Annotated in this window: 104 protein-coding genes and 5 tRNA genes (1 of these 109 running past the window's edge); 58 read left to right on the top strand and 51 right to left on the bottom strand. The window is 57.5% G+C overall.

Features of this window, described 5'->3' with window-relative positions; genetic code table 11:
- A protein-coding gene (locus ACQG19_RS19460; RefSeq protein ID WP_246932399.1) for a LysR family transcriptional regulator crosses the window boundary here: on the top strand, positions 1–382 show its final stretch. It extends 506 nt beyond the left edge of the window; only the last 382 of its 888 coding nucleotides appear in the window; its start codon lies off the left edge, out of view; its stop codon occupies positions 380–382.
- On the opposite strand, the gene ACQG19_RS19455 is transcribed toward ACQG19_RS19460, so the two are convergent.
- A complete protein-coding gene (locus tag ACQG19_RS19455; RefSeq protein WP_020689291.1) occupies positions 379–786 on the bottom strand; it encodes a MarR family winged helix-turn-helix transcriptional regulator in 408 nt (135 codons plus the stop codon). The genes ACQG19_RS19460 and ACQG19_RS19455 overlap by 4 nt on opposite strands.
- A 173-nt stretch (positions 787–959) precedes the next feature.
- On the opposite strand from ACQG19_RS19455, the gene ACQG19_RS19450 reads away from it, so the two are divergent.
- From ACQG19_RS19450 to ACQG19_RS19440, 3 genes are read left to right on the top strand one after another with little or no spacing between them, the layout of a single operon-like run.
- Positions 960–1,562: a non-oxidative hydroxyarylic acid decarboxylases subunit B gene (locus tag ACQG19_RS19450; protein WP_149896902.1), complete on the top strand. Its 603-nt coding sequence runs from the start codon at positions 960–962 to the stop codon at positions 1,560–1,562.
- Positions 1,552–2,979 carry a non-oxidative hydroxyarylic acid decarboxylases subunit C gene (locus tag ACQG19_RS19445; protein ID WP_013098487.1) on the top strand — a complete coding sequence of 476 codons (1,428 nt, stop codon included), beginning with the start codon at positions 1,552–1,554 and terminating at the stop codon, positions 2,977–2,979. The genes ACQG19_RS19450 and ACQG19_RS19445 overlap by 11 nt, the downstream gene beginning before the upstream one ends.
- A gap of 10 nt (positions 2,980–2,989) precedes the next feature.
- Entirely contained in the window at positions 2,990–3,211 is a 222-nt protein-coding gene (locus ACQG19_RS19440) for a non-oxidative hydroxyarylic acid decarboxylases subunit D (protein WP_149896901.1), read from the top strand.
- A gap of 140 nt (positions 3,212–3,351) precedes the next feature.
- Here the strand turns inward: ACQG19_RS19440 and mutS are convergent, their stop codons facing one another.
- Positions 3,352–5,913, bottom strand: coding sequence for a DNA mismatch repair protein MutS (mutS, locus tag ACQG19_RS19435; protein WP_029883183.1), 2,562 nt, complete (start codon positions 5,911–5,913; stop codon positions 3,352–3,354).
- Positions 5,914–6,435: 522 nt separating this feature from the next.
- Here mutS and ACQG19_RS19430 point away from each other — a divergent pair.
- Together ACQG19_RS19430 and ACQG19_RS19425 are read left to right on the top strand one after the other, a co-directional pair.
- Positions 6,436–7,251 (top strand): winged helix-turn-helix domain-containing protein, encoded by an 816-nt coding sequence (locus ACQG19_RS19430; protein WP_246932429.1) that lies wholly within the window; start codon positions 6,436–6,438, stop codon positions 7,249–7,251.
- Positions 7,248–7,727: a membrane protein gene (locus ACQG19_RS19425; protein WP_023621089.1), complete on the top strand. Its 480-nt coding sequence runs from the start codon at positions 7,248–7,250 to the stop codon at positions 7,725–7,727. Before ACQG19_RS19430 ends, ACQG19_RS19425 begins: the two co-directional genes overlap by 4 nt.
- On the opposite strand, the gene ACQG19_RS19420 is transcribed toward ACQG19_RS19425, so the two are convergent.
- Entirely contained in the window at positions 7,705–7,950 is a 246-nt protein-coding gene (locus ACQG19_RS19420) for a SymE family type I addiction module toxin (RefSeq protein WP_246932397.1), read from the bottom strand. The genes ACQG19_RS19425 and ACQG19_RS19420 overlap by 23 nt on opposite strands.
- Before the next feature lie 174 nt (positions 7,951–8,124).
- On the opposite strand from ACQG19_RS19420, the gene ACQG19_RS19415 reads away from it, so the two are divergent.
- Positions 8,125–8,469: a nitrous oxide-stimulated promoter family protein gene (locus ACQG19_RS19415; protein WP_246932395.1), complete on the top strand. Its 345-nt coding sequence runs from the start codon at positions 8,125–8,127 to the stop codon at positions 8,467–8,469.
- Positions 8,470–8,474: 5 nt separating this feature from the next.
- Here ACQG19_RS19415 and ACQG19_RS19410 read toward each other — a convergent pair whose 3' ends face one another.
- The 10 genes from ACQG19_RS19410 to hypA all read right to left on the bottom strand — a co-directional run bounded on the left by ACQG19_RS19410 (position 8,475) and on the right by hypA (position 18,404).
- Positions 8,475–9,695: an MDR family MFS transporter gene (locus ACQG19_RS19410; protein ID WP_129253333.1), complete on the bottom strand. Its 1,221-nt coding sequence runs from the start codon at positions 9,693–9,695 to the stop codon at positions 8,475–8,477.
- Between the two features lie 14 nt (positions 9,696–9,709).
- Positions 9,710–10,471, bottom strand: a complete 762-nt coding sequence (locus tag ACQG19_RS19405; RefSeq protein ID WP_038984751.1) for an ABC transporter ATP-binding protein — start codon at positions 10,469–10,471, stop codon at positions 9,710–9,712.
- A complete protein-coding gene (locus ACQG19_RS19400; protein WP_178328327.1) occupies positions 10,471–11,508 on the bottom strand; it encodes a FecCD family ABC transporter permease in 1,038 nt (345 codons plus the stop codon). Before ACQG19_RS19400 ends, ACQG19_RS19405 begins: the two co-directional genes overlap by 1 nt.
- Positions 11,508–12,506 carry an ABC transporter substrate-binding protein gene (locus tag ACQG19_RS19395; protein WP_047352298.1) on the bottom strand — a complete coding sequence of 333 codons (999 nt, stop codon included), beginning with the start codon at positions 12,504–12,506 and terminating at the stop codon, positions 11,508–11,510. The genes ACQG19_RS19400 and ACQG19_RS19395 overlap by 1 nt, the downstream gene beginning before the upstream one ends.
- Positions 12,507–12,657: 151 nt before the next feature.
- Positions 12,658–14,730, bottom strand: a complete 2,073-nt coding sequence (gene flhA / locus ACQG19_RS19390) for a formate hydrogenlyase transcriptional activator FlhA (protein WP_222168940.1) — start codon at positions 14,728–14,730, stop codon at positions 12,658–12,660.
- Positions 14,731–14,792: 62 nt separating this feature from the next.
- Positions 14,793–15,803 (bottom strand): hydrogenase expression/formation protein HypE, encoded by a 1,011-nt coding sequence (hypE, locus tag ACQG19_RS19385; RefSeq protein ID WP_048971770.1) that lies wholly within the window; start codon positions 15,801–15,803, stop codon positions 14,793–14,795.
- Positions 15,800–16,921, bottom strand: coding sequence for a hydrogenase formation protein HypD (gene hypD, locus ACQG19_RS19380; RefSeq protein WP_222168942.1), 1,122 nt, complete (start codon positions 16,919–16,921; stop codon positions 15,800–15,802). The genes hypE and hypD overlap by 4 nt, the downstream gene beginning before the upstream one ends.
- A 2-nt stretch (positions 16,922–16,923) precedes the next feature.
- Positions 16,924–17,196 (bottom strand): HypC/HybG/HupF family hydrogenase formation chaperone, encoded by a 273-nt coding sequence (locus tag ACQG19_RS19375; protein WP_020689280.1) that lies wholly within the window; start codon positions 17,194–17,196, stop codon positions 16,924–16,926.
- Positions 17,187–18,050 carry a hydrogenase nickel incorporation protein HypB gene (gene hypB, locus ACQG19_RS19370; RefSeq protein ID WP_013098472.1) on the bottom strand — a complete coding sequence of 288 codons (864 nt, stop codon included), beginning with the start codon at positions 18,048–18,050 and terminating at the stop codon, positions 17,187–17,189. Before hypB ends, ACQG19_RS19375 begins: the two co-directional genes overlap by 10 nt.
- Positions 18,051–18,053: 3 nt before the next feature.
- Positions 18,054–18,404 (bottom strand): hydrogenase maturation nickel metallochaperone HypA, encoded by a 351-nt coding sequence (hypA, locus tag ACQG19_RS19365; protein ID WP_246932393.1) that lies wholly within the window; start codon positions 18,402–18,404, stop codon positions 18,054–18,056.
- Positions 18,405–18,614: 210 nt separating this feature from the next.
- Here hypA and hycA point away from each other — a divergent pair, with 210 nt between their 5' ends.
- From hycA to hycI, 9 genes are all read left to right on the top strand, one after another.
- A complete protein-coding gene (hycA, locus tag ACQG19_RS19360; RefSeq protein ID WP_013098469.1) occupies positions 18,615–19,079 on the top strand; it encodes a formate hydrogenlyase regulator HycA in 465 nt (154 codons plus the stop codon).
- Between the two features lie 70 nt (positions 19,080–19,149).
- Positions 19,150–19,758: a 4Fe-4S dicluster domain-containing protein gene (locus tag ACQG19_RS19355; protein ID WP_013098468.1), complete on the top strand. Its 609-nt coding sequence runs from the start codon at positions 19,150–19,152 to the stop codon at positions 19,756–19,758.
- Complete coding sequence (gene hycC, locus ACQG19_RS19350) at positions 19,755–21,569, top strand: formate hydrogenlyase subunit 3 (RefSeq protein WP_222168943.1); 1,815 nt, start codon at positions 19,755–19,757, stop codon at positions 21,567–21,569. The genes ACQG19_RS19355 and hycC overlap by 4 nt, the downstream gene beginning before the upstream one ends.
- A gap of 1 nt (position 21,570) precedes the next feature.
- The gene (locus ACQG19_RS19345) at positions 21,571–22,494 is read left to right on the top strand and encodes a respiratory chain complex I subunit 1 family protein (RefSeq protein WP_222168944.1); all 924 of its coding nucleotides are present in this window, start codon (positions 21,571–21,573) and stop codon (positions 22,492–22,494) included.
- Between the two features lie 15 nt (positions 22,495–22,509).
- Entirely contained in the window at positions 22,510–24,219 is a 1,710-nt protein-coding gene (gene hycE / locus ACQG19_RS19340) for a formate hydrogenlyase subunit HycE (protein ID WP_029883192.1), read from the top strand.
- A gap of 9 nt (positions 24,220–24,228) precedes the next feature.
- Entirely contained in the window at positions 24,229–24,771 is a 543-nt protein-coding gene (locus ACQG19_RS19335; RefSeq protein WP_023620172.1) for a formate hydrogenlyase complex iron-sulfur subunit, read from the top strand.
- Positions 24,771–25,538 (top strand): NADH-quinone oxidoreductase subunit B family protein, encoded by a 768-nt coding sequence (locus ACQG19_RS19330; RefSeq protein ID WP_014833050.1) that lies wholly within the window; start codon positions 24,771–24,773, stop codon positions 25,536–25,538. Before ACQG19_RS19335 ends, ACQG19_RS19330 begins: the two co-directional genes overlap by 1 nt.
- Entirely contained in the window at positions 25,535–25,945 is a 411-nt protein-coding gene (locus tag ACQG19_RS19325; protein WP_014833049.1) for a formate hydrogenlyase maturation HycH family protein, read from the top strand. Before ACQG19_RS19330 ends, ACQG19_RS19325 begins: the two co-directional genes overlap by 4 nt.
- Entirely contained in the window at positions 25,938–26,411 is a 474-nt protein-coding gene (gene hycI, locus ACQG19_RS19320) for a hydrogenase maturation peptidase HycI (protein ID WP_013098461.1), read from the top strand. The genes ACQG19_RS19325 and hycI overlap by 8 nt, the downstream gene beginning before the upstream one ends.
- Positions 26,412–26,478: 67 nt before the next feature.
- Here hycI and ACQG19_RS19315 read toward each other — a convergent pair whose 3' ends face one another.
- Both ACQG19_RS19315 and ascF read right to left on the bottom strand, forming a co-directional pair.
- On the bottom strand, positions 26,479–27,903 hold the full coding sequence (locus tag ACQG19_RS19315) for a 6-phospho-beta-glucosidase (RefSeq protein WP_219247318.1): 1,425 nt from the start codon (positions 27,901–27,903) through the stop codon (positions 26,479–26,481).
- An 18-nt stretch (positions 27,904–27,921) separates the two neighbouring features.
- Positions 27,922–29,373 carry a PTS cellobiose/arbutin/salicin transporter subunit IIBC gene (gene ascF, locus ACQG19_RS19310; protein WP_246932391.1) on the bottom strand — a complete coding sequence of 484 codons (1,452 nt, stop codon included), beginning with the start codon at positions 29,371–29,373 and terminating at the stop codon, positions 27,922–27,924.
- Positions 29,374–29,588: 215 nt separating this feature from the next.
- Here ascF and ACQG19_RS19305 point away from each other — a divergent pair, with 215 nt between their 5' ends.
- The 4 genes from ACQG19_RS19305 (at position 29,589) to ACQG19_RS19290 (ending at position 34,529) form a co-directional block, all read left to right on the top strand.
- Positions 29,589–30,602, top strand: coding sequence for a LacI family DNA-binding transcriptional regulator (locus ACQG19_RS19305; protein WP_029883949.1), 1,014 nt, complete (start codon positions 29,589–29,591; stop codon positions 30,600–30,602).
- Positions 30,603–30,736: 134 nt separating this feature from the next.
- Entirely contained in the window at positions 30,737–31,282 is a 546-nt protein-coding gene (gene hydN / locus ACQG19_RS19300; RefSeq protein WP_014833044.1) for an electron transport protein HydN, read from the top strand.
- A 6-nt stretch (positions 31,283–31,288) separates the two neighbouring features.
- Positions 31,289–33,505, top strand: coding sequence for a carbamoyltransferase HypF (gene hypF, locus ACQG19_RS19295; protein ID WP_246932388.1), 2,217 nt, complete (start codon positions 31,289–31,291; stop codon positions 33,503–33,505).
- Position 33,506: 1 nt separating this feature from the next.
- Positions 33,507–34,529, top strand: a complete 1,023-nt coding sequence (locus ACQG19_RS19290; protein ID WP_029883946.1) for a HoxN/HupN/NixA family nickel/cobalt transporter — start codon at positions 33,507–33,509, stop codon at positions 34,527–34,529.
- A 286-nt stretch (positions 34,530–34,815) separates the two neighbouring features.
- Here ACQG19_RS19290 and norW read toward each other — a convergent pair whose 3' ends face one another.
- Together norW and norV are read right to left on the bottom strand one after the other, a co-directional pair.
- Positions 34,816–35,949 (bottom strand): NADH:flavorubredoxin reductase NorW, encoded by a 1,134-nt coding sequence (norW, locus tag ACQG19_RS19285; RefSeq protein ID WP_139936988.1) that lies wholly within the window; start codon positions 35,947–35,949, stop codon positions 34,816–34,818.
- Positions 35,946–37,388, bottom strand: a complete 1,443-nt coding sequence (gene norV / locus ACQG19_RS19280; RefSeq protein ID WP_139936989.1) for an anaerobic nitric oxide reductase flavorubredoxin — start codon at positions 37,386–37,388, stop codon at positions 35,946–35,948. The genes norW and norV overlap by 4 nt, the downstream gene beginning before the upstream one ends.
- A 184-nt stretch (positions 37,389–37,572) precedes the next feature.
- On the opposite strand from norV, the gene norR reads away from it, so the two are divergent.
- Positions 37,573–39,087: a nitric oxide reductase transcriptional regulator NorR gene (gene norR / locus ACQG19_RS19275; protein WP_038984771.1), complete on the top strand. Its 1,515-nt coding sequence runs from the start codon at positions 37,573–37,575 to the stop codon at positions 39,085–39,087.
- Here norR and gutQ read toward each other — a convergent pair.
- The 7 genes from gutQ to srlA all read right to left on the bottom strand — a co-directional run bounded on the left by gutQ (position 39,084) and on the right by srlA (position 43,994).
- Complete coding sequence (gutQ, locus tag ACQG19_RS19270; protein WP_045902012.1) at positions 39,084–40,049, bottom strand: arabinose-5-phosphate isomerase GutQ; 966 nt, start codon at positions 40,047–40,049, stop codon at positions 39,084–39,086. The genes norR and gutQ overlap by 4 nt on opposite strands.
- Positions 40,042–40,815: a glucitol operon DNA-binding transcriptional repressor SrlR gene (gene srlR / locus ACQG19_RS19265; RefSeq protein ID WP_013098449.1), complete on the bottom strand. Its 774-nt coding sequence runs from the start codon at positions 40,813–40,815 to the stop codon at positions 40,042–40,044. Before srlR ends, gutQ begins: the two co-directional genes overlap by 8 nt.
- A 63-nt stretch (positions 40,816–40,878) precedes the next feature.
- Positions 40,879–41,238, bottom strand: a complete 360-nt coding sequence (gene gutM / locus ACQG19_RS19260; RefSeq protein ID WP_246932386.1) for a transcriptional regulator GutM — start codon at positions 41,236–41,238, stop codon at positions 40,879–40,881.
- Between the two features lie 67 nt (positions 41,239–41,305).
- Positions 41,306–42,085: a sorbitol-6-phosphate dehydrogenase gene (srlD, locus tag ACQG19_RS19255; protein ID WP_013098447.1), complete on the bottom strand. Its 780-nt coding sequence runs from the start codon at positions 42,083–42,085 to the stop codon at positions 41,306–41,308.
- Between the two features lie 14 nt (positions 42,086–42,099).
- Complete coding sequence (gene srlB, locus ACQG19_RS19250; RefSeq protein WP_013098446.1) at positions 42,100–42,462, bottom strand: PTS glucitol/sorbitol transporter subunit IIA; 363 nt, start codon at positions 42,460–42,462, stop codon at positions 42,100–42,102.
- Positions 42,463–42,474: 12 nt separating this feature from the next.
- The gene (srlE, locus tag ACQG19_RS19245) at positions 42,475–43,434 is read right to left on the bottom strand and encodes a PTS glucitol/sorbitol transporter subunit IIB (RefSeq protein ID WP_020689263.1); all 960 of its coding nucleotides are present in this window, start codon (positions 43,432–43,434) and stop codon (positions 42,475–42,477) included.
- Positions 43,431–43,994, bottom strand: coding sequence for a PTS glucitol/sorbitol transporter subunit IIC (gene srlA, locus ACQG19_RS19240; protein WP_013098444.1), 564 nt, complete (start codon positions 43,992–43,994; stop codon positions 43,431–43,433). The genes srlE and srlA overlap by 4 nt, the downstream gene beginning before the upstream one ends.
- Before the next feature lie 274 nt (positions 43,995–44,268).
- Here srlA and mltB point away from each other — a divergent pair, with 274 nt between their 5' ends.
- The 19 genes from mltB to ACQG19_RS19145 all read left to right on the top strand — a co-directional run bounded on the left by mltB (position 44,269) and on the right by ACQG19_RS19145 (position 58,649).
- Positions 44,269–45,369 (top strand): lytic murein transglycosylase B, encoded by a 1,101-nt coding sequence (gene mltB / locus ACQG19_RS19235; RefSeq protein ID WP_179291485.1) that lies wholly within the window; start codon positions 44,269–44,271, stop codon positions 45,367–45,369.
- 242 nt (positions 45,370–45,611) lie between these two features.
- Positions 45,612–46,265: a metal ABC transporter ATP-binding protein gene (locus tag ACQG19_RS19230; RefSeq protein ID WP_246932385.1), complete on the top strand. Its 654-nt coding sequence runs from the start codon at positions 45,612–45,614 to the stop codon at positions 46,263–46,265.
- Positions 46,262–47,122 (top strand): metal ABC transporter permease, encoded by an 861-nt coding sequence (locus tag ACQG19_RS19225; RefSeq protein ID WP_095908170.1) that lies wholly within the window; start codon positions 46,262–46,264, stop codon positions 47,120–47,122. Before ACQG19_RS19230 ends, ACQG19_RS19225 begins: the two co-directional genes overlap by 4 nt.
- A 14-nt stretch (positions 47,123–47,136) precedes the next feature.
- Positions 47,137–48,015, top strand: coding sequence for a metal ABC transporter substrate-binding protein (locus tag ACQG19_RS19220; protein WP_029883886.1), 879 nt, complete (start codon positions 47,137–47,139; stop codon positions 48,013–48,015).
- 130 nt (positions 48,016–48,145) lie between these two features.
- The gene (pncC, locus tag ACQG19_RS19215) at positions 48,146–48,643 is read left to right on the top strand and encodes a nicotinamide-nucleotide amidase (protein ID WP_013098439.1); all 498 of its coding nucleotides are present in this window, start codon (positions 48,146–48,148) and stop codon (positions 48,641–48,643) included.
- An 89-nt stretch (positions 48,644–48,732) separates the two neighbouring features.
- Entirely contained in the window at positions 48,733–49,791 is a 1,059-nt protein-coding gene (gene recA, locus ACQG19_RS19210) for a recombinase RecA (protein ID WP_013098438.1), read from the top strand.
- A 68-nt stretch (positions 49,792–49,859) separates the two neighbouring features.
- On the top strand, positions 49,860–50,360 hold the full coding sequence (gene recX, locus ACQG19_RS19205) for a recombination regulator RecX (RefSeq protein ID WP_013098437.1): 501 nt from the start codon (positions 49,860–49,862) through the stop codon (positions 50,358–50,360).
- Between the two features lie 131 nt (positions 50,361–50,491).
- Positions 50,492–53,119 (top strand): alanine--tRNA ligase, encoded by a 2,628-nt coding sequence (alaS, locus tag ACQG19_RS19200; RefSeq protein ID WP_029883887.1) that lies wholly within the window; start codon positions 50,492–50,494, stop codon positions 53,117–53,119.
- 241 nt (positions 53,120–53,360) lie between these two features.
- The gene (gene csrA / locus ACQG19_RS19195) at positions 53,361–53,546 is read left to right on the top strand and encodes a carbon storage regulator CsrA (RefSeq protein WP_000906486.1); all 186 of its coding nucleotides are present in this window, start codon (positions 53,361–53,363) and stop codon (positions 53,544–53,546) included.
- 343 nt (positions 53,547–53,889) lie between these two features.
- Positions 53,890–53,982 (top strand) — tRNA-Ser (locus ACQG19_RS19190).
- Between the two features lie 4 nt (positions 53,983–53,986).
- A tRNA-Arg gene (locus ACQG19_RS19185) sits at positions 53,987–54,063 on the top strand.
- 64 nt (positions 54,064–54,127) lie between these two features.
- Positions 54,128–54,204 (top strand) — tRNA-Arg (locus ACQG19_RS19180).
- A gap of 29 nt (positions 54,205–54,233) precedes the next feature.
- A tRNA-Arg gene (locus tag ACQG19_RS19175) sits at positions 54,234–54,310 on the top strand.
- A 29-nt stretch (positions 54,311–54,339) separates the two neighbouring features.
- Positions 54,340–54,416: transfer RNA gene (locus ACQG19_RS19170), tRNA-Arg, on the top strand.
- A 117-nt stretch (positions 54,417–54,533) separates the two neighbouring features.
- Positions 54,534–55,100, top strand: coding sequence for a fructose-1-phosphate/6-phosphogluconate phosphatase (gene yqaB, locus ACQG19_RS19165; protein WP_020686219.1), 567 nt, complete (start codon positions 54,534–54,536; stop codon positions 55,098–55,100).
- Positions 55,097–55,525, top strand: coding sequence for a YqaA family protein (locus tag ACQG19_RS19160; protein WP_014833021.1), 429 nt, complete (start codon positions 55,097–55,099; stop codon positions 55,523–55,525). The genes yqaB and ACQG19_RS19160 overlap by 4 nt, the downstream gene beginning before the upstream one ends.
- 83 nt (positions 55,526–55,608) lie before the next feature.
- Positions 55,609–57,153 carry a glutamate--cysteine ligase gene (gshA, locus tag ACQG19_RS19155; protein WP_246932383.1) on the top strand — a complete coding sequence of 515 codons (1,545 nt, stop codon included), beginning with the start codon at positions 55,609–55,611 and terminating at the stop codon, positions 57,151–57,153.
- 153 nt (positions 57,154–57,306) lie between these two features.
- Entirely contained in the window at positions 57,307–57,822 is a 516-nt protein-coding gene (gene luxS, locus ACQG19_RS19150) for an S-ribosylhomocysteine lyase (protein WP_013098432.1), read from the top strand.
- Positions 57,823–57,875: 53 nt separating this feature from the next.
- Positions 57,876–58,649, top strand: a complete 774-nt coding sequence (locus ACQG19_RS19145) for an AraC family transcriptional regulator (RefSeq protein WP_246932381.1) — start codon at positions 57,876–57,878, stop codon at positions 58,647–58,649.
- On the opposite strand, the gene leuA is transcribed toward ACQG19_RS19145, so the two are convergent.
- The 14 genes from leuA to ACQG19_RS19075 form a co-directional block, all read right to left on the bottom strand.
- Complete coding sequence (gene leuA, locus ACQG19_RS19140) at positions 58,627–60,282, bottom strand: 2-isopropylmalate synthase (protein ID WP_045294779.1); 1,656 nt, start codon at positions 60,280–60,282, stop codon at positions 58,627–58,629. The two genes, ACQG19_RS19145 and leuA, sit on opposite strands and share 23 nt — an antisense overlap.
- Before the next feature lie 166 nt (positions 60,283–60,448).
- Positions 60,449–61,996: a multidrug efflux MFS transporter permease subunit EmrB gene (gene emrB, locus ACQG19_RS19135; RefSeq protein ID WP_013098429.1), complete on the bottom strand. Its 1,548-nt coding sequence runs from the start codon at positions 61,994–61,996 to the stop codon at positions 60,449–60,451.
- 16 nt (positions 61,997–62,012) lie between these two features.
- Positions 62,013–63,185, bottom strand: a complete 1,173-nt coding sequence (gene emrA / locus ACQG19_RS19130) for a multidrug efflux MFS transporter periplasmic adaptor subunit EmrA (protein WP_013098428.1) — start codon at positions 63,183–63,185, stop codon at positions 62,013–62,015.
- A 129-nt stretch (positions 63,186–63,314) separates the two neighbouring features.
- Positions 63,315–63,845, bottom strand: a complete 531-nt coding sequence (mprA, locus tag ACQG19_RS19125; RefSeq protein WP_013098427.1) for a transcriptional repressor MprA — start codon at positions 63,843–63,845, stop codon at positions 63,315–63,317.
- A 314-nt stretch (positions 63,846–64,159) separates the two neighbouring features.
- Positions 64,160–65,344, bottom strand: a complete 1,185-nt coding sequence (locus tag ACQG19_RS19120) for an MFS transporter (RefSeq protein ID WP_013098426.1) — start codon at positions 65,342–65,344, stop codon at positions 64,160–64,162.
- A 172-nt stretch (positions 65,345–65,516) separates the two neighbouring features.
- Positions 65,517–66,692, bottom strand: a complete 1,176-nt coding sequence (locus tag ACQG19_RS19115) for an IS4 family transposase (RefSeq protein ID WP_054442369.1) — start codon at positions 66,690–66,692, stop codon at positions 65,517–65,519.
- Positions 66,693–66,820: 128 nt separating this feature from the next.
- Positions 66,821–67,816, bottom strand: a complete 996-nt coding sequence (gene proX / locus ACQG19_RS19110) for a glycine betaine/L-proline ABC transporter substrate-binding protein ProX (protein ID WP_045294777.1) — start codon at positions 67,814–67,816, stop codon at positions 66,821–66,823.
- A 9-nt stretch (positions 67,817–67,825) separates the two neighbouring features.
- Positions 67,826–68,890, bottom strand: a complete 1,065-nt coding sequence (proW, locus tag ACQG19_RS19105; RefSeq protein ID WP_013098424.1) for a glycine betaine/L-proline ABC transporter permease ProW — start codon at positions 68,888–68,890, stop codon at positions 67,826–67,828.
- A complete protein-coding gene (gene proV / locus ACQG19_RS19100; RefSeq protein ID WP_246932982.1) occupies positions 68,883–70,085 on the bottom strand; it encodes a glycine betaine/L-proline ABC transporter ATP-binding protein ProV in 1,203 nt (400 codons plus the stop codon). Before proV ends, proW begins: the two co-directional genes overlap by 8 nt.
- A 333-nt stretch (positions 70,086–70,418) precedes the next feature.
- Complete coding sequence (nrdF, locus tag ACQG19_RS19095; protein ID WP_020684925.1) at positions 70,419–71,378, bottom strand: class 1b ribonucleoside-diphosphate reductase subunit beta; 960 nt, start codon at positions 71,376–71,378, stop codon at positions 70,419–70,421.
- Positions 71,379–71,387: 9 nt separating this feature from the next.
- Positions 71,388–73,532 (bottom strand): class 1b ribonucleoside-diphosphate reductase subunit alpha, encoded by a 2,145-nt coding sequence (gene nrdE, locus ACQG19_RS19090; protein ID WP_246932980.1) that lies wholly within the window; start codon positions 73,530–73,532, stop codon positions 71,388–71,390.
- Complete coding sequence (gene nrdI / locus ACQG19_RS19085) at positions 73,505–73,915, bottom strand: class Ib ribonucleoside-diphosphate reductase assembly flavoprotein NrdI (RefSeq protein ID WP_029883717.1); 411 nt, start codon at positions 73,913–73,915, stop codon at positions 73,505–73,507. The genes nrdE and nrdI overlap by 28 nt, the downstream gene beginning before the upstream one ends.
- Positions 73,912–74,151 (bottom strand): glutaredoxin-like protein NrdH, encoded by a 240-nt coding sequence (gene nrdH / locus ACQG19_RS19080; RefSeq protein ID WP_013098419.1) that lies wholly within the window; start codon positions 74,149–74,151, stop codon positions 73,912–73,914. Before nrdH ends, nrdI begins: the two co-directional genes overlap by 4 nt.
- 243 nt (positions 74,152–74,394) lie before the next feature.
- On the bottom strand, positions 74,395–74,721 hold the full coding sequence (locus ACQG19_RS19075) for a DUF883 domain-containing protein (RefSeq protein WP_029883716.1): 327 nt from the start codon (positions 74,719–74,721) through the stop codon (positions 74,395–74,397).
- A 160-nt stretch (positions 74,722–74,881) separates the two neighbouring features.
- Here ACQG19_RS19075 and ACQG19_RS19070 point away from each other — a divergent pair, with 160 nt between their 5' ends.
- Positions 74,882–75,226, top strand: a complete 345-nt coding sequence (locus ACQG19_RS19070) for a DUF2002 family protein (RefSeq protein WP_013098417.1) — start codon at positions 74,882–74,884, stop codon at positions 75,224–75,226.
- 32 nt (positions 75,227–75,258) lie between these two features.
- On the opposite strand, the gene alaE is transcribed toward ACQG19_RS19070, so the two are convergent.
- Complete coding sequence (gene alaE, locus ACQG19_RS19065) at positions 75,259–75,708, bottom strand: L-alanine exporter AlaE (protein ID WP_013098416.1); 450 nt, start codon at positions 75,706–75,708, stop codon at positions 75,259–75,261.
- A gap of 479 nt (positions 75,709–76,187) precedes the next feature.
- Here alaE and stpA point away from each other — a divergent pair, with 479 nt between their 5' ends.
- Positions 76,188–76,592: a DNA-binding protein StpA gene (stpA, locus tag ACQG19_RS19060; RefSeq protein ID WP_013098413.1), complete on the top strand. Its 405-nt coding sequence runs from the start codon at positions 76,188–76,190 to the stop codon at positions 76,590–76,592.
- Between the two features lie 38 nt (positions 76,593–76,630).
- On the opposite strand, the gene ACQG19_RS19055 is transcribed toward stpA, so the two are convergent.
- Together ACQG19_RS19055 and ACQG19_RS19050 are read right to left on the bottom strand one after the other, a co-directional pair.
- Positions 76,631–76,810 (bottom strand): hypothetical protein, encoded by a 180-nt coding sequence (locus tag ACQG19_RS19055; RefSeq protein ID WP_023621597.1) that lies wholly within the window; start codon positions 76,808–76,810, stop codon positions 76,631–76,633.
- A gap of 79 nt (positions 76,811–76,889) precedes the next feature.
- A complete protein-coding gene (locus ACQG19_RS19050; protein WP_045901503.1) occupies positions 76,890–77,411 on the bottom strand; it encodes a rhodanese family protein in 522 nt (173 codons plus the stop codon).
- Positions 77,412–77,589: 178 nt separating this feature from the next.
- Between ACQG19_RS19050 and ACQG19_RS19045 the strand changes: the two genes are divergently transcribed.
- On the top strand, positions 77,590–77,748 hold the full coding sequence (locus ACQG19_RS19045; RefSeq protein ID WP_013098410.1) for a YqaE/Pmp3 family membrane protein: 159 nt from the start codon (positions 77,590–77,592) through the stop codon (positions 77,746–77,748).
- On the opposite strand, the gene ACQG19_RS19040 is transcribed toward ACQG19_RS19045, so the two are convergent.
- Positions 77,745–78,674, bottom strand: coding sequence for a LysR substrate-binding domain-containing protein (locus ACQG19_RS19040; protein WP_020684930.1), 930 nt, complete (start codon positions 78,672–78,674; stop codon positions 77,745–77,747). The genes ACQG19_RS19045 and ACQG19_RS19040 overlap by 4 nt on opposite strands.
- A 318-nt stretch (positions 78,675–78,992) precedes the next feature.
- On the opposite strand from ACQG19_RS19040, the gene ACQG19_RS19035 reads away from it, so the two are divergent.
- The 7 genes from ACQG19_RS19035 to ACQG19_RS19005 all read left to right on the top strand — a co-directional run bounded on the left by ACQG19_RS19035 (position 78,993) and on the right by ACQG19_RS19005 (position 87,869).
- Positions 78,993–79,598, top strand: a complete 606-nt coding sequence (locus ACQG19_RS19035; RefSeq protein ID WP_014832999.1) for an ankyrin repeat domain-containing protein — start codon at positions 78,993–78,995, stop codon at positions 79,596–79,598.
- A gap of 106 nt (positions 79,599–79,704) precedes the next feature.
- Positions 79,705–81,246: an acyl-CoA synthetase FdrA gene (fdrA, locus tag ACQG19_RS19030; RefSeq protein WP_222168954.1), complete on the top strand. Its 1,542-nt coding sequence runs from the start codon at positions 79,705–79,707 to the stop codon at positions 81,244–81,246.
- Positions 81,246–82,661 carry a DUF1116 domain-containing protein gene (locus ACQG19_RS19025; RefSeq protein ID WP_029883713.1) on the top strand — a complete coding sequence of 472 codons (1,416 nt, stop codon included), beginning with the start codon at positions 81,246–81,248 and terminating at the stop codon, positions 82,659–82,661. The genes fdrA and ACQG19_RS19025 overlap by 1 nt, the downstream gene beginning before the upstream one ends.
- Positions 82,662–82,672: 11 nt before the next feature.
- Positions 82,673–84,253, top strand: a complete 1,581-nt coding sequence (locus ACQG19_RS19020; protein ID WP_246932978.1) for a xanthine permease — start codon at positions 82,673–82,675, stop codon at positions 84,251–84,253.
- Positions 84,250–85,206, top strand: coding sequence for a carbamate kinase family protein (locus ACQG19_RS19015; RefSeq protein ID WP_013098404.1), 957 nt, complete (start codon positions 84,250–84,252; stop codon positions 85,204–85,206). Before ACQG19_RS19020 ends, ACQG19_RS19015 begins: the two co-directional genes overlap by 4 nt.
- A 1-nt stretch (position 85,207) precedes the next feature.
- Complete coding sequence (locus tag ACQG19_RS19010) at positions 85,208–86,587, top strand: amidohydrolase family protein (RefSeq protein ID WP_114519419.1); 1,380 nt, start codon at positions 85,208–85,210, stop codon at positions 86,585–86,587.
- A gap of 106 nt (positions 86,588–86,693) precedes the next feature.
- Complete coding sequence (locus ACQG19_RS19005; RefSeq protein ID WP_038418736.1) at positions 86,694–87,869, top strand: IS4 family transposase; 1,176 nt, start codon at positions 86,694–86,696, stop codon at positions 87,867–87,869.
- A 101-nt stretch (positions 87,870–87,970) separates the two neighbouring features.
- Here the strand turns inward: ACQG19_RS19005 and ACQG19_RS19000 are convergent, their stop codons facing one another.
- Positions 87,971–88,891, bottom strand: a complete 921-nt coding sequence (locus ACQG19_RS19000) for a LysR substrate-binding domain-containing protein (RefSeq protein ID WP_013098402.1) — start codon at positions 88,889–88,891, stop codon at positions 87,971–87,973.
- Positions 88,892–89,106: 215 nt separating this feature from the next.
- Here ACQG19_RS19000 and ACQG19_RS18995 point away from each other — a divergent pair, with 215 nt between their 5' ends.
- Genes ACQG19_RS18995 through ACQG19_RS18980 form a run of 4 tightly spaced genes read left to right on the top strand, consistent with a single transcriptional unit; the run spans position 89,107 to position 93,079 of the window.
- Positions 89,107–90,438, top strand: coding sequence for an MFS transporter (locus ACQG19_RS18995; protein WP_038980953.1), 1,332 nt, complete (start codon positions 89,107–89,109; stop codon positions 90,436–90,438).
- A 35-nt stretch (positions 90,439–90,473) separates the two neighbouring features.
- Positions 90,474–91,223, top strand: a complete 750-nt coding sequence (locus ACQG19_RS18990) for an SDR family NAD(P)-dependent oxidoreductase (RefSeq protein ID WP_023620857.1) — start codon at positions 90,474–90,476, stop codon at positions 91,221–91,223.
- 12 nt (positions 91,224–91,235) lie between these two features.
- A complete protein-coding gene (locus ACQG19_RS18985; RefSeq protein WP_013098399.1) occupies positions 91,236–92,081 on the top strand; it encodes a transketolase in 846 nt (281 codons plus the stop codon).
- A complete protein-coding gene (locus ACQG19_RS18980; protein WP_201749379.1) occupies positions 92,081–93,079 on the top strand; it encodes a transketolase family protein in 999 nt (332 codons plus the stop codon). Before ACQG19_RS18985 ends, ACQG19_RS18980 begins: the two co-directional genes overlap by 1 nt.
- 37 nt (positions 93,080–93,116) lie before the next feature.
- On the opposite strand, the gene ACQG19_RS18975 is transcribed toward ACQG19_RS18980, so the two are convergent.
- Positions 93,117–93,719: a short chain dehydrogenase gene (locus tag ACQG19_RS18975; RefSeq protein ID WP_222169184.1), complete on the bottom strand. Its 603-nt coding sequence runs from the start codon at positions 93,717–93,719 to the stop codon at positions 93,117–93,119.
- 97 nt (positions 93,720–93,816) lie between these two features.
- Between ACQG19_RS18975 and ACQG19_RS18970 the strand changes: the two genes are divergently transcribed.
- The 3 genes from ACQG19_RS18970 to ACQG19_RS18960 all read left to right on the top strand — a co-directional run bounded on the left by ACQG19_RS18970 (position 93,817) and on the right by ACQG19_RS18960 (position 96,509).
- Positions 93,817–94,704 (top strand): LysR family transcriptional regulator, encoded by an 888-nt coding sequence (locus tag ACQG19_RS18970; RefSeq protein WP_020690740.1) that lies wholly within the window; start codon positions 93,817–93,819, stop codon positions 94,702–94,704.
- 19 nt (positions 94,705–94,723) lie between these two features.
- Entirely contained in the window at positions 94,724–95,905 is a 1,182-nt protein-coding gene (locus tag ACQG19_RS18965; RefSeq protein WP_038420464.1) for a PLP-dependent aminotransferase family protein, read from the top strand.
- A gap of 85 nt (positions 95,906–95,990) precedes the next feature.
- On the top strand, positions 95,991–96,509 hold the full coding sequence (locus ACQG19_RS18960) for a DUF6622 family protein (RefSeq protein WP_029883923.1): 519 nt from the start codon (positions 95,991–95,993) through the stop codon (positions 96,507–96,509).
- Positions 96,510–96,511: 2 nt separating this feature from the next.
- On the opposite strand, the gene ACQG19_RS18955 is transcribed toward ACQG19_RS18960, so the two are convergent.
- A complete protein-coding gene (locus ACQG19_RS18955; protein ID WP_013098393.1) occupies positions 96,512–96,931 on the bottom strand; it encodes a nuclear transport factor 2 family protein in 420 nt (139 codons plus the stop codon).
- A gap of 98 nt (positions 96,932–97,029) precedes the next feature.
- Here ACQG19_RS18955 and ACQG19_RS18950 point away from each other — a divergent pair, with 98 nt between their 5' ends.
- Positions 97,030–97,761: a helix-turn-helix domain-containing protein gene (locus ACQG19_RS18950; RefSeq protein WP_038980944.1), complete on the top strand. Its 732-nt coding sequence runs from the start codon at positions 97,030–97,032 to the stop codon at positions 97,759–97,761.
- Positions 97,762–97,894: 133 nt separating this feature from the next.
- Here ACQG19_RS18950 and ACQG19_RS18945 read toward each other — a convergent pair whose 3' ends face one another.
- The 6 genes from ACQG19_RS18945 to ACQG19_RS18920 form a co-directional block, all read right to left on the bottom strand.
- Complete coding sequence (locus ACQG19_RS18945; RefSeq protein WP_020690745.1) at positions 97,895–98,332, bottom strand: hypothetical protein; 438 nt, start codon at positions 98,330–98,332, stop codon at positions 97,895–97,897.
- A 323-nt stretch (positions 98,333–98,655) separates the two neighbouring features.
- Positions 98,656–99,825: an HlyD family efflux transporter periplasmic adaptor subunit gene (locus tag ACQG19_RS18940; protein ID WP_086528237.1), complete on the bottom strand. Its 1,170-nt coding sequence runs from the start codon at positions 99,823–99,825 to the stop codon at positions 98,656–98,658.
- 10 nt (positions 99,826–99,835) lie between these two features.
- Positions 99,836–102,028, bottom strand: coding sequence for a type I secretion system permease/ATPase (locus tag ACQG19_RS18935; protein ID WP_127869028.1), 2,193 nt, complete (start codon positions 102,026–102,028; stop codon positions 99,836–99,838).
- Positions 102,025–103,428 (bottom strand): TolC family outer membrane protein, encoded by a 1,404-nt coding sequence (locus tag ACQG19_RS18930; protein WP_013098387.1) that lies wholly within the window; start codon positions 103,426–103,428, stop codon positions 102,025–102,027. Before ACQG19_RS18930 ends, ACQG19_RS18935 begins: the two co-directional genes overlap by 4 nt.
- A gap of 83 nt (positions 103,429–103,511) precedes the next feature.
- Entirely contained in the window at positions 103,512–114,152 is a 10,641-nt protein-coding gene (locus ACQG19_RS18925; RefSeq protein ID WP_246932868.1) for a BapA/Bap/LapF family large adhesin, read from the bottom strand.
- Positions 114,153–114,848: 696 nt separating this feature from the next.
- Positions 114,849–115,205, bottom strand: a complete 357-nt coding sequence (locus ACQG19_RS18920) for a hypothetical protein (RefSeq protein ID WP_013098385.1) — start codon at positions 115,203–115,205, stop codon at positions 114,849–114,851.
- Positions 115,206–115,343 lie beyond the last annotated feature (138 nt).

The raw sequence follows: 115,343 nt of genomic DNA, 5'->3' as shown, positions 1-115,343 counted from the left end.
CGGGTGGCTGGCTAACCATCCCGTTGGATCTCTCGAACACCTGGCGCAGGCCGAGTGGATCGTTCACGAGCGTTTACCTTCGCCGCTGCACTGGCAGGTGAAAGATGCAGATGGCAATCTGGTTGCCTTTGAGATTAAAAAAGCCCCGCGCCTGTACGCAGATAGCGCCCAGGCGCTGATGGCTTTCGCGCATGCGGGATGTGGTGTGGCGCTGCTGCCGGAGTGGCTGGTGCGAAACGCACTGAATTCGGGGGGGCTGGTATCGCTTTTACCGGGATACACGTTTGCTCAGCAGGGCATCTATGCCGTTTATCCAGATGCCCAGCATGTGCCCGCTAAGGTTCGGACATTTATTGATTTTATGCGTGCCCGGGTGAACTAGTCATGCATCATCTTTTTGATCAGTGCCGTAAATTGTTCCCGCTCGTCCTGGCTGAGACGCCCTAAAAACGCCTCATCCACCTCATTGCCGACCGGTTTACAGCTTGCAAGCAGGGCTTCTCCTTCAGGCGTGAGGAAGACAAACCGGCGGCGCTTATCCGCAGGATCGTGTTCGCGCTTCACCAGCCCACGCGATTCCATGCGGCTCAGCATTTCGGCCAGCGTCGCTTTTGTGCTCACGGCGACTTCCGTCAGGGCGACCTGCTCGATCCCCGGATTTTCAGAAACAGATCGCATCACCGCATATTGCGGCTTGGTCAGCGCCGGTAAAGCATGTTGCCAGTGGGCAGTATGCTGTTGAAAAAGCTGCCGTAGCAGGTGGAACGCTTCTTGTCTCAGTTCCATGAACACTCCGACGAAAAAAATCTCCCCCCTATGATAGCCGCTATTGCCTGCGATTTTAACGCAGCAGTTTTTAGCATTACGTGTGATCGTGTACGAACAATATTGTCAGCTCAGCTCACCGGGAGTAACGTAGTCATTATGTTCGCATACGAACAAATTAATTGAGGTGCTGAATGAGATTGATCGTGGGAATGACGGGAGCAACAGGTGCTCCGCTGGGTGTGGCTTTACTGCAGGCGTTACGGGACATGCCAGAGGTTGAAACCCATCTGGTGATGTCGAAATGGGCGAAAACCACCATTGAGCTGGAAACGCCCTATACCGCGCAGGATGTCGCCGCCCTGGCCGATGTCATTCACAGTCCTGCCGATCAGGCTGCCACCATCTCCTCCGGCTCGTTTCGTACCGACGGCATGATCGTCATTCCCTGCAGCATGAAAACGCTGGCGGGTATCCGCGCGGGCTATGCCGAAGGGCTGGTGGGCCGTGCGGCAGACGTGGTGCTGAAAGAGGGGCGCAAGCTGGTGCTGGTCCCGCGTGAAACGCCGCTCAGCACCATTCATCTGGAGAACATGCTCGCGCTTTCCCGCATGGGGGTGGCGATGGTGCCGCCCATGCCTGCGTATTACAACCACCCGCAAACCGCCGATGATATCACCCAGCATATCGTGACCCGCGTACTCGACCAGTTTGGTCTGGAGCACAAAAAGGCGCGTCGCTGGAACGGCCTGCAGGCGGCGAAACATTTTTCACAGGAGAATAACGATGGCATTTGATGATTTGAGAAGCTTCCTGCAGGCGCTCGATGAGCAAGGGCAACTGCTGAAAATTGAAGAAGAGGTCAATGCGGAGCCGGATCTGGCGGCGGCCGCTAACGCGACGGGACGTATCGGTGATGGTGCGCCTGCGCTGTGGTTCGATAACATTCGCGGGTTTACCGATGCCAGGGTGGTGATGAACACCATCGGCTCCTGGCAGAACCACGCCATTTCGATGGGGCTGCCGGCGAATACCCCGGTCAAAAAGCAGATCGATGAGTTTATTCGCCGCTGGGATAAATTCCCGGTCGCACCGGAGCGCCGGGCCAACCCCGCATGGGCGCAGAATACGGTGGACGGTGAAGAGATTAACCTGTTCGACATCCTGCCGCTGTTTCGCCTGAACGACGGGGACGGCGGTTTTTATCTCGACAAAGCGTGCGTTGTCTCGCGCGATCCGCTCGACCCGGACCATTTCGGCAAGCAGAACGTCGGTATTTATCGCATGGAAGTGAAGGGCAAACGTAAGCTCGGCCTGCAGCCGGTGCCGATGCATGATATCGCCCTGCATCTGCATAAAGCCGAAGAGCGTGGTGAAGACCTGCCGATTGCGATTACGTTGGGCAACGATCCGATCATCACCCTGATGGGCGCAACGCCGCTGAAATACGATCAGTCCGAGTATGAAATGGCCGGGGCGCTGCGTGAAAGCCCGTACCCGATTGCGACCGCGCCGTTGACCGGCTTCGATGTGCCGTGGGGGTCTGAAGTGATCCTGGAAGGGGTGATTGAAGGCCGTAAACGTGAAATTGAAGGGCCGTTCGGTGAGTTTACCGGGCACTATTCGGGCGGACGCAATATGACAGTGGTCCGTATTGATAAAGTCTCGTACCGCACTAAACCGATTTTCGAATCCCTCTATCTCGGGATGCCCTGGACCGAGATCGACTACCTGATGGGGCCAGCCACCTGTGTGCCGCTTTACCAGCAACTGAAAGCGGAGTTCCCTGAAGTGCAGGCGGTGAACGCGATGTACACCCACGGTCTGCTGGCGATCATCTCCACCAAAAAACGCTACGGTGGTTTTGCCCGCGCGGTCGGTTTACGCGCCATGACCACGCCGCATGGCCTGGGCTATGTGAAGATGGTGATTATGGTGGATGAAGATGTCGATCCGTTCAACCTGCCGCAGGTGATGTGGGCGCTGTCATCGAAAGTGAACCCGGCAGGGGATCTGGTGCAGCTGCCGAACATGTCGGTTCTTGAGCTTGATCCTGGGTCCAGCCCGGCAGGCATCACCGACAAGCTGATTATTGATGCCACCACGCCTGTTGCGCCGGATAACCGCGGTCACTACAGCCAGCCGGTGCAGGATTTACCTGAAACCAAAGCCTGGGCTGAAAAGCTGACTGCGATGCTGGCAGCACGCCAATAAGGAGGAAAAGATGATTTGTCCACGTTGTGCCGATGAGCAAATTGAGGTGATGGCCATATCACCGGTGAAAGGGATCTGGACGGTTTATCAGTGCCAGCATTGCCTGTATACCTGGCGCGATACCGAGCCGCTGCGTCGTACCAGTCGCGAACATTACCCTGAAGCGTTCCGTATGACGCAGAAGGATATTGATGAGGCGCCGCAGGTGCCGACCATTCCGCCATTGCTGTAAAAAAAAGCCCGGTGGCGCTGCGCTTACCGGGCGGTAACATCGTGCGGTCCTTTGCCCGGTGGCGCTACGCTTACCGGGCCTACGGGTTTTGTAGGTCGGGTAAGGCGAAGCCGCCACCCGACAAAACAGACCGCAGAAAACTAAACCAGACTTTTCAGCCGATAAATCCACTCCAGCGCCTGACGCGGCGTCAGTGAATCCGGGTCGAGATTCTCCAGCGCTTCAACGGCGGGTGACGTCTCTTCCGCAGGGGCCAGCAGCGACATCTGTGTACCGTCAATCTGGGTGGCCGCCGCATTCGGTGACAGGCTTTCCAGCTCGCGCAGTTTCTGACGCGCGCGTTTAATTACCTCTTTAGGCACACCCGCCAGTGCCGCGACGGCCAGGCCATAGCTCTTGCTCGCGGCCCCCTCCTGCACCGTGTGCATAAAGGCGATGGTATCGCCATGCTCAAGCGCATCCAGGTGGACGTTTGCCACGCCCTCCATTTTCTCCGGCAACTGCGTCAGTTCAAAGTAGTGCGTCGCGAACAGCGTCATGGCCTTGATTTTATTCGCCAGGTTTTCCGCACACGCCCATGCCAGCGACAGTCCGTCGTAGGTTGAGGTGCCGCGTCCGACTTCGTCCATCAGCACCAGGCTGTGTTCTGTCGCGTTGTGCAGGATATTGGCGGTTTCCGTCATTTCGACCATAAAGGTGGAACGGCCGCTGGCCAGATCGTCCGCCGCACCCACGCGGGTGAAGATACGATCGATGGGGCCAATCTCAACTTTCTGCGCCGGAACGTAGCTGCCGATGTAGGCGAGCAGGGCGATAAGCGCCGTCTGGCGCATATAGGTACTTTTACCGCCCATGTTCGGACCGGTAATGATCAGCATTCTTCGCTGCGGCGACAGGCTCAGCGGGTTAGCGATGAACGGCTCGTTCAGTACCTGCTCCACCACCGGGTGGCGGCCTTCGGTAATGCGAATGCCGGGCTTGTCGGTAAAGGTCGGGCAGGTATAGTTCAGCGTTTCAGCGCGCTCAGCCAGATTCACCAGCACATCCAGCTCCGCCAGCGCGCCAGCGCTTAACTGCAGGTCCGCCAGGTGTGGCATCAGCATGTCGAACAGCTCGTCGTAAAGCTGCTTTTCCAGGGCCAGCGCTTTGCCTTTCGAGGTGAGAACTTTGTCCTCATACTCTTTCAGCTCAGGAATGATGTAGCGCTCAGCGTTTTTCAACGTCTGGCGACGCACATAGTGAATCGGCGCCAGATGGCTCTGCCCGCGGCTGATCTGAATATAGTAACCGTGGACTGCGTTATAGCCGACTTTCAGGGTATCGAGCCCGAGACGTTCGCGCTCGCGGATCTCCAGCTTGTCGAGGTAATCCGTTGCGCCGTCAGCCAGCGCGCGCCATTCATCCAGCTCTTCGTTGTAGCCAGGGGCAATTACGCCACCGTCGCGCACCAGAACCGGCGGCGCATCAATGATAGCGCGCTCCAGCAGATCGCGGAGTTCAGCAAACTCGCCCATGGTTTCGCGCAGTTTCTGAACCGGTGCGCTGTCAACGTCGCTCAGTTGAGCACGCAGTTCCGGCAACTGCTGGAAGGCATGACGCATTCGTGCAAGGTCGCGAGGCCGCGCCGTGCGCAGTGCCAGGCGAGCCAGAATACGCTCCAGATCGCCCACCTGACGCAGCACAGGCTGCAGTTCGGTGTAGCGATCCTGCAGCGCGGCAATGGTCTGCTGACGACAAACGAGCGTATCCGTATCGCGGACGGGCATATGCAGCCAGCGCTTCAGCATGCGGCTGCCCATCGGCGTCACGGTGTTATCGAGGACGGATGCCAGCGTGTTCTCAACGCCACCCGCCAGGTTCTGGGTGATCTCCAGATTCCGACGCGTGGCCGCATCCATAATGATGCTGTCCTGCTGGCGCTCCATGGTGATAGAGCGGATATGCGGCAGGGCGGTGCGCTGGGTATCTTTCACATACTGCAAAAGGCAGCCCGCGGCGCACAATCCGCGCGGGGCGTTTTCCACCCCAAAGCCAATCAGATCGCGGGTGCCAAACTGCAGGTTGAGCTGCTGGCGAGCGGTATCAATTTCAAATTCCCACAGCGGACGGCGGCGCAGGCCGCGACGACCTTCGATCAACGCCATTTCGGCAAAATCTTCGGCATACAGCAGTTCCGCCGGGTTGGTGCGCTGCAGCTCGGCTGCCATGGTTTCCCGGTCAGCCGGCTCGCTCAGACGAAAACGCCCGGAGCTGATATCCAGCGTGGCGTAACCAAACCCTTTGCCGTCCTGCCACAGGGCCGCCAGCAGGTTATCCTGACGCTCCTGGAGCAGGGCTTCGTCGCTAATGGTGCCTGGCGTGACGATACGCACGACCTTGCGTTCAACCGGGCCTTTTGAGGTGGCCGGATCGCCGATCTGCTCACAGATGGCAACCGACTCGCCCTGATTCACCAGCTTGGCCAGGTAGTTTTCTACCGCATGATGCGGAATGCCTGCCATCGGGATGGGTTCACCTGCCGATGCGCCACGTTTGGTCAGAGAGATGTCGAGCAGCTGCGATGCCCGTTTAGCATCGTCATAAAACAGCTCGTAAAAATCGCCCATGCGGTAAAACAGCAGAATTTCCGGATGCTGCGCTTTCAGCTTCAGGTACTGCTGCATCATTGGGGTATGGGCGTCAAAATTTTCAAGTGTACTCATTAGGTTACCGTGTCCATTTTTTTCAATTTCAATGAGTTGTCTTTTTTATTGTCAGGTTTCTTACTCTCTCATTGGAACGCATGACAGCCTGCGTTTCTTATCATGAATCGTTCACGGACCATGATAACGGACTCTGCTGGACAGGAAAACAGACGTGCAGGCTCTTTCGACTAAAATGCGCACCTGATTCCAGCGATGCTGAAGACGTGGGCCTGTCTTGCCGCAATTGCGACAGGCACGCTGGTCCGGTAACGCTAAAGGAACACCGCGCGATATTCCTTGCGTATTAAACGTAAACGGGAATAAAGGCGTCAGAATATAACGTCATCCTTTTTTCTGTTTCAGAAACGTATTTGTCTTCGATGTGGGGATAATATTCTATTATGCTCACATTATTTTTATTTCGGTGTTACTGATGAACAAACACCATAACTTACTGCTTTGACAAGGAATATTCGCAGAGTATACTTGCTAACTCTGGCAACAGTTTTCTGATTCTGTTTATTGCATAGTGAGTCTCATATTTTCTGGATAATTAACGATAATATTAAATTTTGTCCAGAGAAAAACTTACTTGTCTCTATGACCCGACCGGAGTTGAGCGTCATTCTGACCACGCCAGCCAGTCGTTGTCTGGTTCTTCTGCTCGAGTCCGCCCCGGAAGTGGTTAATCAAAGGGATTTCTTCACTAAAGTTTGGGGTGAAGACGGAATGTTAGTTCCGGCCAATACCCTTTATCAGAATATCTCCATTATCCGGCGTGGGCTGCGCACGACGGGAGAGACTGACGACACGCTGGTTGCCACGGTACCCAGAAAAGGGTTCCAGATTAAAAAAGAAGTTAAGGTCAGCCGAATTGAAAACGACGTAACAGAATCAGAAAGCGCGATAGCAGAAGCCCAGCCTGTCACCGGCTCGAAAGAGGTGATTGCGGAAACTACTGCCGTTCAGGTGAAAGATAAGACCCCGCGTCATGACTATCGTCGCTATCTTCCACTGCTTTTTATGGCCCTCTCTTTTGGGCTGGGCTATTTTATTCTTCATCTGGCGGTCCATGACTATTCCAGAAAAGACTTTTTTAAAGACTACACCATAAGCAGTACGGAAAATGGCTGCCATTTTTTCTCACGAAACGATGATATTAAAAGCAGGGGTAACTTCACGCGTTATAAGCAAATTATCATGCGAACAGGGCTCGATTGTAAAAAATACCCCTGGGCCTACTTCTCTTCATCCAGCACGGCTCCGGCACTTTCTGTACTCATTTGCAGAAAACCGTATGAGCAAGAAGAAGATGCAGGATGCGTTACGCTTTATTTTAGGGGGTACAATCAGTGACTAAAAAGTCTACTGCCATCCTGTGTCTCGTCCTGTTTGCCGTTGGGGCGCTGACGTCCTGGCTTTATCATTATCACTTAGAAAAAAAACAAAATACGGAAGCCTGTTCAGTTTCTGTTGTTGTTTACCATGAAGATGCCCGCGCAAACCTGACGCTGGATTTTATGTACACCATGCAAAAGCAGACCGGGGTCATCGCGCTAAGCGGTACATATTTTAAAAATGAGAAGGCGATAGCCTCTATCCGCCGGGATGTGTCTTATATCTGGACCGAAAACAAAGACTCTTTCCAGTTTACCTCCGTGAAGATCCATGAGGTTAATGAAGACTCCCTGCCGGATAATGTACTCGGCGACGTGTTGCCTGATTTCTTTATTTATCCGAACCATAAACTGAACTATACCATTCTGAAACAAGGGCCCAGAGGGTTTCTATTTACCGTCGGTAAGCGTCCTATTTTCTTCTGCTCTCGCTGAGACCTTCTTTCAGTAGTTCGATGACAATTTTCCCCTGTTCAACCCCCACCCTGACCTGAGAGTGGGTAGTAAACCCTGCCTGCTCCAGCCAGTCGCCTTTTAAGCTCAACGCCGCATGTACGCTGTAACGTCGCGGGATTTTGGTCTTCCGATCTTCGTGACGCTTTCTGAAATAACCGACTTTTAAGTGGCGATAGTGTTTGGTCGTGGCGATCTCTTGCATATAGCCTCCGTAACGATGAGCGACGCGTGTTGTTAATGCCTGTATAAAATACCAGTAAATAAGGGTGGGGGTGGGCTTAATAGTGGAAGGCGGCTTCAGAAAACGAAATGCAACGACTGAAAAGTGGCAGATAAAGGAGTATTATTAATGCATGTTTTTAGTCGGTGAGCCGCTATGTCTGGTAAACGTATTTCACGGGAAAAAAAGACGATCGCCAGAATGATCGCTCTGTATGAAAAGCAGTGCCCGGAGGCTTCTCAGGAAGAGGGACATTATCAGGCGCTGAATACCTATGCGGATAAGCGTCTGGATAAGTGCGTCTTTGGTGAAGAAAAACCGGCCTGTAAACAGTGTCCGGTACACTGCTACCAGCCCGCCAGGCGTGAAGAGATGAAGCAGATTATGCGCTGGGCGGGGCCCCGCATGCTGTGGCGTCACCCCATCCTGACGGTACGCCATCTGCTGGACGATCGTCGTCCGGTGCCGGAATTACCGGAAAAGTATCGCCCGAAAAAGTAACCGTCTCAGCGTGTGAAAGGGCGACAAATGATCTTCATGGCGATCGCGCTGCATAGTGGGAATAGGGCCAGCAGCAGCCAGGGGAACATCGCCTGCGGCGAAGGGACAAGCGCGCGATCCAGCAGACTGCCAAACAGCAAATTCCCCAGCAGCACCGCAACGCCGCCAGCGGTGGCGAGTGCGCCGTAGTGCGCGCCAAGCGTCGATTCCTCCGCAAAGCGTGGAACCAGATCTTTCGCCGAGGGCACCAGCAGCATTTGCCCAAGCGTTAATAGCGCCACAAAACATACCGACGGCAGCAAGCGCAGCCAGCCTTCCGGCGGCACCGTCGGGGCGAACACCGCCACGCTCGCAAAGGATGCCGAGAGCAGCAAAAAGCCCACCGGCAAGATTCTCACCGCGCCCACGCGTCGTGCAAAGCGGGCCAGCGGAAGCTGCAAGGTGATGATCAGCACAGAGGCCAGCATAAACAGGGGGCCGAGATCTTTCTCGTTACCACCGGCGCGCTGGATCTCCACGGGCAGCGCCAGATAGAGCTGGTTGTAGCTCAACAGCCACGAGCTGTAGGCGATGATAAAGGCGACAAAGCGCGGCTGACGGAAGGTTGTCCACCAGGGAACAATATTGAGAGCCTGCTTGCTGTGTTGCGCAGCCGGAAGGCAGAAGTAGAGCACAATCAGCGCGACGACGAAGACCCCCGCACCCGCCAGCGCCACCTGGCGAAACCCCAGCCCCGTGAGCAACGCCCCGACAACCGGGCCCAGCACCGCGCCGAGTTCACCGCAGACGGCAAACAGCGCAAACCACTCTGCACGGCTGCGTTGACCTTTAGTCTCGCTATGCGTACCCGCCCTGGCCAGCAGCGCTTCGATGGAGGGAGAGAACAACGCGCCGCCAATGCCGGTCAGACAGGCGCCAAGGATGATGGGCCAGAGCGCGTGTCCAAATGCCAGCAGCAGATAACCCGCAACGCGGATGACGCAGCCGCAGAGGATAATGATTTTGGCACCAAAGCGGTCTGAGAGCGCACCGCCGACGATGAACATCCCCTGCTGCGAAAAGGTACGCAGCCCCAGAATCAGCCCGATAAGGCCGCCGGAAAGCAGCATGTCGTCGCGCAAAAAGATCGCCAGGAAGGGGACGACCGCGTAAAAACCGATGTTAAACACAAACTGGCTGCCCAGTAAGACGGGCGGCCAGAGCGTTGTGGCAGGGCGCAGGGGCATCATGTTACGGGCGCTTAAACGATAAAATGAATGTGTTTTTTGCCATGGAACGGCGAGATCTCGATTTTGGTTTTGACCCGAAAAACGTCCCAGAGCAACGTCTCAGAGAGGATCTCCTGCGGCGTTCCGGTGGCCACGATTTGCCCCTGCTGCATCACAATCAGCGAATCGCAGAACATCGATGCATGGTTGAGATCGTGAATAGCCACAATGCTGGTCACCGGCAGGTCGCTTATCAGGTGCATCAGCTGCATCTGATGGTGAATGTCCAGGTGGTTGGTCGGTTCATCCAGCAAAATTTCTGTAGGCGTCTGCGCCAGCGCCCTGGCGATATGCACGCGCTGGCGCTCCCCGCCGGAGAGGCTCAGCCAGCCCTGATCGCTTTTTTCCAGCATATCCACCCGCTGCAGGGCGGCGGTAACGGTCTCGTCATCCTGCTTGCTCCAGTTCGAGAACGGGGAGTGATGCGGGATGCGACCAAGTTTGACGACATCGCGAACGCGCATATTGGCATCGGTCATGCCGTGCTGTTCAACGAAGGCCACCCGGCGCGCAAGCTGCTTTTTGGCGATGCGGGAAATGTCCTGACCGTCCAGCGTCACACAGCCCGCATCCGGGCGGCGCAGGCCAGCCAGAATGCGCAGAAGCGATGATTTACCGCAACCATTAGGGCCAAGCAGTCCTACCGTTTCACCGCGCGCCACCTTGAGCGACACGTTATTGACGATGACCTTTTTGCCTACCTTCCAGGTAATATTTTCAGCGCAGATACTCATTACTTATTCCTTGAGCGGTAGATGATCACGGCAAAGAACGGCACGCCAACCAGGGCGGTTACCACCCCGACGGGCAGACTTTGCGGGGCAATCAGCATGCGCGAGGCGATATCTGCCAGCACCATCAGGATCGCCCCCGCCAGTGCGCTGGCAATCAGCAGAGTACGATGCAGAGGACCGAACAAGAAACGCATGACGTGCGGAACCACCAGCCCGACAAAGCCGATTGAGCCCGCCATGCTGACGATGGTTGCGGTGATCAATGCGGTGGTGGTAAAGAGCGCCAGGCGCACCCAGGGGACGGCAATCCCCAGCGAGGCCGCGGCATCGTCACCAAAGGTAAAGGCATCCAGCGCCCGGGAATAGTAGAGGCAAATGGCTAACCCAATCAGCACCACAACCAGTGCCAGCTGGAATTCAAGCCAGCGTACACCGCTAAAGCTGCCCAGCAGCCAGAACATCACATCACGCGCCTGCTGCGCGCTGGCAGAGGTGCTGATGGTATAGGCGGTGATGGCGTTGAAGAGCTGAGAGGCAGCAACGCCCGCCAGAATGGTGCGCTCGTTGCCGCCGCGCGCGCCGTTGGTCAGAAAGGCGACAAACGCAAAGGCGGCGAATGCGCCAGCAAACGCGCCCGCAGAGAGCGACACCGCGCCGGTCCCCATCCCCAGCACCACGACGGAAACCGCGCCGGTGGACGCCCCCGCAGAGACGCCGAGCACGTAAGGTTCAGCCAGCGCGTTTTTCAGTAGGCTCTGCAAAACCGCGCCGCAGATAGCCAGCCCCGCGCCGCAGCAGGCCGCCACCAGGGCGCGGCTCAGGCGAAAGTCCCAGATCACGCTCTCATAGATACGGTTGAGCGGAACCGCGGTCAGCCCCAGCTTATTACCGATAGCATAAAAGACATTGGACAGCGGAATCGACAACTCTCCGACGCTTACGCCAAGGGCGATCACCAGAAACAACAGGACAATAGCCAGCAGAGCGGAAGTGGTCAGGAACAGGCCCTGTCGGGCCTGAAGTACAGCTGCCGTCATCAGTTCAGCCCCAGTTTTCTGAGCTGTTCGCCCACCTGTTCAGCGCCATAAATGGTACGGATCGTCGGGTTCATTGCCTGGCCGTCCATCACCACGATATGGCCTTTTTTGACGGCATCAAGCTGGCTGACGGCCGGATCGCTTTTCAGGAATTTGATTTTCGCTTCCGCGTTATCCAGCGCCCAGCGGTTACGGTCGAGGCTTGAGACCACAATCACGTCCGGGTTAGCGGCAATGATGCTTTCCCAGCCCACGGTTGGCCATTCGGCCTCGGCGGTGATGGCGTTATGGCCACCCAGTACGTCAGCGATAAAGCCTGAGGCGCTGTTTTTACCGCCCACGTAGGCATCAGCAGAAGGGGAGGCGCTTGAGAACCAGAACACAAAGGAGAGGTCTTTTTTGCTTTTGCCAAATTCTTTGCGCAGGTCTGCCTCACGTTTTTTGAAGCTGGCGATAACGGCCTGACCACGGTCTTCAACGTTGAAAATTTTGGCGAAATCTTCAATCTCTTTATAAAGGTATGTCATGTCCCACAGCTTCTGGCGGCTGCCGTACATATCGCCCGAGGCTTTTTTAGTGGCGCACATGCCCGGTGATAAATAGCTGTTCACGCCGACGGTAGCCAGATCCTCACGTTTTGCGACCTTACTTTCTGGCCCGAGCAGCAGCGGCAATTGTGCAGGAACAAAATCGGGGTTTTGCGCAAGGATAGATTCCAGCGTAGGAATTTCGACGGTGAGCGTTTTGATTTTGGCATTCTGTTCCGCCAGCTGCGGCAGCACTTTGGTCGGCCAGAAGGCGCTGGCCTTCACCTTATCTTCCAGACCCAGCAGAAGCAAAATCTCAACGGTATTTTGACCAAGGGCCACGACGCGTTCCGGCGCTTTGGTGAAGGTCTCTTTATAACCGCAGTTTTCAATGGTCAGAGGATAAGTGGTTGCCAGAGCAGAACTGACCGACGCAACCGCCAGGCCTAACGCGCAGATGACCTTCTTCATTAAACGCTACCCTTCATTAAAGTTATTTTTGATGCAAATGAAACTCATTATTAAGGCGGAATTTTATACAGAGGAAAATATTGTGTGTCAATGAGGGACAATAACGCAGGGTGACAAAAGGCGGTGCCAGAAAGCACCGCCGGAATGCGCCTTAAATCAGGCTCTCTTTATCTATTCCAAGGCGCTTCATGCGCGACAGCAGGGTGGTGCGTTTTAACCCCAGACGCTGGGCTGCCCCTTTCGGCCCGGCCACCACGCCGTTGGTCTCTTTCAGTACGCGGACGATCAATTGATATTCATCTTCCCCGTCCTGGGCCACGTCGGTCGCGGCCGCGGGAGAGTCCGGCAGAGAAACCTCCGGCAGGGAGAGTTGCAGCACATTACCGCGCGTCAGCAGCACCGCACGCTCAATGACGTTTTCCAGCTCGCGCACGTTGCCGGGCCACTCCATCGAGGAAAGGGTGCGTAACGTCTCGGCGGGAATGCTGTCGATGTTGCGTCCCATCCGGCGGGCAATTTTGGCGGTAAACGCTTTGACCAGCAGCGGGATATCTTCCGGGCGCTCGCGCAGGGGCGGCAGGCAAATCGGGAACACGTTCAGGCGATAGTAGAGGTCGCTGCGAAACTCGCGGTCGGCGACCATTTTTTTCAGATCGCGGTTGGTGGCGGCAATCAGCCGCACGTCGGTCTGAATCAGCTTATTGCTGCCAAGACGTTCGAACTCCTGTTCCTGCAGCACACGCAGCAGTTTAGGCTGTAGCTCCAGCGGCATATCGCCCACTTCGTCGAGGAACAGCGAGCTTTTATCCGCCAGCTCGAAACGGCCCAGGCGCTGGCTGCTGGCACCGGTAAACGCGCCGCGCTCATGGCCAAAGAGATCGCTTTCCAGCAGACCCGCAGGCATGGCGGCGCAGTTCATTTTCACCATCCGGCGGCTGTTGCGGTTGCTGAGATTGTGGATCGCGCGGGCAATCAACTCCTTACCCGTACCGGTTTCGCCCAGGATCAGCACTGTGCTGTCGCTTTGCGCGACCATTTCCACCTGTTTGAGCACGCTGTACATGGCGTCGCTGCGTCCAATGATTTCGCCAAACTCACTGTCGACATTGTTAAGCTGTTCCGTCAGCGCCAGGTTTTCATCCACCAGCCGTTCTTTCAGACGGTGGATCTCCTGATACGCCAGCGCGTTATCCAGCGCGATGGAGATACGCTCGGCAATCTGACGCAGCAGCTTCAGGTTGGCGGTGGTGAACACCCCTTCCTCACACTGCGCCAGCTTGAGAACGCCCAGCATGGTGTTACCGGACATCAACGGCAGCAGGCACAGAGTCTGGATTTTGTTGCCCCAGATGTTAAACAGCATTCGCTCGTAAGGCGCCATCACATCCTGCTCGCTGAGATTGAGCAGCAGGATCTCCTTACTTTTAAACACCCGTTCAGAAAGGGTTCCCGCTTCATCCACCTCGCTCTGCTCATGGGCCGGGTTCGCTTCGTCGAGATAGTGCGTGGAGTAGATGTTGAGCTTGCCCTTGCGATGGCCGCGCAAGGCAATGCTGATGGCGTCAATTTTGAAGTAGTGATGGATCTCCTTCGACACTTCGCTGACCAGCTCATCCATGTCGAGACGGGAGAGCACGGCATTGGTGATTGCCACCAGAATGCGGAAGTTATCACGCTCACGGCTCAGCAGGTCGTAATCCACATTATTGCTGACGCGGCTTTGGATCTGTTCGGCGACGACGGCCACTATCTGGGTAAAGGTGTGCAGACGCTCATATTCCGCCTCGCTCCACGGCTGGTCGGTATTACGGATAAACTCGCAGCCACCAAAAATGTGGCCTTCCACCGCCAGCGGCAGCAGGCTGTAATGACCAAACGGCTGATATAAGGCGCCCCGGGCCAGCATCGGCCACGCCTGACGGAACTCCTCAAAATTGCAGTGCAGCGCTTCCGGCCGGGAAAGAATACGGCGTATCGGCCCGTGAGCGAGATACGTTTCGTCTTCGTATTCAAACGCTTTTCCGTTTTCTCGTGTGGAGAAGTAGCTCGCACGATGGCTCCCGCTATGCCAGAGCACAATGGCGGCGCTGTCTGCCAGTGCAGATTGCCTGACCAGGCGCGTCAGGGCATCGCTCAGCGCACCCAGGTCGGGCTGCTGTAAAAGTGTTCGCGTAATGTCGAACAGACCCTGCTGTCCGAGATCGCTCATCGGTGTATACGGCATAGTGCTTTCCAGTAGAAACGGGCAAAAAAATAAATTCCGTGCCGACCGCTTTTCGCGCGGTTCTAGCAAATGCGGGGTAACGGTTCCGCGTGCGGCAGATCCAGTGTGCGCTTCACGCCATACAGTCCGGCCAGGCGCACCCCTTTGCGCTCAACCACCTCACCAATTATCGCGGCCTCTTTTCCTGACGGATGCGCCTGCAACTGTTCAAGTACGGCTTCGGCCGCGGTGCGCTCAACGCCTATCACCAGCTTGCCTTCATTAGCAAAATTGAGCGGATCCAGACCCAGCAGCTCGCACAGTCCGCGAACCGCAGGCTTCACGGGCAGGCTGCGCTCTGTAAGTTCAATACCGCAGCCGCAGCAGGCCGCGAACTCATGCACCACGGCATTGACGCCGCCACGGGTGGCATCCCGCAGGGCTTTCACGCCGGGGATCGCCCGCAGCGTCTGGATAAGCGGGGTGAGCACCGCGCAGTCGCTGCGCAGTTCCCCGTCCAGCCCCAGCCCTTCGCGCAGGTTAAGGATGGTCGCCCCGTGACAGCCCAGCGTGCCGCTGACCAGCAGCACGTCGCCCACGGCCAGTTGCTGCGCGCCCCAGTGAATATCGGCGGGGATCGCCCCCATCCCGGCGGTGTTGATAAAGAGCTTATCCGCCGCGCCGCGCTGCACCACCTTGGTATCGCCGGTGACGATAGCAATCCCTGCCTCGCGCGCGGTGTGCGCCATGCTGCTGACCACCGCCGCGAGCGTCTCCATCGGCAAACCTTCTTCAAGGATAAATCCGCAGGAGAGGTAGCGCGGAATGGCACCGCTGACGGCGACATCGTTCGCGGTACCGCAGACGGCCAGCTTGCCGATATCGCCGCCGGGGAAGAATAGCGGGTCAATCACATAGCTGTCGGTGGAGAAGGCCAGCCTGTCGCCCTGGGCGGTGAGGGAAGCGAGGTCAATGCGGGCCTGGTCTTCCTGCTCGGCGAGCCAGGGGTTATCAAAGGCCTCCATAAACAGCCGGTTTATCAGCTGCTGCATCGCCAGACCGCCGCTGCCGTGCGCCATTTCAACCGTGTTCATGCTTCACTCTCCTGGTTGCGGTACTGATACCACGCGGCACATGCCCCTTCGGAAGAGACCATCAGCGCGCCAAATGCCGTTTGCGGGTTACAGGTGTTGCCAAATAACGGGCAGTGGTGGGGTTTACATCTTCCGGTAAGGACCTCGCCGCAGCGAGCCTGGGGATCGTCGCAAACCTGTTGTGGCTGTGGGCGGAAATGCGTTTCTGCATCAAACGACCGGTAGGCTGGGGTCAGGCGCACGCCGGATTCAGCAATCAACCCCAGCCCGCGCCACTCGCTGTCGCCCTCAACGCTAAATACGTCAGCTATCGCCTGCTGCGCCCGTTCATTTCCGGTATCCGGCACCACGCGGCGGTACTGATTTTCCACCGCGCTCAGGGCTGCTATTTTCTGCTCAACCAGCATGGTGACGCCTTGCAGTAGATCAAGAGGTTCGAAACCAGCGACGACTAACGGGCGATGGTAATTGTCAGCGATAAAGCCGTAGGCCCCGGTACCGATCACCATGCTGACATGGCCCGGTGCCAGGAACGCGTCAATGCCGTTGTCCGGGGCGTCCAGCAGGCTGCGCAGCGTCGGGATAAGCGTAATGTGCTGACAAAAAAAGAAAAAATTGGTGACGTTGCTGCGTTTTGCCTGCTGCAGCGTGATCGCCGTAGCGGGCATGGTGGTCTCAAAACCCAGCCCGAAAAATACCACCTTTCGGCCAGGGTTATCGGTTGCAAGCTTCAGGGCATCCATCGGCGAGTACACGATGCGCACATCCGCGCCGCGCGCTTTGGCCTGCAGCAGCGAGCCCTTTTTCCCCGGCACGCGCATCGCGTCGCCAAAGGTACAGAAAATGACGTCAGGCTGGCTGGCGATCTCGATACAGCTGTCGATGCGCCCCATGGGCAGCACGCAAACCGGGCAGCCCGGGCCGTGGATAAACTCTATGTTGTCCGGCAGCAGCTGATCGAGGCCAAATTTGAAAATGGCATGGGTGTGCCCGCCGCAGACTTCCATGATCCGCAGCGGCTTTTCCGTCGTGTGTTTCAGCAGGGCGGCCCGCGTTTTCAGATGACCGATAAGCTGCATCACCTGCTCAGGTGCGCGGTATTCATCAACGTAACGCATAATTACCGTTCCTCGCCGTACAGCAGCGCGCCGACGTCCGGCTCCACATCGAACATATTCTGCAGGGCATCCAGCGTGTCGCGCGCTTCCGCTTCATTAATCACGCTCATGGCAAACCCCACGTGTACCAGCACCCACTGACCAAGGCGCGAGACGCCCGTCTCATCGGTGCTGCCCACCAGCGTTAAATCGACGTCACGCAATATGCCGCAGACCTCCACTTTGGCCTGGTTTCCGTCAATGGAATGGATTTGTCCGGGGACGCCTATGCACATCGTTCACTCTCCAGCCAGTTTAGCCAGTGCGCCATGCCGTCGCCGCGTGTGGCGGAGACCAGCAGGATCGCAATGTCCGGGTTCACTTCACGGGCATAAGCCAGGCATTTATCCACGTCGAAATTCAGGTACGGCAGCAGGTCGACTTTGTTCAGCAGCATCAGCGACGCGGCGGCAAACATATGCGGATATTTGAGCGGCTTGTCTTCTCCTTCGGTCACCGAGAGGACCGCCACTTTATGCCGCTCCCCGAGATCGAAGCTGGCCGGGCAGACCAGATTGCCGACGTTTTCGATAAACAGAATGCCGTTATCCTCCAGTGGCAGACGCGGCGCGGCATCGGCAATCATCTGCGCATCCAGATGGCAGCCTTTACCGGTATTGACCTGAATCGCCGGGGTGCCGGTTTCACGAATACGGGCGGCATCGTTGACCGTTTGCTGATCGCCTTCGATCACCGCGCAGGAGACGCGTTCGTTCAGGCGTTTGAGCGTTTCCGTCAGCAGCGTGGTTTTGCCGGAGCCGGGGCTGGAGACGAGGTTGAGCACCAGCTGTTGACGTGCGGCAAACCGGGCGCGGTTGCGGGCGGCGATCTGGTTGTTTTTATCGAGTACGTTGATTTCCACGTTCAGCATCTGGCGCTGGCTCATGCCCGGCGCATGGGTACCCGCCTCGCCGTGGCCGTAATGAAGATCGCCCATATCGGAGCGTTGAGGCGCAAAGCGAATCCCGGTGAGTGCCGCTGCCGGACGCGGTGCGGGGGTAAAAGGGGCGGAGCGAAACGCGGAGTGAGGACGGTGTTCATCCCCTTCGATATACAGGTTGCCTTCGGCGCAACCGCAGGTACTACACATACTTTACTCCTTCTCGATTTCAAGGCGTTGGATCTGCATCCCGTCATCCGCCACGATGCGAAGGCCGGTGTGCTGACACTGTGGGCAGCGCTGGACCTTCGACGACAGCAGGGTGACGTACTGCTGACACTGCTCGCACCAGCACTCCGCCTGTTGCTCTTCAATATGAAGTTCGCAGCCTTCCGCCAGCGTGCCGCGGCACACCAGCTCAAAACAGAAGGTGAGGGCGCTGGTTTCGACGCAGGAAAAGGCCCCGACCTTCAGCCAGACGCCGGTCACGCGCGTCGCGTGGTTTTGCACTGCCTGCTGTTCGATGAGTTCCAGTGCCCGCTGGCAGAGGGTGATTTCGTGCATAACGCCTCCTTAATGAATTGCCCCGTTAATGCAATAACAATGCCAGCCTGGTTTTGGTTAGGGGGTGACGATGTCAACGCTGTCGAAATGACACGTCGACACCCTCTTGTTGACAGCCTGTTTTGAATTAAATCCATTAAATATCAATGTATTAAAAACTGGCATGGAATCTGCTTAACAGCCGCTATCTCCATTAACCGGATACCTTCTATGACTATTTGGGAAATTAGCGAAAAAGCGGATTACATCGCGCAGCGTCACCAGCAGTTACAGGACCAGTGGCACCTTTACTGCAACTCGCTGGTCCAGGGGATCACCCTCTCCAAAGCCCGTCTTCACCACGCTATGAGCTGTGCGGCGCAGGGGGATATGCGCTTTGTTTTGTTCGGCCATTTCACGATTTACGTCACCCTGGCCGACACCTTCAACAGTCACACCATTGAGTACTACGTCGAGACAAAAGAGGGTGAAAAACAGTGTATTGCGAAGGCGCAACTGATGGCCGACGGCATGGTTGACGGTCACGTCAGCAACCGCGATCGCCAGCAGGTGCTGGAGCACTATCTGGAAAAAATCGCGCCGGTTTATAACGGTCTGTACACCGCCGTAGAGCACGATCTTCCGGTCAACCTGAAGCAGCTGATGGATGAACACGCCTCAGCGGACGTGGCCTGATCATCACGTGTCGAGAAGTGTCGACATGACAGTTTTTCGTCAAAAATGACTATCACCAGAGGATGACCCGGTGAACCGTTTTGTAATTGCTGACTCGACGGTCTGTATTGGCTGTCGAACCTGTGAGGCGGCCTGTTCGGAAACGCACCGCCTGCACGGGCTCCAGTCCATGCCGCGCCTGCGCGTCATGCGTAATGAAAAAGAGTCTGCCCCGCAGCTCTGCCACCACTGTGAAGATGCGCCGTGCGCGGGCGTCTGTCCGGTGAATGCCATCACCCGAGTTGACGGCGCGGTACAGCTGAACGAAAGCCTGTGCGTGAGCTGCAAGCTGTGCGGCATAGCCTGCCCGTTCGGTGCGATTGAATTTTCCGGCAGCCGTCCGCTGCATATTCCGGCGAATGCCAACACCCCAAAAGCGCCACCTGCTCCCCCGGCTCCGGCACGTGTCAGTACGCTGCTTGACTGGGTGCCCGGCGTGCGTGCGGTGGCGGTGAAGTGCGACCTGTGCAGCTTCGATGAGCAGGGCCCGGCCTGCGTGCGCACCTGCCCGACCAAAGCGCTGATTCTGGTCAACATTCGCGATATTGCCCGCACCAGCAAACGCAAGCGCGAGCTGACCATTAATACCGACGTCGGCGATCTTTCTCTGCTTCAGGCGCTTAACGAGGGGGCGAAATGAACGCGATATTCATGATTAACAGCGCCGTGGCGTACTTTGCCGCCGCTGCTGTGCTGGCGTGGCTCCTGTCATTCCATAAAACCCTGAGCGGCTGGATCGCCGGTATCGGCGGGGCGGTGGGCAGCCTGATGACGCTGGCAGCAGGTACGGCAGTGTTACTCAGCGGCCAGACCGCCGAAGCAATGATTCCGATCGTCCGTCATACCGTTCAGCTCACGCCGCTGAACGCCATCTGGCTGGTGACTTTTGGTCTGTGCGGGGTGTTTATCAGCCTGTTCAATATTGACTGGCACCGCCATCAGCACACCCGCGCGAATGGTCTGCTGGTTAACCTGCTGATGGCGTCGGCGGTCTGCACCGTCATTGCCAGCAACCTCGGCGCGCTGGTGGTGATGGCGGAGATCATGGCGCTCTGCGGTGTATTCCTGACGGGATGTAGCGCCTCCGGCAAGCTGTGGTTTGCGCTCGGTCGCCTCGGCACGCTGCTGCTGGCGCTGGCCTGCTGGCTGGTGTGGCAACGTTTCGGCACGCTCGACTTCGCAGCGCTTAACGGTCAGCCGCTGGGAAATGACGTCTGGCTGCTGGGCGTGGTGGGCTTTGGCCTGCTGGCCGGGATCATCCCTCTGCACGGCTGGGTGCCGCAGGCGCACGCGAATGCCTCTGCACCCGCTGCCGCGCTGTTTTCCACCGTGGTGATGAAAGTCGGTCTGTTCGGCGTTCTGACGATCACCCTGACCGGCGGCCAGCCGCCGCTGTGGTGGGGTGTCGCGCTGCTTATCGCAGGTATGGTTACCGCCTTTATCGGCGGGCTGTATGCGCTGATGGAGCACAACATTCAGCGTCTGCTTGCGTACCACACCCTGGAAAATATCGGCATTATCCTGCTCGGCATCGGCGCAGGCGTGACCGGCCTGGCACTCAATCAACCGGCGCTGATTGCCGCCGGGTTTATCGGGGGGCTGTATCACCTCGTTAACCACAGCCTGTTTAAAAGCACCCTGTTCCTGGGCGCGGGCAGCGTCTGGTTCCGTACCGGTCATCGGGATATCGAAAAACTCGGCGGCATTGGCAAAAAGATGCCGGTGATTTCTCTCGCCATGCTGGTCGGGCTGATGGCGATGGCCGCGTTGCCGCCGCTGAACGGCTTTGCGGGCGAGTGGGTGATCTACCAGTCCTTCTTCGCGCTCGGTCAGAGCGACGCCTTTATCGCCCGGCTGCTCGGCCCGCTGCTGGCGGTTGGGCTGGCGATAACCGGGGCGCTGGCGGTGATGTGTATGGCAAAAGTCTACGGCGTCACCTTCCTTGGCGCACCGCGCACGCGGGAAGCGGAAAACGCCTGCTGCGCCCCGGTACTGATGTGTGCCAGCGTGGTCGCGCTGGCGCTGTGCTGCATCGCGGGCGGGGTCGCCGCCCCATGGCTGCTGCCGCTGCTGGATAACGCCATTCCACTGCCGCTGACCACCGCCCATACCACCGTCTCCCAGCCGATGATGGCGCTGCTGCTGGTTGCCGCACCGCTGCTGCCGTTTGTCCTGATGCTGTTCTTCAAACGCGACCGTCTCGCCTCCCGCTCGCGCGGCGCGGCCTGGGCCTGCGGCTACGAACACGAACAATCGATGGTCATCACCGCCCACGGTTTTGCCATGCCGGTGAAAGAGAACTTCGCTGCCGTGCTGAAGCTGCGCCACTGGCTGAACCCGGTGGGATGGATGCCGGGCTGGCAGAGCGCCGCCGTTCCTGCGCTGTTCCGCCGTCTGGCGCTGATCGAGCTGGCGGTGCTGGTGGTCATTGTGATTTCACGAGGAGCCTGACATGAGTCTGTTACTGGCAATACTTCAGGCGCTGGTGCTGTTCGCCGTTGCGCCACTGCTGTCGGGCATCACGCGCGTGGCGCGCGCCCGGATGCACAACCGTCGCGGGCCTGGCGTGCTCCAGGAGTACCGCGATCTCTTCAAGCTGCTCTCCCGCCAGGGCGTGGCGCCGGATGCCGCAGGCTGGGTCTTCCGCCTGACGCCGTTCGTGATGGTCGGCGTGATGCTGACCATCGCCACCGCGCTACCGGTGGTGACGGTGGGCTCGCCGCTGCCTGCACTTGGGGATCTGATTACGCTGATTTACCTCTTCGCCATTGCCCGCTTCTTCTTTGCTATTGCGGGCCTGGATACCGGCAGCCCGTTTACCGGTATCGGCGCCAGCCGCGAGGCGATGCTGGGCGTGCTGGTCGAACCGATCCTGCTGCTGGGGCTGTGGGTGGCCGCGCAGGTCGCGGGTTCCACCCATATCAGCTTTATCACCCACACCGTTTACCACTGGCCGGTGTCACGTACCCTCCCGCTAGTGCTGGCCCTTTGCGCCTGCGCGTTCGCCACCTTTATTGAGATGGGCAAACTGCCGTTTGACCTCGCAGAAGCCGAGCAGGAGCTACAGGAAGGGCCGTTGACCGAATACAGCGGCTACGGCTTTGCGGTGCTTAAGTGGGGCATCAGCCTTAAGCAACTGGTGGTCCTGCAGATGTTTGTTGGCGTCTTCTTCCCGTGGGGGCAGATGACGCACTTTTCCGCTGGGGGGCTGGTATTGGCCGTGGTGGTTGCCGCGCTCAAGCTGCTGGTCGGCGTGCTGGTGATTGCCCTGTTTGAAAACAGCATGGCACGTCTGCGCTTTGTCGCGACCTCGCGCATCACCTGGGCCGGTTTTGGTTTTGCATTTTTAGCGTTCGTCTCCTTGCTGGTGGCGTGATTAAAGAGAGTATTTATGTCTGAAGAAAAGAAAGGTCAGCAGTATCTCGCCGCGTTGCATCAGGCTTTTCCGGGTGTTGTGCTGGATGAAGGATGGCAGACCAAAGACCAGGTAACCGTCACCATTAAGGTGAACTATCTGCCGGAAGTGGTGGAGTTTCTTTACTACCAGCAGGGCGGCTGGCTGTCAGTGCTGTTCGGCAATGACGAGCGTCAGCTGTGCGGCAATTACGCGGTGTACTACGTGATGTCGATGGAGCAGGGCGAGAAGTGCTGGCTTACTGTGCGCGTGGAAGTCGACCCGAACAAGCCGGAGTACCCGTCCGTCACACCGCGCGTGCCTGCCGCCGTCTGGGGCGAGCGCGAAGTGCGTGACATGTATGGCCTGGTGCCGGTGGGGCTGCCGGATGAACGCCGCCTGGTGCTGCCGGACGACTGGCCGGACGAACTGTATCCGCTGCGCAAGGACAGCATGGATTACCGCCAGCGTCCGGCCCCAACCACCGACAGCGAAACCTACGAGTTCATTAACGAACTCGGCAACAAAAAGAACAACGTGGTGCCGATTGGCCCGCTGCACGTCACCTCTGATGAACCAGGCCACTTCCGCCTGTTTGTTGATGGCGAAAACATTATCGACGCCGACTACCGCCTGTTCTACGTCCATCGCGGCATGGAAAAGCTGGCGGAAACCCGGATGGGCTATAACGAGGTGACATTCCTCTCGGACCGCGTGTGCGGCATCTGCGGCTTCGCCCACAGCACCGCCTATACCACCTCGGTGGAGAACGGCATGGGGATCGTGGTGCCGGAGCGCGCGCAGATGATCCGCGCCATTTTGCTGGAAGTGGAACGTCTGCACTCGCACCTGCTGAATCTCGGTCTGGCCTGTCACTTTGTCGGTTTCGACTCCGGGTTTATGCAGTTCTTCCGCGTGCGCGAGGCGTCGATGAAGATGGCGGAGATCCTCACCGGGGCGCGTAAAACCTACGGTCTGAACCTGATCGGTGGGATCCGCCGTGACCTGCTTAAAAACGACATGATCCAGACCCGACAGCTGGCACAGCAGATGCGTCGCGACGTGCAGGAGCTGGTGGATATGCTGCTCAGCACGCCCAACATCGAGCAGCGTACCGTGGGGATCGGCCGTCTTGATCCGGAGATCGCCCGCGACTTCAGCAACGTTGGCCCGATGGTGCGCGCCAGCGGCCACGCCCGCGACACCCGCGCCGATCACCCGTTTGTCGGTTACGGCCTGCTGCCAATGACCGTACACAGCGAACAGGGCTGCGACGTCATCTCCCGCCTGAAGGTGCGTATCAACGAGGTCTTCACCGCGCTGAATATGATCGACTTTGGGCTCGATAACCTGCCGGGCGGCCCGCTGATGGTGGAGGGCTTCACCTACATCCCGAACCGCTTTGCCCTCGGCTTTGCCGAAGCGCCGCGCGGGGACGACATCCACTGGAGCATGACCGGCGATAACCAGAAGCTTTACCGCTGGCGCTGCCGTGCGGCCACCTACGCCAACTGGCCAACCCTGCGCTATATGCTGCGCGGCAACACGGTCTCCGACGCGCCGCTGATCATCGGCAGCCTCGACCCGTGCTACTCCTGCACCGACCGCATGACCGTGGTGGACGTGCGCAAGAAGAAAAGCCAGGTGGTGCCGTACAAAGAGCTTGAGCGCTACAGCATCGAGCGTAAGAACTCGCCGCTGAAATAAGGACTTGTCATGTTTACCTTTATCAAAAAAGTGATCAAAACCGGCACGCCCACCAGCCGCTACCCGCTGGAGCCGATGCCGGTGGATAAAAACTTTCGCGGCAAGCCGGAACACAACCCGCAGCAGTGCATCGGCTGTGCGGCCTGCGTCAACGCCTGTCCGTCGAATGCCCTGACGGTGGAAACGGATCTGAAAACCGGCCAACTGGCCTGGCAGTTTAACCTCGGTCGCTGCATCTTCTGCGGCCGCTGCGAAGAGGTTTGCCCGACGGTCGCCATTCGTCTGTCTCAGGAGTACGAGCTGGCGGTGTGGAAGAAAGAGGACTTTTTGCAGCAGTCGCGTTTTGCCCTGTGTAACTGCCGCGTCTGCAAACGTCCGTTCGCCGTGCAAAAAGAGATCGACTATGCCATCGCGCTGCTTAAGCACAACGGCGATGCCCGCGCGGAGCATCATCGCGAAAGCTTTGAAACCTGCCCGGAATGCAAACGGCAGAAATGTCTGCTGCCGTCCGACCGCATCGATATCACCCGTCATATGAGAGAGGCCAGCTGATGGAAAACTTACTCGGTCCGCGCGACGAGCGGGGCATTCCGGTGCCAATGACGGTGGAGGAGTCCATCGCCAGCATGAAGGCGTCGCTGTTGAAAAAAATCAAACGCTCGGCCTACGTTTACCGCGTGGACTGCGGCGGCTGCAACGGCTGCGAGATTGAGATCTTCGCCACGCTGTCACCGCTGTTTGACGCCGAACGCTTCGGCATCAAAGTGGTGCCGTCTCCGCGTCATGCCGACATTCTGCTGTTCACCGGGGCCGTCACCCGCGCCATGCGCTCGCCCGCGCTGCGCGCCTGGCAGTCTGCGCCCGATCCGAAAATCTGTATCTCCTATGGGGCGTGCGGTAACAGCGGCGGCATCTTCCACGACCTCTACTGCGTATGGGGCGGCACCGACAAAATCGTACCGGTGGACGTCTACATTCCGGGCTGTCCGCCGACGCCTGCCGCCACGCTGTACGGCTTTGCCATGGCGCTCGGCCTGCTGGAGCAGAAAATCCACGCCCGTGAACCGGGTGAACCCGACAATCAGCCTGCGATGATCCTGCATCCGGACATGGTGCAGCCGCTGCGGGTGAAGGTAGACCGCACGGCGCGTAGGCTGGCGGGCTATCGCTATGGCCGCCAGATTGCCGACGATTACCTGCGCCTGCTGAGCCAGGGCGAGCACCAGGTGGCGCGCTGGCTGGAGGCGGAAAATGACCCGCGTCTCAATGAGATTGTGGCGAACCTGAACAGCATTGTGGATGAGGCGCGTATCCGATGAGTGAGACGGTGGTGTTCAGTCAGCTGAGCCGTAAATTTATTGATGAGAACGATGCCACGCCGGACGCGGCGCAGCAGGTGGTCTATTACAGCCTGGCGATTGGGCATCACCTCGGGGTGATCGACTGCCTGGAGGCGGCGCTGAGCTGCCCGTGGTCCGACTATCTGGCGTGGATCGCCACGCTGGAAGAGGGCAGTACGGCGCGGCGCAAAATGGAAGGGGTACCGAAGTACGGTGAGATCGTTATCGACGCCAACCATATTGCGATGCTGGCGAACGCGTTTGACGCGGCGCTGAAACGGCAAACCCCCGAACAGCAGGCGTGGAGCAAAACGCTGCTCAGCATGCTGCATGATATTCATCAGGAAAGTGCCATCTACCTGATGGTGAGGAGATTACGTGACTGACGTTTTACTGTGTGTCGGCAACAGCATGATGGGCGACGACGGCGCAGGCCCGCTGCTGGCAGAGATGTGTGCCGCGAACCCGCAGGGCAACTGGGTGGTGATTGACGGCGGCAGCGCGCCGGAAAACGACGTGGTGGCCATCCGCGAACTTCACCCTGATCGGCTGTTGATTGTCGATGCTACGGATATGGGGCTGAACCCGGGGGACATCCGCCTGATCGACCCGGACGACATTGCCGACATGTTCATGATGACCACGCATAATATGCCGCTTAACTATCTGGTGGATCAGATCAAAGAGGACGTGGGCGAGGTGCTGTTTTTGGGCATTCAGCCGGACATCGTCGGATTTTATTACCCGATGACACCCCCGGTGAAAGCCGCGGTGGAAGTGGTCTATTCACGGCTTGCGGGGTGGGTTGGAAAGGGTGGGTTCCAGCCCCTCACCCTAACCCTCTCCCCATAGGGGATAGGGGACAAAATACACCCTCTCCCCTGGGGGGAGAGGGCCGGGGTGAGGGGGAAGCAACAGGCTACGCCAGATCCCCCCCGTTACTCGCAATCACCTTCTTATACCACCAGAACGATTTCTTGCGTTTGCGCTCCAGCGTGCCGTTTCCGGCATCGTCGCGGTCCACATAGACAAACCCGTAGCGCTTGCTCATTTCGCCCGTTGAGGCCGCCACCAGGTCAATGCAGCCCCAGGTGGTATAGCCCATCAGCGGCACGCCGTCCTCAATGGCATCGCCCATCGCGCGGATATGCTCGCGCAGATAGCTGATGCGGTAGTCATCGTTAATTTCGCCGTTTTCATCAATGACATCTTTTGCGCCGAGGCCGTTTTCCACCAGGAATAGCGGTTTCTGATAACGGTCGTACATCATGTTCATGGTGATGCGCAGGCCGAGCGGATCGATGCCCCAGCCCCATTCGCTCACCTGAATATGCGGGTTGCGCAGGGATTTGACGATGTTCGCCGCATTGGTATTATTCGCATTCATATCGGCCGACGCGCAGCGCGAGGCGTAATAGCTGAACGATACAAAATCGACGGTGTTTTTCAGCATTTCGTCGTCGCCCGGATCTTTCACAATCACCACCCCTTTTTCGCGGAACACGCGGGTGGAGTAGGCCGGATAGCTGCCGCGCGCCTGCACGTCGATGAAGAACAGGTTCTCGCGGTCCTTCTCCAGCGCCATCCATACGTCTTCCGGCTTGCAGGAGTAAGGATAGAAATTCCCGCCCGCCAGCATGCAGCCGACCTGGTTTTCCGGGTTTACCTCGTGGGCGATTTTGGTCGCCAGCGCGCTTGCGACCAGCTCGTGGTGCGCGGCCTGGTATTTCACCTGATCTTCGTTTTCACCTTCTTCGAACACCAGCCCCGCGCCGGAGAACGGGCTGTGCAGCATGATGTTGATCTCGTTGAAGGTGAGCCAGTATTTCACCAGACCGTTAAATTCTTCGAAACAGGTGCGGGCGTAGCGGGCAAAGAAATCGACCATCTTGCGGTTGCGCCAGGAGCCATACTCCGTCACCAGATGCATCGGCACATCGAAGTGGCACAGGGTGACCAGCGGCTCAATGTTGTACTTTTTGCACTCTTCAAACACCGCGCGATAAAAGGCAATGCCCTCTTTATTCGGCAGCGGTTCGTCGCCGTTCGGATAGAGGCGGCTCCAGGCAATCGAGGTGCGGAACACCGTAAAGCCCATCTCCGCCATCAGGGCGATGTCCTCTTTGTAGCGATGGTAAAAATCGATCGCCTCGTGGCTTGGGTAAAACTCGTCGTCACGCAGCGAAAAACGCTTTTCCTTACCAAGCTTCACCGCCAGGCGGTTTGCGCCGTGAGGGATCATGTCGACCGTGGTCAGCCCTTTGCCGCCTTCACGGTAAGCGCCTTCGCTCTGGTTGGCGGCAAGCGCGCCGCCCCATAAAAATCCTTGTGGAAAAACAGACATTTCTACCTCGTTATACGGTTAAACTTGTGCGGTTTTGGCCTGCACCGGCGCGCTCTGCAGGGCGCGGGCTTTTTCAGCCTCGTCTTCGACCGGGATATCTTCAAAGCCTAATATCAGGGTCAGCACGAAGGAGAGCACGACCGCCAGCGCCATGACGCCGAATACCCAGACAATGGTCATCGGGTTGGCCGGATCGAAGAACTGCACGCTGGTAAACAGCCCCGGCGCCGCCATTGAGTGGCTGGCAAGCCCCGCAATACCGGCCACCGCGCCACAGATAAAGCCGCTAATCAGGCTGGCAATCAGCGGGCGTTTCAGGCGAACCGCCACGCCGTACAGCGCCGGTTCAGAGATGCCCGCCATGATGGCGGAAGCCGCCGCGGCCAGCGCCGTCTGGCGCAGCTCCGGGTTTTTCGTTTTCCATGCCACCGCCAGGGATGAACCGCCGAGCGACAGGTTGGCACCGATTTCCGACGGCATCACCATCCCCTCTTTACCCGTTTCGGCAATGGTCTGAATGATAGTCGGGGTAAAGACGCGGTGCATCCCGGTCATGACCAGCAGCGGCCAGAGCGCGCCCATGATCGCCACGGAGAGCCAGCCCAGATAGCCGTGGATGGTGTAGACCAGCGCGGAGATGGCGCTGCCGATCCAGATCCCCAGCGGCCCAATCAGCACGATGGCGAGCGGGGCGGCAATCAGCACGATCAGCATCGGCTTGAGGAAGTTTTTCGTCACCGCAGGCGTAATGCGATCCACCCAGCGTTCGATATACGACAGGCACCAGGTCATCACCAGCGCCGGGATCACGGTGTAGGTGTATTTCACCGCCGTCACCGGGATAAACGCGAATTCGACGTGCTCACCCTGCGCGGCTTTCGCCATCAGCTCGATAAAGCTCGGGTGCACCAGCACGCCTGCAATGGCGATCGCCAGCGACATGTTGGTTTTGAATTTCACCGCGGCAGATGCTGCCACCATCAGCGGCAGGAAGAAGAACGCCCCGTCGCCGATGACGGTCAAAATGGTGAGCGTCGGCGCGCCTTTCTCCAGCACGCCGGTCATCTCAAGGATCATCGCCAGCAGCTTGACCATCGAGCCGCCGATGATCGCCGGGATCAGCGGCGACATGGTGCCAATCAGCGCGTCGAGGATCCCGGCACCGATGCGGCGCAGGGTCAATTTCTGTGGGCCTTCCGGTACGGCAGGCTGCAGGTCGGTTGGCAGCAGGCTCACCACCTCACGGTAAGCCTGAGAAACGGTATTGCCGATAATCACCTGGCACTGGTTGTCGTTACGTACCACGCCCAGTACGCCGCTGATATTTTTCAGGCGTGCGGTATCGGTAGCGGTTTCGTCTTTCAGGACGAAACGCAGTCGCGTCATGCAATGGGTGACGGCGACGATGTTGTCTTTGCCGCCAAGCGCGCTGATAACGTCTTGCGCCAGCGCGGCATAATTTTTGGCCATCGGATGTGATCCTGTTGTCGTTGTGAGAGTATGTAGGAAACCGGTTCCACATAATCATCATGAGTTTCTTTGAATGAAACAAGATCGCATTTTGACCATTTTTTCATTTCGTGATGGCGATCACCAGACGGTTCAAAAAGCGTGAGCGCGTCGTTGCGACAATTGTTTTGCAGTGCAGTACACTGCGTGCCATCAGTATGAAAGGGAATAACAACATGACCACGATGCTTGAAGTGGCGAAGCGGGCAGGCGTTTCGAAAGCGACGGTTTCCCGGGTGCTGTCGGGGAATGGCTATGTCAGCCAGGAGACCAAAGACCGGGTTTTTCAGGCCATCGAAGAGAGCGGCTATCGCCCCAATTTGCTGGCGCGCAACCTGGCGACCAAACGCACCCAGACGCTGGGACTGGTGGTGACCAACACCCTGTATCACGGCGTCTATTTTAGTGAGTTGCTGTTTCACGCCGCCCGCATGACGGAAGAGAAGGGGCGGCAGCTGATCCTGGCGGACGGCAAGCACAGCGCCGATGAAGAGCGCGAAGCCATCCAGTACCTGCTTGATATGCGCTGTGACGCGGTCATTATCTATCCGCGTTTTCTGAGCGTGGAAGAGATGGACGAGATCGTCGAGAAATACGAGCAGCCGATCATGGTACTGAACCGTCGCCTGCGTAAAAACAGCAGCCACAGCGTCTGGTCAGATCATAAAGCCTCCTGTCAGGAAGCGGTGTCACAGCTGATTGAGAAAGGGCACCGTGACATTGCGTTTATCACCGGCTCGCTGGATTCGCCCACGGGCGTGGAGCGTCTCTCCGGCTACAAAGATGCCCTGGCGCAGCACCAGATCCCGCTGCGTCCGACGCTGATCGCCCACGGCAAATGGAACCCGGCCAGCGGCGCGGCGGCCGTGTCTGAGCTGCTCTCGCGCGGCGAAACCTTTACCGCGCTGGTGGCGAGTAACGACGATATGGCGATTGGCGCCATGAAACAGCTTCACGACAGCGGCGTCGCCACGCCTGATGCGGTGTCGGTGGTAGGCTTCGACGATGTGGCGATTGCGCCCTACATCGTGCCCTCGCTCTCCAGCGTGCGTATTCCGGTTACGGAGATGATTAAAGAGACCATCAGCCGCCTGATTTTTATGCTCGACGGCGGCGAGTTTAAGTATCAGCAAACCTTCTCGGGTGAGCTTATCCTGCGCGACTCTGTCATCGACGGCCCGCACCGCTGATGTCGACAGCTGTCATCGTCAGAAGTGACGATGACAGCCCTGGCGTCATTTTGTAAATCACTATAAATCAAAGAGTTAAAAACTGGCACGGTTTATGAATATCTCCGCGCATGACTGTAATGCTGGAGAAGCAGATGAACCGTTTTATTATGGCCGATGCCAGTAAATGCATTGGCTGCCGTACCTGTGAAGTGGCGTGCGTGGTGTCTCATCAGGCGGAGCAGGATTGCGCTTCGCTTACGCCAGAGACCTTTTTGCCGCGGATCCACGTCATCAAAGGCGTGAATATTTCCACTGCCGCTATCTGCCGTCAGTGCGAAGACGCGCCGTGCGCCAACGTCTGCCCTAACGGAGCAATCAAACGTGAAAAAGGCTTTGTGCATGTGATGCAGGCGCGCTGTATCGGCTGCAAAACCTGCGTGGTCGCCTGCCCGTATGGCGCGATGGAGGTGGTGGTTCGTCCGGTGGTCCGCAACAGCGGCATGGGGCTGAACGTGCGGGCGGAAAAAGCCGAAGCCAACAAATGCGATCTTTGCTATCACCGTGACGCCGGTCCGGCCTGTATGGAGGCCTGCCCGACACACGCGCTGGTTTGCGTGGATCGCGATAAGCTCGAGCAGATGAGCGCCGAAAAGCGCCGTCGCGCAGCGTTCGATACCACCTCATCTCTGCTGTTCTGATCCGTCATGGGCGGTAACGGCGTACAGTTGCGGGTGCGTGGCAAGGTGCAGGGCGTGGGCTTTCGGCCCTTCGTCTGGCAACTGGCTCAGGCGCTGCAGTTGACCGGCGATGTCTGCAACGACGGAGAGGGCGTGCTGGTGCGCCTCGCGGGTAATGGGGGGCATTTCACCGCGAGGCTGCGCCAGGACTGCCCGCCGCTGGCGCGCATCGAGAGTATCGACACGCAGCCGTTCCACTGGTCAACGCTGCCAGAGACATTCACCATTCGCCACAGCGCGGGCGGGGCAATGGACACCCAGATTGTACCGGATGCCGCCACCTGTCCCGCGTGCCTTGCGGAGATGAACGACCCCCACGAGCGCCGCTATCGTTACCCGTTTATTAACTGCACCCACTGCGGCCCCCGTTTTACCATTATCCGCGCCATGCCGTATGACCGCCCGGCCACGGCCATGGCGGCATTCCCGCTCTGCTCGCCGTGCGAAACGGAATACCGCAACCCTGCGGACCGACGTTTTCACGCCCAGCCCGTGGCTTGCCCGGACTGCGGCCCTGAGCTTGAGTGGCGTGCGGCCGATCGGGTTGTCACCCGCGAGCTGGCGCTGAACGCGGCGGTGCAGATGCTGAAAAACGGTGGCATTGTGGCTATCAAAGGGCTGGGCGGATTTCATCTGGCCTGCGACGCGCTTAACCCGCAGGCGGTGGCAACGCTGCGGGCACGTAAACAGCGTCCGGGGAAACCGCTGGCGGTGATGATCCCCAGCGCCGACGGCTTTCCGCAGCCGGTGCAAACGCGGCTGCGCTCGCCTGCCGCGCCCATCGTGCTGATCCCTAAAGCCTGGCTGCCGGCCTTCCCGGACGACATCGCGCCGGGCCTGGATAGCCTCGGTGTGATGCTCCCGGCCAATCCGCTGCAGCATTTGCTGATGCAGGAGACGCAACGCCCGCTGGTGATGACCTCCGGCAACCTCAGCGGCAGACCGCCTGCCATCAGTAATCCCCAGGCGCTGGAACAGCTCGCAGAGATCGCTGACGGTTTTCTGCTCCATAACCGCGACATCCTGCAGCGGATGGACGATTCCGTGATTGATCAGGACGGGGCCATGCTGCGTCGGGCGCGCGGATTCGTGCCGGATGCCATCACGTTACCCGCCGGTTTTAGCCCTGTTCCCTCTATTCTGGCGACCGGTGCCGACATGAAGAATACCTTCTGTCTGGTGCGCGGTAACCAGGCGGTGCTGAGCCAGCATTTTGGCGATCTCAGTGACGACGGTGTCGAGGCCCAGTGGCGTTCAGCACTGTCGTTGATGCAGCAGATCTACGCCTTTCAGCCAGAGCGGCTGGTGTGCGATGCCCATCCTGGCTATCACGCCCGGCACTGGGCACAGGAGCAGGCGCTGCCGGTCGATACCGTACTGCATCATCACGCGCATGCCGCGGCCTGCCTTGCCGAAAACGGCTGGCCGCTCGACGGTGGCGACGCCATCGCCCTGACGCTGGACGGGATCGGCATGGGCGAGCACGGCGCGCTGTGGGGCGGGGAGTGTCTGCGGGTGAACTACCTTGAGTGCGAGCATCTGGGTGGTCTGCCCGCCGTGGCGATGCCGGGCGGCGATCTCGCGGCCATGCAGCCCTGGCGAAATCTGCTGGCACACTGCCTGGCGTTTGTTCCTGACTGGCAACGCTACCCGGAAACCCGCGCCGTACGTTCGCAAAACTGGCCGCTTTTAGCGACCGCCGTTCAGCGCGGCCTTAACGCGCCGCTGGCGTCGTCCTGCGGGCGGTTGTTTGATGCGGTGGCCTGTGCTCTGGGTATTGAAACACAACGCTATGAAGGCGAAGCCGCCTGCAGGCTGGAGGCGCTGGCCGCGCAGTGCCCGGGTGTTGAGCACCCGGTGACGCTTCAGGTTGAAAACCTTGCGCTCTTCTGGCGGCAGTGGCTGGCCTGGCAGGCGCAACCCTGTGAGCGCGCGTGGGCCTTTCACGACGCGCTGGCAAAAGGGCTGGCGGCGTTAGCCCGACGCCATGCCCGACGCCTGTCGCTCTCTACCGTCTGTTTCAGCGGCGGCGTGTTGCATAACCGCCTGCTGCGGGCGCGTCTGCGTGCACACCTCTCTGATTTCACGCTTCTTTTTCCCCATCATCTGCCTGCGGGTGACGGGGCTATCTCCTTCGGGCAGGCGGTGGTTGCCGCAGCCCGGTCATGTTCAAAAAGGATGTAAAATGTTACGACGCTTACGCAATGAACCTCGCGCCGCGCTCCTGCTGCTGGCGCTGGTAATGGCTAATCTTCTGGCGTGGGGCTGGGCGTGGAACGCCTTTAGCAGTAGTTCTGCGTTAATGGCCGCAAGCCTGCTTGCCTGGTGCTATGGGTTGCGTCACGCGGTGGATGCTGACCACATCGCGGCCATTGATACCGTGACACGCAAGATGATGCAGCAGGGCAAGCGCCCCTCTGGTGTCGGGGCGTGGTTCTCACTGGGGCACTCCACCATTGTGGTGCTGGCCTCCATCGCCATTGCCGCGACGGCGACCGCGTTTCAGAAAAATATGGCCTGGTTTCATGAAACCGGCAGCCTGATTGGCACGGCCGTCTCCGCGACGTTCCTGCTGGCGATGGCGTTAGTCAATATGGTGATTTTGCGCGGCGTCTGGCGCAATTTTCAGGCGCTGAAAAACGGGCAGGCGGTGCAGGGTGACATCTCCCTCCCGGCGCAGGGCGGAATAATGAACTGGCTGTTTGGCGCGACTTTCCGCCTGGTCAACAAAAGCTGGCAGATGTATCTGGTCGGTTTTCTGTTCGGGCTTGGTTTTGATACCGCCACTGAAATCGGCGTGCTCGGGATCTCTGCCGCCAGCGCCTCAAACGGTATGTCGGTGTGGTCAATCATGATCTTCCCGGCGCTTTTCGCCAGCGGCATGGCGCTGGTGGATACCCTCGACAACCTGCTGATGGTGGGGGCTTACGGTTGGGCATTTAACAAGCCGCAGCGCAAGCTCTACTACAACATGACCATTACCGGTACCTCTGTGGTGGTGGCGGTGTTTATCGGCGGGCTGGAAGCGCTGGGGCTGCTGATGGATAAATTTGCCCTCAGCGGCGGAATCTGGGATCGCATTGGTGCCGTCAACGATAACCTCGGCAACGCCGGTTTTGTGGTGGTCGGGCTGTTTGTCGCCTGCTGGCTGATCTCCATGATCAACTACCGCTGGCGAGGCTACGACGCGCTGGTCATACATTCCTGAGCGCTGCGCTAAAACCATTGTGTTTGAGGGGTAAAATCGCCATGATGTCGTTCCGGTAAAGCGAAGCAGGGTGCCGTTTTGCTGGAAAAATGGAATGAATATCTTGCTGTTTATGAAGGTTTTTACACTTTTATATTCAGTCAAATGATAAGTTAAGGACAGATGGCGATGATTTACCTCTTTTGTATTTATCTTGCTAATAAATTACGTAAAAAAAAGCCCCGGGACATCGGGGCTGCGGATAATAAAATCCCAGGGTTAAGTAAGCGTGGTAAAAGGTTAAGGGTTAAGCGGGCAGTGATTTCAGTAGCGCGAAAGCCTCCTTCATCCGATCTTCGCTAACCACGAAGGCGCGGAGCTGGCCATCGGCGTCAGAGCCGCGCGCGACCATTCCCTGAGCTTCCACAGCGATCTGCCAGTTCAGATCCTGGCGCTGGGTTTCACCTGCCAGATGCAGCGGCAACGCTGGCGTTTTCACCTTCACCAGCATGGCCGGTAATTTCAGTGGCGCGCTGTTGCCGAGCAGGTTTTTTGCCAGATACATGGCGCTAAGCTGGATCGGCTGCAGGAAAGGCAGTACCTGGCCGTTGATTTCCGCGCAGTCCCCCAGGGCGTAAATGTCGGGCTGCGTGGTTTGCAGGTAGCTATTCACCTTCACGCCACGGCCTGTTTCAGCGCCTGCGCGGTGCGCCAGCGCCGTTTCCGGGCGCAACCCCGTCGCGGCAACCACCACATCGACTTCCAGGCTGCGATGGCGGTCAAGCGTCGCGCGAATGCCGCCTTCGGTTTCGGTCAGATGTTGCAGTTGCGATTTCAACAGCAGATGCACGCCCATGTCGGTCAGACGGTGCTGTAAGCGACTGCTTACTTCTGCAGGCATCAAGGCCGACAGAATGCTTGCCGCGTGGTCGACCAGGGTGACGGCTTTACCCGCCCGACAAAAATCCATCGCCAGCTCGGTGCCAATCAAACCGCCGCCAACAATCATTACCCGTTTTGCATCACGAAGCTGCGTTTCGCTGGCCCGATACTCCTGCTGGCTGTTAAGCGTCATCATCAGCTCGCGGCCGGTAACCGGCGGCACGAACGCAGAGGCCCCCGTCGCCAGCACCAGCTTGTCGTACTGCCAGGTTTTATCTTTCGCTTTTACCACGTGGGCATCGGCGTCAATATCGGTGACCCAGGTGTACGGAAACAGACGCAGGTTGAACTGCTCCGCGAACTCCCCCGCCGTCTGGCGAGTGAGGTCGTCGGCGCGCTGGTTCAGGCTAATCACATGGCTTAAATCGGGCTTGTTGTACTCGTCCATGCTGTCGGCCGCGATCATCGTCAGCGGCACGTTAGCGTCCTGTTTGCGGATATTTTTCACCAGCTGGCGGGCGGCAAAGCCCGAGCCGATGATGACGATACCGTTGCTCATTTTGCCTCCATTGCCAGTTCGTCAAAGACGTCTTTTCCGAGGGAACATTCCGGGCAGAGGAAGTTGTCCGGCACCTCACTCCACGGCGTACCTGGAGCCACGTCCTGCAACGGCTCGCCCAGTTCCGGGTCGTAGATCCACTGGCAGACGCTGCACTGCATGCGTGGACCGAGATCGGCGCTGGCTGCCCCGGCACAGGTTTGCGGCTGTTCGGCGGGGAGTGCTGCGGCCTCAGGAAGCGGTGCAAGCGCCCACTGACGAGCAATATCGCGGCCGTGCTGACGACAGACTTCCAGCGCGTCAAGATCCGGGCGCCATTTGGCCTTCAGGCTCATGGACATCTCAAAACCGGCATCCTGCAGGCGGGTGGAGAGACGATCTACCGCGCCGCCGCTCCAGCCGTGGGAGCCAAAGGCGCTGGCACGTTTGTTACGGAAGCGCAGGCCGGTCATCTCTTCCACCAGGCCAGCAATTTTCGGCATCATCACGTTGTTCATGGTGGAGGTGCCCACCAGCACGCCCTTAGAGCGGAAGACGTTGGTGAGGATCTCGTTTTTATCGCTGCGCGCCACGTTGAAGATTTTCACCGCCACGTTTGGGTCCACCTCGTTGATGCCCTGGGCGATGGCGTCTGCCATCATGCGGGTGTTGTTGGACATGGTGTCGTAGAAAATCGTGATGCGGTCTTCCTGATAATCCGCCGCCCATTTCAGGTACAGCTCAACGATCTGGGTTGGGTTTTCACGCCACACCACGCCGTGGGAGGTGGCAATCATATCCACCGGCAGGTTGAAGCCGAGGATCTCGGTGATTTTTGGCGTCACCAGACGGCTGAACGGAGTCAGGATGTTGGCGTAGTAGCGCTGGCACTGTTCGAACAGCTCGGTCTGATCCACTTCATCGTTAAACAGGCGTTCGTCGCAGTAGTGCTGACCAAAGGCGTCGTTGCTGAACAGCACCGCATCGCCGGTCAGGTAGGTCATCATGCTGTCCGGCCAGTGCAGCATCGGGGTTTCTACGAAGATCAGCTGTTTGCCGTTACCAATATCCAGCGTGTCGCCGGTTTTCACGGTGTGGAAGTTCCACTCCGGATGGTGATGGTGACCGTTGATGGAGTCGATGGCGTTGGTGGTGCAGTAGATCGGGGTATCCGGAATGTGGGACATCAACTCGGTCAACGCCCCGGCGTGATCCTCTTCCGCGTGGTTGATGATGATGTAGTCGATATCGTTCAGATCGATTTCACTGCGCAGGTTCTGCACGAACTCGCGGCTGAATTTATGATCGACGGTATCGATCAGTACGTTTTTACCTTCACGAATGAGATAGCTGTTATAGCTGCTGCCGCGCAGTGTTTTATATTCCGTTCCGTGAAAATCACGCACTTCCCAGTCACGTTGACCAACCCAATGAATGTTATTTTTAACCAGAATAGACATAGCAACCTCAAATAATACGGCGTGTTGAAAAAGTTGTTTTGTCTATATCAACTTGCGTGCCAACTTTTATTTTGTTGATTTTTATGGATTAAATTTTTTATGCCCCCGAATGGGTAGTCATTATGACTATCGTTAAAGATGTCAATATGACACTATGTATTGTCAAAATGACAGCGAGGCAGACATGAGCTTTTCCGTAGACGTGCTGGCGAAAATCGCCATTGAACTGCAAACCGGCATCGGGCATCAGGATCGTTTTCAGCGGCTGATCTCCACGCTGCGCCACGTGCTGGACTGCGATGCTTCGGCGCTGCTGCGCTACGAGGGACGGCAGTTTATTCCGCTGGCCATCGACGGGCTGGCGCAGGACGTGCTCGGGCGACGCTTTACGCTGGAAGGCCACCCGCGGCTGGAGACCATCGCCCGGGCGGGTGACGTGGTGCGTTTTCCGGCAGACAGCGATCTGCCCGACCCGTACGACGGCCTTATACCCGGACAGGAGAGCCTGAAGGTGCACGCCTGTATCGGCCTGCCGCTGTTTGCCGGACAAAACCTGATTGGGGCGCTGACCCTCGACGGCATGTCGCCGGACCAGTTCGATACCTTCAGCGACGAAGAGTTGCGCCTGATTGCGGCCCTGGCGGCCGGGGCGCTGAACAATGCTCTGCTGATTGAACAGCTGGAAAGCCAGAATATTCTTCCCGGCAGCCCGGCGGCGTTTGAACAGGTCGCGCATACGGAGATGATTGGCCTCTCGCCAGGCATGGTGCAGCTCAAAAAAGAGATTGAGATCGTCGCGGCATCCGATTTGAACGTGCTGATCTTCGGTGAGACCGGCACCGGTAAAGAGCTGGTGGCGAAATCCATTCACGAAGCTTCACCGCGTGCGGCCAACCCGCTGGTCTACCTTAACTGCGCCGCACTGCCGGAAAGCGTGGCGGAAAGCGAGCTGTTTGGTCACGTCAAAGGGGCATTTACCGGGGCCATCAGCAACCGCAGCGGCAAGTTTGAAATGGCCGATAACGGCACGCTATTCCTCGATGAAATAGGCGAGCTTTCGCTGTCGCTGCAGGCCAAGCTGCTGCGCGTATTACAGTACGGTGATATTCAGCGCGTGGGAGACGACCGCAGCTTACGGGTCAACGTGCGCGTGCTGGCGGCAACCAACCGCGACCTGCGCGAAGCGGTGCTGAACGGCAATTTCCGCGCCGATCTGTTCCATCGTCTGAGTGTTTTTCCGCTTACCGTGCCGCCGCTGCGCGAGCGTGGGGACGATGTGGTGCTGCTGGCGGGTTTTTTCTGCGAACAGTGTCGGCTCAAAATGGGCTTGTCGCGCGTGGTATTAAGCCCGGGGGCGCGAGGCCATCTGCTGACCTACGGCTGGCCGGGTAACGTACGCGAGCTGGAGCACGCCATCCATCGTGCGGTGGTGCTGGCGCGGGCGACACGCTCGGGGGATGAAATCGTGATTCATGCGCGCCATTTTGCCCTGCATGATGAAAATATACCGTCCGTGAAGCCCGCTGCGCCTGAAAGCGTGAACGAGAATCTGCGTGAAGCGACGGAAGAATTTCAGCGTCAGATGATTACCCGCGCGCTGGAACAGAACAACCGGAGTTGGGCGGCGTGCGCGCGGGCGCTGGAAATGGACGTCGCCAACCTGCACCGGCTGGCGAAGCGTCTGGGACTGAAGGGTTAAATAATGCCTGCCTGGTAGAAATCCTGCAGGTTGATGGCGCCGCACAGGCGGCCAGCGTCATCCACCACCGGCGCGGCGGTGATTTTACGTTTCATCAGCACCTCTTTGGCTTCAATGGCGCGGCTGTTGGCATTCAGCGTTAACCCGCCAGAGGTCATCGCTTCTGAAACGCGTGCCTCCAGCTTGCCGCCGCCCACCAGCCAGCGGCGCAGGTCGCCGTCGGTAAAGACGCCTTTCACCTGCCGCGTATCGTCGCAGACGGCGACCAGCCCCAGCCCGGTGCGGCTCAGCTCCAGCATCGCGTCCATCACGCTGGTGTCGAGTTTGACCTGCGGGATGGCATCGCCAGAGCGCATCAGGTGATGAACATTATTCAGCAGCCGTGCGCCGAGCGCCCCGGCAGGGTGTGAACGGGCGAAATCTTCTTCATTGAAACCGCGCGCCTGCATCACCGCCATTGCCAGCGCGTCGCCCATCATCAGGGTGTTGACGGTACTGGAGGTGGGGGCGAGGTGCATCGGGCAGGCTTCGCGCTCCACGGCAATATCCAGCACCGCTTTGGCCGCCAGCGCCAGCGGCGAGCGGGATTTACCGGTCATGGCCAGCAGGGCGATCGATTTTTCCTGCAGGCGCGGGATGATGAGGTCCAGCTCTTTGGCCGAGCCGGAGTAGGAGATAAACAGCATCACGTCGCGGCTTTCAATCATCCCCAGATCGCCGTGCAGGGCTTCTGCCGGGTGCACGAAGAACGCCGGTGTCCCGGTGCTCGCCAGCGTTGCGGCAATTTTTTTGCCGATGTGGCCGGACTTGCCGATCCCGGAGACAATCACTTTGCCTTTGCACTCGATAATAATATTGGCGGCGCGCACAAAATCTTCACCCAGCCTTTCTGGCAGGCGGCTGGCTTCCTGCAGCTCCAGCATCAGGGTCTGACGGCCTGCGTTTAACAGAAAATCACTCATCTTTTTCTCCAGTTACGATCACATCAATGCCTTTCTCTTCCAGCGCTTTTTTGAACGCCGGATCGATCCCTGCGTCGGTAATCAGCGTATCGACGCTTTCAAGGCTGCAGACAATGTTGGGGCTTTTACGGCCAAACTTCGAGGAATCCGCCATCAAAATCACCTCCCGGGCGGCGTTACACATGGCTTTACTGACGCTGAACACCTCGTTGAACGTGGTGACACCGGCGTTCAGGTCGATGCCGTCGGTGCCCATAAACAGTTTGTCAAAGCTGAAGTGTTCGAAGGCATTTTCCGCCAGCTGGCCGTGAAAGGACGCCGATTTTTTACGGAAGGTACCGCCGGGCATCAGAATGGTTTGTTCGCTGTCGAACTCTGCCAGGGCGTTGACGATGTGCAGACTGTTGGTCATCACCGTGATGTTGTTAAAGCGGTTGAGCAGCGGGATCATCTGCAGGACGGTACTGCCCGCATCAAGAATAATGGAGTCACCGTCATGGATAAATTTCACGGCGGCTTCGGCAATCAGCGCTTTCTGGTGGGTGTTGATCAGCGTTTTGTGATCGATAGGCGGGTCGGCTTCATCTTTGTTGAGCATCACCCCACCGTAGGTTCGAATAACCGCGCCTGCGTTTTCGAGCAATACCAGGTCCTTGCGTATCGTTGTGCCGGTGGTGTCAAAGTAGTGGGCCAGCTCTTCTACCGAGCATTTTCCCTGCTTTTGCAGATGCTCAAGAATGGCCGCCTGCCGCTGACGAGGTTTCATAGGCGCTTCGTTCCTTACGTTGCGAAATGATAATTTCGCAAGCTTATCGCGTTCACAACGAAATTATCCATGTTTCAATTTAAGCGCTAATGATAGTGCATTCTGACAGAGTGGATCGTGGGGGAAGATCACATCAGGCTGTAATTCCTGCAACGATATGCCGTTAATTGCCTGAATTTTCACCGGGCGGGCAAACACCGTCATCCCGCGCATGATGAGGGAGTCGCATACCCGATTCTGTTCATCCAGCGCAATTGCAACCACAACGCGCGGTTTAAAGCGCCCCCCGGAGCGCCCGACGCCCACGCGGCCCTTCTGGCACAGGGCGTCAAACGCGCGGTTAAACTGATGGATCTGCCTGCCGCCGAATGCCATCTGGCAGATCCAGGCGAGGGCGGCGACGGTGATGAGTGCGGTTACCATATCGGCTCCTTGTTATATTCCCTCTCCCGGTGGGAGAGGGGGAGGGTGAGGGCATCAGACTGCTCGATCAGAACATCACCTGCCCACCGGTGACGTTAATCGACTGGCCGGTGCAGTACGAGGCTTTCGGGCTGGCGTAAAACAGCAGCATGTTCAGCACGTCCTGATAGTCGCACCCGCGCTTCAGCGGCACTTTGTCGATGTAATACTGCTCCACTTCGTCTTCTTTGATGCCAAGCTTGGTGGCGTATTGAGGTAGCAGCGACTGGAACATTGGCGACTTCAGCAGGTTGCCCAGCATCAGCGAGTGAACGGTAATCCCGTATTCGGCCAGATCCAGCGCCAGAGACTGGGTCAGCCCTACGCCGCCAAATTTCGCCGCGCTGTAGCCGGAGTTATGCTTGCTGCCCACTTTGCCCGATTTGGAGTTGATCTGAATGATGCGCCCCTGAATGCCGTCGCGGATCATCAGACGGGAAAATTCGCGGGCGCAGAGGAAGTAACCCACCAGATTCACCTGCAGCGAGCGGTCAAAGTCCCCCAGTTCGAAATCGCTGATAAACGCCGCTTTCGCGATCCCTGCGCTGTAGACCAGCAGGTCGGTACGGCCAAAAATCTCGTCTACCCCGCGAGCCAGCGCCATGACGCTCTGCTCGCTGGTGGCATCGGCACCAAACCCGTACGCCATCCCCTCACCAAACTCGGTGTTGATGGTATCCGCCACGCGGGCGGCTTTCTCACTCTGAATATCCACTACCGCCACGCGGTAACCTTCTGCGGCAAGCCCACGGCAGAGAAACTCTCCTAAGGTTTGTCCTCCACCAATGACAACGGCAACCTGACTCATAACGCTCTCCTTAATTACGCAACAAATTTTAATGTGCAGCCTGGGGTAACAGCCTGCGGAACCGGCCCCTCCACGTGAACCGTGCCGGGATACTCTGCCTGCGGCTGGCCATCGAACCGCAGGGTGATGTGGCCCAGCTCGCGCAGGTTTTGCTCGGCCACGTCGCCCACGGCAGTGACGGCATAGCGGGTGTCACCCAGCTCCAGCTGGCTTCCTGCCTTTAACGCTCCGTGCAGCTCGCCGTGGCAGTGGATAAAGCAAAACTCTTCGATATCTGCCGGTGCACCTTCGCGGAAAGTGATCAGCATCTGGTCGCTGAGCGCATCGGCCGCGCTCTGGCCGATGCGGGTGATGGTGGTCTGATAAATCACGGTCATCGCAGGAACCTCTTATTGATAAATAAAGCCGGAAACGAACCAGGCAATCAGCACCGTCGGTGCGCCCGTCAGGAAACGACTGACCAGCACAGACGGCACGCCCACGCGTACGGTGTCCTGGCGCGCTTCGGCCAGCGACAGGCCTACGGGAATGAAGTCGCAGGCCGCCTGAGCGTTAATGGCAAACAGCGCAGGCAGAGCCAGGTGCGGAGGAATGTTGCCCAGACCAATCTGCACGCCAATCAGGACGCCGATGACCTGAGCAATCACCGCCCCCGGGCCGAGGAACGGCGACAGCAGCGGGAAGGAGCAGATCAGCGCCAGCGTCACCAGACCGAGCGGGTGGCTGGCAAGCGGGGCGAGGCCGTGGGCGATCCAGTCTCCCAGACCGGAGGCCATGATGATGCCGATTAACGCGGAGACGAAGGCCATAAACGGCAGAATGGTTTTTAGCACCGTGTCGATGGTGTCGCGCCCGGACTGGAACAGTACCGCCACGGCGGATCCCATTCCCATGCCGACCTTCGCCAGCAGGCCGTCGCTCTGCTCGGTGATCTTCTTACTGGTGTCGTAATCACGCGGTGCGGCTTTTTGCGGCGCGGAAGTGCCATTCACCAGCGTGATGTTGTCCTCCTTCACGCCTGAGACATAAATGTCTTCGAGGATGTACTGCGCCAGCGGGCCCGATTTTCCAGTGGAGTGAATATTCACCGTCGGAATGCGACGCTTCGGATAGAGGCCGCAGCGCAGGGTGCCACCGCAGTCGATAACCGCCACGCCGATTTCCGCCTCCGGTGGTTCGCCTTCTTTGAAACCGTCGACCGCTTCCCAGCCGGTCAGCTCGCGTAGTTTGTCGACAATCGCCGGGCGTGTGCCTGCGGTGATATAGACGATTTTTTTGCCTTCGGTGGCGTCGAACTCCAGCGGGCCGCCCCAGCCACCCGTACCTTTCTCAATGCGGATCCGGCTCATGCTGTGGCTCCTGACAAATGAACGCGTTGCTCAAGCTGGATGCCCATTTTTTTCTCAAAAATGGTGGTGGTGAGATCGGTCACCCAGCCACGGAAGAAGTTGGTGACCAGGCCGACCAGCAGATAGCTCACCGCCAGTGGGCCGAGCGGCAGACCAAGCGTGGTCAGGCCGCTGGCAATGCCGAGATAAACAAACAGTTCCCCCGGGTTGATATGCGGGAACAGGCCGTTCATGGAGTGACAGCTATATGAGGCGGCGGCGTAATAACTCGGCTTGTATTTTTCTGGCATAAAGCGGCCGAGGCTTAAGGTCATGGGGTTGCAGAAAACGAAGGTTCCAATGCAGGGCAACAGCAGGTAACGGGATAACGGGTTCCCGGCACAGCGTTGGGCGAAGCGTTCAATGCGTTGCTGGCCGATAAAATTAATCAGCGCGTTCATGATCACCAGCAGGCTGATCAGCAGGGGCAGGATCCCGGTCACCATGCCGGTGAAGACTTCTCCGCCTTTCTGAAATAGCCCGATGAACCACTCGGCGCCGTGGGTGATGGTTTCTATCATTCTTCTCTCCTGTGAGGCTTTTCTTGTTTTGTATTACTGGGACTAATAATAATCACTTTGAAAGGTTTTAAAGTGTTAATCAGATCTCACAATGAAAGAAAAATGGATTATTTTGAAAGTTAATGGGCGGGGGAGACGCATTTTGGTTGAAAAAAGCGCAGATTTGCGTTGAGGAGCGTAAAGATTTGGTGGGTAAGGCGCGTACCGCTTCCTTGAGGTGTTGCGGATGCTTTACCATACTGGGTTCTTATCGAACCCGTTAAATGGATGTCCCATGTTCAAGCGTCGTTATGCAGCGTTGTTACCTGCGCTTATTCTGCTGTCCGCCTGTAGTAGTAAACCCAAGACTGAAGCCGCTGTGCAGACGGCTGGCGCGCCTTCAGGAGGATTCCTGCTGGAGCCGCAGCACAATATGATGCAGATGGGGGGCGACTTCGCGAATAACCCGGCGGCCGAACAGTTCATCGATAAAATGGTGAGCAAACACGGCTTTGACAGACAGCAACTGCATGAAATCTTGTCGCAGGCGAAACGTCTGGACTACGTGCTGCGCCTGATGGACAGGCAGGCACCGTCAGCGCAGGTGCCAACCGGGCCAAACGGTGCGTGGTTGCGCTATCGCAAACAGTTTATTACCCCGGACAACGTGCAAAATGGCGTGGTGTTCTGGAATCAGTATGAAGATGCCCTCAATCGCGCGTGGCAGGTCTACGGCGTGCCGCCTGAAATCATCGTCGGCATTATTGGTGTGGAAACGCGCTGGGGCCGCGTGATGGGCAAAACGCGCATTCTTGATGCGCTGGCCACGCTCTCGTTTAACTATCCGCGTCGTGCCGAGTACTTCTCTTCCGAGCTGGAAACCTTCCTGCTGATGGCGCGTAACGAACACGATGACCCGCTCGATCTGAAAGGGTCGTTTGCCGGAGCGATGGGCTACGGCCAGTTTATGCCCTCTTCCTACAAACAGTATGCCGTCGACTTTAACGGAGATGGTCACATCAACCTGTGGGATCCGGTGGATGCCATCGGCAGCGTGGCGAACTACTTCAAGGCACACGGCTGGACGCCGGGTGGGCAGGTTGCCGTGCAGGCTAACGGCGAAGCGTTTGGTCTGGAAAACGGCTTCAAAACCAAATACAGCGTTGCGCAGCTGACGGCGGCAGGTTTAACGCCAACGCAGCCGCTGGGTAATGTCGATCAGGTGAGCCTGCTGCGTCTGGATGTAGGAACCGGGTATCAGTACTGGTACGGTATGCCAAACTTCTACACCATCACCCGCTATAACCACAGCACGCACTATGCGATGGCCGTGTGGCAGCTGGGCCTGGCGGTATCGCAGGCGCGTGTCCCTGCGGCATCGCCGTTTAGTCAGTAAGTCGCTTTATTCCTCCCTCTCCCACGGGAGAGGGGAATTTTGCAGAAACATTTCGCCACACTCCCTTTGCAAACGCGCCATTTACATCTCAATCGCCTTTCATTATTGTTACGTTATAACATTTAATGTGGTGTCAACATGTCAACGTCCCTTTTCTCTTTGTCTGCGGCAGTTAGGTTTCTGCTGGCGCTGGTGATTATCGTGTTTATCGGGCTGGCCGTGCGCTGGGCGGTGGCATTGCCATGATTGTCATGAATGAACTGGTTGCGGGTTACGACCGCATGCCCGTTACGCATGCCTTGTCGGGCGTAATTGAACGCGGAAGTATGACCGCGATTATCGGGGCCAACGGATGTGGAAAATCCACGCTGCTCAAAACGCTCGCCGGGTTTATTCAGCCGGTGAGCGGCCGTTTTCGCTGGCAGGAGAAACGCCCGGTGATTGGCTGGCTGGCACAGCGTCACGCGCTGGAGGCGCAGTTTCCGCTGACGGTGCAGGATGTGGTGAGTATGGGCTGCTGGCCGCGTGTGTCGCTCTTTTCCGGCTTTCGTCGGGAAACACGCTCGCGCATTGCCAGCGCGCTGGAGCGTGTCGGGCTGGACGCCATGGCGTTATCTACCATCGATGCACTCTCCGGCGGCCAGTTTCAGCGCATGCTGTTTGCGCGGATCCTGGTGCAACAGGCGCCGCTGGTGATGCTGGATGAACCTTTTACCGGCGTCGATGAAGCTACCTGTAATGTGCTGATGGACCTGATGCTCGAGATGTACATGCAGGGCCAGACCCTGCTTGCGGTATTGCATGACAGCGAGCGCGTATCGCGTCATTTTCCGCAAACGCTACGGCTGGATACGGCTATTCCGCACTGGAAAACCGAGCGGGTGAGGGTGGCATGATCTGGCATCTCTTCTTTCAGCCTTTTATCGAATACGGCTTTATGCGTCGCGCGCTGGTGGTGTGCCTGGCGCTGTCCGTCAGCACCACGGCACTGGGCGTATTCCTTCAACTGCGCCGGATGAGCCTGATGGGCGATGCTCTATCACACGCCATTTTACCCGGCGTTGCGGTGGGCTATCTGCTGAGCGGTATGTCACTGCTGGCGATGAGCATCGGCGGGTTTATCGCCGGGATCGTCGTGGCGCTGGTGGCCGGGCTGGTCAGTCGACGTACGCCGCTCAAAGAGGATGCCAGTTTTGCCGGGTTCTATCTCGGCTCGCTGGCGCTGGGCGTGACGCTGGTGTCGCTACGTGGTTCGAACGTCGATCTGCTGCACCTGCTGTTTGGCTCCATTCTGGCGGTGGATAACGACGCCGCGCTGTTTGTGGCTGGCGTATGCATCTTCACGCTGGTGACGCTGGCAGTTTTCTATCGTGGGCTGGTGACCGAGGCGTTCGATACCGCCTGGCTACAGGTTAACGCCCGCTGGCTGCCCGGCCTGTTGCACGGGCTGTTTCTGGCGTTACTGGTGCTTAACCTGGTGGCCGGATTTCAGGTTCTCGGCACGCTGATGGCCGTCGGGCTGATGATGTTGCCGGCGGTGGCGGCACGCTGCTGGGTGCGCACCCTGCCAGGGTTGCTCTGCCTGGCGGGCATCAGCGGCGTTTTTTGCGCATGGCTGGGGTTAAGCCTCTCCTGGGCGGTGAGTTTACCCGCCGGGCCGTCCATCGTGCTGACCGCCAGCGCGCTGTTCTTTATTTCTGTTTTATTTGGCACACGAAGCCACCTGGCTGGCAGCCTGCGTGCGCTTTTTTAACGCAAGGGGAAATGATGAAACGTACAGGGTTAATAATGGCGCTCGCGCTCGGGATGTTGTCACAGGGCGTAATGGCGAAAACGCTTAATGTGGTCACCAGTTTTTCCATTCTGGGAGATATCACGCGTGAGGTAGGGGGAGACCGGGTCAATGTGACCACGCTGGTGGGGCCGGACGGCGATCCGCATACCTTTGAACCGTCGCCGAAAGACAGTGCGGCGCTCAGCAAGGCCGATGTGGTGGTGGTGAACGGTCTGGGGCTGGAGGGCTGGCTCGACCGGCTGGTGAAGGCCTCCGGATTTAAGGGCCAGCTGGTGGTGGCCTCGACCGGGGTGAAAACCCACACGCTTGAAGAGGACGGGAAAACCGTGACCGATCCGCATGCCTGGAACAGCGCGGCGAACGGGGCACTGTATGCGCAAAATATCCTTGCCGGTCTGGTAAAAGCCGATCCTGAAGATAAGGCGGCGCTGGAGGCCACCGGTCAACCCTATATCGCGCAGCTTATGCAACTGGACAGCTGGGCCAAAACGCAGTTCAGCCAGATCCCGCAGGTAAAACGTAAAGTCCTCACCAGCCATGACGCCTTCGGCTACTTCAGCCGCGCCTATGGCGTGACCTTTATTGCGCCGCAGGGCTTGTCGTCAGAGAGCGAAGCCAGCGCAGCGCAGGTGGCTGAGATTATCAATCAGATTAAAGCGGACGGGGTGAAAACCTGGTTTATGGAAAACCAGCTCGACCCGCGCCTGGTTAAACAAATTGCCACGGCCACCGGTGCGCAGCCGGGGGGCGAACTTTACCCGGAGGCGCTGTCGGCCAAAGGCGGCGTGGCGGATACCTACGTTAAGGCGTTTCGCCATAACGTGAATACCCTCGCCAGGAGCATGAAGTAACCTTTTTCTCAGCCGGTGCCTTCGCATCGGCTTTTTTCTGAAGCCCCCTCGTAAAACATGATCCTCATCTCCATATCTGACGAGAAAGTGCTATCTTGTGCTGCACGTTTTTCTGATGCCCGGAGCGAGAATGACTGACCATGAATTGATGCAGCTTAGCGAAGTCGTAGGACTGGCGCTTAAGCAACGTGGCGCGACTATCACGACTGCCGAATCCTGTACCGGCGGCTGGGTTGCTAAAGCCATTACCGATATTGCAGGCAGTTCCGCCTGGTTTGAACGCGGCTTTGTGACCTACAGTAACGAAGCTAAAGCGCAAATGATTGGCGTGCATGAATCCACGCTTGAACAGCATGGCGCGGTCAGCGAACCGGTGGTGATTGAGATGGCGATTGGTGCGCTGAAAGCGGCGCGTGCAGATTATGCCATCTCTATTAGCGGTATCGCCGGCCCGGACGGCGGCAGTGACGTGAAGCCTGTCGGCACCGTCTGGTTTGGTTTTGCCACCTCTAAAGGTGAAGGGATCACGCGTCGCGAGTGCTTTAGCGGCGATCGTGAAAGCGTGCGTCGTCAGGCCACCGTTTATGCGTTAAAAACGCTCTGGCAACAATTTCTACAAAACACTTGATACTGTATGACCATACAGTATAATTGCACCAACAGAACAGAAATCCACGGTGAAGCACAGTCGCTTCTCCCGGCATGACAGGAGTAATAATGGCTATCGACGAAAACAAACAGAAAGCGTTGGCGGCAGCACTGGGCCAGATCGAAAAGCAATTCGGTAAAGGCTCCATCATGCGCCTGGGTGAAGACCGTACCATGGATGTGGAAACGATCTCCACCGGTTCGCTTTCTCTGGATATCGCGCTGGGCGCGGGCGGTCTGCCAATGGGCCGTATCGTAGAGATCTACGGGCCAGAATCCTCCGGTAAAACCACCCTGACGCTGCAGGTGATTGCCGCGGCGCAGCGTGAAGGTAAAACCTGTGCCTTTATCGATGCCGAGCACGCGCTGGACCCTGTTTATGCTCGTAAGCTGGGCGTGGATATCGATAACCTGCTGTGTTCTCAGCCAGATACAGGTGAACAGGCGCTGGAGATTTGTGACGCGCTGGCGCGTTCCGGTGCGGTTGACGTTATCGTGGTCGACTCCGTTGCTGCGCTGACGCCAAAAGCGGAAATCGAAGGCGAAATCGGCGACTCTCACATGGGCCTCGCGGCACGTATGATGAGCCAGGCAATGCGTAAGCTGGCCGGTAACCTGAAGCAGTCCAACACGCTACTGATCTTCATCAACCAGATCCGTATGAAAATTGGCGTAATGTTCGGTAACCCGGAAACCACTACTGGTGGTAACGCGCTGAAATTCTATGCTTCTGTCCGTCTGGATATCCGCCGTATCGGCGCGGTGAAAGAGGGTGAAAACGTGGTGGGGAGTGAAACCCGCGTGAAGGTCGTGAAGAACAAGATTGCCGCGCCGTTCAAACAGGCTGAATTCCAGATCCTCTACGGTGAAGGTATCAACTTCTTCGGCGAACTGGTTGACCTGGGCGTGAAAGAGAAGCTGATCGAAAAAGCGGGCGCATGGTACAGCTACAACGGCGATAAAATTGGTCAGGGTAAAGCGAATGCAATCTCCTGGCTGAAAGAGAACCCGGCTGCCGCGAAAGAGATCGAGAAGAAAGTGCGTGAGCTTCTGCTGAACAACCAGGACTCTAAACCTGATTTTGTGGTTGATGGTGCGGATGCTGAAGAAACTAACGAAGACTTTTAAGGCTTTCGTTTAAAAATGAAGGGCTGCTGATGCGGCCCTTTTTGCATTTCTGAACCAGCAGGTTTTTTATGAGCGAATCCACAACGCGTCGACCCGCTTATGCGCGATTACTAGACCGCGCGGTGCGGATCCTTGCCGTGCGTGACCACAGTGAACAAGAGCTGCGGCGTAAACTGTCGGCCCCGGTGATGAGTAAAAATGGGCCGGAAGAGATTGATGCCACCGCGGAAGATTATGACCGGGTGATTGCCTGGTGCTATGAGCATCACTACCTGGATGACGACCGTTTTGCTTCCCGGTTCCTGGCCAGCCGTGGCCGCAAGGGATACGGTCCGGCGCGTATCCGTCAGGAGCTGAACCAGAAGGGCGTTGCCCGTGAGTCCATCGAAAAAGCGATGCGCGACTGTGACACCGACTGGTGTGCGCTGGCAAAAGAGCAGGCGATTCGTAAATACGGTGAACCGCTGCCGCGTGAATTTTCAGAAAAAGTCAAAATCCAGCGCTTTTTGCTCTACCGCGGCTTTCTGATGGAAGATATTCAGGATATCTGGCGTAATTTTGCCGATTGAACGCATGCGGGATTTTACTTCCCACTAAAGAAAACTTATCTTATTCCCACTTTTTCCAGTAGCAGGTCTGTCCAGGGGTTTACCGATACCGGCTTGCTACGACATTTCGTTAGCTTGATTTCAGGATAATTATGAGCAAGAGCACCGCTGAGATCCGTCAGGCGTTTCTCGATTTTTTCCATAGTAAGGGACACCAGGTTGTTGCCAGCAGCTCCCTGGTGCCGAACAACGACCCAACTCTGCTGTTTACCAACGCCGGGATGAACCAGTTCAAGGATGTGTTCCTTGGTCTCGACAAGCGTAATTATTCCCGCGCCACAACCTCACAGCGTTGCGTGCGTGCGGGCGGTAAACACAACGACCTGGAAAACGTCGGTTACACCGCGCGCCACCATACCTTCTTCGAAATGCTGGGTAACTTCAGCTTCGGCGACTATTTCAAACATGATGCTATTCAATACGCGTGGGAACTGCTGACCGGTGAAAACTGGTTCAACCTGCCGAAAGAGCGTCTGTGGGTTACCGTCTATGAAACCGATGACGAAGCCTACGAAATCTGGGAAAAAGAAGTCGGTATCCCGCGCGAACGTATTATTCGCATCGGTGACAACAAAGGCGCACCGTACGCGTCTGACAACTTCTGGCAGATGGGTGACACCGGCCCTTGCGGTCCGTGCACCGAGATCTTCTACGATCACGGCGACCACATCTGGGGTGGTCCTCCAGGCAGCCCTGAAGAAGACGGCGATCGCTACATTGAGATCTGGAACATCGTCTTCATGCAGTTCAACCGTCAGGCCGACGGCACCATGGAGCCGCTGCCAAAACCGTCCGTTGATACCGGTATGGGCCTGGAGCGTATTGCGGCTGTTCTGCAGCACGTTAACTCCAACTACGAAATTGATCTGTTCAGCACCTTGATCAAAGCCGTTGCAGAAGTGACTGGCGCGACCGATCTGAACAACAAATCACTGCGCGTAATCGCAGACCATATCCGTTCCTGTGCGTTCCTGATTGCTGACGGTGTTATTCCGTCGAATGAAAACCGTGGCTATGTGCTGCGTCGTATCATTCGTCGTGCTATCCGTCACGGCAACATGCTGGGCGCGAAGGACACCTTCTTCTATAAGCTCGTTGGGCCACTGATTGGCGTAATGGGTTCTGCAGGTGACGAGCTGAAACGCCAGCAGGCGCAGGTTGAGCAAGTACTGAAGACTGAAGAAGAGCAGTTTGCACGTACGCTGGAGCGTGGTCTGGCGCTGCTGGATGAAGAGCTCGCTAAGCTTAAGGGCGACACGCTGGATGGCGAAACCGCCTTCCGCTTGTACGACACTTACGGCTTCCCGGTTGACCTGACGGCGGACGTTTGCCGTGAGCGCAACATTAAAGTGGACGAAGCGGGCTTCGAAGCGGCGATGGAAGAGCAGCGTCGTCGTGCGCGTGAGTCCAGCGGTTTTGGCGCAGACTACAACGCGATGATCCGCGTGGACAGCGCGTCTGAATTCAAAGGTTATGAAGCGCTGGAACTGACTGGCAAAGTGACCGCCCTGTTTGTTGACGGCAAAGCCGTAGACAGCATCAGCGCAGGTCAGGATGCAGTTGTCATTCTGGATAAAACCCCGTTCTATGCGGAATCCGGTGGTCAGGTTGGCGATAAAGGCGAACTGAAAGGCAACGGTTTCAGCTTCAGTGTGAACGACACTCAGAAATACGGCCAGGCGATTGGTCATCTGGGTAAACTGGTTTCAGGCTCCCTGAAAGTGGGCGAGGGCGTTCAGGCTAATGTTGACGAAGCGCGCCGCGCACGCATCCGTCTGAACCACTCGGCAACGCACCTGATGCACGCTGCACTGCGTGAGGTTCTGGGAACGCATGTTGCACAGAAAGGTTCTCTGGTTAACGACAAAGTGCTGCGTTTCGACTTCTCGCATTTTGAAGCGATGAAACCGTCTGAAATCCGTGCGGTGGAAGATCTGGTGAACGCGCAAATCCGTCGTAACCTGCCAATCGAAACCCACATTATGGATCTCGACGCGGCGAAGAAAAAAGGTGCGATGGCCCTGTTTGGTGAGAAATATGACGACCGTGTTCGCGTATTGAGCATGGGCGACTTCTCTACCGAGCTGTGCGGTGGTACACACGCATCGCGTACCGGTGATATCGGTCTGTTCCGCATCGTTTCTGAATCCGGTACGGCGGCAGGTGTGCGTCGTATTGAAGCGGTGACCGGTGAAGGCGCGATTGCCAGCCTGCATGCGCAGAGCGACCAGCTGCACGATATCGCGCAGCTGTTGAAAGGCGATACCCAGAATCTGGGCGAGAAAGTGCGTGTTGCGCTGGATCGTACTCGCCAGCTGGAAAAAGAGCTGCAGCAGCTGAAAGAGCAGGCTGCGGCGCAGGAGAGTGCAAACCTCTCCAGCAAGGCTGTAGACATTAAGGGCGTCAAACTGCTTGTCAGCGATCTGGCAGGTGTAGAGCCTAAGATGCTGCGTACCATGGTCGACGATCTCAAGAACCAGCTTGGTTCGACGGTTATCGTACTGGCGACGGTAGCAGAAGGTAAGGTTTCTCTGATTGCGGGCGTCTCTAAGGATGTGACCGACCGCGTTAAAGCAGGGGAACTGATTGGCATGGTTGCCCAGCAGGTGGGTGGCAAAGGTGGCGGTCGTCCGGACATGGCGCAAGCCGGTGGTACGGATGCGGCGGCACTTCCTGCGGCATTGGCCAGCGTTGAAAGCTGGGTAAGCGCGAAACTGTAATAACTACAAAGCACAAACAGACGCCATAGCGGTAACGTTATGGCGTCTTGTTCACTGCACTATCGATAACGATAAAGTCAGGTTGAGTTTGTGTATATCGGCTAAACTTACGTTTAACAGAATGTGATGCCGTGACTGCTTACACTTTACGTGTTTGTCATCGCTTACTTTTTGGCGTTATATGATGGATAATGCCGGGATACAAGAGACCCGACTCTTTTAATCTTTCAAGGAGCAAAGAATGCTGATTCTGACTCGTCGAGTTGGTGAGACCCTCATGATTGGGGATGAGGTCACCGTGACAGTTTTAGGGGTAAAGGGTAACCAGGTACGTATTGGTGTTAACGCTCCTAAAGAAGTATCTGTCCACCGTGAAGAGATCTACCAGCGTATCCAGGCTGAAAAATCCCAGCAGTCCAGTTACTGATATTGTCGCGTCTCGCTGTCGGGCGAGACGCAACCCCTCCTGTTATTTTTCCTGCTTAAAGTTACCGTTCGATTTCAATCGCTCTGTTTTTAACCACTCTCGCCAGCTTATCTCGTCCAAACCACACGCTTCTCTTCATAGATTTCTATGAGGATGCCTGCAAAATCCGCTTATAAAACACTCTCTTTGCGGCTTTTACATGCGAATTGCCTGTGATTTGTGCAAACGATAAAAGCTTTTGGAAAATTGTTTGACTTATAAGTCCCAGAAAGTAATATATGCGCCACGCAGCGACGAGAAGCTCTTAACGAGTGGCTCGAAGCACTCGAAAGAGGCGTTGTGTGGTGAGGTGGCCGAGAGGCTGAAGGCGCTCCCCTGCTAAGGGAGTATGCGGTCAAAAGCTGCATCCGGGGTTCGAATCCCCGCCTCACCGCCATTTTGCATCCGTAGCTCAGCTGGATAGAGTACTCGGCTACGAACCGAGCGGTCGGAGGTTCGAATCCTCCCGGATGCACCATCTATTACTTCATATTACTTTAGAAGTGATATGAACATCGAGCAGTACAGTAGTAAATCCCGATGCATCCGTAGCTCAGCTGGATAGAGTACTCGGCTACGAACCGAGCGGTCGGAGGTTCGAATCCTCCCGGATGCACCATTTACTATTTCTGAAAGCAGTACCCTGATGCATCCGTAGCTCAGCTGGATAGAGTACTCGGCTACGAACCGAGCGGTCGGAGGTTCGAATCCTCCCGGATGCACCATTTACTGTTTCTAAAAGCATTTCCCCGATGCATCCGTAGCTCAGCTGGATAGAGTACTCGGCTACGAACCGAGCGGTCGGAGGTTCGAATCCTCCCGGATGCACCATCTTCTCCTGATTTGTTTATTCCTTCGACGTTCCGTCAGCAATCACACTCTCTGTCAGCGACAAAAACGCCCGTTTACGATAAAGTAACCCTTTGTTAATCGGTTAGCGAGAGCACGATGTACGCACAGTATGACGGTTTGATCTTCGATATGGATGGCACGCTTCTGGATACCGAACCCACGCATCGCCAGGCCTGGACGGACGTTCTTGGACGTTACGGTATGCGCTTCGATCTCCAGGCGATGATTGCCCTCAATGGATCTCCTACCTGGCGTATCGCACAGGCCGTGATTGAACTTAATCAGGCCGATCTCGATCCACACCAGCTCGCGCGTGAAAAAACCGATGCAGTCAAAGCTATCCTGCTGGATACCGTGCGTCCTCTGCCGCTTATTGACGTGGTAAAAGAGTGGCACGGACGTCGCCCGATGTCGGTCGGCACGGGCAGCGAAAGCGCCATCGCCGAAGCGCTGCTCAATCATCTTGGCCTGCGCCACTATTTTTCTGCGGTGGTTGCCGCCGACCATGTTAAAAATCACAAACCCGCACCGGACACCTTCCTGCTTTGCGCAGAACGAATGGGTGTGCCGGCGGCAAAATGCGTTGTCTTTGAAGATGCCGACTTTGGCATTCAGGCCGCGCGTGCTGCCGGAATGGATGCGGTGGATGTTCGCTTACTGTGAGTGACGCGCTGTCACTTTTATCGTTATTCGCCAGCAGTTTTTTAAGTGCTACGCTCTTACCGGGTAATTCGGAAGTGGTGCTGGTGGCGATGCTGTTGTCTGGCGTGAGTCAGCCCTGGTTGCTTGTGTTAATAGCAACAATGGGTAATAGCCTTGGAGGGCTGACTAACGTTATTCTTGGGCGTTTCTTTCCGCTGCGTGAAAAATCGCGCTGGCAGGAAAAGGCAGTCGGCTGGCTAAAACGCTATGGCGCTGCCACGCTGTTATTAAGCTGGATGCCTGTAATAGGCGATTTACTGTGTCTGCTGGCGGGATGGATGCGCATCTCCTGGGGGCCGGTGCTCTTTTTTTTGTGCCTTGGCAAGGCGTTGCGCTATGTTCTTGTGGCGTGGGCAACACTACAGGGTATGACGTGGTGGCACTAATTGGTGGAATGAATACGCGACCTTCAATCGTCAACCATTACAATTATGCTGAGTAACATTACTTTGACAGGCGGGAGGTCAATTTGATCCCGGACGTATCACAGGCGCTGGCCTGGCTGGAAAACCACCCTCAGGCACTGAAGGGTATTCAGCGTGGCCTTGAGCGTGAAACGCTGCGCGTAAACGCGGATGGTAGCTTAGCGATGACGGGTCACCCGAAGACGTTAGGCTCGGCGCTGACACATAAATGGATCACTACCGATTTCGCTGAAGCACTGCTGGAATTTATCACTCCGGTGGACGGTGATATTGATCATATGCTGACGATATTGCGCGACATCCATCGCTACACCGCCCGAAATATGGGCGATGAGCGTATGTGGCCGCTCAGCATGCCCTGCTATATCGAGCAGGGGCAGGAGATTGAACTGGCGCAATACGGCACGTCGAATATCGGTCGACTGAAAACGCTGTATCGCGAGGGTCTGAAAAACCGCTACGGCGCGTTGATGCAGACGATCTCAGGCGTACATTACAACTTCTCTTTGCCGATGGCTTTCTGGCAGGCGAAATGCGGTGAAACGGATAAGGACGCGATCTCCGCGGGTTATTTCCGCCTGATCCGCAACTATTACCGTTTTGGCTGGGTTATTCCTTACCTGTTTGGTGCGTCTCCGGCTATATGCTCCTCGTTCCTGCAGGGGAAACCGACGACGCTACCGTTCGAGAAGACCGCGTGCGGAATGTACTACCTGCCGTATGCCACCTCGCTGCGTCTGAGCGACCTTGGCTATACCAATAAATCGCAAAGCAATCTCGGTATTACGTTTAACGAATTGCACGAATATGTGGCAGGATTGAAGCGGGCGATCAAAACCCCGTCGGAAGAGTACGAGAAAATCGGCCTCGAAAAAGACGGCAAACGTCTGCAAATCAACAGCAATGTGCTGCAGATTGAAAACGAACTGTACGCACCGATTCGTCCGAAGCGCGTGACGCGCAGCGGTGAAACCCCGTCGGATGCGCTGCAGCGCGGCGGGATCGAATACATTGAAGTGCGCTCACTGGATATCAACCCGTTCTCACCGGTCGGTGTTGATGAGCAGCAGGTTCGCTTCCTGGATCTGTTTATGGTCTGGTGTGTGCTGGCCGATGCGCCGGAAATGAGTTCAGACGAACTGCTCTGTACCCGCACTAACTGGAACCGCGTGATCCTGGAAGGGCGCAAACCGGGCCTGACGCTGGGTATCGGCTGTGAAACGGCGCAGTTCCCGCTGCCGAAAGTGGGTAAAGATCTGTTCCGCGACCTGAAGCGCGTTGCCCAGACAATGGACAGCCTTTACGGTGGCGAAGCGTATCAACAGGTCTGTGACCAGTTAGTGGAATGCTTTGATAACCCGGAGCTGACATTCTCGGCGCGTATTCTGCGTTCTATGATTGATCAGGGCATCGGCGGAACAGGGCGTGCCCTCTCCGCGGAGTACCGTGAAATGCTGATGCAGGAGCCTTTAGAGATCCTGAGCGAAGCGGATTTTGCGGCGGAGCGCGATGCGTCTGTCGTACGTCAGAAAGAGGTCGAAGCGGCGGATACGGAGTCGTTTGAGGCGTTTCTGGCTAAGCAGGCTTAAGCAGAAAAGAAAAAGGCCACATCGCTGTGGCCAAAATATACATCTCTGAATTCAGGGATGATGATAACAAATGCGCGTCTTTCATATACTCAGACGTGCATTCTGTAGAAGAGTTCAGTTTATTTTAAAAAAAATCACTATCGGAGGTGACGTATGCCGTTATTAGATAGCTTTACTGTCGACCATACCCGTATGGAAGCACCTGCAGTCCGCGTGGCGAAGACCATGAACACCCCGCACGGCGACACGATCACCGTTTTCGATCTGCGCTTCTGCGTGCCGAATAAAGAAGTGATGCCGGAAAAGGGCATTCATACCCTGGAACACCTGTTTGCTGGTTTTATGCGTGACCACCTGAACGGTAACGGCGTGGAGATTATCGATATCTCTCCGATGGGCTGCCGTACCGGTTTTTACATGAGCCTGATCGGCCAGCCTGAAGAGAAGCGTGTTGCTGATGCCTGGAAAGCGGCCATGCAGGACGTGCTGAAGGTAAAAGAGCAGAACCAGATCCCCGAGCTGAACGTCTACCAGTGCGGCACATACCAGATGCACTCTCTGGAAGAAGCCCAGGAGATCGCGCGTCACATCATCGAGCGTGATGTTCGCGTCAACAGCAACGAAGAGCTGGCCCTGCCAAAAGAAAAACTGCAGGAACTGCACATCTAGTGCACCTTTTCCCTCTCCCACCGGGAGAGGGTAGGGTGAGGGTTGTTTAACCCATGACCACAACGTCTACCTTCTCCTTTACCCATCGTCCCCTCGTTCCGTTTGCCCATGATTACGTTCATGGTGACAGCGAGCCGTGGCACCAGCACGACTGTGCCCAGCTGCTGCACACCCTGAGCGGGGTGGTAAGAGTGGATACCGCATCGGGCTGTTGGGTTGTACCGCCGGGCCGTGGCGTCTGGTTGCCAGCAGGAACGCAACACTCGCTTCGCATCACCGGCAACGTGGCGGCGCGTACGCTGTTTATCGATCCGCTGGCGCGGGCCGATCTCCCTGCAACCTGCCAGATCGTGCAGATCTCGTCGCTGTTACGCGAACTGATCCTCGCTTCCCTGCTGCTTGATGAATCTTACTCGCCGGGGAGCCGCGACGAGCGGGTGTATGAGCTGATTCTGGATGAGATCCGTTTGATGCCAGTGCTGCCGTTTCATCTGCCGGAGCCAGAAAGCGAGCCGTTACGCCAGCTTTGCCAGCGGATCCGCCAGGCACCCGGTGAAAGCTGGAGCAGTAGTGAGGCGGCGAGCTGCGCAGGCATGAGCGAGCGCACACTGAACCGTCATTTTCAACAGCAGATCGGTTTACGCTACGCAGAGTGGTTGAGAAGGGCGCGCCTGCTGGAGGCGTTGCAACGGCTGGCTCAGGGGCAGCCCGTGCTACGCGTAGCGCTGGATCTGGGCTACGGTAGCCACAGCGCCTTTACCGCGATGTTTCGCCGGGTGATGGGGACATCACCCAGCGATTACTTCAAAGACAGCTCACCGCATTAAACAGCGCCTGGAGCGAGGCGCGCGCCACGTCACTGTCAATGCCCACTCCCCAACGGCTGCTGCCGTCCTGGAACAGGCAGCGGATGTAAGCCACCGAGCGGCTGTCGCTGCGCTCCCCCAGCGTATGTTCGTGGTAGTCTTTAATCACAAACGGGGTGTTGAGCCAGCGGCTTAACCCACTGGCTGCCGCGGATAACAGCCCGTTGCCCTGGCCTTCAAGCTGGCGCGTTGCGCCCTGCGTCACGACGCTTGCCGTCAAACGTAACTGACCGTCCTGCTGACTGTCGCTGCGATAAGATTGCAGGGCAAAGTGTGGGTCTGCGACCAGCCCGTAGCGGCTGCGAAACAGCTGCCACAGGGCGTGCTGCGTCATCTCTTTACCATGGCGATCGGTCTCCTGCTGCACATGCTGGCTAAAATCCTGCTGCAACGCGCGGGGCAACTTCAGACCATGATTCTGCTCGATGAGCCAGGCGCTGCCGCTTTTCCCGGACTGGCTGTTAACCCTGATCACCGCTTCATACGTGCAGCCGATATCCTGCGGATCGACGGGCAGGTACGGCATCTCCCAGCGCTCGCCCGGTTTGCGGGCATCAAAGCCTTTTTTAATGGCGTCCTGATGCGAGCCCGAGAAGGCGGTATAGGCCAGCCGTCCCGCCCACGGATGGCGCGGGTGTACCGGAAGCTGGTTGCAGGCTTCCACCACTTCTACCACCCGGTTCATATCGCTAAAGTTGAGATTCGGGCTGATCCCCTGGCTGTAGAGATTCATCGCCAGCGTTACCAGGCAGACGTTACCCGTGCGTTCGCCGTTGCCAAACAGACAGCCTTCCACCCGGTCCGCACCCGCCATCACCGCCAGCTCTGCGCTGGCCACGCCGGTGCCGCGGTCATTATGCGGGTGAACGCTGATGCAAACATCGGTGCGACGGCTAAAGTGGCGGCAGAAATACTCAATCTGATCGGCATACACGTTTGGCGTGCTGACCTCCACGGTGGCCGGTAAGTTGATCACCATGGGCCGTTCGGTGCAGGGCTGCCAGATCTCCGCCACCGCTTCACAAATCTCCAGCGCAAACTCGGGCTCGGTAAAGCAGAAGGTCTCCGGGGAGTATTCGTACTGCCAGCGGGTCTCCGGGTTCTCTTCGCACAGCGTGCGGATAAGCCGCGTGGAGCGTGTTGCCAGCTCAACGATTTGCGCTTTCTCCAGGCCGAACACCAGGCGGCGAAACAGCGGGGCGGTGGCGTTATACAGATGGACGGTGGCCTGTTTCGCGCCACGTAACGATTCAAAGGTGCGGACGATCAGGTCTTCTCGTGCCTGGGTTAACACCTGAATTGTGACGTCATCCGGGATGCGATTCTCTTCAATCAACTGGCGAACAAAGTTGAAATCCGTCTGCGACGCAGAAGGAAAGGCAACTTCAATCTCTTTAAACCCGCAGCTTAACAGCAGATCCCAGAACTGCAGCTTGCGCGTGCTGTCCATGGGTTCGGCCAGGGCCTGGTTGCCATCGCGTAAATCGGTTGAGAGCCAGCGCGGGGCATGGGTGATGCGTTGCTCAGGCCAGCGACGGTCGGGAAGAGAAATAACGGGATAAGGCTGGTACTTGTCGGCGGGTGTGTTCAGCATGATGCGCTCCTGTTGTCTTTTCACTATCGTGAATCGATTTCAGGAGCGCTGCTTTATCGGATGTGACAATTGCTGTCGCGTTTTGGACAACAGCGCGGGTTTTGCCGGATGTGCACATATCGTAGGCCCGGTAAGCGAAGCGCCACCGGGCATTTCACGCAGAGGACTAGTGCGCGCCACCCCCTCCACCGCCGGCACCAAACGGCGGTCTGGCAAACCACACCAGCCCCAGCAGGACGATGAAGATCCCCGCGGATATCCAGAAAATCTCGTTAGCCGAGATAATCAGCCCCTGGTTGGTGATCTGCTGGGCAATCCAGCCGGACGCCTGCTGTTCCGTCATGCCCATCCCCTGAAGCTGGCTATACATCTGCTGCGCATTCGGGTTGTACGGATTTACCGCTTCGGTCAGCTGCGCATGGTGCATCGATTCCCGGTTTGTCCACAGCGTGGTGGTGATCGATGTCCCGATGGAGCCCGCTAATGTACGGGTAAAGTTCGACAGGCTCGACGCGGCCGCCAGACGCTCAGGCGGTAAGCCAGACAACGTGATGGTGGTCAGCGGCATAAAGAAGCACGCTACCGCGAAGCCCTGAATAAACTGCGGCCACGCAGAGGCGCCAAAGTCCATCCCCGGTTCAAAGGTATACGCGCGCCAGTAGAAGCACACCGCATACATAATGAAGCTGAAAGTCACCAGCCTGCGCATGTCGAGCTTATGGGCAAAGCGGCCAATGATCGGCGACAGCAGCACCGGGATCACCCCAACAGGCGCAGAGGCCAGACCCGCCCAGGTCGCGGTATAGCCATACACCTCCTGCAGCAGCTGCGGCAGCAGAACAATCGCGCCGAAGTAGAGCATATAGGCGAGGCTGATACACAGACAGCCGATGGTGAAATTTCGCGACTTAAACAGCGAGAGATCGACTATCGGGTTGTCGTCGGTCAGCTCCCAGACAATCAGGAAGCTCAGCGACACCACCGCGACAATGGTCAGGATGATGATCTCCTGCGAGTTGAACCAGTCCAGCTCCTTACCCCGGTCGAGCATGATCTGCAGACTGCCGATACCGAGGATCAGCAGCGCCAGACCAATGCTGTCGATTCGCCGCTGTTCGGTACGGGTCTCACGACCGCGCAGGGATTGCAGCGTCATCAGAACCACAACCGCTCCAATCGGAACGTTGATGAAGAAGATCCAGCCCCAGTGGTAGTTATCGCTGATGTACCCGCCGAGAATCGGTCCGCAGATAGGCGCGACGATCACGGTCATTGACCACAGCGCCAGCGCGACGGAGCGTTTTGCAGGCGGGTAGTTACTCAGCAGCAAACTTTGCGAAAGGGGGATCAGCGGCCCGGCGACAATCCCCTGGATGACGCGGAAGAAAATCAGCATCGTCAGGCTGCTGGACATCCCGCACGCCCAGGAGGCCAGCACAAACGCCACCGTTGACCACAGGAACAACTTCACCTCACCGACGCGCTTCGCCAGCCAGCCGGTAATCGGAATGGAAATGGCGTTTGCCACCCCGAACGAGGTAATGACCCAGGTTCCCTGGCTCAATGACGAGCCAAGGTTCCCGGCGATCGTCGGGATCGCCACGTTTGCGATGGTGGAGTCCAGCACCTGCATGAATGTCGCCAGCGACAGCGCAATGGTCATTATGACCAGCTGCGCGCCTTCCAGCGGTTTTTGCGGCTTTTGCTGTTGCATAACGCTCACCTTCGGATTAACCGGCGTTTGCCTTCACGATGTCATCGATCAGCTTGTTGACCGGATCGAGGCTAATTTCACGGGCGTTACTTTCATAAGCCGGGGTGCTACGTACCTGGCTTGCCAGGATCTGGCCGTCGCGGTTAGCGGTATCCACCGTCACCAGCGTGGAGAGGCCAATACGCAGCGGATGGTCTGCCAGCTGTTTAGGATCAAGCTCGATACGCACAGGCAGACGCTGCACCACTTTGATCCAGTTACCGGTGGCGTTTTGCGCAGGCAGCAGCGAGAAGGCGCTGCCGGTACCCATATCCAGACCCACTACTTTACCGGTGTACTTCACGTCGTCGCCGTAAATGTCGCTGATAACAGTTGCGGTCTGGCCGATACGCATATGGGCAAGCTGCGTCTCTTTGAAGTTCGCATCAACCCACAGATTGTCCGCCGGCACGACCGCCATCAGCGGCGTGGTTGGGCTGATCTGCGCGCCTGGCTGTACGGAACGACGGGAGACGTAGCCGGTCATCGGGCTGACGATTTTGGTACGCTGCAGGGCAAGCCATGCGTTACGCACTTCGGTCGCCGCCTGTTGTACCGCAGGCTGGTTTTCAAGGCTGGTACCGAGAATCATCGCCTGGTTAGCGTTGTACTGCTGAATAGCCACATCCAGCTGCGCCTGGGCGCTGGCAACGGCATCGCGGGCGTGCTGCAGCTCTTCACGTCCAATCAGATTGGCGGTACCGAGCGGCACGCGACGGTTCAAATCGCTCTGCGCCTGGGCGAGTGCGGTTTTCTGCACGTCGATGTTGGCCTGCAGCTGCTTACTGTTGATCATCAGCTGACGGGTCTGACGCACGCTGGAGGCCAGCGCGGTCTGTGCTTTTTCAAACGCCTGTTGAGCGTCGGTCGGATCCAGCGTGACCAGCACATCCCCTTTTTGCACAAAGTCGGTATTGTCAGCCCAGACTTTCGTCACGCTGCCCGACACCTGCGCCATAATTTGTACCTGATTCCCTGCCACGTATGCGTCGTCTGTCTCTTCTGCATGACGCAATACTAAAAACCAATAGATCCCATATGCCACGGCAATAATGATAAAGAGCAAGGTCAACAGAAGAAGGGCGCTCTTACGTTTGCCTTTCTTGTTGGCCGGTTGCTGCGGGGTTGTGTTCTCCGCATTTGCGCTCATTGTTGTTCTCCACGATCTTCTTATTTTCACATCGGCTGAGCCGACCTGTTGTCAGAAAGGCCAGCAGTGTAACGTGCTGGCCTGTCAGTTTTCTTTTATTAAATCTGGATGTTCGAGCGTGTCGTCGCGTTAGCGCAGCGCCTCAAGGATGGCGCCATCTTCATCCATCTGATCCAGACGGGTGAGCAGCTTGCGAGTGATGTGCTCAAGCTGGTCGCGCTCGCTTGTGCTGAGGACAGACCAGAGTTTGTGCAGGCAGTTGTGCTGAGGTGGCAGCACCTCACGCAGGAATTGGTGACCTTTGTCGGTCAGTTGCAAATGCAGGCAACGGCGGTCGTTATCGCTTTCACGGCGTTCAATCCAGCCGCGCTTTTCCAGCTCATCAGCGATACGGGTGGCATTCGTACGGGACGAACCCAGCGCGCAGCTCAGCTCAGACGGCTGAATACTGTGGTTTTCCTGAGACTCCAGCGTAATCAACGCCATAAATAACGTCTCGTTAATCCCCTGAGCTTTCAGCATCTTATTACGATTATCCAGCAGTTTCCCCTGCATGTGCATGCACAGGCGGGTCAGCAGGATTTCCTGATACGGGAAGTCCTCATGACGACTGGCGCGGAATTTAAGCATTTGTTCAATGGGCGTAAACGAACTATCCATTTGGGCATAACCTCATTAATTACAGCCGATATAGTAACGACAGTGACAAATAATGTAAATGAATTATTTGTGCGGTTAAATCCGCCAAACTAATGTCACTATCAGAAAGCGCCGGGTAAGTCCGTGACCCGGTGAGCACAGAAAGAGAGAGGGATGAACCCGCGGAAGAGAGGATGTGAGGACAGGGGTCTGAACTATTCATGCCGTTTGAAAATATGTCACCCACATTAAAATTTCTGGGATAAATGATTACGTTTACATTAACAGAGTGAGGGGCCCCTTTACACCCTAAGAGGCCCAAAGCTATGTAAAACTTAGTGAATGGCTTCCTGACGATGGTATCCGCGCCACCATACTACCAGGTTTAGCGCGGCGACAACGGCTCCTGTCGCGCACACGCCTGTCCACCCGCCATGCTGCCACGCCGAGGCGGAAATTAACGAGCCCGCAGCACCACCAATGAAGTAGCTGGTCATGTACCCGGCAGTAAGACGGTTTCGCGCGTCTGGCTTCACGCGGTAAATCACGGTCTGGTTAGTGATATGCACGCCCTGTACGGTGAGGTCGAGCACCAGAATGCCGACGATCAGCGCCAGCACGGAGGTATGACCGTACCAGATGGCCGCCCAGGAGAGCAGAAGCAGCACCAGTCCCGCGCTGGTGGTCATGTGAGATTTGCCCTTATCGGCCAGCCCGCCTGCCGGACGCGCGCCGAGCGCCCCCGCCGCACCGGCCAGACCAAACAGACCAATCACCCCTTCGGAATAGTTAAATGGCGGTGCAGCCAGCAGAAAGGCCATCGACGTCCATAGGATGCTGAAGTTGGCGAAGGTGAAACATCCCAGCAGCGCGCGGGTGCGCAGGAGTTTATCCCGGGTAAAGAGGCTGAACACGGAGGCCAGAAGCTGAGGATAGTTCAGGTGATTTTCCTGCTTCACCTTCGGCAAGCCGCGCCAGAGCGCGAGCGCCATCACCACCATCAGCACGCTTGCCACCCAGTAGACGGTACGCCAGCCGCCAAGGCTGGCCAGCAGACCTGCTACGGTACGTGCCAGCAGTATCCCCAGCAGCAGGCCGCTCATGATAGTGCCCACCACTTTGCCGCGCTTTTCCGGTGCGGCGAGGGTGGCGGCCAGTGGAACCAGAATTTGCGCCACCACGGAGAACAGACCCGTCAGCGCGGTGCCGATAATCATCATTGTTAAAGAGTGGCTGCTGGCGGTGATCAGCATGCCGCCTGCGGCCAGCAGGGTCATGGAGACAATCAGCATCCGGCGCTCAAACATGTCGCCGAGCGGCACCAGGAACAGCAGCCCGGCGGCATAGCCGAGCTGCGCGGCGGTGACAATAAAGCCTGCCGAGCTGGCAGAAAGGTTAAACGCCCGGGCGATGGTATCGAGCAGAGGTTGAGCGTAGTAGTTACTGGCGACCGCCAGACCCGTTGCCACGGACATTAAAAGAATAAGCGCGGGGCTAAGCCCCTGAGATGTTTTTGTCATGGGTTTCAGAAATCATTAGTTAAGTGATTATTTTTCCAGAAACAATAATAACCAATGATTGTGAAGGATGGGGGATTGTTGGGTGATGGATTGTGCGGTTTAGGGGATGGTGCGGTCTGATGCCCTCACCCTAACCCTCTCCCACAGGGCTGAGGGATCCCCAGTAATATGGTCATGTCACCATGACCATATTACTGTACTCTTTTCCCAGCTTTTTCATCTCGTTAACTATATTCAGGCGTCTTACTTTCCCGGGCTCATGCCGGATGACTTCTTCTGCCAGACTCAGGTATGACAGAACCCGTCTGTGCCTGATGCTGCTTGCCTGATAGTGCCAGTGTAAACACTGCCTTTCTGCCCTGTAACCTGCCAGCCACATCACCAGGCTTGCCATTGCCGCGACCATATTCAGCACTTCCAGTCGCCCTTTTCCCTGACTCCGGCTCAGCCTCAGACCGAACCCGAAGCGTGGACTTTTGTCGTCCCGGAAGTTTTGTTCTATCTGCATTCTGCGGCTGTACAGGGCCATTATCTGGTGCGGCTCCAGTCCCTCTGCATTACTGAACAGCAGCCAGGGCTCCCGCGCGCTACTGCGGTGTTCCCGCTGTGTTTTCGGCATCCCCCCTTTTCCCTGACGCCCTGCGTCAGGGCGCTTATGCAGATAGAACCGGCCGTAACAGGGCGTTCGTGGTTTACGGGACAGGACACCGTAACCCACGCAGACCGGTTGTCCGGTAGCCTCAAGCTCACTGATTTTCATCCATTTTTTATCTCCGTCCAGCCGGAAGCTGATGCAGCCCCTGACCCTGCCGGTGAAGCTCCAGCCCAGCTGGCTGACATGCCGGAACCAGTCTGTCCGGAAGCCTGCATCCGTAATGATGGTGACGGCTTTATCTTTCGGGATGGCATCATGCAGGCGGTCAAGGAAGCGGCACTGTACATCGCTGTTCTGCGCCAGCTCTGCGGGGACAACCTCACTCATAAGCGGCAGTGAGCGACCATTACAGACCAGGCTTGCCCGCAGAAGATACCAGTTCCTGTCATGCCAGCCTGTCCAGTCGACAGCAATCACACAGAAGGGCATCAGGGAGGTGATGGTATGTGTGAGCAGGTGCTGAATACGGGGAATATCCCGGTGAAGGGCGGTATTACCCAGGGCACGGTCAACACGTTTAATTTTATTTTTGACGTGCGCCCTGCCGGGAAGAGAGCGACCAAGGCTGGTCAGGGTCAGATCCGCACCGTGCGTGAGGGCAACGGCCATGGAAACAAGGACATTAATCCGGAAGCTGTGAACGTCCGGTAAAGACGCGGAGAAAAATTTCTGGCAGACTGTCTGTAAAGGCACGATGAGGTCTCTTCTGATTTGTTAGCGCAACCAGTAGATCACACTTCATCGTGCTTTTCATTTTTCTGGGGAACCCTCAGCCCACAGGGAGAGGGAACGATTAAGAGAGCCGGGGTGAGGGGAAAAACTTACTTCTGCGCCTCAAGCGCTTCCTTCACCCAGCCATCAAACTGCTGCTGGTGGGCTTTAATCCAGCCGTCAACGTGGCCCTTCACATCCGCCTCAGACGATTTGCCCGCGTGCATCATCGCATTCTGGGCGTTGATGTCCGCCAGCGGCAGCTTCATTACCGAGAACAGTTTGGCGGCGGCCGGGTTTTTCTCCGCCCAGGCTTTGTTGGCGACGATATGCATCGTATTCACCGGGAAGCCGTAGTTCATGCCGTTCGGCAGTTTGGTGTCGATATCTTTCTGCTCGCCCGGCAGGGAGGAGAACGGTACCTGCAGCCACACCACATCTTTACCCGGCTTCAGCACGTCGCTCACCCAGTACGGGGTCCAGGTGTAATAAATCACCGGTTTACCCTCTTTAAAGCGGGCGATGGTGTCGGCCATCATCGCTGAGTAGTTGCCGTGGCTCACGTCGACGGTTTTCGCCAGACCGTACGCTTTGTTCTGGTGGTTAATCACCGCTTCACAACCCCAGCCCGGCGAGCAGCCCATCATATCGGCTTTGCCGTCGCCGTTAGTGTCGAACAGTTTGGCGATCTTCGGATCTTTTAGCTGCTCAATATTGGTGATGTGGTACTGGTCGGCGGTTTTCTTGTCGATCAGATAACCCTGCGCCGCACCGGTCACGAAGGTGCCTTCACGGTAGAACTTCTTATCACCGCCAGCCGCGGCGTACATATCGTCGTGCAGCGGCTGCCAGTTGACGGCAGTGAAGGTCGCATCACCGGAGGCAATCGAGGTGTAGCCGACGTTGTAATCCACTTCGCTCGGCGTACTGACCGTATAACCCAGCTTCTCCAGCGCGCGGCTGACGATAAGCGTCTGGAAGCTCTCTTCCGAAATGGTGCTCTGCACCGGCTGCACGGTAATGCCTTTACCCGGCAGGTCCGCGGCGAATGCGCTGGTGGAGACAAGGGTGGCAAACGCTGTGGCAAAAAGTACCTTATGTCGCATCGTTGTTCCTTATTTTCTGAATGGGCGGGTGAGTAACCCGACAGGGCCGGTGGTATACCAGCGACGGTTGCCGCGACTGCGTGAATCACGACCGACAGCCTGGGTCAGGCGGTCAAGGATAATGGCGAGGATCACAATGCCCACGCCGCCGACGGTCGCCAGCCCCATATCGAGGCGGCCAATACCGCGCAATACCATTTGACCCAGCCCGCCAACGGCAATCATCGAGGCGATCACCACCATCGAGAGCGCCAGCATCAGCGTCTGGTTAACCCCCGCCATGATGGTAGGCATTGCCAGCGGGAGCTGAACTTTAAACAGCATCTGCCGCGGGCTGGCACCGAACGAACGGGAGGCCTCAATCAGATCCGCAGGCACCTGGTTAATCCCGAGTATTGTCAGACGAATAATCGGCGGCAGGGCGAAGATAATGGTCACCACCACGCCCGGCACGTTGCCGATACCGAACAGCATCACGATGGGCACCAGATAAACGAACGCTGGCGTGGTTTGCATCGCATCCAGCAGCGGACGAACGATCTTCGCCGCCCGTGGACTGCGCGCCAGCCAGATCCCCGTAGGCAATCCAATGACAATGCAGAAGAGCAGGGCGGTCAGCACCAGCGCCAGGGTGATCATCGCCTGCGACCACGCGCCAATGGCACCAATCGCAATCAACGAGATCAGCGTGGCGATCCCCATACCTGCACTACCAAACTGCCAGGCGATCAGCGAGAACAGCACAATCGCCACCGGCGCGGGCATGCCCAGCATCAGCTGCTGGAAGCCGTTGAGGATGTAATCCACCGGAACGCGGATCCCCTGGAAGACGGGACGGAAATGGGTAACCACCCAGTCGATCCCCTCCGTTACCCAGCTGTCCAGAGGGATCAGCGTTTTGTGGAACGGATCCATAATATTGAAATGTTCTGGTGCCGGTGCTGGCGCATTATTGAGCCAGTCTGCCGCGCCACCGCCATCGGCCGGTGCTGGCGTGGAACCCCACGCATCGGCAGATTGCGCAGCGCTGTCTGCTGCCTCTGTGGTGCCCCACGGGTTAGATTGATCAGCCATGGTTTGCCCCCTCGCGATCTAAAGCCTGCAGCAACATCCGTTTTGAGATGATGCCGACGTACTGTTGTTCTTCCCCAATAATCGGCACGGCACAGGGTGCCTGGCCGACGTGAGAGAGCAACTCGCTGAGCGGCGTTTCGGCATCCACGGCAAGCGGAGCGTCAATTAACGCCGCATCAATTCCCTGGTTTTCGCTGAGCGCGGTTTTGAGAGAATCGATGGAGACAACGCCGACAAATTTATTGCCGCGTTCAACCAGATAACCGTATTCACGGTCTTCGTCCTGCAGAAGCTTAAGGGCAGAGCGCGGACCGAAACCTGGCGTTTTACGAATAATGCCGTTCGGGGTACGACGGGCAATATCTTTGGCGCTAAACACCTGGCTAATATCCACGCCGCGGAAGAAGGTCCGCACATAATCATTTGCCGGATTATTCAGAATTTCATCCGGTGTACCGACCTGCACCACTTCGCCATTTTGCATAATGGCAATGCGGTCGCCAATACGCATGGCTTCATCGAGATCGTGAGAAATAAAGACAATGGTGCGCTGGTGTCTGGCCTGTAATTTTACCAGCTCATCCTGCATCTCGGTGCGAATTAAGGGATCAAGCGCCGAGAAGGCTTCATCCATTAATAAAATATCGGGATTAATGGCTAATGCGCGGGCTAAACCTACACGCTGACGCATGCCGCCGGAAAGCTCATCCGGATACGCATGGGCATAATTTTCCAGCCCCACCTGGCGCAATGCATCAAGCGCTTTTTCCTGACGTTCGCTGGCGGCAACGCCCGCTAATTCCATACCAAAGGCGGTATTATCCAGTACCGTCATATGCGGCATCAGGGCGAACGACTGGAAGACCATCGCAATCTTTTTTCTGCGCACCTCGCGGAGTTCGGCATCTGATATTTGGGCAATGTCTACACCATCAATCAGGACCTGCCCACGGGTGGGTTCAATCAGGCGATTGAGAAGGCGAACCATAGTGGATTTACCCGAACCGGATAACCCCATGATGACAAAAATCTCGCCTTCTTCAATGGCCAGACTGGCGTCTTTAACGCCAAGCGATAGCCCGGTTTTTTCCAGAATTTGCTCTTTCGAAAGGCCTTTTTCAATATATTTGAATGCGCGCTGCGGATGCTCGCCAAATATTTTATAAAGATTCTTCACTTCTAATTTAATTGCCATGCAATAGAGAGTGTCCTGTTATTTGTTTATGTCGATATGATTACCATGGTAAATTGTTAACGGGCATAACCCTAACATACTCAGATTCTGAGGCAACCCTGGGTTTGCTTATGGGTTGAATTTTGCAGTAAGCGAAACGGCTGAATTTCCCATGAGTAAAGGGCTGAGCGCGATCTGAATTTTTGTGAATTTTTTGCTGCGCCATCGGGGGAATTCGCCTGGAACGGAGTGATTCAGGCGAATATGTCGTGGAGATGACAGTGTAGCTGAAGGTGAAATATCCGGAAGGAAATTGGAATATTTATATTTAATTAATGAACGTTAAGGCGCTCATTAAAAATCCCAGTCCTCATCTTCTGTTTCCACCGCTTTACCCATCACATACGATGAGCCGGACCCGGAAAAGAAGTCGTGGTTTTCGTCAGCGTTGGGGGAGAGCGCCGCCAGAATTGCCGGGTTCACGTCGGCCATTTCCGGCGGGAACAACGCCTCGTAGCCGAGGTTCATCAGCGCCTTATTGGCGTTGTAACAGAGGAAGGCTTTTACCTCCTCTTCCCAGCCGGTTCCGGCGTAGAGCTCTTCGGTATAGCTCAGTTCGTTATCATAGAGATCCATCAGCAAATCAAGGGCAAATCCTTTTAGCTCCTCGCGTCTGGCATCACTGACTTTCTCCAGCCCTTTCTGGTACTTATAGCCGATGTAATACCCGTGCACCGCTTCATCCCGGATAATGAGGCGAATGAGATCGGCGGTGTTGGTGAGTTTGCCGCGGCTCGACCAGTACATCGGCAGCCAGAAGCCGGAGTAGAAGAGGAATGATTCCAGAAACACGCTGGCGATTTTCTTCTTCAGCGGCTCATCGGCCTGATAATAATCCAGCACCAGGTTGGCCTTGCGCTGCAGTGACTCGCTCTCTTCACTCCAGCTGTAGGCCGCATCCACATCTTTGGTCTGGCACAGCGTCGAGAAGATCGAGCTGTAAGAGCGGGCGTGCACCGCTTCCATAAAGCTGATGTTCGACATCACCGCCTCTTCGTGCGGCGTCAGCGCATCGGCCATCAGCGCGGGGGCGCCAACGGTATTCTGGATGGTGTCCAGCAGCGTCAGACCGGTAAAGACGCGAATTGTCAGCTGCTGCTCGGCATGACTCAGGGTTTGCCAGGCCGGAATATCGTTAGAAAGCGGCACTTTTTCCGGCAGCCAGAAGTTGCTCGTCAGGCGGTTCCACACCTCCAGGTCCTTATCATCCTGAATGTGGTTCCAGTTAATCGCACTCACGCGTGACAGTTTCATCCTTTCTCCTTACAGCGCGCAGGACACGCAGCCTTCGATTTCGGTGCCTTCCAGCGCAAGCTGGCGCAGGCGAATGTAATAGAGCGTTTTAATGCCTTTCTTCCAGGCATAAATCTGTGCTTTGTTGATATCCCGCGTGGTGGCCGTGTCCGGGAAGAAGAGCGTCAGCGACAGGCCCTGATCCACGTGTCGGGTTGCTTCGGCGTAGGTATCGATGATTTTTTCCGGGCCAATTTCATACGCGTCCTGATACAGCGCCAGGTTTTCATTTGTCATAAACGGGGCGGGGTAGTAGACGCGCCCGGTTTTGCCCTCCTTGCGGATCTCAATTTTCGACACAATCGGGTGAATGCTCGACGTGGCGTGATTGATATAGGAGATAGAGCCGGTGGGCGGCACCGCCTGCAGGTTCTGGTTATAGATGCCGTGGCGCATCACATCGTCACGCAGCTGCTGCCACATTTCGCGCGTGGGCAGAACGACCCCGGCGCGGGCAAACAACGCGCGCACTTTCTCCGTTTTCGGCTGCCAGTCGCCCTCCAGGTACTGACTGAAATATTCCCCGCTGGCATAGCGCGACTGCTCAAAGCCCGCGAAGCGCTGGTTGCGCTCGCGCGCCAGCATCATAGAGGTGTGCAACGCATGCCAGGTGATGGTGTAAAAATAGAGGTTGGTGAAATCCAGCCCTTCCGGGCTGCCGTAGGCGATGCCTTCCCGCGCCAGATAGCCGTGCAGGTTCATCTGGCCCAGGCCGATGGCGTGCGACGCGGCGTTGCCTGCCTCAATGGACGGCACGCTGCGGATATGACTCATGTCTGATACTGCCGTCAGGCCGCGAACTGCCGTGTCGACCGTACGGCCAAAATCAGGTGAATCCATGGTGTGGGCAATATTCAGCGACCCGAGGTTGCAGGAGATATCTTTGCCGATGTCGGCGTAGTCCAGATTCTCGTCATAAGTGGACGCGCTGTTGACCTGCAAAATCTCCGAACAGAGGTTGCTCATGTTGATGCGCCCGGCAATCGGGTTCGCACGGTTTACCGTGTCTTCATACATGATATACGGGTAGCCGGACTCAAACTGAATTTCGGCAAGCCGCTGGAAGAAATCGCGGGCGTTGATGTATTTTTTGCGAATGCGATCGTCGGCAACCAGCTCGTCGTAAAGCTCGCTTATCGCCACGTCGCCAAACGCTTTGCCGTAAATTCGCTCGATGTCATACGGCGAGAACAGCGCCATGTCGGCATTCTCTTTGGCGAGCTTAAAGGTGATATCCGGGATTACCACGCCGAGCGACAGGGTTTTGATACGGATTTTTTCGTCGGCGTTTTCGCGTTTGGTATCCAGAAAACGTAGAATGTCCGGGTGGTGGGCGTGCAGGTAGACCGCCCCGGCCCCCTGACGCGCGCCAAGCTGGTTGGCGTAGGAGAAGGCATCTTCCAGCATCTTCATCACCGGGATCACGCCGGATGACTGGTTCTCAATGCGCTTAATTGGCGCACCCGCTTCACGCAGGTTAGACAGTAAAAACGCCACGCCGCCGCCGCGTTTGGACAGCTGCAGCGCCGAATTTACCGCGCGGCCAATCGACTCCATATTGTCTTCTATACGCAGCAGGAAACAGGAGACCAGCTCGCCGCGCTGGGCCTTGCCGCAGTTAAGGAAGGTCGGGGTGGCCGGCTGGAAGCGCCCGGAGAGGATCTCTTCCATCAGCTGTTCAGCCAGGGCTTCATCGCCCTGGGCCAGGGTCAGCGCCACCATCACCACGCGATCCTCAAAGCTTTCAAGGTAGCGTTTGCCGTCAAAGGTTTTCAGGGTGTAGCTGGTGTAATACTTCCAGGCGCCCAGAAACGTCTGGAACCGAAAACCGCTGGCGTGGGCCCGCTCAAATAACCTGACCACAAAGGCGCGGTTGTAACGGGAGAGCACGCGTTCTTCGTAATACCCTTCGTTGACCAGGTAGTCGAGACGCTCATCCTGGCTGGCGAACGTCACGCTGTTTGGACGGACGTGGGCGGCCAAAAAGGCGTCCACGGCGTCATGATCTTTACCAAACTGGATGCGCCCCTCGCGATCGTAGAGGTTAAGCATCGCGTTTAAGGCGTGGTAGTCCGGTGTCGCCTGCATTACGCGTTCTGCGGTTGTCGTTGCCAAAATTCGTTCACTCCTTTACGCACGTTCTCTACGTCCTGCTGTGTCCCCATCAGTTCAAAGCGATAGAGATACGGCACGCCGCATTTTTGAGAGATGACATCCCCGGCGCGACCAAAGGCGTCGCCGAAATTACGATTGCCCGCCGCAATCACGCCGCGAATAAGCGCGCGGTTATGGGGATCGTTGAGAAAGCGGATCACCTGACGCGGTACCGCACCTGCCGTACCGCCGCCGCCATAGCTGGGAACCACCAGAATGTAAGGGTCGTCTACCTGAATACGCTCCCGCTCGTTGAGCGGAATGCGCACCGCAGGCAGCCCGACGCGCTCAATAAAGCGGAGCGTGTTTTCCGAGCTGCTGGAGAAGTAGACCAGCCCACTCATGCCCTTGCGGCCTGCGCGGCGAGGCGGTTAATCATGTCCGGGCGAAAGCCAGACCAGCTGGTTTCCCCGGCGACCACCACTGGCAGCTGGCGAAATCCCTGGGCACGCAGAGTATCGGCAGCCTCGGGCACCAGATCGATATTCACCATCTCAAAGTCCACCCCGCGGCTTTCCATAGCGCGTTTGGTCGCGTGGCACTGAACACAATCGTTACGAGTGTAAATAATAATGCTCATGATTCGTATTTCCATTTAAAATGAGAGAACGGCGCGAAGCATCGCGTCAGGTTGTGTGTGTCTTGCTAAAGGGAATACTAGATGTAGTTGTGCTAAGTTTCAACCATACAAGATATGGGAAATTCAGATTGATGGCGCCCCAATGATGAGCACAGCGGGGCAGGGCAGGCTGCACGGGTTTTTCAGGCTTTCAGGCAAAGAAAAGCCCCGGCGCCAGAGGCAACCGGGGCTGATAACGTGTGCTTACTTACGCAGGCTAAGCAGGGCGCCAACAAAAATACCCACCGCCGCGACCGTACCCAGGGTACACAGCGGTTTTTCACGAACGAAGGTGGTGGCGCAACTTGCCATGTCGCAGGCAGCCTGGGTGGCACGAGAGCGGCCATGCATCCGGGCGCGTGTTTCACGCAGCAGAGACTGAGCCTTACGTTTTGCGGCCTCCGCATCGTCCTTCGCATCGGAGCCCCAGGATTTCAGCACCTCCTCCAGCGTGTCCGCTAATCTGCTGACATCATTACGAATATCCTGAGCGTCGTCGTTAATATCGTTTTGGTTCGGTCTGTTAAACATACGATCCTCCATAATTTTGTCTTCCGGTTTAGTTTAGTTCAGAAATTTAATATCTGAAGCGAGTCACGACTCATCAGGCCGTTTATGGAATATTCTGAAAGCCCTGCTAATGCTGAATACTGTAAGGTTGCCGGGCAGGAAAAGATAACGAGGAAAAGATATGTATTTACGACCGGATGAGGTGGCGCGCGTTCTTGAAAAAGCGGGATTCACCATGGATGAAGTGACGCCAAAAGCGTATGGCTATCGCCGTGGCGAGAATTATGTTTACGTGAATCGTGAAGCCAGAATGGGGCGTACCGCTCTTATTATTCACCCGACGCTGAAAGACAGAAGTCTGTCATTTGCTGAGCCTGCCTCGGATATTAAAACCTGCGATCACTACCAGCAATTTCCGCTCTATTTAGGCGGCGAGACGCACGAGCATTATGGTATTCCGCATGGTTTTAGCTCGCGTATGGCGCTGGAGCGGTTTCTGAAGGGACTGTTTGGCGACGCACAATAATACTGCGACTGGCATACGCCAGTCGCTTCATATCAGGCTTTTGCCTGGCTGTACTGGCTGACCCTGAACAGGCGACGACAGTAGTCGAGGAAATAGCCATACACCGCGCCCATCAACATCGAAATCACGATATTTGAGCTCACCGCTGCGGCAATCTGATGCCAGTCTGCCCCCACCGTCAACAGGATCGCCACATACACCGGCGACTGAAACGTCACATAGGCCAGCACATCCGCCAGGTTTTTCATCCAGCCAGACGGGCTGATGCGGCGGGCGAAGCGCATCACGGCATCACGGTATAAGCCATAAGGCCAGGCGATAATAATGTTCACCGGGATCGCTACCAGACGCGAAGAAAGTGACTGCTCGAAGGTCATTCCGGAGAGGAATATTTCAATCAGCATGTTCACGACGGAACAGTAGACAACCATCGCGAAAGTATCCGCTACCGCGTGGCGCAGGCGAGATTGCGGTGAGAACATGGCTGAGCTCCTTGAGACGCACAAAAGTAATGATCTTAGTGATTTGGATTGGTTTGGTTGACGTGTATAGCGTATCCTTCTGGCTTTAAACTAACAACTAGTGTTAAATTTTTATTTATTCGCGTTTTTTCCACAAAATACTCTAAAGATGATGGTTTTTTGCTCGCTTCGTTATTTTCTTTCTCGTCCTGTTTTTTGATGCGCAAAATCAACAAGTTGCTTGCAATGCGTGGGCGGCGACCGTGCGACACGCAGCGCGCAGCGTACCCTCCTGTGATTTGCCTTAAAACCGACCGTTTATGTTGTTATGAATGTTTATTAAAAGCAGCGCGACAACGCGATATACGGATAATATAAGCGGCGTCTTTAAAAATATTTACAATAATGACAAAAAGCGTCGATGGGTGGATATTATGTTTGAAATGAATTATTCTTCGCTTTGATTTTACGACTCACCACAAAAAAGGTTTTCAAATAATATGTCTTTGACGTTACAGAATCTTAATAATATCCGAACTCTGCGCGCCATGGCGCGTGAATTATCCCTGGACGTTCTTGAGGAAATGCTGGAAAAAGTCAGGGTCGTTGCTGAAGAGAAACGTAGTGAGCAGGCGGAATTAGAGCAACAGCGCGCTGAGCAGCAGGAAAAAATTAATGCTCTGCTGGAACGGATGAAAGCCGATGGTATTTCACCGTCCGATCTGCTGGGTGTAGAGCTGGCGCATGCGGGTAAATCGGCGAAAAAACGTAAGCCGCGTGAAGCAAAATATCGCTTTATTGACCAGAACGGTGAAGAGAAAACGTGGACCGGTCAGGGCCGCACGCCGAAGCCTATTGCCAATGCGCTGGAAAACGGCAAATCACTGGATGATTTTCTGATCTAATGCGTGAGCCGGGCGGAAGACTCCGCCCGGTTGTCTGTTTAGCAGACGCCAAAATCACCGTCTTCGGTGTACAGCGCAACATCCGCTGCTTTCAGGGTATATTTCTCGCCCTGCTCATTGCTGGCCTGAACGGCCACAATGCTATCCCCATTCACTTCGAGCACTTTCAGTTTCGGGCCGCCCTGACGCGGTTGCACATAATCACCGACAGAAAACATAGAACCTCCTCATCGTTTTAGCGATCTTCACTGTAGCCCACGTCACACGCCGGGTACAGCAGGGTTCATCGATTACTGCTTATGAGGTATGTCTGTTCCACGGCATCACCCTGAGCAGTCTTGCCATGCCGCAAAATCCGGTCAGGCCAGCAAACAGAAGCCCGGCCCCGACAAAACCGCTCAGCAGGAAGAAGCCGCTGGAGAGCGTATAGCCCAGCACCACGCCGCACAGAATCAGCAGCCCGGCAGCAATTTGCACCTGACGCATCAGCGGCAGCGGCTGGGATTTATCTTCTACGGTCGGCAGTCCGGCCTGTTTCCAGCCCTGAATACCGCCCTCGACCACCAAGGCCTGAGCAGGCGACGCCGCCTGGGCAAGACGTGCGGCATTGTTTGATGTTCTGGCCCCGGACTGGCAGTGAAAAATCACCGTTTCACCCGCCCCGGCGTTCAGTGCGCCGGGTAAGGTGTCCAGCGGCACGGACTGTGCGGCGGGAATATGCTCGCGGGCATATTCGTCAGGATCGCGAATATCAATCAGCTTTGCGCCGTCATCAATAAGCGCGTTTGCCTGCTGTGGCGTAATCAGAGGAAGAGACATGGTGTTTCCTTACAGTCGTGTTTTATGTAGTAGAGCATTTAAAGAAGGATTTAAGCCAGTGTAAAGAGGGTAAAGGCAGGTAAAAGCGCGCCAGCCGAATGGCAGTTACCCGTAAACTGGCTACGCTTAGAGATGTCTCTTTTATAATTTTCAATTGGTTAGCTTGCACGGAGTCTTTATGGGTTTTTGGCGTGTTGTTTTTACGATTATTCTCCCGCCGCTGGGCGTACTGCTTGGCAAGGGACTGGGCTGGGCGTTTATCCTGAATATCCTTCTGACCATACTGGGCTACTTCCCTGGACTTATCCACGCGTTTTGGGTTCAGACAAGAAACTAGGTGCGCCACAGTAAGTCGCTGTAGATCCCGGTCAGTACGCCCTGCGGGCCGAACTGCTGTTTGATCCAGCGCGTGACCTGGCCGGTCGCCGCATGCTGCGTGGCAAGCAGCATGCGCGAATCCTGACGCGGGTTATTGATGCGTCGTGTCACCAGCAGCCCGTCCGCTACGGCCTCCCGGGCCATGTATTCCGGTAAAAAACCGATCCCTTCCCCCAGAATCTGACACTGGCATTTGGTGTTAAAATCCGGCACCAGAATCGCCTCCTGCCCGTGCAGCAGCCAGCCGACCTTCTTATTAATGGTGTGCGCGGTGTCCTCCACCATGATGTTCGGGTAGAGGCGCAGCTGGCTTTCCGCGATCGGTTCCGGGACAAACGCCAGCGGGTGTTCCGGCGCGATGGCGAATACCCAGCGAATAGCGCCAATCTCCGTATAATCAATGCCGCCGCCGTCAAGAAGCGTATCCGGCGCGCCAATCGCGATATTGGCCTGGTTATTGATGATTGAGTCCCAGACGCCGTTATAGACCTCCGTGGTGACGGTGATCTGGCAGGTGGGAAACTGCTTTTTCAGCACCTGCAGCAGCCGCGCGGTATGGCGTGGGGTATACAAAAGCTGATTGATGCAGATGCGTACCCGCGCCTCGATGCCCTGAGAGATGGTGTCTATCCCGCGCCTGATGGCATAGAAATCGTTCAGCAGATCGGTAGCCTTGCGGTAAAAGTAAAAGCCGGACTCGGTCAACTCAATGCTGCGGGTGTTACGCACAAACAGCACCACGTCCAGCCCGGTCTCCATTCGTTTGATGGTGTAACTGATGGCCGACGTGGTCACACCCAGCTCGGCGGCGGCTTTGCTGAAACTGCCAAAACGCGCCGCCGTGGTGAAGGCCAGCAGATTCTCTTCAGTAAAGATGGAATTCATATTACGGCTCCGGGTTACCATCAGTTTTGAACATATTTTAACAGCGGCGCAACAACGCATTTGACGGCGGTCACAGTTCTGATGTTTAGCTACAAGCCTTGTTATGCAAGGCTTCTTTGGTCATAAGGAAAATGCCGTGAATGGCCTGAAAAAACGCTTACCCATAAGAAAAAGGTTGCACAGACGCACGTTTTGGCTGAACCGTTGAATTTAACTCAACAATGAATTGACTGTCGATGAATGATTTTTAAGCGGATTCTTTTCTGAAAGGGCTGTTGCTATTCTCAGGTCATCAGCAACACACCATCGGGAGTCTGTATGTCTGCGAACGAACTTGTGACGGAATTTTTACTGGCGGCAGAGCAGGGTAATGTCGACGCGCTAAAAGCCTGCCTGGAGAAAGGTGTCGATATTAACGCCACCAACCGTCAGAAAAGAACCGCCATTGTTATTGCCAGCCTGAAAAAACATTACCCCTGTGTCGCATTATTAATTGACGCCGGTGCGGATATAGATAAACAGGACCAGACCTGTTTTAACCCCTTCCTGATCAGCTGCCTGACCAATGATTTAACCCTGCTGCGGCTTGTTCTGCCCGCCAACCCGGATCTGGACCGTCTGACGCGCTTCGGCGGAGTGGGGATTACGCCCGCCAGTGAGAAAGGACATGTGGAAATTGTCCGCGAGTTGCTGGAAAAGACCGATATCAACGTTAATCACACCAACTTCGTCGGCTGGACGCCGCTGCTGGAAGCCATTGTCCTGAATGACGGCGGCCCGAAACAGCAGGCGATCGTGAAGCTGCTGCTGGACCACGGTGCGAATCCGCACATGACCGATAAATACGGTAAAACCCCGCTCGAACTGGCGCGGGAAAAAGGCTACCACGCGATAGCTGACCTGCTGCTGGCGGCGGGCGCGTAATTTATTCGGCCAGCCTGTTTCCGGCTGGCCCCCATTTCAAACGTATTTTTCCGACGTGCATTTTGCACGACGGCGGCCCCCTTTTATCCGCATTCAGGAGAAAATAATGCCCACAAAAATCGTGATTAAAAAGAACACGTATTTTGACTCCGTCTCATTAATGTCCGTTTCCACCAAAGCCAATAAATTGTCAGGCGTTGAACAGGCGTTTGTGGCGATGGCGACGGAAATGAACAAAGGCGTATTAAAAAATCTCGGGCTGTTAACGCCGGAATTAGAGGATGCGAAAAACGGCGATCTGATGATCGTCATTAAAGGCGACGCGGCCAATGATGAAACCCTGGCGGCGATTGAAGCGTTATTCACCCGAAAAGAGAGCGTGGGCACCCATGAAGCACGCTACGCGACTCTGGCCAGCGCGAAAGCCCACCGTCCCGACAGTAACCTGGCGGTGATTTCAGTAAACGGCATGTTTGCGGCACGCGAAGCGCGCAAGGCGCTTGAAAACGATCTCAACGTGATGCTCTTTTCCGATAACGTATCCCTCGACGATGAGCTGGCGCTCAAGCAACTGGCGCATCAGAAAGGGCTGCTGATGATGGGGCCAGACTGCGGCACCGCTATTATCAACGGCGCAGGACTGTGCTTCGCCAACGCCGTACGCCGCGGGTCGATAGGCATTGTCGGGGCGTCCGGCACCGGTAGCCAGGAGCTGAGCGTGCGCATTCATGAATTTGGCGGCGGGGTATCGCAGCTGATTGGCACCGGCGGGCGCGATCTCAGTGAAAAAATCGGCGGTCTGATGATGCTCGACGCCATCGACATGCTGGAGGCCGACGATGCCACCCAGGTCATCGCGCTGATCTCCAAACCGCCAGCGCCAGCGGTGGCAGAAAAGGTGCTGGCGCGTGCCCGGGCCTGTCGCAAACCCGTCATCGCCTGTTTCCTTGGTCGCAACGAACCGCCCGCAGATGAAGACGGTCTGCAGTTCGCCCGTGGCACCAAAGAGGCGGCCCTGAAGGCCGTGCTGCTCACCGGTATCAACAAAGCGTCCCTTAACCTGCATCCGCTCAACTGGCCCCTGATTGAAGAGGTGCGCGCCCGTCTCACTCCGCAGCAGAAATACATTCGCGGTCTGTTCTGTGGCGGCACCCTGTGTGATGAAGCGATGTTCGCCGCGCTTGAGAAGTACGACGACGTCTACAGCAACATTCAGCCCGATCCGGCGAAACGCCTGCGCGACATTAACGTCAGCCAGGCTCACACCTTCCTCGATTTTGGGGATGACGATTTCACCAACGGCAAACCGCACCCGATGATCGACCCGACCAACCGCATCAGCCGCCTGCTGCAGGAGGCGCGCGATCCGGAAGTGGGCGTGATTGTGATGGACTTCGTGCTGGGCTTTGGCGCGCATGAGGATCCGGTCGGCGTGATGCTCGATGCCATTAAAGAGGCGCAGGCGATTGCGAAAGCCGATAACCGTCCGCTGGAGATCCTCGGCTACGTGTTGGGCACCGACCAGGATCCCCAGTCGCTGGCGCAGCAGTGTCAGCTTTTGACCGATGCCGGCGTGATCTGGGCCAGCAGCAGTACTAACACCGGATTACTGGCACGCGAATTTGTCTGCAAAGGGGAGAACGCCTGATGACCACCTTATTCAACCAACCGCTGAACGTCATTAACGTCGGTATTGCGCTGTTCAGTGACGATCTTAAAAAACAGCACGTCCCCGTCACCCAGCTCGACTGGGCACCGCCGGGGCAGGGCAATATGCAGATCGTCGAAGCGCTCGACCAACTGGCCGCGGAGCCGCTGGCAGAGAAGATCGCTGCCGCCAACAAGATTGCGCTGGAGCGCATCATTCAGTCCCACCCGGTGCTGGTGGGGTACGACCAGGCGATTAACGTTGTGCCGGGGATGACCCGTACCACCATTCTGCATGCCGGTCCTCCGGTGAGCTGGGAAAATATGTGTGGCGCGATGAAAGGCGCTGTCACCGGCGCGCTGGTGTTTGAAGGGCTAGCGAACGATCTGGAGGAGGCGGCAAGGCTGGCGGCTTCAGGCGACATCACCTTCTCGCCGTGCCACGAGCACGACTGCGTGGGCTCGATGGCGGGCGTCACCTCCGCGTCGATGTTTATGCATATCGTTGAGAACAAAACCTACGGCAACCGCGCCTACACCAACCTCAGCGAGCAGATGGCGAAGATCCTGCGCATGGGCGCCAACGACCAGAGCGTCATTGACCGTCTGAACTGGATGCGCGATGTGCTTGGCCCGATGCTGCGCGACGCCATGAAGATTATCGGCGAAATCGATCTGCGCCTGATGTTGGCTCAGGCGCTGCACATGGGTGACGAATGCCACAACCGCAACAACGCAGGCACCACACTGCTGATCCAGGCGCTGACGCCGGGGCTGATCCAGGCGGGCTATCCGGTGGCGCAGCAGCGCGAGGTATTTGAGTTTGTCGCCAGCAGCGATTACTTCTCCGGCCCGACGTGGATGGCGATGTGTAAGGCCGCGCTGGACGCCGCCCACGGCATTGAGCACAGCACCGTGGTCACCACCATGGCGCGTAACGGCTACGAGTTTGGTCTGCGCGTCTCTGGCCTGCCAGGGCAGTGGTTCACCGGCCCGGCGCAGCAGGTGATTGGCCCGATGTTCGCGGGTTACAAGCCGGAAGACTCCGGGCTGGATATCGGCGACAGCGCCATCACGGAAACCTACGGTATCGGTGGCTTTGCGATGGCGACGGCCCCGGCGATTGTCGCGCTGGTGGGCGGTACGGTGGAAGAAGCCATCGATTTCTCCCGCCAGATGCGCGAAATCACCCTCGGTGAAAACCCGAACGTCACCATTCCGCTGCTGTCGTTTATGGGCATTCCAACCGCTATCGACATCACCCGAGTCGCAGGCAGCGGCATTCTGCCGGTCATTAACACCGCCATTGCCCACAAAGACGCCGGTATTGGCATGATTGGCGCGGGCATTGTGCACCCGCCGTTTAGCTGTTTTGAAAAGGCGCTGTTGACCTTCCGCGATCGCTACTTTTTATAAGGCAAGCATCCATGAAAAACATGAAACTGGAGTGGAAAAGAGGTGACTGGGCGGCATATTTCGGGTTGATGACCAACAACCTGACCAATTTGCTGACCATGATGGGGTTGCTCATTTTTGTCGTCGGCATCCCGAAGGAGATTGTTTATGGACGCATCGCACCGGCCTTCGGGCTGGCGGTGCTGGTGGCGAGCGTCTGCTACGCGTGGTTTGGCCTGCAGATGGCGCGCGCCACCGGACGAACGGACGTCACCGCGCTGCCGTCAGGCCCGAGCGCGCCGTCGATTTTTACCGTCACCTTTCTGGTCCTGATGCCGGTCTACCAGCAAACCGGTGACGCTGATTTTGCCATTCAGATCGGTCTGGTGTGGTGCTTTGTCGAGGCGATGATTCTGGCGGGCGGCTCTTTCCTGGGGGAGACCATCCGCAAGATGATCCCGCGTACCGTGCTGCTCTCGTGTCTGTCGGGCCTGGGCCTGCTGTTGCTGGCGATGAACCCGATGCTGCAGGCGTTTGAAGCGCCCACCGTGTCGTTCATTTTGCTGCTGCTGATCTTCATTAACTGGTTCGGCAAAAAACCGATCTTCGCCAGGATCCCGACCGGTCTGCTGTTGTTGATTGCTGGCACGGTGTTAGCGTGGATCTCCGGCCTGCAAAGCCCGGAGGCAATCAAAGCCTCGATGTCCTCTTTCGGCTTTAACCCGCCCGAAGTCCATGTAGAAGGTTTCCTGCAGGGCTTGCCGCACGCGCTGCCGTACCTGGCGTCTGCCGTGCCGCTGGGGCTGGCGAACTACATCTTCGACCTGGAAAACATTGAAAGCGCCCACGCGGCGGGAGACGAGTACCCGACCCGCAAGGTAATGCTGGCGAACGGCCTGGCCTCCATGCTCGGCTGCCTGATGGGCAATCCGTTCCCGGTGACGGTCTATGTGGGTCATGCGGGCTGGAAAGCGATGGGCGCCAGCATCGGCTACACGCTGGCCTCCGGCGTGACGATGTTTATCGTGCCGCTGTTCGGGCTGGGGGCGTTTATGCTCGCCATCATTCCGATGACCGCCATCGTGCCGATCCTGGTGTTTATCGGCGTTGTCACCGCCAACCAGGTGGTGAGGGAAACGCCCAAAGTGGAGGTGCCCGTGATTTTCATCTGCCTGTTCCCGTGGATCGCCAACTGGGCGTTGACCATGATGAACAGCGTGATGGGCGCGGCGGGCACCAGCGCGGCGAAAATCGGCACCGACGTGCTGCACAGTAAAGGGATCTACTACGAGGGGCTGGTGCATCTGGGCAGCGGCGCACCGCTCGCCAGCATGCTGTGGGGCTGCATCGCCATCTTCGCCATTATCAACAAACCGCTGCGCGGCGCCGTTGCTGCCGCCGGTGGCGCACTGCTGGCGCTGTTTGGCGTGATCCACGCCCCGGTGGTGGGCTTTGCCGAAGGCAGTTCGCTGATGTTTGTGACGGCGTATCTGATGATGGGCGGCATGTTTGTGGTGAAGCATGTGCTGGATATCTCTATTAATCCCCCTCTCCCTGTGGGAGAGGGCCGGGGTGAGGGCACCAGAACGCACCTTCTAAAGGAAACAAAATGAAAGAGCTTATGGTCGTCGCCATCGGCGGCAACAGCATTATCAAAGATAACGCCAGCCAGTCGGTTGAACATCAGGCGCAGGCGGTAAAGGCGGTGGCAGAGTCGGTGCTGGAGATGCTGGCATCCGACTACGACATTGTGCTCACGCACGGCAACGGCCCCCAGGTCGGGCTGGATCTGCGCCGCGCCGAAATCGCCCACGAACGGGAGGGACTGCCGCTCACGCCGCTGGCCAACTGCGTGGCGGATACGCAGGGCGGTATCGGCTACCTGATCCAGCAGGCGCTTAATAACCGCCTGTCTGCGCGCGGTGAGCAAAAAGCGGTCACCGTTGTCACTCAGGTGGAGGTGGATAAAAACGATCCGGGCTTTAGCCACCCGACCAAGCCCATCGGCGCATTCTTCAGCGAAGCGCAGCGCGATGAACTGCAGCAGGCGCATCCGGACTGGCACTTTGTTGAGGATTCTGGCCGGGGCTATCGTCGCGTGGTGGCGTCGCCGCAGCCGTTACGCATTGTTGAAGCCGATGCCATCAAGACCCTGACGCAAAAAGGCTTTGTGGTAATTGGCGCGGGCGGCGGCGGTATTCCGGTGGTGCGCACTGAGCAGGGCGATTACCAGAGCGTTGACGCGGTGATTGATAAAGATCTCTCCACCGCGCTGCTGGCGCGCGAGATCCGCGCCGACGTGCTGGTGATCACCACCGGGGTCGAAAAAGTGTGCATCCACTTTGGCAAGCCGAACCAGCAGGCGCTGGACACGGTGAGCGTGGCGCAGATGACGCGTTACAAAGACGAGGGCCATTTCCCGGCGGGCAGCATGCTGCCCAAAATCGTCGCCTCGCTGGAATTTTTACGCCATGGCGGCAAGCGCGTGATCATCACCTCGCCAGACTGCCTGCCCGCCGCGCTACGCGGGGAAACCGGTACCCATATTGTTAATGAAGGAAGATAAGATGAGTGAAAATAAAAGCCGCCGTGAATTCATCAGCCAGAGCGGCAAAATGGTCACCGCCTGCGCGCTGTTTGGCGCGACCGGCTCCGTCGCGTATGCTGCCGATTCCGCAAAACCAACCTGCGAGACGGGCAAACCGATGAACATCACCGCTAAACACTACTACCTGGACAACGTGCTGCTGGAGGCCGGATTTAACGTCGACGGCGGCGTGGCGACGAGCACCCGCACCGAGCTGAAAACGCTGGAGATCAAAGACGGGAAAATTGTCGCCCTGCGCGATAACAAAAGTCACGCGGACGCCACCCTGCCGCACTATGACGCAGGCGGCAAGCTGATGCTCCCGGCGATGCGCGATATGCACATTCACCTGGATAAAACCTTCTACGGCGGCCCGTGGCGTTCGCTCAACCGCCCGGCGGGTACAACCATTCAGGATATGATCCGCCTTGAGCAGAAGCTGCTCCCCGAACTCCAGCCTTATACCCAGGAGCGCGCCGAAAAGCTGATCGATTTGATCCAGTCGAAAGGCTCCACCCTCGCCCGCAGCCACTGCAATATTGAGCCGGTCTCGGGCATGAAGAATCTCGAGAACCTGCAGGCGGTGCTGGCGCGTCGCAAGCCCGGATTTGAGTGCGAGATCGTGGCGTTTCCACAGCATGGCCTGTTGCTGTCGAATTCCGAAAAACTGATGCGCGAGGCGATGCAGGCCGGGGCGCACTACGTGGGCGGGCTGGACCCAACCAACGTTGACGGGGCGATGGAGAAATCTCTCGACACCATGTTCCAGATTGCGCTGGATTACGACAAAGGGGTAGATATTCACCTGCACGAAACCAGCCCGGCGGGCGTGGCAGCGGTGAACTACATGGTCGAAACCGTGGAGAAAACCCCGCAACTGAAGGGCAAACTGACCATCAGCCACGCCTTTGCGCTGGCCACGCTCAACGAGCAGCAGGTGGACGAAATTGCCACCCGCATGGCGGCGCAGCAGGTGACTATCGCCTCCACCGTGCCGATTGGCACCCTGCACATGCCGCTGAAGCAGCTGCGCGATAAAGGCGTGTTTGTCATGACGGGCACCGACAGCGTGATCGACCACTGGTCGCCGTACGGCCTGGGGGACATGCTGGAAAAAGCGAATCTCTACGCCCAGCTCTATATCCGCCCTAATGAGCAGACGCTGTCCCGCGCTTTAGGTATTGCGACCGGTGACGTGCTGCCGCTGAACGACAAAGGTGAACGCGTCTGGCCGAAAGCGCAGGACGACGCCAGCTTTGTGCTGGTGGACGCCTCCTGTTCCGCCGAGGCGGTGGCGCGCATTTCACCGCGCACCGCGACCTTCCATAAGGGGAACCTTGTCTGGGGCACGGTGGGTTGATGTGCATTTCTCCCTCTCCCGGTGGGCTGAGGGTTCCCCAGAAAAATGAAAAGCACGATGAAGTGTGATCTACTGGTTGCGCTAACAAATCAGAAGAGACCTCATCGTGCCTTTACAGACAGTCTGCCAGAAATTTTTCTCCGCGTCTTTACCGGATGTTCACAGCTTCCGGATTAATGTCCTTGTTTCCATGGCCGTTGCCCTCACGCACGGTGCGGATCTGACCCTGACCAGCCTTGGTCGCACTCTTCCCGGCAGAGCGCACGTCAAAAATAAAATTAAACGTGTTGACCGTGCCCTGGGTAATACCGCCCTTCACCGGGATATTCCCCGTATTCAGCACCTGCTCACACATACCATCACCTCCCTGATGCCCTTCTGTGTGATTGCTGTCGACTGGACAGGCTGGCATGACAGGAACTGGTATCTTCTGCGGGCAAGCCTGGTCTGTAATGGTCGCTCACTGCCGCTTATGAGTGAGGTTGTCCCCGCAGAGCTGGCGCAGAACAGCGATGTACAGTGCCGCTTCCTTGACCGCCTGCATGATGCCATCCCGAAAGATAAAGCCGTCACCATCATTACGGATGCAGGCTTCCGGACAGACTGGTTCCGGCATGTCAGCCAGCTGGGCTGGAGCTTCACCGGCAGGGTCAGGGGCTGCATCAGCTTCCGGCTGGACGGAGATAAAAAATGGATGAAAATCAGTGAGCTTGAGGCTACCGGACAACCGGTCTGCGTGGGTTACGGTGTCCTGTCCCGTAAACCACGAACGCCCTGTTACGGCCGGTTCTATCTGCATAAGCGCCCTGACGCAGGGCGTCAGGGAAAAGGGGGGATGCCGAAAACACAGCGGGAACACCGCAGTAGCGCGCGGGAGCCCTGGCTGCTGTTCAGTAATGCAGAGGGACTGGAGCCGCACCAGATAATGGCCCTGTACAGCCGCAGAATGCAGATAGAACAAAACTTCCGGGACGACAAAAGTCCACGCTTCGGGTTCGGTCTGAGGCTGAGCCGGAGTCAGGGAAAAGGGCGACTGGAAGTGCTGAATATGGTCGCGGCAATGGCAAGCCTGGTGATGTGGCTGGCAGGTTACAGGGCAGAAAGGCAGTGTTTACACTGGCACTATCAGGCAAGCAGCATCAGGCACAGACGGGTGCTGTCATACCTGAGTCTGGCAGAAGAAGTCATCCGGCATGAGCCCGGGAAAGTGAGACGGCTGAATATAGTTAACGAGATGAAAAAGCTGGGAAAAGAGTACAGTAATATGGTCATGGTGGCATGACCATATTACTGGGGATCCCTCAGCCCGGTGGGAGAGGGTTGGGGTGAGGGCAACAGGCCGCAGATTTTGTAGGTCGGGTAAGGCGAAGCCGCCACCCGACGTTACAGATGATAACCCGACAGCCGCAGCTCCCGGTCAATCCACTCAACGAACTGCTGGATCTTCCACGCGCGTTCATGCATATGCGGCATTACCAGATGATGCGCGTTAATGGCGATCCCCATCTCATCCGGCAGTACCTGCACCAGTGAGCCATCTTTCAGGTGGTCTGTCGCCATCATTTTGCTCTCAAGGATAAATCCCAGCCCCATGCGCGCCGCTTCAAAGCTCATATAGGAGCGGTCAAAGCTGAGGCTGAAGTTGAGCCAGGGCCTGTCGATATTGTGCCAGGCGAACCATTTTTCCCAGTTCACCAGAGTGCTGGTGGACGAGATGAGTGACTGTTGCAGCAGATCGGTGGGTGTGCTGATGGGGTGTTTTTGCGCATATTCCGGCGAGGCCAGCACCACCAGCGTGTCGTTTTTTATGGTCATCACCCGGTAAGCATCCCAGTCCGGGATACCGTGGCGGATATCAATATCAATATTATCTCTGGCGAATTGCAGATTCTCATAGGAGCAGGTGAGATTGATGGTGATATCGGGATATTCGGCGCGAAACTTACCCAGGCGGCGCAACAGCCATGACAACCCGAAGGTGGGCGAGGAGTGCACCCGAAGCACGGCGTTATCTTTCTCTTTGACGATCTGATCGGTGGCGCGTCCGATAGCGCTCATCGCCGCCGAGACCTCCCGCAGATATTTTTCACCCGTTGGGGTGAGCTGAACCCCTTTGCCGCTGCGGATGAATAATTTCTTGCCCATCCACGACTCCAGCGACGCGATCTGATGGCTGACCGCGGAGGGGGTGACGTTGAGCTGTTCGGCCGCCTGATGGATGCTCAATGCGTTAGCGACGGCGATGAATGCCTGCAAATTTCTGAGCGAGGGCAGTGATAACGTCTGGCGATCCTGCGCGGACATAGCCTACTCCTGTCATGTTTATTGATAAAAAACATAACATTGAGACGACATGCGGGCAATTTTATCCCGATGTTATTTTTTTGAGCTGTATCGCGAATCAAATTTATCTCAGCAATAAATGAGGTTTATTGAATGGTGTTTCATTCATGAGCCGATATATTGACCTTGAACGTAAAAATAAAACGACTCACGTTGTTCGAATAATGAGGTAAGTTATGTCTCGTATAGAACATGCTGTCCCCTACATAAACACTAAAAAAACCAATTACCGTTTCGTTGTGCTGGCATTAATTTTTATTGTGTATGCCATTAACTATGCTGACCGAACAAATATTGGTGCAGTACTGCCCTTTATCATTGATGAGTTTCATATTAATAATTTCGAAGCCGGTGCCATCGCCAGTATGTTCTTTTTGGGATACGCATTGAGCCAAATTCCAGCGGGCTTTTTTATCGCCAAAAAGGGGATTCGCGGCATGGTGGCGCTGTCGATATTCGGCTTCTCGGCGTTTACCTGGCTGATGGGCACGGCGACCTCAGTTCTGGGTCTGAAGTTTATTCGTCTGGGGCTGGGGTTAACGGAGGGTCCGTGCCCCGTCGGGCTGGCCTCCACCATCAATAACTGGTTTCCACCCAGGGAGAAGGCGACGGCCACGGGGGTCTACATCGCGGCCACCATGTTCGCGCCGATCCTCGTGCCGCCGCTGGCGGTGTGGATCGCCATGACCTGGGGCTGGCGTTGGGTCTTCTTCTCCTTCGCGATCCCCGGTCTGGTCATTGCCGTTCTGTGGTATCTGCTGGTGCGCACCAGACCATCAGAGAGCGCATTCGTCTCTAAAGCCGAACTGGAGACCATTACTGTGGGTCAGGAGACGCCGGACGCCAGACGGGAAAACATCGTGATTTCACCGGGCTTTGCGCGCCTTGACCGCCTGATTCGCGTGCGGGACTTAGCCCCGGTGAGCACGGTAAAAGGGCTGTTTACCTCGAAGAATATCCTCGGCGACTGTCTGGCCTATTTCATGATGGTCAGCGTGCTGTATGGCCTGTTGACGTGGATCCCGCTCTATCTGGTGAAAGAGAAAGGCTTTACGTTTATGAGCATGGGGCTGGTCGCCAGTATGCCGTGCATCGGCGGATTTATCGGGGCGATTTTTGGCGGTTACGTATCCGACAAACTGCTCGGCCGTCGGCGTAAACCGACCATGATGTTTACCGCCATCAGCACCGTGTTAATGATGGTCATCATGCTGAATATTCCGCAAAGCACCGTTGCGGTTTGCGTGGGGCTGTTTTTTGTCGGCCTCTGTCTGAATATCGGCTGGCCTGCTTTTACGGCTTACGGTATGGCCGTTGCGGACAGTAAAACCTATCCGATAGCTGCGTCAATTATCAATAGCGGCGGAAATCTCGGCGGATTTGTTTCCCCGATGCTGGCAGGTTTTCTGCTGGATAAAACAGGAAGTTTTAATTCTGTCTTTATTTATTTCGGTGTTTGTGCAGCGATTGGCCTGTTTGTGATTATGTTGCTGGATGAACCGAAATAAAAAATAAATTCCTTTTACCATAGTGGAGTAAATATATGCTACTGAAAGATAAAGTCGCCGTTATTACCGGCGCGGCTTCTGTACGCGGTTTGGGTTTTGCCACGGCTAAATTATATGCCGGGCAGGGTGCGAAGGTGGTGATTATCGATTTAGATGCTGAGGCCAGTCGGGCAGCGGCGGCGAATCTGGGTGAAGAGCATCTGGGCCTTGCGGCGAACGTCAGCAATGAATTACAGGTTAACGCCGCCATTGAGCAGGTGCTGGGAAAATACGGGCGCATCGATATTCTGGTGAATAACGCCGGAATTACTCAGCCGATTAAGCTGATGGATATTAAACGCGAGAATTACGACGCGGTGCTGGACGTCAGCCTGCGCGGCACGCTGCTGATGTCCCAGGCGGTGATCCCCACCATGCGCGCGCAGAAGTCAGGCAGCATTGTCTGCATTTCATCGGTATCAGCACAGCGCGGCGGCGGTATTTTTGGCGGCCCCCACTACAGCGCAGCTAAAGCAGGTGTGCTGGGCCTGGCGAAAGCGATGGCCCGCGAGCTGGGTCCGGATAACGTACGCGTAAACTGCATTACACCCGGCCTTATCCAGACGGACATCACCGCAGGCAAGCTGAGCGATGAGATGAAAACCGCCATCCTGGCGGGCATTCCGCTTAACCGCCTCGGCGACGCGCAGGATATTGCCCGCGCCGCGCTGTTCCTTGGCAGCGACCTTTCGTCTTACTCCACCGGTATCACGCTCGACGTGAACGGCGGCATGCTGATCCATTAAGGAGACTCGACGATGACGGATACCACAGTTCAACAGGTTGCCGCGGCGGCATGGCGTATTCGCCGCTATGCGCTGCGCATGGGCGAAGTGCAGGGGCAGGGCTACATCGGGCAGGCGCTGGGCTATGCCGACGTACTGGCCACCGCGTTTACCCACGGTATGAACCTCAAGCCGGACGAGCCGGAGTGGGAAGGTCGTGACCGTTTTCTGCTTTCCCACGGTCATTACGCCATTGCCTGTTATGCCGCCCTGATTGAAGCCGGGATCATTCCTGAAGAGGAGCTGGAGACCTACGGCTCGGACGACAGCCGCCTGCCAATGTCCGGTATGGCAACTTACACGCCGGGCATGGAGATCTCCGGTGGTTCGCTGGGGCAGGGGTTAAGTATTGGGGTCGGCATGGCGCTGGGGCTGAAGCACAAGCAGAGCGCGGCATGGGTCGTTAACTCCATGTCGGACGGTGAGCTTGACGAAGGATCAACCTGGGAAGCGGCTATGTCTGCAGCGCACCATGGCCTGTCGAACCTGATCGTGCTGGTGGACATTAACCGCCAGCAGGCAGACGGCAATTCGCACAAGATCCTTGGCTTTGAGCCGCTGGAGGATAAATGGACCTCGTTCGGCTGGTATGTGCAGCGCGTAAATGGCAACGATGTCCCTGCGCTGGTGGCGGCGTTTGATAACGCCAGACGCTATCCGGAAAACCAGCCACGCGTCATTTTGTGCGACACGCTGATGGGCAAAGGTGTGCCTTTCCTCGAACAACGTGACAAGAACCATTTTATTCGCGTGGATGCTGACGAGTGGCAAAAGGCACTCGCCGTGCTGGATGCCAACAAACCTGAAGGAGTGCTGTAATGAGCCAGATAACGGAGAAAAAACCGCGTTTAACCACGTCGGCCATGATTGCCTCTATTGCGGAAGACGGCCAGGAGACGCGCTCTGCACCGTTCGGCCATGCGCTGGTGAAGCTCGCGGAACAGCGCCCGGAAGTTGTCGGTATGACGGCGGATTTGTCGAAATATACCGATCTGCATATCTTTGCCCAGGCGTATCCGGAACGTTTCTTCCAGATGGGGATGGCGGAGCAACTCTTGATGGGCGCGGCCGGGGGAATGGCAAAAGAGGGGTTTATTCCCTTCGCCACGACATATGCGGTCTTTGCCACCCGTCGTGCCTACGATTTTATTCATCAGGTTATCGCCGAAGAGCATCTCAATGTGAAGATATGCGCTGCACTACCGGGGTTAACCACGGGCTACGGTCCGAGCCACCAGGCGACGGAAGATATTGCGATTATGCGAGGTATTCCGGGGATGACCATCATCGATCCCTGCGACGCGATAGACACCGAACAGGCTGTACCGGCGATCGCGGCGCACAATGGGCCGGTGTATATGCGACTGCTGCGCGGCAAGGTGCCGGTGGTGCTGGACCAGTACAATTACCAGTTTACGCTGGGCAAAGCCGCGCTGCTGGAAGAGGGGAGCGACGTTCTGATCATCGCCTCAGGGCTAATGACCATGCGCGCGCTGGAGGCAGCAAAGCAACTGCGTAAGGATAACGTCAGCGTGGCGGTACTGCACTCGCCCACCATTAAACCGCTGGATGAGGAGACCATTCTGGCGCAGGCCGCGAAACCGGGACGGCTGGTTATTGTGGCGGAAAACCACAGCAGCGTTGGCGGGCTGTGTGAGGCCGTCGCGTCGCTGTTAATGCGCAACCGCGTGAACGTGGATTTCGATACCGTCGCATTGCCGGACGCGTTCCTTGATGCGGGGGCGCTGCCAACCCTGCACGACCGCTACGGGATCTCAACCACCGCTATGGTGGAGAAAATCCGAAGCAGGCTCTGATCGTGACGGGGCGAGCGTTCCTCGCCCCTTTCCTGCTTCAGTAACCCACCTTATACACCCGCCCGGTCTGCACCCCTTCCACGCTACGGCGATAGGCTTGCGCCACGGCGGCGGCCGGCACGCTTTCAAAGCCCGGGAAGAAGCCGTCGTACGTTTCGACCGATTCGGTGAGGACCGTCGGGCTTATCAGGTTGATGCGGATCCCGCGCGGCAGCTCGCAGGCGGCAGCGCGAACAAACCCTTCCAGCGCGGCATTCACCGTGGTGGCATTGACGCCCTGCGCGATGGGCTCGTGCGCCACAATCCCGCTAATCAGGGTAATGGAGCCGCCATCGTTCAGGTAGTGCTGGCCGGTCAGCGCCAGGCGCACCTGTCCGAGCAGTTTATCCTGTAACCCCTGATTGAAATCGCTGTCTTTCATGGTGGTGAGGGGGCCAAAGTACAACCCGCCGCTGGCGGAGACAATCGCATCCACACGACCGACCTTCTCAAACAGCGCCTGCACGCTCGCCTGTGACGTAATATCCACCTGCTCATCGCCCTGCGTGCGGCCCACGCGGATCACTTCGTGGCGGCGACTGAGCGCCTCCGTTACTGCGCGACCGACCGTACCGCTGGCACCAATAATGATGATTTTCATAGCCGACTCCTCATGTTGTGAGCCTGCATTCTTTAATAAATTAAAAGTCGGATAAACTGGGCTAAAGTTAGAAGATTGCTAACCAGAGGTTTGTAATATGGATAAGCTTCGCGGCATGGAAACCTTTATCGCCGTAGTGGAAAGCGGCAGTTTTACCGGGGCGGCCTCCCGGCTGGATATGTCGTCGGTGATGGTGGGGAAGTACATTGCGCTGCTGGAATCCGAGCTTGGCACCCGTCTGCTGGAGCGCAATACGCGACGTCAAAGCCTGACCGACGCCGGGCGGGTCTATTATGACGAGGCGAAGCGGGTGCTGGAGCAGGTGGCCATTGCCGAAAGCGCAGTGGAACGTCTGCGCGCCGCACCGGCGGGCACCCTGCGCGTGACGGCACCTACGTCGTTTGGCGGCTGCGTTATCGCGCCGCTGACCGCCACCTTTTTGCAGCGCTACCCGGCAGTGCGTATCGAACTGGATCTCACTAACCGGATGGTGGATCTGGTGGAAGAGGGGGTCGATCTGGCCATTCGCATTGGTGATATTCGCAATGACGATCTGGTGGCGAAATACCTGTGCCCTTACAACATGGTGATCTGCGCGTCGCCGGATTATCTGGCGCGCCACGGTACGCCGCAAACGCCTGCCGATCTGGTGGACCATCTCTGCCTTTCCCACACGGTATGGACCGCGCGTAACGAATGGCGGTTGCCGGGTGTGGAGGGCGAGGTGCGCTGGAAGCGCGATGCCATTTTACGATGCAACGACGGCTACGGCTTACGCATGGCGGCGCGCGCCGGGGCGGGGCTGCTTCTGCAGCCGGAGGTGCTGGTGGCGGAAGAGCTGGCAAGCGGCAGGCTGGTTCGGGTTCTGGAGCCGTTTACACCCGCGCCGAGGCCGGTGCATTTACTGTGGCGTCAGGATTTACGTCCCCTCCCGAAGCTAACGGAATTTATTGCTCATATTCTGCTAAGATTGGGCACAATATAAAAAAGAAGGTAATCAAAGAATGTCTGCAAACAAACTCGCCAGCAGCGCGCAGGGCCTGCAATCTTCCGCCATCCGTGAATTATTAAAACATAGCAAAATGGCAGGCGTCATTTCGCTGGGTGGGGGTATTCCTAACCCGGCTTTGTTCGATCACGAAGGCCTGAAAATCGCCGCTGATGCCGTACTGTCGCAGCATTTTGGTGAAGCCTTCCAGTATGGTCTGACCGAGGGTGTGCCGGGACTGCGGGAAGAGATTCAGCGCATCTGCGAAGGGCGCGGGATCCGCTGCAAAGCGGATGATGTGGTCGTGACCTCCGGTTCACAACAATCCCTCGACGTGCTGGCGCGCGCGTTAATTAATCCGGGCGATACCGTCGTCGTCGAACGCCCAACCTATCTTGCCGCGCTGCAGGTCTTTGGTCTGGCGCAGGCGAATTTCGAATCCGTTGGCACCGATGGCGACGGCATGAAAGTGGATGAACTCGAAGCCCTGGTGGCAAATAAACCCATCAAAGCGGTTTATATTGTGCCGACATTTGGTAACCCGGGTGGCGTTACGCTGTCTGAGGCGCGCCGTAAACAGCTGGTGGAACTCTCGAAGCGCTATGACTTCGTGATTATCGAAGACGATCCGTACAGTGAAATTAATTACACCGACGAAGTTTTCCGCCCGTTAATTGCCCATGCCAAAGATATCGGCAACGAAGAGAACGTGGTGTATACCTCAACCTTCTCTAAAATTCTCGCGCCGGGCACCCGTGTGGGCTGGGTGCTGGTACCGGAGTGGCTGAAGCGTGCGGTGGTGAACCTGAAGCAAACCACCGATCTGCACACCAGTACGCTGTCGCAGCTGATGACTTACGAATACCTGAAAACCGGGCGTCTGGCCGGACAGATCAAAATGATCCGCGAAGCCTATCGTCAGAAGTATCAGACGTTCGCCAACGAACTGGAAGCCGAGCTGGGCGATGTGATGTCGTTCCACAAGCCGAAGGGCGGCATGTTCCTGTGGGCGAATATGAAAAATGGTAGTAATACCACGCGCTGGCTGGAAAAGACGTTAAGTAACGGCGTAGTATTTGTGCCGGGCGAATTTTTCTACTGCAATGAGCCAGACCATTCGACGCTGCGTATGTCGTTTGTCACGCCAACGGATGAAGAGCTGAAAGAGGCGGTTCGTCGCCTGAAAAAATCGCTGTAAAAGACCTGCGCATAATGGCGCTCCTGCCGTTATGCGCAATACGCGTTCAGGGCGGCAGGAGCCGCGATCGTCCATGGTGATCTCCATGTTTGAATTTCTGCTCGGTGTCGTTACGCACACACCCGCCTGGGTGTGGGTGCTGTTTATCTTCCTTATCTCCCGCGGCATTAAAGCCCGCAAGCCGGCCACCGTGACGCTGGAGCGGCTTGCTATCATTCCGGGCATTTTTCTTATCTGGGATATTTACGATCTGGTGGTCTATCGCACGCTGACTCCTGCGACTGTTGCATTGTGGACGGCGGGGATCCTTGCCGGTGCGGCACTGGGGTACTTCCTGATTAAGCAGGCGGCTATCACCCGAGCTGAGGCACCGCGCAGCCTCCACCGTCAGGCAGACTACACCGCGCTGCCGTTTATGATGCTGGCGTTCGCGGTGAAGTATGTGCTGGGCGTGATGAGCGCCATCTCTCCCCATACAATGCAGCAACCCGCCATGAGCGCGCTGGCGATTATCTCAGGCGGGGTATTTGCGGGCGTGTTTATCGGTAAATTTGCGCGTTATGTTGAGGTATATAACCGTAGCGTACCGCGCCCGGCGGAGTGACGTTACTCTGTCGCATGGGCCAGCGTGCGATCTGAAGCATCGCCGCTGAGGGCCCGCGTGACTTCATGGATCCGCCAGATTTTCCCTTCACGCAGCGCGGCAAACAGGTAAACCTCGATCTCTGCCTGACGACCGCCAGGATACGTGACCGTCACGATATGCCGGTCAGCCAGAAGTTCGTCATGACAGGCTATCTCCGCCACGGTAAAGGCGATCGTGCGAGTCTGCGAGCGGACGTGGCTCAGGTGCTGGATAAATCCCCGGTAATCAAGCGTGTGACCGTCCGTAACCTGCTGGTAATCGGGCGTAAAGACCTCTGCCGGATCGATATCGCCGTTGAATAAGCGTGTTAACAGGCACGCCATCTTTTCGCGCTGCGCGGCGTTGTCGGTGTCGGCTATCAGGGATGTGATTATGCTCATTAGGGGCTCCTTATGTGGTTTAGTCGCCATTATCCTTGACAGCCGAAGACGCAGTTTCTGTAATACGCCGATGAATAACGATTTTCGGTCAAAATGATATGGTCAGTACTGAGACGCTCCTTCATCCTGGCGGGTACCGAACCCCCTGGCACAGCCATCGCGCTGGCCAGCTGTGGCGCATTGCAACGGGTCTGCTGGTGATTGAGTCGCAGCGGGGGCGCTCGGTCGTACCGGCAAAACACATCGGCTGGATCCCGCCAGGTAATCAGCACGCCGCCTTTTCTGAAAGCGCGATAGAAGGCAGCGCCATCTATCTTGACCCCGCCTGCTGTGCAAGGCTTCCCGATGTGCCCGCCCTGTTCGAGCCCGACGATCTTACCCATGCACTGTTTTCCCGCTTAAGCGTTGCTGAAAGCGAGTACGATCCGCGAAAGCTCACCCTGCTGCTGGATGAGCTTGCCGTGGCACCTCAGGTGCACTTTTCTCTGCCCGTGCCGACGGATCCGCGTCTGAAGGACGTAGTCAGGCATTTGCTGCAGTTTGTCGATGATAATCAGACGGTTGAGAGCCATGCCCGCCAGGCGGGGATGAGCGTGCGTACGTTCAACCGTCGGTTTCGTGCCCAGACCGGAATGAACTTCGTTAACTGGCGGCAACTGGCGCGGGTAATGCAGGCAATGGAGTGGCTGGCCGCGGGGAAGCCGGTGGGATGGATTGCGCTGTCTTGCGGTTACAGCAGCGTCAGCGCATTCATTGAGGTCTTCAGCGCGTGGACCGGTAAAACGCCGGGGCAGTGGGCGCTTAAAGAAGCCCCTTTTGGGCGAAGGTAATGCGCGTGGCGTCGTTGAGATGCGTAATTTTTCCTGGTTATTCATAATTAACGTCCTGTTTATAAATATAAAACAGGTGCGGTATGATGCCCTCACCCCGGCCCTCTCCCACAGGGAGAGGGAGAAAACCACCTCAACCCAGCAACGCGATTCCAGCCTCCGTCCTCAGCCAGCGCGGGGCTTTTAGCTGGTCGGCAAAATATCCAGTGAGTTCAAAGAGCAAATCCCCCATCACGCGTGCGGATCCGGGCGTGAGCGCGCCAGTCATCAACAGTTGGGTAATTTCCTCGCAGTAGCGGCAGAGCTGGTCGGATTCGGTGTTGAATACAGGCTCACGTTCGGGAAACCGATCGACGGTGAGACGTTCCTGTAGGTGCTCAGGGATAGGCTCCAGCAGCATTGGGCGGAGCAGGGCAAAAGTCGAGGCAAGACGACCGCAGAGGGCTATTTTTCTCGCGGGATTGGTCTCTTCCACCAGCGCTTCGCAATAGCGTTGGCAATTGTCGGCAAGATCGATGAAGTCGGTGTTGCAGTCGAAAGGGGTCGTGAAAAGTGCGTTACTGGTGGTCATGATTTTTCTCCAATCAGGTAATTAACCCGGCCGCGGAAATGCCAATTTCCGGGTGGCAGGTCTGAACGGAGTTGGCATTACCGGCTTGGAGTGTACCGGCGCGTCTTGCGACGCCCCCGCCCAGCCCACCATTGGAATGTAGCCAGACGTGCGGCGTAACAAGGACTTACGCCGTCTCCAATCATAACCGGGATGCCAATCCCGACGCCAGATTTTGCTGGCGTGGGATGAACATACGCCCGGTTAACCATAAAAAGAAGAGGGTTATCCAGGGGAAATCCAATCCTGCGAGGCGGCTTCAGGAAATGATGTAAGGCGTTTCATCACCGCTCCCTCAGCGCTTCCTTCGCCCGGTTAAACGGCTTAATCATATAATCCAGCACCGTTTTCTCCCCGGTTTTAATATCCACCGTCGCAATCATCCCAGGCACAATTGAGAAGTGCCTGCCTGCTTTATTCACCAGGTAATCCTGGCTGGTGCGGATAAACACCCGGTAATAGAACACTTCCGGCTTGGCTTCGTCCTGGATGGTGTCCGGGGAAATCGTCTCTACCACCCCGTGCAGCCCGCCGTAAATGGCGTAGTCGTAGGCGGTGATTTTGACCAGCGCTTCCTGGTTCGGGTGGATAAAGGCGATATCGCGCGGCGAGAGGCGAGTTTCGATCAGCAGGTGATCGTCCACCGGCACGATCTCCATCAGCTCGCCGTTGGGCGGGATCACGCCGCCGATGGTGGTGACCTTGATGTTTTTCACGATCCCGCGCACCGGCGATTTCACCGTCAGGCGCGTGACGGAATCCTGACGGCCTTTCAGGATCGCCGAGACCATATCCACCTCCGCGTTGGCTTTGGAGAGCGCCTCGCGCGCCTGAACGTAATACTGCGAGCGCACGTCGGTGAGCTTCAGCTCCAGGTCACTTTTCTGCCGCTGCAGGCGCAGCACCTCTACGTGGCTGGCGGCCCCGGTTTTGACCAGCCGCTGGGTGATCGCCAGCTCCTTATTGGCGAGATCGAGCGCGGCACGCAGCTCCCGCTGGGTATCCTCAAGCTGCGCGCGGCGGGAGTTGTAAAGCCGCGTTTCGTCGGCAATTAACTCAGGCCATTCCTTCAGCGAAGGGGGGAACTTCAACGGCAGATCGTTTACCTCGGCATACAGGCGCGCGCTGGAGGCCAGCGAGGCGCGATAGCGTGCCGCACTTTCGCCGACGTTTGATTCTGAACGCGTGGGATCAAGGCGCGCCAGCACTTGTCCGGCCTGTACCTGATCGCCCTCGTGGACGTTCAGCTCGGTGAGGATCCCCCCGTCCAGCGACTGTAAAACCTGCTCGCGCGAGCTGGGGATCACTTTGCCGGTACCGGTTGAGACCTCATCCAGCACGCCAAACCAGGCCCAGATCCCGAGGACGATAAACAGCAGCAGAGAGAGGATCACGATTCGTCGCGCGCCGGTGTAGCCGCTTTCGGAACCGAGCGCATTATCCAGATCGTCCATTGCCGCGGCATCACGCTGACTGATTTTCATTTTTCCACTCCCTTGCGGCGGCTGCCTGCTGTTGTTGAATGCGGCTGTTATTCAGCGCCTGCGCTTTCGGGGCATCCATCACCAGCATGCCCTCCTTGAGCACCACCACCCGCTCGACCAGTTCCAGCACCGGCACGCGATGGGTCGCAACGATAAGCGTGCGGTGGCCGAGCCAGGCGCTCAGACGCTGGATAAATTCCCGTTCGGTATGCTCATCCAGCGAGGCGGTGGGTTCGTCCATCAGGACGATATTCGGGTCGCGCAGCAGCATGCGTGCCAGCAGGATCGACTGCCGCTGGCCGCCGGAGAGCCCCACGCCGTTCTCCATGATCGGATAGTCCAGCCCCTTCGGCAGCTTCTGCACAAAGCTCGCCGCGCCGGTTAACTCCAGTGCGGCGAAAATCTCCTCGTCGGTGGCGCGCGGCATGCCGAGGGTGATGTTTTCCCGCAGGGTGCCGTAAAACAGCCGCGCGTTCTGGGTCATAAAGCCGACGTTGCGCCGGACATCGGCGACGTCGAGGTGCGGCAGGCTGAGGTTGTCGAGCCGCAGCTCGCCGCCCGCCAGATCCATCCCGCCTGCCATCGCCTGCAGCAGGGTTGATTTGCCCGCGCCGTTACGCCCGAGGATCGCCACTTTCTCACCGGGCTTGATCTCCAGACGGTTGATGCGCAGCGCCATGCGCGGATCCTCCGGGTGATAGCGAAACTGCGCCTGCTCGAACAGGTAGTGACCGCGCAGCACGTCCTGGCGGATCGGCGTCTCCTCGCGCTGGTTCTCGGTAGGTAACTGCATAATGCTGTCCAGCCCCTCTTTTGCCGCTTTCACCTGCTGCCAGCGGGCCAGCACGCCGCACAGCGTCGCCATGGGGGCGATCATGCGCGAGGCCAGCATCGAGGCGGCGACCACCGAACCGGTGGTCAGCGTGCCGTCGATCACCATCGGCGCGCCGACCACGATCACGGCGGCGTAAACCAGGCTCTGGATGGTCATCCCCCAGCTGATCAGATTCTGCGTCAGCTCGCGGGTACGCAGGCCAGATTCCGCGGTGATCTGGATATAGCTGTTCCACTGCTGCAAAAAGCGGTTTTCCGCCTGCATCAGCTTGATGTCCTCCAGCCCCTGCACGCTTTCTACCAGCACCGCGTTGCGCAGGGTCGATTCATGGGCGGATTGTTTCGCCAGCTCCGCCAGCTTCTTCTGCAGCAGCAGGCCGGGCAGAACCATGATCACCGCCGCCACCGGGGCGATCCACGCCAGCTGCGGGGCGATAATCGCCAGCACCACCACAAACAGTAAGAAGAAAGGCAGATCGACAATCGTCGAGATGGTGGAGGAGGTGACCATCTCGCGGATCTGCTCCAGCTCGCGCAGCTGGGAGATAAAGCTGCCGGTAGAGCGTGGGATCGCGCTGTTGCGCAGCCGCAGGGCGTGACCGAACACGCGATCCGAGACGCGCAGATCCGAGCGTTTGCCCAGCAGATCCATAATGTGCCCGCGCGCCACGCGCAACACGAAGCCGAACAGGGTGGCGATCAGCACCCCGATGGTCAGTACGTACAGCGTCGGATAGGACTGGGCGGGGATCACCCGGTCATACACCTGCATGGAAAAGACAATCCCGGAGAGCGACAGCACGTTGATAAACAGCGCGGCGAGCATCACCCAGCTGTAGGGGCGCAGGTCGCGCATTACCAGCCGGTAGAGCCAGTCCGGGCGGTATTTTGAGATATAGGCGTCCACCCGGCTGTCCTTCAGCGCTGCCAGCGGACGCAGGGCGATGACGTGGCGGATGGCGGGCAGCATCGCCGTCATCGACAAACGGTTGGTGTAGGTCTGGTCGTCAAAGAAGCTGACCTCCAGCGTATCGTCGCCGTCGAAATGTTCGATCACGCCAACCCTGCCGTCGTTTAGCGCCACCACCACCGGCAGACACCAGCTGTTGATCGACTGCTGGCTGGCGGTAAGCAGCTGAAACGACAGCCCCGCCTCGCGGGCGAGCTGGGTGAGGGCGGGCACCATCGGTTTGCCTTTCAGCCACGGTGCGCCTGCCAGCAGCGCGCCGGGAGAGCAGGCGACGCGGTAGCGCGTGGCAATAAAGCCAAAGGCCTGCGCCCACTGGGCCAGGGCATCATCCGTCATGGGCTCAGCTTGCGGCATATCACGCTCTTTCATGGCTGGATCTCCACGGTCTGGATGGTGCGGTTATCAAGATCGAACGCATGGCGCAGCTGCCCGGTGTTGTAGAGGCAGTTGAGCTGCAGCTGATGCAGCTGGCCAAGGGTCTGTTGCTGGGTGAAACGCGCCTGGTAGACCTCCTGCTCGGCGTTGAGCACATCGAGCAGCGGGCGTGAGCCAAGGTCAAGATACTGCTGCTGATACAGCTCGCGGGTGCGGGCGCTGAGCGCCTCCTGACGACCCTGGATCTGCAGGGTGCTGAGCAGGCTCATCACCTGACTGCGCGCCTCAAGCAGCTTCTGGCGAACTTCAAGGCGGGTGCGCTGAATGGTGGATTGCGCCGCTTCCACCGCGTGTCCGGCAGCGTTACGCCGGGCGGTGAGGCCGCCGCCCTGATAGAGCGGCATTTGCACTTTCACCCACGCGGAGTATTGCGTGCGATCCCGCGTTTCGTTACCCGCATAGCGGTCGTTGAGGTAGTGACGCACTTCCGGCTCCAGCGAGACGGTCGGAGTCATCTGGGCGTTGGCGTAGTCAAGGTTGGCCTGCGCGACGTTAGCCTGCGCCCAGGCCGCTAACACCGCAGGCACCAGACGATCGTCCGGTTCGGCGATATCACAGCTGCGGGCCAGCTTTTGCGGAAAATCGTTGCCCACCTCGTTGAGGGTGTTCCAGCCGAGAAAACTCATCAGCGTGGCGCGGGCGCTGTCGAGGCTGGCCTGGTACTGCATGAGCTGGGCGCGGGCCCCTTCGATACGGGCATCGGTCTGCACCACGTCAGAGAGCGAGGTAGCCCCTTCGTCGTTACGCTGGCGAGTCAGCTTGCCAATGGAGGAGAGGGCGTCGAGCTGTTCTTTGGCGGTATCGACCATCTGCTGCCAGGTTTGCACTTCCACCATGGCGATGGCGGTATCGTGGGCGATGGTGTCGATGCTCACCAGCACGTTGGCCTGCTGCTGGGCAACCCCGGCGTTTTCGGCACGCACCTGGCTTGCCACCTTGCCAAAGTCGTACAGCATCTGGGAAAGAGAGAGCACCAGCGATGGCGTAAAGCCATTATCGTCGCCGTCATGGGTATAGCCATTGTCCATACCGGCGTTAATTTGCGGGTAGTATTTCGATTTGGCGACGTCCACCTCTTCACTCTGTTGGTAGAGTTTTCCTACCGCTTCACTGATGGCCGGGTGCCAGGTGACGGCGCGGTTGACGGCGTCGCCAAGCTGCAGCGTGCCGGGGGCGGCGTTGCCCGCCACAGGCGCCACGCGGCCATTCAGGGAGGGGAGTTCCTGCGTTTCGCGAAGTTGTCCGGTATTAATCATCGCCGCCGGATTAGCGGAGAGTGCGGGCACAGATATCAGGCAGCACGAGAGCCACCAGTAAGGCATCATCTTTCCCATGTCATGTCCCTAATAAAAAATAAGTACAGCTTTATTGTTTATGCCCGGGCGCAGTGCGCCCGGGTCAGGTACTACAGGTGCTATCAGGTCACGATGTGTTGCTGGTTAACTAACTCGTCGTAGGTGGTCTGGACGTTATCAAGCGTCACGAGCGTGGTATTGGTATAGGTGCTTCCTGTACCGTCACGGTCGATGGAGATCACGGTACTGCCATTGCTGTTCGTCACATGCAGGTAATTACCGAGCGTTGACGCACTGCCGTTCCAGCCCACCAGCAGATCGCCGATGTCAATTTTGTCTCCCTGGGCCAGCGAGAAGTTGGTCCAGTGATCGCCGGCGGTACTGCTGACGTTACCCGCGGTGGCGTTGCCTGCGGTGCTGTTCAGCACCTGATAAATCAGCGTATCGCCGTACGCGGTGCCGGTAATGACATCGTTATGCTCAGAACTGACGAACTGCGGCGCCATATTGATGGTCAGCGTGGCAGTGTCCGTATTGCCGTTGGCATCGGTGAGGGTGTAGTTGAAGACCTCCTTCGACGTGATGGTTGAGAGCGACACCCCGCTGTTGAGGGTGTAGGTGTAGTGGCCGTCTGCGCCAATCGACAGCGTGCCGTAATGACCCGTGACGTTGACCAGCGTACTGCCGGTGTAAGGATCCAGCGTGGTGGTGGTGCCGTCGAAGCCGGTAATGGTCACGCGGGTATCGACCGACTGCAGCTGATCCATCGCCCCGGCGGAATCCGTACCGTCGAAGATATTGCCGTCAACGGTGTGGCCGCTGGTGGAGTCGAACTGGGTCAGCGAGTAGGTGGTACCGTTCACGCTCGGGGTGATGGTGATATTGCCCACGCTCAGCCCCGGTACGCTGCCGGTATAGCTCAGCGTATAGGTCCCGGCGTTCAGATCCAGCCCGGTCAGGGGCACGTCGATACTGCCGCCCAGCAGCGAGCCGCCGCTGAAGGAGCCGGTGCGAATAACACCGTTGGCATCACTGATCGTCCAGTTCACCGTCAGCCCGCCCAGCGCCAGCAGCGACGCGACGTCAAAGTGCAGCGACGCGCTATGCAGGGCGGTGTTCGGATCCACCACAAAGGTCCCGCTTCCGCTGCCCGTGGTGGTACCTAGCAACGAGGTGGTCCAGCTGGCGCTGCCGACGGTGGTGTCAGAGTAGGCCGAGGTATGGTGTACAGACGTGACACTCATCTCGGTGCTGACATCGTTCACCGCATCCATTGCCCGCGCGGTTGGGGTAATGTTGAGCGAGCCCGTATCTTTCGCGCCGTTTGGTGCCGTAATGGTATAGACGAAGGTGTCCGGCGTGCTGATATGGTCCGCCCCCACGCCGGTCCTCAGGGTGTAGGTGTACTGGCCGGACGAATCAATGGTCAGCGTGCCGTATTCTCCCTGAATGTCGGTTGTTCCACTGCTGTTAACCGCCACACCGTTCACTTCCGTCACCACCGTGCCATCCGGCACCGGATCGTTCGCCAGCACATCCCCCGTGGTGCTCTCCCCGATGCTGGAGACGCTGTAGACATGATCCTGCAGCACGCTCAGGGTGTAGGCCGTCAGCGCGGTGATCCCTGCCGCCGTATTGAGCAGGAACAGATACTCCCCGGCAGGCAGGTTCAGCGTCAGCTGCGAGGAGGTGCCGCCCAGCAGCGGCGCACGCAGCCAGCCCGGCTCAACGCGCATCTGCTCGAAGGTCTGGGTCGCGTTGTTGAACTTATAGACGTACAGGTCGAACACCGATGCCAGGGCTACGCCCCCCACGGAGGCCTGAATCGTCATGGTGCGGGTTGTACCTTCCTCCACGGTGTAGATGATCGGGTTGGTCATATCGTCCAGCAGGTTCAGCCCCAGCGTGTTGCCGAGATTGATCCCCACCAGGGTAAAGCCGCTTTGCGACGATGTGCCGTTATCGATGGCCTGGACGGTGGTGTCGAAGGTCAGGGAAGCCGCGTCGTCTACGGCGACAATGCCATTCGCCACGCTGCCCGAACCGAGCGACAGCACGAGGTTCGCCGACGCGCTGACACCGTTATGGGTAATGGTGTAGGTGAAGCTCTCCGTGCGGCCAATCACCGCGGCACTGGTGTCGGTGAGGTTGTAGGTGTAGCTGCCGTCGCGGTTAATGGTCAGCGTACCGTACTGCCCCTGAATCACCGTGCCGTCGGCGTTAACGCTGGTGGTGACCCCCAGCGCGTTGGTCACGGCGGAGACGGTCGTACCTGCCGGAGCGTTATCGCTGCCTGCGGTAGGATCGGTATCCAGGATCACGTTACCGTCCAGGCTGGTGTCGCCCGTTACGGTGCCGGCGCTGGTCTCTTTCACCGCCACATCCAGGCTGGTGTACGAGCCGGTTGCCAGCAGGTTGGTGTTGTAGCTCAGCACGCGATACTGGCCATCAGCGAGCCCGGTCAGGTTCAGCGACACGCCGGTGGCCCCAAGGGTCAGCAGGTCGGCGAACTGCGGTTGTCCGGTATCCACGACGGTGGTCCAGGTGTTGTTGACGGTATCGAAACGCTGCACCACCAGCTCCAGGGTGTTGAGCAGCGAAAGTACCGCCCCCGTGGCGTTGGCATTGACCACAATATCCGCACTGCCGCCGCTGCCCACGTTGAACTCAACCTGGGCTGTATCGTTGCCCAGCAGGGTCAGCACGTTGCCTACGGCACCCACCAGCAGGAAGCCATAGTCGCTGTACTGGCTGTTGGTGACGGTGGCGGTGGTACTGAGATCCAGCTCTTCAACGTTATTGCTGGCAGAGAGCGGCACCACCGGCGCAAGGACCGAGCCCGGCTGCGAGGTGTTACCCGCCGCATCGGTGGCCGTGATCTGCAGCGTCTGGCCTTCGGTCTGCTTGTTGAGGAAGGTGTAGCTGTAGGCGCCATTGCTGTCTGCGGTGGTGGTCACCGTTGAGCCGTCCGCGAGGCGGATGGTGACGGTGCTGCCCGCTTCCGCCGTACCGGTCAATACGCTGCCGTCAGCGTTAAAGGTCCCGGCAGGCGCGTTTGGCGCCGTCACGTCGACGATAACGGTTGTCGAGAGCGAGATCGGGCTGGTGCCGGCTGAGTTGGTTGCCGTGGCGGTAAAGGCGTGTGATCCCTCGCTTAATGCCGGGGTCGTAAAACTCCAGTTACCGCTGGCATCCGCCACTACCGTACCCATCGACACGCCGTTGTTATACAGCGTGACGGTGGCGTTCGGCTGTGCGGTGCCGCTCAGGGTTGGCGTGGTGTCATCGGTGGTTTTACCGTTGGTCAGCCCTCCGGTAACGCTACCGACGTTATCGTCAATGTTGGCGATAACCGGTGCGTTTGGAATGTTGGTTGATGGCGCAACCACCGAGGCGCTTACGCCAGCGTTACCGGCCTTATCGGTCGCGTAGACCAGCAGGGCTTCACCGTTGGTCTGCGCCGTGGTGAGGGTAGCGCTAAAGTTGCCGTTACCGTCTGCCGTCGCGGTACCGAGCACCGTACCGTTACCGCTGGTGATGGTGACGGTGCTGCCCGCTTCCGCGGTACCGGTGACCTGGGTTCCGTTAGCGATCACCTGCAGGCTGGTCGGTGCGCCCGGTGCCGTCAGGTCAACCAGGATTGTGGTCACGGTTGATGGCGCGCTGGTATTGCCCGCGGCATCGGTGGCGGTGGCGGTGAAGCTGTGCGAACCTTCCGTCAGCGTGGTGGTGGTTTGCGCCAGCGTCCAGTTGCCGTTGGCATCGGCGGTGACCGTGCCAACCAGCGTGCTACCGTCGTAGATACGCACCGTCGCATTGGCTTCGGCGGTACCGCTCAACGCTGGTCGGGTGTCGTTGGTCGGGTTATTACCCGTCACCGGCCCGGTAACGCTGCCAACGTCGTCTACAATCGCGCTGATGACCGGCGCGGCTGGCGCGGTGGCATCCACGTTGATCACATACCCGCTGGTGGGTGCGCTGGCGTTGCCCGCCGCATCGGTGGCGGTAAACGTCAGGCTGTGCTGACCATCGCTGAGCGCCGGGGATGGCGTAAAGCTCCAGTTACCGCCGGTGGCGACAACGCTGCCAATCTGCACGCCGTTATCGAAGATTTTCACCGTCGCGCCCGCTTCCGCCGTACCGGTGAGGGTTGGCTGCGCGTCGTTGGTCAATCCGCCATTGGCGACAGGCGTGGCGGCATTCCCGACGTCATCCACAATGCTGCTAAGCACCGGCTGCGCAGGCGGCGTGGTGTCGATGGTCAGGTTGAAGGTTGCTGACGGCGCGCTGGTGTTACCTGCCGCATCCGTCGCCTGAGCCGTAAAGCTATGTGGACCGGTTGCCAGCGTGGTGGTCAGCAGAATGCTCCAGTTTCCGCTGGCATCCGCGGTACCGGTGCCCACCAGCGTCGTACCTTCATAAATGTTCACCGTGGCAAACGGCTCGCTGGTACCGACGAGACGCGGAATGGTGTCGTCGGTGCTTTGTCCGGAGCTGACAGGGCCGGTGATCGTGCCCACGTCATCAACCGCCTGGCTGATAACCGGCGCGTTAGGCGCAGTGGTATCCACCACCAGCGTAAAGTCAGGCGATGCGGGGCTGACGTTGCCCGCCGCATCGGTGGCCGTGACGGACCAGGTGTGGCTACCATTCGCCAGCGCTGTGGACGGGGTAAAGCTCCACGCGCCGCTGCCGTCAGCCTGGGCGGTGCCGACCTGCTGCCCGTCCTGATAGACAGTGATGGTCGCGTTGGCCGCGGCTGTGCCGCTAAGGGTTGGGGTGGTATCGTCCGTGCTCTGCCCGGAGGAGAGCGGTGTCTGAACGCTGCCCACGTTATCGCTCGCGGTCAAAATGGACGGCGCTGTCGGTGCGGAGGTATCCACCGTCAGGTTAATCGGTGCCGACGTGCTGCCGGTATTACCTGCCGCATCGATGGCGTTGAAGGTGATGGCATGTGGCCCTTCGGTGAGCGCGGTACCCGGGGTGAAGCTCCAGTTCCCCTGAGCATTGACGACCGCGGTGCCAATCTCGCTGCCATCAACAATGATGTGCACCGTGGAACCGACTTCGCCCGTGCCGTTGAAGGTGGGTTTTGTGTCGTTGGTGCTGTTGCCGCTGGTGAGCGTCCCGGTGACCGGACCGACATCGTCAATCACGCTGGTGACCACCGGCGCGGAAGGACCTGCGGTATCAACCGTGAAGACGAAGACCGGCGAGTTGGCTGAGACGTTACCGGCGGCATCGCTGGCGTTGATGCGAATGTTATAGCTGCCATCTCCCAGCGCCGGATTAGGGGTAAAGCTCCAGTTGCCGTTGCTGTCTACCGGTGCGGTACCGATCTCCACGCCATTGTTCAGGATGTGGATGGTACTGCCGACGGCGCCTGTCCCGCTGAGCGTTGGCGTGGTGTCATTGGTGACCTGGCCGGTGGTGAGATTACCGACAATCCCGCCCGCCACGTTGTCGCTGACGGTTTCAAGCACGGGGACCGTTGGCGCCGTCAGGTCAACCACCACGCTCCAGGCGTTTGACGACAGGCTGACGTTACCCTGCGGATCGGTGGCTTTGACGGTGAAGCTGTGTGACCCTTCGCCGAGGGCGGTCTCAGGCGTAAAGCTCCACGCGCCGGTACCGTCCGCCGTGACGATGCCAATCTGCGTATTGCCATCAAAGATCGTCACCACGCTGTTCGCTTCCGCCGTACCGGAGAGGGTAGGCGTTGCGTCGTTGGTGGTATTGCCGCTGACCACGGTCGTGGCGGTGTTACCGACATCATCAGTGACGTTAACAATCACCGGGGTGGTGGAGCTGGTGTCAACCACGATGGTGAAGCCTGCCGATGGCGCACTCTGGTTGCCCGCCGGATCGGTCTCACGGATGGTCAGGACGTTATTGCCCTCCGCCAGCGCGGATGGCGTGAAGCTCCAGTTACCCGTCTGGCCGACCACGGTGGTGCCCAGCAGGGTGCCGTTGCTGTAAATGGAGATAGTATCGCCCGCCGTGCCGCTACCGGTCAGGGTTGGGCGGTTGTCATTGGTGGTCTGCCCGTCCGTGAGTGGACCGGTGCCCGGGCCGACATCATCAATAACCGCGCCAATGGCAGGCGCGTCAGGGGCGGTGAGATCAACAGTGACGGTCGCCACCGGCGAACGTCCGCTGGTTTCGCCATTCAGCGTGGCGGTGACCTCAAAGGTGTGCGCTCCTTCACCCAGCGGCAGAGCTGGCGTATAGCTCCAGTTGCCGTTTGCATCGGCGGTCACGGTTGGCAGCAGAACCTGCACGCCATCCTGATAGACAGTGATTATGCTGCCTGGCTCTGCTGTCCCGACAAGGGTCGGCGTCGTGTCGTTAGTGGTTTTGTCTTTCACATCGCCCGTAACCGGGGCCGTATCGTCGTTGATAACCGTAATGACGGGAACGTCCGGGAGGTTCGGCAGCGTACCGGTGACGGTATAGGAGGCTTCAGGGCTGAGATTCCCTGCAGCATCCGTGGCGGTGATGGTCAGCGCCGCGCCGTCCTGCTGGGCCGGGCTGAGCGCCACGGAGAAGTTGCCGCCGGAGACCACCCCGGTACCGATCACGTTACCGCTGGCGTCTGTAACGATAATGGTGGCACCCTCTTCGCCGGTACCGGTCAGCGGCGTCCCCTGTGCAGCCACGCTGATATTGTCCGGCGCTGCCGGAAGCACGGTATCCACCGTGACGGCAAGCGGCGCAGAGCTTCCTGAAGTGTTACCCGCCGGGTCGACCGACGAGACGGTGAAGCTGTGTGGGCCTTCCGCCAGTGTGGTGTCGGCGGTCCAGCTCCAGGTTCCATCCGGCTGGACGGTGACCTGGACTGTGGATGGCGTACCGTCCACGCTGACAATCACGGTGGAGCCCGGCTCGCCGGTACCGTTGAGGGTTGGCGTACCGTCGCGGGTATAGAGCGTCCCGTTGGTGAGCTGGCTGTCTTCAACGCTGTTGATCAGCGGGATCTCAGGTGCAGTGGTATCGACGGTGACGGTAAAGACCGGGCTGAGTGCGCTGACGTTACCCGCAGCGTCGACTGCCGCAACGGTGATGTTCAGCGGGCCATCCGTCTGCGTGGGCAGGGTAAATGACCATTCGCCGTTAGCCACAACCACGCGTCCAAGCTCGACGCCATTGTTATAGACGATTACCGTTTCACCCGTCACACCGGTTCCGCCGACGGTTGGCGTGGTATCGGTAGTAACACCGCCATTCGGCTCACCGGCGATGGCGCCAATCACCGGGGTATCCGGTGCGAGGGTATCGACGGTGATGGTGATCCCCGTAGAAGGGTCAGAGACGTTACCCGCCTCGTCGGTGGCGGTAGCGGTAAATTCGTGGCTGCCCTCGTCAATAGCGCTTTCAGGACGCCAGCTCCAGTTGCCGTTGCCGTCTACCGTGACGGTACCCACGGCGGCTGGCGTGCCGCCATCAACGCTGTCGTAAATGGTAATCACATCATTTGGCGTACCGGTGCCACTCAGTACCGGACGCGGATCGTTGATGGTTTCGCCATCGGCAACCGGGCCGGTTATCTGGCTGACACTGTCGGTAATGACCGGGACCGCGGGCGCAGCCGGCGCGTCGGTGTCGATGGTGATAGTCACCGGCTGGGACGGGGCGCTTTCGTTGCCCGCGCCGTCCTTGTTGGTGACGGTCAGGGTAATGTCATAGGTGCCGTTGGGCAGGTCGGTGGATGGCGTCCAGCTCCAGTTACCGTCGCCGTCCACCACGGCGTCACCGATTTTGTCGGTGCCGTTGTAAATCGTCACCGTATCGCCCGGATTACCGGTACCGCTCAGCGTCGGCGTGGTATCACGGGTGGTTTCCCCCGGGTTCAGCGACGTGGGTGCTGAGCCATCCGGGTTTACGGTGATGGCTGGCGTGTCCGGTGTGGCCGGTGCGACGGTATCAATCACCAGCTCGAACGGATCAGAAATCGAGGTATTCCCGGCGGCATCTGTGGCATGGATCGTCAGCGAATGCGGGCCGTCGGTGAGCGGCGTGGTAGGGGTAAAGCTCCAGCCGCCGCTGCCGTCGAGCGTTGCGGTACCGAGCAGCGTGGTGCCGTCATACACGGTGATGACCGTGCCATCCGGGGCGCTACCCTGAAGTAACGGCTGGGTGTCATCCGTGGTATCGCCGCTGCTGAGCGGGCCTTTAACGTCTCCGGCGTCGTCGGTGACGGTTGCCAGCGTCGCGACCGGCGGTGGGGTGGTATCAACGGTAAAAGTAAATCCACCGGATACCGGGCTGGTGTTACCGGCGACGTCGGTGGCGATCGCGGTCAGGGTATGCGTGCCGTCGCCAACCGGCGTGGTGGGCGTAAAGGTCCACGCGCCGCTGCTACCGACCACCGCGGTGCCAATATCGACGCCATCCAGACGGATGGTGATCGTTGAGCCGGGTTCACCGGTACCGTTGAGCGTCGGCGTTGCGTCATTGGTGGTGTCGTTGGCACCCACCGGGCCGGTGCCCCCTGGGACATTATCGACAAGCTGGGTGATGGCGGGCGCATCAGGCGCCGTTCCGTCAATGGTAATGGTCCAGGCGTTTGAAACGTTACCGTTGCTTGATGTCGCCGTCAGTACATGGGCACCTTCGGCCAGCGGGGTGGATGGCGTAAAGGTCCACTGGCCAGATGATGGAACAACGACCGTGCCGAGGACGTCGCCGCCGCTATGGATGGTGATGGTCGAGCCTGGCTCCGCCGTGCCGTTCAGGGTAGGGGTGCGGTCATTGGTGATCCCATTCTGGCTGATGGGGCCTGTGACGCCGGGTTGATCATCCACCACAGAGAGGATATCGGGTGTCGTGTCCGGTGCGGTGAGGGACGCCGCCGGACTCTGGTTGCCCGCCGCGTCAGTGGCTACCACCGAAAGCTGCTCGCCGTTTGTTTGTGCAGGCGAAAGGGTCGCAACAAAGTTACCGTTGCCGTCAGTGGTGGCGCGGCCAATCACGTCGCCGTTGCTGTTGGTGATGACGATTTTGCTGCCTGGCTCGGCGGTGCCGGTAACCTGGGTTCCCACCGGGTTAATGGCAATAACGGGCAGCGCCGGTGGCGTGGTATCGACGGTAAAGTTTACCGGCTGGGATTCTGCGCTCTGGTTGCCCGCCGCATCGGTTTGTTTAATGGTGATCGAGTGCGGACCTTCCGCGAGCGGGTTGTCTGGCCTGAGACTCCAGGTGCCGTTTGGCAGCACGGTGGTTTGCCCAATCAGCACACCGTTGTCATAGACCTGGATTGTGCCGCCAGGCTCTCCCCGTCCCGCCAGCAGTGGTTCAGAGGAGTCGGTGAACTGGCCTGCGGTAATTGCGCCTTTAATGGCCCCAGTCTCATCGCTCAGTACAATCGCCGTTGGCGTTGCCGGAGGGGTGAGATCCACGGTGAGGGTGAATACCGGAGAGGCGGGTCCGGTGTTGCCAGCGGCATCGTTTGCCCGGACGGTGAACTGGTGGGTGCTTTCACCCAGATTGACCGATGGCGTGAAGGTCCACGTGCCGTTGCTGCCGGTGACCGCCGTGCCAATAGCGACAGAGCCGTCATAGATGGTTACGGTGGAGCCTGGTTCGGCGGTGCCCGAGAGTTGAGGACGCGGATCGTTAGTGCTGCCTCCGCTGCTTACCGTTCCTTTGCCGGGATCAATATCGTCCGTTGCGCTGCTAATGGTGGGCGCGCCGGGCGCAACCGTATCGACAACAAAACTGACGGCAGCGGATGCCGGACTGGTATTGCCTGCCGCATCGGTCGCGGTTGTAGTAATGGTGTGGCTGCCGTTGGCGAGATCGGTGGTGGGGGTAAAGCTCCAGCTACCTTTAGCATCCACCGTGGTGGTGCCAATCTGCTTGCCGTTATCGTAGAGAGTGATGGTGCTGCCTGGCTCGCCGATACCGCTGAAGGTCGGGCGGGCATCATCGGTGCGCTGGCCGTTTTCCAGCGGTCCCGCTTTGTCGCCGGCATCGTCATTTACCAGCAGGATGTCCGGGGCATCCGGCGCGGTGGTGTCCGGGGCGGTTATGGTCGTGCCCGGGCTGGTATTCCCGGAGGAATCCGTCGCGGTGGCGGTAATTTGTTCGCCGTTAGTCAGTGGCGTCCCCAGATCGATGGTAAATTTACCGTCGCTGCCGGTTTTGCCGGTGCCGATGACGTTGCCGTCGGCGTCTTTCAGCGTGATGGTACTGCCCGGTTCGGCGGTACCGGAGACGGTTTTACCATCCGGCGAGAACTGCAGGCCGGACGGCGCATTCGGCGGAGTGGTATCCGGATCGGAAGGGTTTGTAGGCGTGCCGGGGTTGCTGCCGTTGTCATCATCGTCATCCCCACCGCCGCCACCGCCGGTGCTTGCCGCCGCCGCGATGCCACCCGCGGCGACAATGCCACCCAGTACCCAGGGCCAGATGGCCGCGCCGCCTGCATCACTTCCGGATGCGGCAAGCAGGACGTCAGTGGAGGCAATAGATTCATAGGTGGCCGCCCCGGCGGGGTCCTGAATCCACCACAGCGCCCCCTCACTGTCCTGCAGTACCAGCTGGCTCGCCCCTTGCGCATCGGTGACGAAGAAATTTTTAACGGTAATCACCTCGCCGGAGTGTAGCGTGATCACCAGATCGTTACCGTTGCGGGCGAAGTCAGCGACATTGGCTCGCTCTACCTTAAGCTCAACGATAGAGGAATGGCTCAGCGTAACCTGAGTGCCTTCCGTGGTGGTTTCCACACCCGTAAGTTTCGATATAACAGAGATTTGGCTCATTTAGTGAGTACTCCAGCAGAGTTATCGTTAACGGCGAGCAAGATGAGCCATCTCTGTTAAGGGTAAAGCGCGCCCCCGGCGGAGTAACTGTTATTTAAAACAGCGCTCACCGTATTTATTTTCAGCGCGAACGATGCCCGCCAGAATGCAGAGTGGCAACATCAGAGCGAATCTATTTATTTGAGAAAAACTATCAACAATGTGATTTTGTCTTTTATATAACCTTGTATTTAATAGAGGAATTAATCCGGGACGGTATGAAAATGATATAGTCAGAAAAGTCTGGATATGCAAATTAAGCTTTAGTAAACATGGCGCAAGGATGTGAAGAGGGCATTACTTTATAAATTTTGTTTATAATTTAAAATTTGTAAGTCATTGATTGTGTGCGATTAGTTCATTTTTAATGAGTCGGTTTTTTATGCGTTTTCGCCGCGGGAAAATAATTGGTAGGTGATGATTTTAATCGTATTCTGGCATTGATTGTTTATGGTTGCTTAATTGCGATTTAAGATAGGGTAATGTTTTTGATGTAAGATATATTATATTTATTCGCATTTTAAAAATATTCTTTTACAGGGTTAAATTTTCTGCTAGCAGGCGATATTTAATAGAATGGTGAGGGGTAAAATACGCCTGACTTTATTTGAAGCAATAAAAAAGGCCGCGCAGGCGGCCTTTTTATCTGTGTGACGGTTACTCAGTGACTTTCTTTTCCAGTTCGCTGGCACCTTCTTTGGTTTTGTTCCAGCCTTTCTCAGCACCTTCTTTGGTGGCGTCCCAACCCTTCTCGGTGCCTTCTTTGGTTTTGTGCCAGACTTTCTGTGAGTCTTCGCTGACCTTGCTGCCAAAGCTTTCGCTTTTACCTTCTGCAGCATGTTTCTGTTTCAGCTTCAGCTCTTCACCTTTGTTCTGCTCTTCGTGCAGTTTTTGCTTCGCTTCGTTGGCGTTAGCGTTCGCCGCGGCGACGGTATCATCAGTTGCATGTGTGGTCGCAGCAAATACTGGAGAAGCCAGCAGAATGGCAGACAATGCGATAATTGTTTTTTTCATAATATCCTCATTTACGTTATCGGTTATGAGCGTGATTCAGCATGTCACAGACAAAGCGAAGCGGCTTTAGGAAAAAACTGTAAAAGGGTGGAGGCCATGACGGCGCTATTTCATGCGAAAGGCTAACCGAACGTGAGA

It is taken from the genome of Enterobacter cloacae complex sp. 277I4 (assembly GCF_050031465.1).
In the GTDB taxonomy this organism is placed as follows: Bacteria; Pseudomonadota; Gammaproteobacteria; order Enterobacterales; family Enterobacteriaceae; genus Enterobacter; species Enterobacter cloacae.
The sequence above is the reverse complement of the archived record's forward strand: the minus strand, read 5'-3'. Positions and strand labels throughout refer to the sequence as shown.

Coding starts and splice junctions, on each gene's coding strand:
- ACQG19_RS19045 (WP_013098410.1), top strand. CDS start 77,590: ATGGGTTTTTGGCGTGTTGTTTTTACGATTATTCTCCCGCCGCTGGGC.
- recA (WP_013098438.1), top strand. CDS start 48,733: ATGGCTATCGACGAAAACAAACAGAAAGCGTTGGCGGCAGCACTGGGC.
- ACQG19_RS18980 (WP_201749379.1), top strand. CDS start 92,081: ATGAGCCAGATAACGGAGAAAAAACCGCGTTTAACCACGTCGGCCATG.
- srlR (WP_013098449.1), bottom strand. CDS start 40,815: ATGAAACCTCGTCAGCGGCAGGCGGCCATTCTTGAGCATCTGCAAAAG.
- ACQG19_RS19315 (WP_219247318.1), bottom strand. CDS start 27,903: ATGTCTGTTTTTCCACAAGGATTTTTATGGGGCGGCGCGCTTGCCGCC.
- alaE (WP_013098416.1), bottom strand. CDS start 75,708: ATGTTCTCACCGCAATCTCGCCTGCGCCACGCGGTAGCGGATACTTTC.
- ACQG19_RS19020 (WP_246932978.1), top strand. CDS start 82,673: ATGAAAAACATGAAACTGGAGTGGAAAAGAGGTGACTGGGCGGCATAT.
- hycA (WP_013098469.1), top strand. CDS start 18,615: ATGACTATTTGGGAAATTAGCGAAAAAGCGGATTACATCGCGCAGCGT.
- ACQG19_RS19335 (WP_023620172.1), top strand. CDS start 24,229: ATGTTTACCTTTATCAAAAAAGTGATCAAAACCGGCACGCCCACCAGC.
- ACQG19_RS19010 (WP_114519419.1), top strand. CDS start 85,208: ATGAGTGAAAATAAAAGCCGCCGTGAATTCATCAGCCAGAGCGGCAAA.
- mltB (WP_179291485.1), top strand. CDS start 44,269: ATGTTCAAGCGTCGTTATGCAGCGTTGTTACCTGCGCTTATTCTGCTG.
- ACQG19_RS19450 (WP_149896902.1), top strand. CDS start 960: ATGAGATTGATCGTGGGAATGACGGGAGCAACAGGTGCTCCGCTGGGT.
- flhA (WP_222168940.1), bottom strand. CDS start 14,730: ATGCCGTATACACCGATGAGCGATCTCGGACAGCAGGGTCTGTTCGAC.
- ACQG19_RS18950 (WP_038980944.1), top strand. CDS start 97,030: ATGGTCAGTACTGAGACGCTCCTTCATCCTGGCGGGTACCGAACCCCC.
- hycC (WP_222168943.1), top strand. CDS start 19,755: ATGAACGCGATATTCATGATTAACAGCGCCGTGGCGTACTTTGCCGCC.
- hypD (WP_222168942.1), bottom strand. CDS start 16,921: ATGCGTTACGTTGATGAATACCGCGCACCTGAGCAGGTGATGCAGCTT.
- pncC (WP_013098439.1), top strand. CDS start 48,146: ATGACTGACCATGAATTGATGCAGCTTAGCGAAGTCGTAGGACTGGCG.
- hydN (WP_014833044.1), top strand. CDS start 30,737: ATGAACCGTTTTATTATGGCCGATGCCAGTAAATGCATTGGCTGCCGT.
- gutM (WP_246932386.1), bottom strand. CDS start 41,238: ATGGTAACCGCACTCATCACCGTCGCCGCCCTCGCCTGGATCTGCCAG.
- ACQG19_RS19330 (WP_014833050.1), top strand. CDS start 24,771: ATGGAAAACTTACTCGGTCCGCGCGACGAGCGGGGCATTCCGGTGCCA.
- emrB (WP_013098429.1), bottom strand. CDS start 61,996: ATGCAACAGCAAAAGCCGCAAAAACCGCTGGAAGGCGCGCAGCTGGTC.
- fdrA (WP_222168954.1), top strand. CDS start 79,705: ATGCCCACAAAAATCGTGATTAAAAAGAACACGTATTTTGACTCCGTC.
- ACQG19_RS18920 (WP_013098385.1), bottom strand. CDS start 115,205: ATGAAAAAAACAATTATCGCATTGTCTGCCATTCTGCTGGCTTCTCCA.
- emrA (WP_013098428.1), bottom strand. CDS start 63,185: ATGAGCGCAAATGCGGAGAACACAACCCCGCAGCAACCGGCCAACAAG.
- ACQG19_RS18925 (WP_246932868.1), bottom strand. CDS start 114,152: ATGAGCCAAATCTCTGTTATATCGAAACTTACGGGTGTGGAAACCACC.
- proV (WP_246932982.1), bottom strand. CDS start 70,085: ATGGCAATTAAATTAGAAGTGAAGAATCTTTATAAAATATTTGGCGAG.
- ACQG19_RS19145 (WP_246932381.1), top strand. CDS start 57,876: ATGACCACAACGTCTACCTTCTCCTTTACCCATCGTCCCCTCGTTCCG.
- ACQG19_RS18970 (WP_020690740.1), top strand. CDS start 93,817: ATGGATAAGCTTCGCGGCATGGAAACCTTTATCGCCGTAGTGGAAAGC.
- proX (WP_045294777.1), bottom strand. CDS start 67,816: ATGCGACATAAGGTACTTTTTGCCACAGCGTTTGCCACCCTTGTCTCC.
- ACQG19_RS18930 (WP_013098387.1), bottom strand. CDS start 103,428: ATGGGAAAGATGATGCCTTACTGGTGGCTCTCGTGCTGCCTGATATCT.
- ACQG19_RS19445 (WP_013098487.1), top strand. CDS start 1,552: ATGGCATTTGATGATTTGAGAAGCTTCCTGCAGGCGCTCGATGAGCAA.
- ACQG19_RS19455 (WP_020689291.1), bottom strand. CDS start 786: ATGGAACTGAGACAAGAAGCGTTCCACCTGCTACGGCAGCTTTTTCAA.
- ACQG19_RS19305 (WP_029883949.1), top strand. CDS start 29,589: ATGACCACGATGCTTGAAGTGGCGAAGCGGGCAGGCGTTTCGAAAGCG.
- ACQG19_RS19415 (WP_246932395.1), top strand. CDS start 8,125: ATGTCTGGTAAACGTATTTCACGGGAAAAAAAGACGATCGCCAGAATG.
- ACQG19_RS19395 (WP_047352298.1), bottom strand. CDS start 12,506: ATGAAGAAGGTCATCTGCGCGTTAGGCCTGGCGGTTGCGTCGGTCAGT.
- ACQG19_RS18960 (WP_029883923.1), top strand. CDS start 95,991: ATGTTTGAATTTCTGCTCGGTGTCGTTACGCACACACCCGCCTGGGTG.
- proW (WP_013098424.1), bottom strand. CDS start 68,890: ATGGCTGATCAATCTAACCCGTGGGGCACCACAGAGGCAGCAGACAGC.
- ACQG19_RS19375 (WP_020689280.1), bottom strand. CDS start 17,196: ATGTGCATAGGCGTCCCCGGACAAATCCATTCCATTGACGGAAACCAG.
- ACQG19_RS19035 (WP_014832999.1), top strand. CDS start 78,993: ATGTCTGCGAACGAACTTGTGACGGAATTTTTACTGGCGGCAGAGCAG.
- ACQG19_RS19400 (WP_178328327.1), bottom strand. CDS start 11,508: ATGACGGCAGCTGTACTTCAGGCCCGACAGGGCCTGTTCCTGACCACT.
- ACQG19_RS19070 (WP_013098417.1), top strand. CDS start 74,882: ATGTATTTACGACCGGATGAGGTGGCGCGCGTTCTTGAAAAAGCGGGA.
- hycE (WP_029883192.1), top strand. CDS start 22,510: ATGTCTGAAGAAAAGAAAGGTCAGCAGTATCTCGCCGCGTTGCATCAG.
- ACQG19_RS18940 (WP_086528237.1), bottom strand. CDS start 99,825: ATGGACGATCTGGATAATGCGCTCGGTTCCGAAAGCGGCTACACCGGC.
- ACQG19_RS19420 (WP_246932397.1), bottom strand. CDS start 7,950: ATGCAAGAGATCGCCACGACCAAACACTATCGCCACTTAAAAGTCGGT.
- ACQG19_RS19220 (WP_029883886.1), top strand. CDS start 47,137: ATGAAACGTACAGGGTTAATAATGGCGCTCGCGCTCGGGATGTTGTCA.
- mprA (WP_013098427.1), bottom strand. CDS start 63,845: ATGGATAGTTCGTTTACGCCCATTGAACAAATGCTTAAATTCCGCGCC.
- ACQG19_RS18975 (WP_222169184.1), bottom strand. CDS start 93,719: ATGAAAATCATCATTATTGGTGCCAGCGGTACGGTCGGTCGCGCAGTA.
- ACQG19_RS18945 (WP_020690745.1), bottom strand. CDS start 98,332: ATGACCACCAGTAACGCACTTTTCACGACCCCTTTCGACTGCAACACC.
- alaS (WP_029883887.1), top strand. CDS start 50,492: ATGAGCAAGAGCACCGCTGAGATCCGTCAGGCGTTTCTCGATTTTTTC.
- ACQG19_RS19050 (WP_045901503.1), bottom strand. CDS start 77,411: ATGTCTCTTCCTCTGATTACGCCACAGCAGGCAAACGCGCTTATTGAT.
- yqaB (WP_020686219.1), top strand. CDS start 54,534: ATGTACGCACAGTATGACGGTTTGATCTTCGATATGGATGGCACGCTT.
- ACQG19_RS19325 (WP_014833049.1), top strand. CDS start 25,535: ATGAGTGAGACGGTGGTGTTCAGTCAGCTGAGCCGTAAATTTATTGAT.
- ACQG19_RS18995 (WP_038980953.1), top strand. CDS start 89,107: ATGTCTCGTATAGAACATGCTGTCCCCTACATAAACACTAAAAAAACC.
- luxS (WP_013098432.1), top strand. CDS start 57,307: ATGCCGTTATTAGATAGCTTTACTGTCGACCATACCCGTATGGAAGCA.
- srlB (WP_013098446.1), bottom strand. CDS start 42,462: ATGACCGTGATTTATCAGACCACCATCACCCGCATCGGCCAGAGCGCG.
- ACQG19_RS19440 (WP_149896901.1), top strand. CDS start 2,990: ATGATTTGTCCACGTTGTGCCGATGAGCAAATTGAGGTGATGGCCATA.
- ACQG19_RS19345 (WP_222168944.1), top strand. CDS start 21,571: ATGAGTCTGTTACTGGCAATACTTCAGGCGCTGGTGCTGTTCGCCGTT.
- ACQG19_RS18935 (WP_127869028.1), bottom strand. CDS start 102,028: ATGAAAGAGCGTGATATGCCGCAAGCTGAGCCCATGACGGATGATGCC.
- ascF (WP_246932391.1), bottom strand. CDS start 29,373: ATGGCCAAAAATTATGCCGCGCTGGCGCAAGACGTTATCAGCGCGCTT.
- ACQG19_RS19120 (WP_013098426.1), bottom strand. CDS start 65,344: ATGACAAAAACATCTCAGGGGCTTAGCCCCGCGCTTATTCTTTTAATG.
- ACQG19_RS18985 (WP_013098399.1), top strand. CDS start 91,236: ATGACGGATACCACAGTTCAACAGGTTGCCGCGGCGGCATGGCGTATT.
- mutS (WP_029883183.1), bottom strand. CDS start 5,913: ATGAGTACACTTGAAAATTTTGACGCCCATACCCCAATGATGCAGCAG.
- norW (WP_139936988.1), bottom strand. CDS start 35,949: ATGAGCAACGGTATCGTCATCATCGGCTCGGGCTTTGCCGCCCGCCAG.
- ACQG19_RS19405 (WP_038984751.1), bottom strand. CDS start 10,471: ATGAGTATCTGCGCTGAAAATATTACCTGGAAGGTAGGCAAAAAGGTC.
- hypE (WP_048971770.1), bottom strand. CDS start 15,803: ATGAACACGGTTGAAATGGCGCACGGCAGCGGCGGTCTGGCGATGCAG.
- ACQG19_RS19225 (WP_095908170.1), top strand. CDS start 46,262: ATGATCTGGCATCTCTTCTTTCAGCCTTTTATCGAATACGGCTTTATG.
- ACQG19_RS19075 (WP_029883716.1), bottom strand. CDS start 74,721: ATGTTTAACAGACCGAACCAAAACGATATTAACGACGACGCTCAGGAT.
- ACQG19_RS19040 (WP_020684930.1), bottom strand. CDS start 78,674: ATGAATTCCATCTTTACTGAAGAGAATCTGCTGGCCTTCACCACGGCG.
- nrdF (WP_020684925.1), bottom strand. CDS start 71,378: ATGAAACTGTCACGCGTGAGTGCGATTAACTGGAACCACATTCAGGAT.
- srlA (WP_013098444.1), bottom strand. CDS start 43,994: ATGATAGAAACCATCACCCACGGCGCCGAGTGGTTCATCGGGCTATTT.
- hypA (WP_246932393.1), bottom strand. CDS start 18,404: ATGCACGAAATCACCCTCTGCCAGCGGGCACTGGAACTCATCGAACAG.
- gutQ (WP_045902012.1), bottom strand. CDS start 40,049: ATGAGTGATTTTCTGTTAAACGCAGGCCGTCAGACCCTGATGCTGGAG.
- hypF (WP_246932388.1), top strand. CDS start 31,289: ATGGGCGGTAACGGCGTACAGTTGCGGGTGCGTGGCAAGGTGCAGGGC.
- ACQG19_RS18965 (WP_038420464.1), top strand. CDS start 94,724: ATGTCTGCAAACAAACTCGCCAGCAGCGCGCAGGGCCTGCAATCTTCC.
- srlE (WP_020689263.1), bottom strand. CDS start 43,434: ATGAGCCGGATCCGCATTGAGAAAGGTACGGGTGGCTGGGGCGGCCCG.
- norV (WP_139936989.1), bottom strand. CDS start 37,388: ATGTCTATTCTGGTTAAAAATAACATTCATTGGGTTGGTCAACGTGAC.
- nrdI (WP_029883717.1), bottom strand. CDS start 73,915: ATGAGTGGGCTGGTCTACTTCTCCAGCAGCTCGGAAAACACGCTCCGC.
- ACQG19_RS19230 (WP_246932385.1), top strand. CDS start 45,612: ATGATTGTCATGAATGAACTGGTTGCGGGTTACGACCGCATGCCCGTT.
- ACQG19_RS18955 (WP_013098393.1), bottom strand. CDS start 96,931: ATGAGCATAATCACATCCCTGATAGCCGACACCGACAACGCCGCGCAG.
- recX (WP_013098437.1), top strand. CDS start 49,860: ATGAGCGAATCCACAACGCGTCGACCCGCTTATGCGCGATTACTAGAC.
- ACQG19_RS19290 (WP_029883946.1), top strand. CDS start 33,507: ATGTTACGACGCTTACGCAATGAACCTCGCGCCGCGCTCCTGCTGCTG.
- ACQG19_RS19000 (WP_013098402.1), bottom strand. CDS start 88,891: ATGTCCGCGCAGGATCGCCAGACGTTATCACTGCCCTCGCTCAGAAAT.
- norR (WP_038984771.1), top strand. CDS start 37,573: ATGAGCTTTTCCGTAGACGTGCTGGCGAAAATCGCCATTGAACTGCAA.
- srlD (WP_013098447.1), bottom strand. CDS start 42,085: ATGAGTCAGGTTGCCGTTGTCATTGGTGGAGGACAAACCTTAGGAGAG.
- ACQG19_RS19025 (WP_029883713.1), top strand. CDS start 81,246: ATGACCACCTTATTCAACCAACCGCTGAACGTCATTAACGTCGGTATT.
- stpA (WP_013098413.1), top strand. CDS start 76,188: ATGTCTTTGACGTTACAGAATCTTAATAATATCCGAACTCTGCGCGCC.
- ACQG19_RS18990 (WP_023620857.1), top strand. CDS start 90,474: ATGCTACTGAAAGATAAAGTCGCCGTTATTACCGGCGCGGCTTCTGTA.
- leuA (WP_045294779.1), bottom strand. CDS start 60,282: ATGCTGAACACACCCGCCGACAAGTACCAGCCTTATCCCGTTATTTCT.
- ACQG19_RS19410 (WP_129253333.1), bottom strand. CDS start 9,695: ATGCCCCTGCGCCCTGCCACAACGCTCTGGCCGCCCGTCTTACTGGGC.
- csrA (WP_000906486.1), top strand. CDS start 53,361: ATGCTGATTCTGACTCGTCGAGTTGGTGAGACCCTCATGATTGGGGAT.
- ACQG19_RS19055 (WP_023621597.1), bottom strand. CDS start 76,810: ATGTTTTCTGTCGGTGATTATGTGCAACCGCGTCAGGGCGGCCCGAAA.
- hypB (WP_013098472.1), bottom strand. CDS start 18,050: ATGTGTAGTACCTGCGGTTGCGCCGAAGGCAACCTGTATATCGAAGGG.
- nrdH (WP_013098419.1), bottom strand. CDS start 74,151: ATGAGCATTATTATTTACACTCGTAACGATTGTGTTCAGTGCCACGCG.
- ACQG19_RS19015 (WP_013098404.1), top strand. CDS start 84,250: ATGAAAGAGCTTATGGTCGTCGCCATCGGCGGCAACAGCATTATCAAA.